Source organism: Pelosinus sp. UFO1 (genome assembly GCF_000725345.1).
Classification (GTDB): Bacteria; Bacillota; Negativicutes; order DSM-13327; family DSM-13327; genus Pelosinus.
Map to the genome: position 1 here is coordinate 1474615 of NZ_CP008852.1, position 115343 is coordinate 1589957.

The 115343-nt window shown below is 38.2% G+C and carries 110 protein-coding genes, 1 other RNA gene and 3 riboswitches (2 of these 114 only partly in view); of the genes, 83 read left to right on the forward strand and 28 right to left on the reverse strand.

Translation table 11 applies throughout. The features are described from left to right. On the reverse strand, positions 1 to 717 hold the 5' portion of the coding sequence (locus UFO1_RS06615; RefSeq protein WP_051788851.1) for a class II fructose-bisphosphate aldolase. It extends 129 nt beyond the left edge of the window; only the first 717 of its 846 coding nucleotides appear in the window; the start codon lies at positions 715 to 717; the stop codon falls past the left edge of the window. A 222-nt stretch (positions 718 to 939) separates the two neighbouring features. Between UFO1_RS06615 and UFO1_RS06620 the strand changes: the two genes are divergently transcribed. The 11 genes from UFO1_RS06620 to UFO1_RS06670 all read left to right on the forward strand — a co-directional run bounded on the left by UFO1_RS06620 (position 940) and on the right by UFO1_RS06670 (position 12086). Then, positions 940 to 2256, forward strand: coding sequence for a sensor histidine kinase (locus UFO1_RS06620; protein ID WP_051788852.1), 1317 nt, complete (start codon positions 940 to 942; stop codon positions 2254 to 2256). Positions 2257 to 2260: 4 nt separating this feature from the next. Beyond that, a complete protein-coding gene (locus UFO1_RS06625; RefSeq protein ID WP_038669406.1) occupies positions 2261 to 2932 on the forward strand; it encodes a response regulator transcription factor in 672 nt (223 codons plus the stop codon). A gap of 1 nt (position 2933) precedes the next feature. Continuing rightward, entirely contained in the window at positions 2934 to 4262 is a 1329-nt protein-coding gene (locus UFO1_RS06630) for a sugar ABC transporter substrate-binding protein (protein ID WP_038669409.1), read from the forward strand. A 154-nt stretch (positions 4263 to 4416) separates the two neighbouring features. Continuing rightward, complete coding sequence (locus tag UFO1_RS06635; protein ID WP_038669412.1) at positions 4417 to 5376, forward strand: sugar ABC transporter substrate-binding protein; 960 nt, start codon at positions 4417 to 4419, stop codon at positions 5374 to 5376. A 141-nt stretch (positions 5377 to 5517) separates the two neighbouring features. After that, positions 5518 to 7008 carry a sugar ABC transporter ATP-binding protein gene (locus tag UFO1_RS06640; RefSeq protein WP_038669414.1) on the forward strand — a complete coding sequence of 497 codons (1491 nt, stop codon included), beginning with the start codon at positions 5518 to 5520 and terminating at the stop codon, positions 7006 to 7008. A gap of 2 nt (positions 7009 to 7010) precedes the next feature. Next, entirely contained in the window at positions 7011 to 8009 is a 999-nt protein-coding gene (locus tag UFO1_RS06645) for an ABC transporter permease (protein WP_236639346.1), read from the forward strand. A gap of 31 nt (positions 8010 to 8040) precedes the next feature. After that, entirely contained in the window at positions 8041 to 9012 is a 972-nt protein-coding gene (locus tag UFO1_RS06650; protein ID WP_038669417.1) for a carbohydrate kinase, read from the forward strand. 66 nt (positions 9013 to 9078) lie between these two features. After that, positions 9079 to 9179, forward strand: a riboswitch (SAM riboswitch). A gap of 84 nt (positions 9180 to 9263) precedes the next feature. Further along, on the forward strand, positions 9264 to 9458 hold the full coding sequence (locus UFO1_RS06655; RefSeq protein WP_038669420.1) for a hypothetical protein: 195 nt from the start codon (positions 9264 to 9266) through the stop codon (positions 9456 to 9458). Positions 9459 to 9571: 113 nt separating this feature from the next. Continuing rightward, positions 9572 to 10384 (forward strand): ATP-dependent sacrificial sulfur transferase LarE, encoded by an 813-nt coding sequence (gene larE / locus UFO1_RS06660; protein ID WP_038669423.1) that lies wholly within the window; start codon positions 9572 to 9574, stop codon positions 10382 to 10384. 207 nt (positions 10385 to 10591) lie between these two features. Next, positions 10592 to 11206, forward strand: a complete 615-nt coding sequence (locus UFO1_RS06665; protein ID WP_038669426.1) for a hypothetical protein — start codon at positions 10592 to 10594, stop codon at positions 11204 to 11206. A gap of 76 nt (positions 11207 to 11282) precedes the next feature. After that, positions 11283 to 12086 (forward strand): HipA family kinase, encoded by an 804-nt coding sequence (locus UFO1_RS06670; protein ID WP_038669429.1) that lies wholly within the window; start codon positions 11283 to 11285, stop codon positions 12084 to 12086. 93 nt (positions 12087 to 12179) lie between these two features. Here the strand turns inward: UFO1_RS06670 and UFO1_RS06675 are convergent, their stop codons facing one another. The 5 genes from UFO1_RS06675 to UFO1_RS06695 form a co-directional block, all read right to left on the reverse strand. Further along, complete coding sequence (locus UFO1_RS06675; RefSeq protein ID WP_038669432.1) at positions 12180 to 15308, reverse strand: efflux RND transporter permease subunit; 3129 nt, start codon at positions 15306 to 15308, stop codon at positions 12180 to 12182. 36 nt (positions 15309 to 15344) lie between these two features. Next, complete coding sequence (locus UFO1_RS06680) at positions 15345 to 16583, reverse strand: efflux RND transporter periplasmic adaptor subunit (protein ID WP_038669435.1); 1239 nt, start codon at positions 16581 to 16583, stop codon at positions 15345 to 15347. After that, positions 16561 to 17058 carry a MarR family winged helix-turn-helix transcriptional regulator gene (locus UFO1_RS06685; protein WP_051788853.1) on the reverse strand — a complete coding sequence of 166 codons (498 nt, stop codon included), beginning with the start codon at positions 17056 to 17058 and terminating at the stop codon, positions 16561 to 16563. Before UFO1_RS06685 ends, UFO1_RS06680 begins: the two co-directional genes overlap by 23 nt. 608 nt (positions 17059 to 17666) lie before the next feature. Further along, positions 17667 to 17984, reverse strand: coding sequence for a hypothetical protein (locus UFO1_RS06690; RefSeq protein WP_038669437.1), 318 nt, complete (start codon positions 17982 to 17984; stop codon positions 17667 to 17669). A 228-nt stretch (positions 17985 to 18212) separates the two neighbouring features. Further along, positions 18213 to 18653, reverse strand: a complete 441-nt coding sequence (locus tag UFO1_RS06695; protein ID WP_051788854.1) for a C-GCAxxG-C-C family (seleno)protein — start codon at positions 18651 to 18653, stop codon at positions 18213 to 18215. A 367-nt stretch (positions 18654 to 19020) separates the two neighbouring features. Here UFO1_RS06695 and UFO1_RS06700 point away from each other — a divergent pair, with 367 nt between their 5' ends. Then, positions 19021 to 19560 (forward strand): HDIG domain-containing metalloprotein, encoded by a 540-nt coding sequence (locus tag UFO1_RS06700; protein ID WP_038669438.1) that lies wholly within the window; start codon positions 19021 to 19023, stop codon positions 19558 to 19560. 168 nt (positions 19561 to 19728) lie between these two features. On the opposite strand, the gene UFO1_RS06705 is transcribed toward UFO1_RS06700, so the two are convergent. Further along, on the reverse strand, positions 19729 to 21195 hold the full coding sequence (locus tag UFO1_RS06705; protein ID WP_038674980.1) for a PLP-dependent aminotransferase family protein: 1467 nt from the start codon (positions 21193 to 21195) through the stop codon (positions 19729 to 19731). A 126-nt stretch (positions 21196 to 21321) separates the two neighbouring features. On the opposite strand from UFO1_RS06705, the gene UFO1_RS06710 reads away from it, so the two are divergent. The 5 genes from UFO1_RS06710 to UFO1_RS06730 all read left to right on the forward strand — a co-directional run bounded on the left by UFO1_RS06710 (position 21322) and on the right by UFO1_RS06730 (position 25208). Next, complete coding sequence (locus UFO1_RS06710) at positions 21322 to 21933, forward strand: LysE/ArgO family amino acid transporter (RefSeq protein ID WP_038669441.1); 612 nt, start codon at positions 21322 to 21324, stop codon at positions 21931 to 21933. 270 nt (positions 21934 to 22203) lie between these two features. Then, on the forward strand, positions 22204 to 22983 hold the full coding sequence (gene ygiD / locus UFO1_RS06715; RefSeq protein WP_038669444.1) for a 4,5-DOPA dioxygenase extradiol: 780 nt from the start codon (positions 22204 to 22206) through the stop codon (positions 22981 to 22983). 63 nt (positions 22984 to 23046) lie between these two features. Beyond that, positions 23047 to 23871 carry a purine-nucleoside phosphorylase gene (locus UFO1_RS06720; protein WP_236639347.1) on the forward strand — a complete coding sequence of 275 codons (825 nt, stop codon included), beginning with the start codon at positions 23047 to 23049 and terminating at the stop codon, positions 23869 to 23871. A 141-nt stretch (positions 23872 to 24012) separates the two neighbouring features. Next, positions 24013 to 24447: an Rrf2 family transcriptional regulator gene (locus tag UFO1_RS06725; protein WP_038669447.1), complete on the forward strand. Its 435-nt coding sequence runs from the start codon at positions 24013 to 24015 to the stop codon at positions 24445 to 24447. A gap of 125 nt (positions 24448 to 24572) precedes the next feature. Further along, positions 24573 to 25208, forward strand: a complete 636-nt coding sequence (locus UFO1_RS06730; RefSeq protein WP_201771059.1) for an NAD(P)-dependent oxidoreductase — start codon at positions 24573 to 24575, stop codon at positions 25206 to 25208. 35 nt (positions 25209 to 25243) lie between these two features. On the opposite strand, the gene UFO1_RS06735 is transcribed toward UFO1_RS06730, so the two are convergent. Further along, a complete protein-coding gene (locus UFO1_RS06735; protein ID WP_038669450.1) occupies positions 25244 to 26137 on the reverse strand; it encodes an AraC family transcriptional regulator in 894 nt (297 codons plus the stop codon). 199 nt (positions 26138 to 26336) lie between these two features. Here UFO1_RS06735 and ddlA point away from each other — a divergent pair, with 199 nt between their 5' ends. Continuing rightward, positions 26337 to 27434, forward strand: a complete 1098-nt coding sequence (ddlA, locus tag UFO1_RS06740; protein WP_038669453.1) for a D-alanine--D-alanine ligase — start codon at positions 26337 to 26339, stop codon at positions 27432 to 27434. A gap of 60 nt (positions 27435 to 27494) precedes the next feature. Here the strand turns inward: ddlA and UFO1_RS06745 are convergent, their stop codons facing one another. Next, on the reverse strand, positions 27495 to 27929 hold the full coding sequence (locus UFO1_RS06745; protein ID WP_038669456.1) for a universal stress protein: 435 nt from the start codon (positions 27927 to 27929) through the stop codon (positions 27495 to 27497). Between the two features lie 171 nt (positions 27930 to 28100). Here UFO1_RS06745 and UFO1_RS06750 point away from each other — a divergent pair, with 171 nt between their 5' ends. Further along, entirely contained in the window at positions 28101 to 28616 is a 516-nt protein-coding gene (locus tag UFO1_RS06750) for a DUF456 domain-containing protein (protein WP_038669459.1), read from the forward strand. Positions 28617 to 28630: 14 nt separating this feature from the next. Here the strand turns inward: UFO1_RS06750 and UFO1_RS06755 are convergent, their stop codons facing one another. Next, positions 28631 to 29329 carry a DUF421 domain-containing protein gene (locus tag UFO1_RS06755; RefSeq protein ID WP_038669463.1) on the reverse strand — a complete coding sequence of 233 codons (699 nt, stop codon included), beginning with the start codon at positions 29327 to 29329 and terminating at the stop codon, positions 28631 to 28633. A gap of 106 nt (positions 29330 to 29435) precedes the next feature. Here UFO1_RS06755 and UFO1_RS06760 point away from each other — a divergent pair, with 106 nt between their 5' ends. The 6 genes from UFO1_RS06760 (at position 29436) to ssrS (ending at position 37892) form a co-directional block, all read left to right on the forward strand. Continuing rightward, positions 29436 to 30623, forward strand: coding sequence for an MFS transporter (locus UFO1_RS06760; RefSeq protein WP_038669465.1), 1188 nt, complete (start codon positions 29436 to 29438; stop codon positions 30621 to 30623). A gap of 96 nt (positions 30624 to 30719) precedes the next feature. After that, the gene (locus UFO1_RS06765; RefSeq protein ID WP_038669467.1) at positions 30720 to 32159 is read left to right on the forward strand and encodes an NAD(P)/FAD-dependent oxidoreductase; all 1440 of its coding nucleotides are present in this window, start codon (positions 30720 to 30722) and stop codon (positions 32157 to 32159) included. A 140-nt stretch (positions 32160 to 32299) separates the two neighbouring features. Further along, on the forward strand, positions 32300 to 32749 hold the full coding sequence (locus tag UFO1_RS06770) for a hypothetical protein (RefSeq protein WP_038669470.1): 450 nt from the start codon (positions 32300 to 32302) through the stop codon (positions 32747 to 32749). A gap of 253 nt (positions 32750 to 33002) precedes the next feature. Further along, the gene (gene nifJ / locus UFO1_RS06775; RefSeq protein ID WP_038669473.1) at positions 33003 to 36545 is read left to right on the forward strand and encodes a pyruvate:ferredoxin (flavodoxin) oxidoreductase; all 3543 of its coding nucleotides are present in this window, start codon (positions 33003 to 33005) and stop codon (positions 36543 to 36545) included. A gap of 495 nt (positions 36546 to 37040) precedes the next feature. Then, positions 37041 to 37655 (forward strand): GNAT family N-acetyltransferase, encoded by a 615-nt coding sequence (locus tag UFO1_RS06780; RefSeq protein ID WP_038669476.1) that lies wholly within the window; start codon positions 37041 to 37043, stop codon positions 37653 to 37655. Positions 37656 to 37712: 57 nt separating this feature from the next. Further along, positions 37713 to 37892, forward strand: a non-coding RNA gene (gene ssrS, locus UFO1_RS24365) — 6S RNA. Positions 37893 to 38119: 227 nt separating this feature from the next. Here the strand turns inward: ssrS and UFO1_RS06785 are convergent. After that, positions 38120 to 38773 carry a C40 family peptidase gene (locus tag UFO1_RS06785; protein ID WP_038669478.1) on the reverse strand — a complete coding sequence of 218 codons (654 nt, stop codon included), beginning with the start codon at positions 38771 to 38773 and terminating at the stop codon, positions 38120 to 38122. 200 nt (positions 38774 to 38973) lie between these two features. On the opposite strand from UFO1_RS06785, the gene UFO1_RS06790 reads away from it, so the two are divergent. The 7 genes from UFO1_RS06790 (at position 38974) to UFO1_RS06820 (ending at position 44505) form a co-directional block, all read left to right on the forward strand. Then, positions 38974 to 39855: a diacylglycerol kinase family protein gene (locus UFO1_RS06790; protein ID WP_038669481.1), complete on the forward strand. Its 882-nt coding sequence runs from the start codon at positions 38974 to 38976 to the stop codon at positions 39853 to 39855. Between the two features lie 111 nt (positions 39856 to 39966). Then, positions 39967 to 40069: riboswitch (SAM riboswitch) on the forward strand. 79 nt (positions 40070 to 40148) lie between these two features. Next, on the forward strand, positions 40149 to 41285 hold the full coding sequence (locus UFO1_RS06795) for a PLP-dependent aspartate aminotransferase family protein (protein ID WP_038669484.1): 1137 nt from the start codon (positions 40149 to 40151) through the stop codon (positions 41283 to 41285). A gap of 13 nt (positions 41286 to 41298) precedes the next feature. Then, entirely contained in the window at positions 41299 to 41646 is a 348-nt protein-coding gene (locus UFO1_RS06800) for a YezD family protein (protein ID WP_038669487.1), read from the forward strand. Positions 41647 to 41806: 160 nt separating this feature from the next. Beyond that, positions 41807 to 42745: a cysteine synthase A gene (gene cysK / locus UFO1_RS06805; RefSeq protein ID WP_038669495.1), complete on the forward strand. Its 939-nt coding sequence runs from the start codon at positions 41807 to 41809 to the stop codon at positions 42743 to 42745. A gap of 169 nt (positions 42746 to 42914) precedes the next feature. Further along, positions 42915 to 43262 (forward strand): DUF190 domain-containing protein, encoded by a 348-nt coding sequence (locus UFO1_RS06810; protein WP_038669499.1) that lies wholly within the window; start codon positions 42915 to 42917, stop codon positions 43260 to 43262. A 26-nt stretch (positions 43263 to 43288) separates the two neighbouring features. Then, a complete protein-coding gene (crcB, locus tag UFO1_RS06815; RefSeq protein WP_038669503.1) occupies positions 43289 to 43663 on the forward strand; it encodes a fluoride efflux transporter CrcB in 375 nt (124 codons plus the stop codon). Positions 43664 to 43878: 215 nt separating this feature from the next. Next, a complete protein-coding gene (locus tag UFO1_RS06820; protein ID WP_038669506.1) occupies positions 43879 to 44505 on the forward strand; it encodes a TetR/AcrR family transcriptional regulator in 627 nt (208 codons plus the stop codon). A 148-nt stretch (positions 44506 to 44653) separates the two neighbouring features. On the opposite strand, the gene UFO1_RS06825 is transcribed toward UFO1_RS06820, so the two are convergent. Then, positions 44654 to 44857 (reverse strand): hypothetical protein, encoded by a 204-nt coding sequence (locus tag UFO1_RS06825; protein ID WP_038669509.1) that lies wholly within the window; start codon positions 44855 to 44857, stop codon positions 44654 to 44656. 490 nt (positions 44858 to 45347) lie between these two features. Between UFO1_RS06825 and UFO1_RS06830 the strand changes: the two genes are divergently transcribed. Beyond that, a complete protein-coding gene (locus tag UFO1_RS06830) occupies positions 45348 to 46118 on the forward strand; it encodes a histidinol phosphate phosphatase (protein ID WP_038669512.1) in 771 nt (256 codons plus the stop codon). A 129-nt stretch (positions 46119 to 46247) separates the two neighbouring features. On the opposite strand, the gene UFO1_RS06835 is transcribed toward UFO1_RS06830, so the two are convergent. The 4 genes from UFO1_RS06835 to UFO1_RS06850 all read right to left on the reverse strand — a co-directional run bounded on the left by UFO1_RS06835 (position 46248) and on the right by UFO1_RS06850 (position 49643). After that, the gene (locus UFO1_RS06835; protein WP_038669515.1) at positions 46248 to 47063 is read right to left on the reverse strand and encodes a MetQ/NlpA family ABC transporter substrate-binding protein; all 816 of its coding nucleotides are present in this window, start codon (positions 47061 to 47063) and stop codon (positions 46248 to 46250) included. An 18-nt stretch (positions 47064 to 47081) separates the two neighbouring features. Continuing rightward, on the reverse strand, positions 47082 to 47900 hold the full coding sequence (locus UFO1_RS06840) for a MetQ/NlpA family ABC transporter substrate-binding protein (RefSeq protein ID WP_038669518.1): 819 nt from the start codon (positions 47898 to 47900) through the stop codon (positions 47082 to 47084). Between the two features lie 62 nt (positions 47901 to 47962). Beyond that, entirely contained in the window at positions 47963 to 48616 is a 654-nt protein-coding gene (locus UFO1_RS06845) for a methionine ABC transporter permease (RefSeq protein ID WP_038669521.1), read from the reverse strand. Beyond that, the gene (locus UFO1_RS06850; protein WP_038669524.1) at positions 48585 to 49643 is read right to left on the reverse strand and encodes a methionine ABC transporter ATP-binding protein; all 1059 of its coding nucleotides are present in this window, start codon (positions 49641 to 49643) and stop codon (positions 48585 to 48587) included. Before UFO1_RS06850 ends, UFO1_RS06845 begins: the two co-directional genes overlap by 32 nt. A gap of 83 nt (positions 49644 to 49726) precedes the next feature. Then, positions 49727 to 49831, reverse strand: a riboswitch (SAM riboswitch). A 150-nt stretch (positions 49832 to 49981) separates the two neighbouring features. Here UFO1_RS06850 and UFO1_RS06855 point away from each other — a divergent pair. The 3 genes from UFO1_RS06855 to UFO1_RS06865 are packed head-to-tail and all read left to right on the forward strand — an operon-like array spanning position 49982 to position 52054. Next, positions 49982 to 50284 carry a YerC/YecD family TrpR-related protein gene (locus tag UFO1_RS06855; protein ID WP_038669526.1) on the forward strand — a complete coding sequence of 101 codons (303 nt, stop codon included), beginning with the start codon at positions 49982 to 49984 and terminating at the stop codon, positions 50282 to 50284. Between the two features lie 42 nt (positions 50285 to 50326). Further along, positions 50327 to 51511: an ATP phosphoribosyltransferase regulatory subunit gene (gene hisZ / locus UFO1_RS06860; protein ID WP_038669530.1), complete on the forward strand. Its 1185-nt coding sequence runs from the start codon at positions 50327 to 50329 to the stop codon at positions 51509 to 51511. A 15-nt stretch (positions 51512 to 51526) separates the two neighbouring features. Continuing rightward, complete coding sequence (locus UFO1_RS06865; protein ID WP_038669533.1) at positions 51527 to 52054, forward strand: HD domain-containing protein; 528 nt, start codon at positions 51527 to 51529, stop codon at positions 52052 to 52054. Between the two features lie 14 nt (positions 52055 to 52068). Here UFO1_RS06865 and UFO1_RS06870 read toward each other — a convergent pair whose 3' ends face one another. Next, positions 52069 to 53019 (reverse strand): D-2-hydroxyacid dehydrogenase, encoded by a 951-nt coding sequence (locus UFO1_RS06870; RefSeq protein ID WP_038669536.1) that lies wholly within the window; start codon positions 53017 to 53019, stop codon positions 52069 to 52071. Positions 53020 to 53267: 248 nt separating this feature from the next. Between UFO1_RS06870 and hisG the strand changes: the two genes are divergently transcribed. From hisG to UFO1_RS06985, 23 genes are all read left to right on the forward strand, one after another. Further along, a complete protein-coding gene (gene hisG / locus UFO1_RS06875) occupies positions 53268 to 53933 on the forward strand; it encodes an ATP phosphoribosyltransferase (RefSeq protein WP_038669540.1) in 666 nt (221 codons plus the stop codon). Next, a complete protein-coding gene (gene hisD, locus UFO1_RS06880) occupies positions 53930 to 55270 on the forward strand; it encodes a histidinol dehydrogenase (protein WP_038669543.1) in 1341 nt (446 codons plus the stop codon). The genes hisG and hisD overlap by 4 nt, the downstream gene beginning before the upstream one ends. A gap of 2 nt (positions 55271 to 55272) precedes the next feature. Next, entirely contained in the window at positions 55273 to 56337 is a 1065-nt protein-coding gene (hisC, locus tag UFO1_RS06885) for a histidinol-phosphate transaminase (RefSeq protein ID WP_038669547.1), read from the forward strand. Further along, positions 56334 to 56921 (forward strand): imidazoleglycerol-phosphate dehydratase HisB, encoded by a 588-nt coding sequence (gene hisB / locus UFO1_RS06890; protein WP_038669550.1) that lies wholly within the window; start codon positions 56334 to 56336, stop codon positions 56919 to 56921. The genes hisC and hisB overlap by 4 nt, the downstream gene beginning before the upstream one ends. 11 nt (positions 56922 to 56932) lie before the next feature. Then, positions 56933 to 57541 (forward strand): imidazole glycerol phosphate synthase subunit HisH, encoded by a 609-nt coding sequence (gene hisH / locus UFO1_RS06895; RefSeq protein ID WP_038669553.1) that lies wholly within the window; start codon positions 56933 to 56935, stop codon positions 57539 to 57541. After that, positions 57538 to 58266, forward strand: a complete 729-nt coding sequence (gene hisA / locus UFO1_RS06900; RefSeq protein ID WP_038669556.1) for a 1-(5-phosphoribosyl)-5-[(5-phosphoribosylamino)methylideneamino]imidazole-4-carboxamide isomerase — start codon at positions 57538 to 57540, stop codon at positions 58264 to 58266. Before hisH ends, hisA begins: the two co-directional genes overlap by 4 nt. 4 nt (positions 58267 to 58270) lie before the next feature. Then, the gene (gene hisF, locus UFO1_RS06905) at positions 58271 to 59029 is read left to right on the forward strand and encodes an imidazole glycerol phosphate synthase subunit HisF (protein ID WP_038669559.1); all 759 of its coding nucleotides are present in this window, start codon (positions 58271 to 58273) and stop codon (positions 59027 to 59029) included. Then, positions 59026 to 59682, forward strand: coding sequence for a bifunctional phosphoribosyl-AMP cyclohydrolase/phosphoribosyl-ATP diphosphatase HisIE (gene hisIE, locus UFO1_RS06910; RefSeq protein ID WP_038669562.1), 657 nt, complete (start codon positions 59026 to 59028; stop codon positions 59680 to 59682). The genes hisF and hisIE overlap by 4 nt, the downstream gene beginning before the upstream one ends. Before the next feature lie 335 nt (positions 59683 to 60017). After that, entirely contained in the window at positions 60018 to 60755 is a 738-nt protein-coding gene (locus UFO1_RS06915; protein ID WP_038669564.1) for a SagB/ThcOx family dehydrogenase, read from the forward strand. A 121-nt stretch (positions 60756 to 60876) separates the two neighbouring features. Next, entirely contained in the window at positions 60877 to 62475 is a 1599-nt protein-coding gene (gene dcuS / locus UFO1_RS06920) for a DcuS/MalK family sensor histidine kinase (protein WP_038669567.1), read from the forward strand. Beyond that, positions 62468 to 63148, forward strand: a complete 681-nt coding sequence (locus tag UFO1_RS06925; RefSeq protein ID WP_038669570.1) for a response regulator — start codon at positions 62468 to 62470, stop codon at positions 63146 to 63148. Before dcuS ends, UFO1_RS06925 begins: the two co-directional genes overlap by 8 nt. Before the next feature lie 62 nt (positions 63149 to 63210). After that, positions 63211 to 64452 (forward strand): divergent polysaccharide deacetylase family protein, encoded by a 1242-nt coding sequence (locus UFO1_RS06930; RefSeq protein ID WP_038669572.1) that lies wholly within the window; start codon positions 63211 to 63213, stop codon positions 64450 to 64452. Between the two features lie 204 nt (positions 64453 to 64656). Beyond that, on the forward strand, positions 64657 to 65133 hold the full coding sequence (locus UFO1_RS06935) for an NAD(P)H-dependent oxidoreductase subunit E (RefSeq protein WP_038669575.1): 477 nt from the start codon (positions 64657 to 64659) through the stop codon (positions 65131 to 65133). Between the two features lie 3 nt (positions 65134 to 65136). Further along, complete coding sequence (locus UFO1_RS06940) at positions 65137 to 66435, forward strand: NADH-quinone oxidoreductase subunit F (protein ID WP_038669578.1); 1299 nt, start codon at positions 65137 to 65139, stop codon at positions 66433 to 66435. Position 66436: 1 nt separating this feature from the next. Beyond that, on the forward strand, positions 66437 to 68188 hold the full coding sequence (locus tag UFO1_RS06945) for an NADH-dependent [FeFe] hydrogenase, group A6 (RefSeq protein ID WP_038669581.1): 1752 nt from the start codon (positions 66437 to 66439) through the stop codon (positions 68186 to 68188). 74 nt (positions 68189 to 68262) lie between these two features. Next, complete coding sequence (locus tag UFO1_RS06950) at positions 68263 to 68757, forward strand: DUF6803 family protein (protein ID WP_038669584.1); 495 nt, start codon at positions 68263 to 68265, stop codon at positions 68755 to 68757. Between the two features lie 528 nt (positions 68758 to 69285). Beyond that, positions 69286 to 69516 carry a ferrous iron transport protein A gene (locus UFO1_RS06955; protein ID WP_038669587.1) on the forward strand — a complete coding sequence of 77 codons (231 nt, stop codon included), beginning with the start codon at positions 69286 to 69288 and terminating at the stop codon, positions 69514 to 69516. Positions 69517 to 69535: 19 nt separating this feature from the next. Beyond that, the gene (locus UFO1_RS06960) at positions 69536 to 69748 is read left to right on the forward strand and encodes a FeoA family protein (RefSeq protein WP_038669590.1); all 213 of its coding nucleotides are present in this window, start codon (positions 69536 to 69538) and stop codon (positions 69746 to 69748) included. 67 nt (positions 69749 to 69815) lie between these two features. Next, positions 69816 to 72200, forward strand: a complete 2385-nt coding sequence (gene feoB / locus UFO1_RS06965; protein WP_038669593.1) for a ferrous iron transport protein B — start codon at positions 69816 to 69818, stop codon at positions 72198 to 72200. A 123-nt stretch (positions 72201 to 72323) separates the two neighbouring features. Next, the gene (locus UFO1_RS25415; protein WP_173406211.1) at positions 72324 to 72479 is read left to right on the forward strand and encodes a hypothetical protein; all 156 of its coding nucleotides are present in this window, start codon (positions 72324 to 72326) and stop codon (positions 72477 to 72479) included. Positions 72480 to 72568: 89 nt separating this feature from the next. After that, on the forward strand, positions 72569 to 72859 hold the full coding sequence (locus tag UFO1_RS06970) for a DUF2325 domain-containing protein (RefSeq protein WP_038669596.1): 291 nt from the start codon (positions 72569 to 72571) through the stop codon (positions 72857 to 72859). Positions 72860 to 72895: 36 nt separating this feature from the next. Further along, a complete protein-coding gene (locus UFO1_RS06975; RefSeq protein WP_038669599.1) occupies positions 72896 to 73513 on the forward strand; it encodes a DUF3793 family protein in 618 nt (205 codons plus the stop codon). Between the two features lie 269 nt (positions 73514 to 73782). Further along, positions 73783 to 74445 (forward strand): TVP38/TMEM64 family protein, encoded by a 663-nt coding sequence (locus UFO1_RS06985; RefSeq protein ID WP_038669605.1) that lies wholly within the window; start codon positions 73783 to 73785, stop codon positions 74443 to 74445. Between the two features lie 142 nt (positions 74446 to 74587). Here the strand turns inward: UFO1_RS06985 and UFO1_RS06990 are convergent, their stop codons facing one another. After that, complete coding sequence (locus UFO1_RS06990; RefSeq protein ID WP_038669608.1) at positions 74588 to 75373, reverse strand: ATP-binding protein; 786 nt, start codon at positions 75371 to 75373, stop codon at positions 74588 to 74590. A 311-nt stretch (positions 75374 to 75684) separates the two neighbouring features. Here UFO1_RS06990 and UFO1_RS06995 point away from each other — a divergent pair, with 311 nt between their 5' ends. The 6 genes from UFO1_RS06995 (at position 75685) to ligA (ending at position 85476) form a co-directional block, all read left to right on the forward strand. Beyond that, the gene (locus tag UFO1_RS06995) at positions 75685 to 77682 is read left to right on the forward strand and encodes a transcription antiterminator (protein ID WP_038669611.1); all 1998 of its coding nucleotides are present in this window, start codon (positions 75685 to 75687) and stop codon (positions 77680 to 77682) included. Positions 77683 to 77711: 29 nt separating this feature from the next. Next, a complete protein-coding gene (locus UFO1_RS07000) occupies positions 77712 to 78761 on the forward strand; it encodes a PTS fructose transporter subunit IIC (protein ID WP_038669614.1) in 1050 nt (349 codons plus the stop codon). A gap of 34 nt (positions 78762 to 78795) precedes the next feature. Continuing rightward, the gene (locus UFO1_RS07005; RefSeq protein ID WP_038669616.1) at positions 78796 to 79110 is read left to right on the forward strand and encodes a PTS fructose transporter subunit IIB; all 315 of its coding nucleotides are present in this window, start codon (positions 78796 to 78798) and stop codon (positions 79108 to 79110) included. Positions 79111 to 79331: 221 nt separating this feature from the next. Continuing rightward, positions 79332 to 80969: a putative manganese-dependent inorganic diphosphatase gene (locus UFO1_RS07010; RefSeq protein WP_038669618.1), complete on the forward strand. Its 1638-nt coding sequence runs from the start codon at positions 79332 to 79334 to the stop codon at positions 80967 to 80969. A 141-nt stretch (positions 80970 to 81110) separates the two neighbouring features. Then, entirely contained in the window at positions 81111 to 83339 is a 2229-nt protein-coding gene (pcrA, locus tag UFO1_RS07015) for a DNA helicase PcrA (protein WP_038669620.1), read from the forward strand. A gap of 106 nt (positions 83340 to 83445) precedes the next feature. Next, positions 83446 to 85476, forward strand: coding sequence for an NAD-dependent DNA ligase LigA (ligA, locus tag UFO1_RS07020; protein ID WP_038669623.1), 2031 nt, complete (start codon positions 83446 to 83448; stop codon positions 85474 to 85476). A gap of 291 nt (positions 85477 to 85767) precedes the next feature. On the opposite strand, the gene UFO1_RS07025 is transcribed toward ligA, so the two are convergent. Continuing rightward, the gene (locus tag UFO1_RS07025) at positions 85768 to 86046 is read right to left on the reverse strand and encodes a hypothetical protein (protein WP_038669625.1); all 279 of its coding nucleotides are present in this window, start codon (positions 86044 to 86046) and stop codon (positions 85768 to 85770) included. Between the two features lie 184 nt (positions 86047 to 86230). Here UFO1_RS07025 and UFO1_RS07030 point away from each other — a divergent pair, with 184 nt between their 5' ends. From UFO1_RS07030 to UFO1_RS07055, 6 genes are all read left to right on the forward strand, one after another. Next, a complete protein-coding gene (locus tag UFO1_RS07030) occupies positions 86231 to 86620 on the forward strand; it encodes a hypothetical protein (RefSeq protein ID WP_071841991.1) in 390 nt (129 codons plus the stop codon). A 136-nt stretch (positions 86621 to 86756) separates the two neighbouring features. Next, a complete protein-coding gene (locus UFO1_RS07035) occupies positions 86757 to 87098 on the forward strand; it encodes a YmaF family protein (RefSeq protein ID WP_038669627.1) in 342 nt (113 codons plus the stop codon). A 907-nt stretch (positions 87099 to 88005) separates the two neighbouring features. Further along, positions 88006 to 89820, forward strand: coding sequence for an alkaline phosphatase (locus UFO1_RS07040; RefSeq protein ID WP_038669628.1), 1815 nt, complete (start codon positions 88006 to 88008; stop codon positions 89818 to 89820). 32 nt (positions 89821 to 89852) lie between these two features. Next, the gene (locus UFO1_RS07045) at positions 89853 to 90395 is read left to right on the forward strand and encodes a hypothetical protein (RefSeq protein ID WP_038669630.1); all 543 of its coding nucleotides are present in this window, start codon (positions 89853 to 89855) and stop codon (positions 90393 to 90395) included. A gap of 17 nt (positions 90396 to 90412) precedes the next feature. After that, complete coding sequence (locus UFO1_RS07050; RefSeq protein ID WP_236639350.1) at positions 90413 to 91111, forward strand: ABC transporter ATP-binding protein; 699 nt, start codon at positions 90413 to 90415, stop codon at positions 91109 to 91111. Then, positions 91086 to 92291 carry an ABC transporter permease gene (locus tag UFO1_RS07055; protein WP_038669635.1) on the forward strand — a complete coding sequence of 402 codons (1206 nt, stop codon included), beginning with the start codon at positions 91086 to 91088 and terminating at the stop codon, positions 92289 to 92291. Before UFO1_RS07050 ends, UFO1_RS07055 begins: the two co-directional genes overlap by 26 nt. A gap of 28 nt (positions 92292 to 92319) precedes the next feature. Here the strand turns inward: UFO1_RS07055 and UFO1_RS07060 are convergent, their stop codons facing one another. Next, positions 92320 to 92736: a hypothetical protein gene (locus UFO1_RS07060; protein ID WP_236639351.1), complete on the reverse strand. Its 417-nt coding sequence runs from the start codon at positions 92734 to 92736 to the stop codon at positions 92320 to 92322. Positions 92737 to 93106: 370 nt separating this feature from the next. On the opposite strand from UFO1_RS07060, the gene UFO1_RS07065 reads away from it, so the two are divergent. The 9 genes from UFO1_RS07065 (at position 93107) to UFO1_RS07105 (ending at position 105442) form a co-directional block, all read left to right on the forward strand. Continuing rightward, positions 93107 to 94147, forward strand: coding sequence for an ABC transporter substrate-binding protein (locus UFO1_RS07065; protein ID WP_038669637.1), 1041 nt, complete (start codon positions 93107 to 93109; stop codon positions 94145 to 94147). Between the two features lie 90 nt (positions 94148 to 94237). After that, positions 94238 to 95353 carry an ABC transporter ATP-binding protein gene (locus UFO1_RS07070; RefSeq protein WP_038669639.1) on the forward strand — a complete coding sequence of 372 codons (1116 nt, stop codon included), beginning with the start codon at positions 94238 to 94240 and terminating at the stop codon, positions 95351 to 95353. Further along, positions 95346 to 97001 carry an iron ABC transporter permease gene (locus tag UFO1_RS07075; RefSeq protein WP_038669640.1) on the forward strand — a complete coding sequence of 552 codons (1656 nt, stop codon included), beginning with the start codon at positions 95346 to 95348 and terminating at the stop codon, positions 96999 to 97001. The genes UFO1_RS07070 and UFO1_RS07075 overlap by 8 nt, the downstream gene beginning before the upstream one ends. 51 nt (positions 97002 to 97052) lie before the next feature. Then, the gene (locus tag UFO1_RS07080; RefSeq protein ID WP_038669642.1) at positions 97053 to 98753 is read left to right on the forward strand and encodes a sensor histidine kinase; all 1701 of its coding nucleotides are present in this window, start codon (positions 97053 to 97055) and stop codon (positions 98751 to 98753) included. A 15-nt stretch (positions 98754 to 98768) separates the two neighbouring features. Then, positions 98769 to 99575, forward strand: coding sequence for a response regulator (locus UFO1_RS07085; protein WP_038669644.1), 807 nt, complete (start codon positions 98769 to 98771; stop codon positions 99573 to 99575). Positions 99576 to 99592: 17 nt separating this feature from the next. Next, on the forward strand, positions 99593 to 100411 hold the full coding sequence (locus tag UFO1_RS07090; protein WP_038669646.1) for a Cof-type HAD-IIB family hydrolase: 819 nt from the start codon (positions 99593 to 99595) through the stop codon (positions 100409 to 100411). Positions 100412 to 100623: 212 nt separating this feature from the next. Further along, on the forward strand, positions 100624 to 101970 hold the full coding sequence (locus tag UFO1_RS07095) for an MFS transporter (protein WP_084159786.1): 1347 nt from the start codon (positions 100624 to 100626) through the stop codon (positions 101968 to 101970). Between the two features lie 291 nt (positions 101971 to 102261). Next, a complete protein-coding gene (locus tag UFO1_RS07100) occupies positions 102262 to 103815 on the forward strand; it encodes a sigma 54-interacting transcriptional regulator (RefSeq protein ID WP_038669648.1) in 1554 nt (517 codons plus the stop codon). A 247-nt stretch (positions 103816 to 104062) separates the two neighbouring features. Then, positions 104063 to 105442 (forward strand): tyrosine phenol-lyase, encoded by a 1380-nt coding sequence (locus UFO1_RS07105; RefSeq protein WP_038669650.1) that lies wholly within the window; start codon positions 104063 to 104065, stop codon positions 105440 to 105442. A gap of 162 nt (positions 105443 to 105604) precedes the next feature. Here UFO1_RS07105 and UFO1_RS07110 read toward each other — a convergent pair whose 3' ends face one another. Continuing rightward, entirely contained in the window at positions 105605 to 106492 is an 888-nt protein-coding gene (locus tag UFO1_RS07110) for a LysR family transcriptional regulator (RefSeq protein ID WP_038669652.1), read from the reverse strand. Between the two features lie 141 nt (positions 106493 to 106633). On the opposite strand from UFO1_RS07110, the gene UFO1_RS07115 reads away from it, so the two are divergent. Next, entirely contained in the window at positions 106634 to 107254 is a 621-nt protein-coding gene (locus UFO1_RS07115; RefSeq protein WP_236639352.1) for a DMT family transporter, read from the forward strand. A 9-nt stretch (positions 107255 to 107263) separates the two neighbouring features. Further along, entirely contained in the window at positions 107264 to 107533 is a 270-nt protein-coding gene (locus UFO1_RS25680; protein WP_256380533.1) for an EamA family transporter, read from the forward strand. A gap of 1 nt (position 107534) precedes the next feature. Here UFO1_RS25680 and UFO1_RS07120 read toward each other — a convergent pair whose 3' ends face one another. From UFO1_RS07120 to UFO1_RS07145, 6 genes are all read right to left on the reverse strand, one after another. Then, the gene (locus UFO1_RS07120) at positions 107535 to 108290 is read right to left on the reverse strand and encodes an SDR family oxidoreductase (RefSeq protein WP_038669654.1); all 756 of its coding nucleotides are present in this window, start codon (positions 108288 to 108290) and stop codon (positions 107535 to 107537) included. A 40-nt stretch (positions 108291 to 108330) separates the two neighbouring features. Next, positions 108331 to 108936 carry a TetR/AcrR family transcriptional regulator gene (locus UFO1_RS07125; protein WP_038669656.1) on the reverse strand — a complete coding sequence of 202 codons (606 nt, stop codon included), beginning with the start codon at positions 108934 to 108936 and terminating at the stop codon, positions 108331 to 108333. A gap of 165 nt (positions 108937 to 109101) precedes the next feature. Further along, positions 109102 to 110256: an ABC transporter permease gene (locus UFO1_RS07130; RefSeq protein WP_038669658.1), complete on the reverse strand. Its 1155-nt coding sequence runs from the start codon at positions 110254 to 110256 to the stop codon at positions 109102 to 109104. Continuing rightward, positions 110253 to 111416, reverse strand: coding sequence for an ABC transporter permease (locus UFO1_RS07135; RefSeq protein WP_038669660.1), 1164 nt, complete (start codon positions 111414 to 111416; stop codon positions 110253 to 110255). The genes UFO1_RS07130 and UFO1_RS07135 overlap by 4 nt, the downstream gene beginning before the upstream one ends. After that, positions 111413 to 112435 (reverse strand): HlyD family secretion protein, encoded by a 1023-nt coding sequence (locus UFO1_RS07140; protein ID WP_201771060.1) that lies wholly within the window; start codon positions 112433 to 112435, stop codon positions 111413 to 111415. The genes UFO1_RS07135 and UFO1_RS07140 overlap by 4 nt, the downstream gene beginning before the upstream one ends. Before the next feature lie 111 nt (positions 112436 to 112546). Beyond that, positions 112547 to 113101 carry a TetR/AcrR family transcriptional regulator gene (locus UFO1_RS07145; protein WP_038669662.1) on the reverse strand — a complete coding sequence of 185 codons (555 nt, stop codon included), beginning with the start codon at positions 113099 to 113101 and terminating at the stop codon, positions 112547 to 112549. A gap of 265 nt (positions 113102 to 113366) precedes the next feature. Between UFO1_RS07145 and UFO1_RS07150 the strand changes: the two genes are divergently transcribed. Next, entirely contained in the window at positions 113367 to 114617 is a 1251-nt protein-coding gene (locus UFO1_RS07150; RefSeq protein WP_038669664.1) for a metallophosphoesterase family protein, read from the forward strand. 117 nt (positions 114618 to 114734) lie between these two features. On the opposite strand, the gene UFO1_RS07155 is transcribed toward UFO1_RS07150, so the two are convergent. Beyond that, positions 114735 to 115343 carry the 3' portion of a LysR family transcriptional regulator gene (locus UFO1_RS07155; RefSeq protein WP_038669666.1) on the reverse strand. Its footprint extends 282 nt past the window's final position, so only the last 609 of its 891 coding nucleotides appear in the window; the start codon falls outside the window, past its right edge; its stop codon occupies positions 114735 to 114737.

Here is a 115343-nt window from a genome sequence, read left to right on the forward strand (position 1 = left end):
CTCGCTGGAAGATAACTGAAGGGCAGTACCGACATTGATTTTTCCGATGCCATTTTTGATACAAGTTCTAAAGTCCATAGGACTTATTCCAGATCCACCATGTAGTACAAGGGGTATTTCTGTGGATTCTTTTAAAGCTTTTAGCCTATCAAATCGTAGCGTAGGTTCTTCAATATATTGTCCATGAAGGTTGCCGATCGATACCGCTAGAGCATCTACTAAAGTACTATTGGTAAAGGTTATAGCTTCCGCTACATCGGTGAGATGATGGTCTACGCTCTTATTGCCGTCTTCTGCTCCACCAACTTGCCCGAGTTCCGCTTCAACAGTTACGCCAAAGGAGTGTCCTAGTTTTACGATTTCTTTGGTTAATCGAATATTATCCTCTAGTGGATAACTTGCACCATCAAACATAATAGAGCTAAAACCATTTTTAATGGCACAAGAGATACTTTCAAAGGAAGTACCATGATCAAAGTGTACCGCAACTGGCACATCTGCCATATGGGCGGCTTCAATCATTATAGGTGCCATATACTCAAGGGGAGCGTAAGGGAGGTGAACTTCTGCCAATTGCAGTATGACAGGTGAGCTCAGAGTTTCAGCAGCTTTAATAACGCCTCGTATTGTCTCTAGATTGACGACATTAAAAGCACCAACGGCATACCCTCTCTTTCTGGCATCGTCAAGAAGCGGTTTTAACGTTGTTAATGACATGGTTTCTTTCCTCCTCATTATTTAAAATGTATAAGAAAAATTAATATTGCTTAAAGAAGACTATAGAAGCTATTATAGAATTTAAATAGATGAAAAACATCTGTACTATGTCATATATAGCAAGTTACAATTGTCATTAACTGAATATTCGAAAACAATGCTGCGTGTTGTAGGTTTATGTTTAATCCCAGTATAGATAGTCGGTGGATAGGGGAAAAAGTAATGAATCATAAGAATCTCTATGTACTAAGAATGATGATGTTTTTGGTAAATTTTATTATTATCTTATTTATGTCAATTATTATTTATGAGACGACGGAACTGATTTGTGAAAATTATATGGCAAGAGAATTCTTAGAAAAGATAAAATATATTCCCACAACCCCTTGGAAAGTGCCCCTATTTTCGATATCTCTTCTTACTATATTTATGATAGGGGTTGGAATACGGGAAAAGTTTGGTGAGTATGTTAAACCAGTGCTTTATCTATTTTCCATAGTAGATATACTGCTTTGCATTGCGATTATGTATTATCTAAATATGAGCTATAAGGGAGTGGTACTGCTTTCCATTGTCAATATTATCGTTTATATAGAGGGAAATAAGAAAAAGTACTTGTTCCTTATTTCCACAGTACTTGTTTATATGCTTTTTGATTATGATATTTTTTCTATTCGATTTAACTTGTTTTCTATTAACGACTACATTCAGCACTATACTTTTTCCCAGCGTCTTTATATTTTTGGAATTCGCAATATGTTATTTTCAATAAATGAAGTATTGTTTATCCTTTTCATGATTTTAGTAATTCAGAATCAAGTAGACGAAAAGAGAAAAATTAAAGAATTATATGATGAGTTGTATCAAACAGCTGAGGAATCAAAAATAGTTAACATCCAATTGCAGGAATATAGTAGAAAATCAGAGGACATGGTGAAAACCAAGGAGCGCAACCGTTTTGCTAGAGAAATCCACGACACAATAGGTCATACCCTTACTGGCATTGCTACAGGACTCGAGGCCTGCATCGAAATTATAGATTGGGATGTACAAAAGACGAAAAGTCAGATGATCAAAATAGCAGAACTCTCAAAAGAAGGGTTGCTGGAAGTAAGACGTTCCGTAAGTGAATTGAGACCAGATGCCATTGAAAGGTTATCTCTTATTCCTGCTATCCAAAAACTTGCCGACAATATTACGGAATGTACAAAAACAAAAGTGAATTTGAGTATAGTTGGAACTGTTAGAAAACTTTGGATCGAAGAAGAGGAAACGGCCTATCGCTTTATCCAGGAGGGTATCACCAATGCGGTGCGCCATGGAAAAGCAAGGGAGATTAATATTAGTTTTCAATTTAATCCTAATACGATAAAAATTGAGATCATTGATGATGGGATTGGTTGTGCCGTAATTGAAGAGGGATTTGGTCTGAGTCACATTAGAGAAATGGTTGGACTTTTAAATGGTAAAACAAATTTTTTTAGTCAAAGCGGTACAGGCTTTACCATGTATGCTGAATTGCCCATAAGGTGGAGGTGAAAGTATGATAAAAGTTTTAATTGTTGAAGATCAAGAGATTATAAGACAGAGTCTTGAAATCATGCTACATAACAAAGCTGGCATCGAAATTGTAGGAACAGCAGAAAATGGCAAAGAGGTCTTAAAGCTGGTTAAGAAACTTTTGCCGGATGTAATCTTAATGGATATTCGCATGCCAGAAATGGATGGAGTACAATGCATTGAGATTGTAAAAGAGGCCTTTCCAAAAATTAAAATAATCGTTTTAACCACATTTGATGATGATGAGTATGTATTTAATGCCTTAAAAAATGGTGCAAGCGGGTATTTGCTAAAAGGAATTTCAGTGAAAGAACTGGTAGAAGCTATTAAAATCGTCTATGGCGGTGGTGCATTAATTAATCCTAATATAGCAGTAAAGGTTTTTAAGTTTTTCTCTCAGATGGCACATGCAGATTATATAGTGAATGTAGCAAAAGATGCCATCAAAGATTTAAGCAAAAACGAAATGAAAATTATACAGTTTATTGGGATGGGGATGTCCAATAAGGAAATAACAGAAAAACTAAAGTTCAGTGAGGGAACGATAAGGAATTATATAAGCAGTATTTTAAGTAAACTTAGCTTACGTGATAGAACACAGATTGCTATCTATGCAGTGCAATCAGGTTTAACCATAAAAGAAGTGAATGATTAGTATGAGAGTACAGTTACGAAATGTAAGAAAAAAAAGCGTAGTCTTGATCTTTTTTGTTTTATTCTTTCTTACAGCCTTAAGCTTTCAAATCTATCAACTAAATCAACCTGTTGTTCTTGAAATTGGTGTGTTTGCGGGAAGCTACTGGGATGTACCCATTCAAGATAGTAATAAATTTTTTGATGAGGCCATTGCGGAATTTGAAAAAGAGAATCCAGGAGTAAAAGTCAAATACAGAAGCGGAACTCTAAAACGAAATTATTCGGAATGGTTATCACAAAAGATTATAAAAGGCAATGAGCCAGATATTTTCTGCATTCTCCCCAAGGATTTTAATACCTTTGTGTCCATCGGAATTTTAAGAGATCTAGATAAAGACATTACTCGTGACCCCCAATTTGATACAAACAAATTGTATGCAAATGCAGTCCAATCTGGGCAATTTCAAGGACATCAATATGCACTGCCAAGCGAAATAGCTCCCGCTTTGATGTTTGTCAATAAGACTCTTCTCACCAAAGAAGGAATCAGTATACCAAAGGGAGATTGGACTTGGAATGATTTTTATGATATATGCAAAAAAGTGACTAAGGATACAGATGGAGATGGGCAAATTGACCAGTTTGGTACATTTGGCTTTGGTTGGCAGGACGCTGTCTATACAAACGGACAAAGGCTTTTTGCACCAGATGGTAGTGCCGCTTATTTTGATAATCCTGGGGTATTAGAAGCAGTGGAATTTTTAATGAAACTCAATAGCTTGCACCCCAATGCTAGAGTTACATCCAATGACTTTGATGCTGGTAGAGTTGCGTTTAGGCCCTTTTTATTCTCAACCTATAAGGCATATAAACCATATCCTTATCGCGTAAAGAAATATGGACAATTTGAGTGGGAATGTATAAAGCTACCTAAAGGGCCGAGGGGGAAGAATGTTTCCGAATTACATAGTTTACTGATGGGGATCAGTTCTCGTACCAGACATGAAAAGGAAGCTTGGGAATTTTTAAAATTTTTAGTGTACAAAGAAAGTACCCAAACCAATGTACTAAAATATTCTTATGGTATCCCTGTATTACGCTACATTACAGAATCAGAATTTGGCGAGCGTGTTTTTTCAGCAGTGAGTCCAGAAGAAACGTTCATCAATAAATCCCTGCTAAGTGAAGTGATTGAACAGTCAATTGTGACACCCAAATTCCAAAAATACGAAGAAGCAGTTACAATGGCGGATAAAGAGATTTTTCAAGCAGTAACGATGGAGGTGGATGCAGGTAAAGCACTAGATGAGTTAAATAAGGATGTAAACAACTTTTTGAAAAATAATTAAAATAAGTAAATAGAATCTATCAGAAGATTCGGTTATATTTGTCATTGCCTGGTGACAAATATAACCGAATAGTTATGACAGAAGACATATGATTTTAGTTCACAATAAATTTATAATAGGCTTGTAAATATAAATCAATAGGTGGAGGGTTAGTATGAAAAAAGTATTGTCAATGGTATTGGCTCTGGTTTTTTGTATAGGCTTACTTGCAGGGTGCTCTAAGTCTGTTGATCAGCCAAAGGCAACTGAGACTGCGAAGAAATACAAGTTTGGATATACTTGTATGACAATGAACAACCCCTTCTTTATTACTCTTGAAAAATCAATCCGAGAAGCAGTGGAAAAGGATGGAGGTACTCTTATTACTCTAGATCCTCAGCTGGATACGCAAAAACAAATTGCACAAGTTGAGGACATGATTGCCCAGAAAGTAGATCTTATTTTCTTAAATCCCGTTGACTGGAAAGGAATTAAACCGGCACTGGATGCGGCTAAGAAGGCAAATATTCCTGTAGTTAATTTTGATGCCCAAGTATTTGACAAAGAGTTAGTCAATTCCATTGTAGTATCTGATAATTTTAACGCTGGTAAAGTTTGTGGCGAGGATCTTGTAAAAATGATGCCAAATGGCGGAAAGATTGCTGTTATTGATTCACCAACTATGAAATCTGTTATTGATCGAATTGATGGCTTCTTTGCGGGTCTTGGCGATAAAAAAGATAAATTTACTGTAGTTGCTCAACAAGATGGAAAAGGACAGCTGGAAATATCAATGCCAATCGCAGAAGCTATGCTCCAAGCCAATCCTGATGTGAAAGCATTTATGGGAGGAAATGACCCAACAGCCCTTGGTATTATTGCTGCTCTAAAAACTGCAAATAAAAAAGGCATATTAGTTTATGGTGTTGATGGTGCACCTGAATCTAAGGCAGCTATTAAAGATGGAGATATGACAGGAACTGGTGCCCAATCCCCAATTAATATTGGTAAAGAATCCTATAAAATAGGCATGCAAATTCTTAAAGGTGAGAAGTATGAAAAGAATGTACCTGTTAAAACAGAACTTATCAATAAGGATAATGTAGATAAATTTGGTATTAAGAATTGGCAATAATCCGTTACATAGGTTAGTTAGCAGTCAGAAAGTTTTATCTGGGATAACCAAATAAAACTTTCTGACATTCTTATTATCGGCAAAAGAAATCGAAATGTAGTTGTTAAATCAGCATAAGAGTAAAGCAAAGTAGGTGAAGTAATGAGTAAAGTTGTTCTTGAAATGAAAAATATTCACAAGCGCTTTCCGGGGGTGTATGCATTAAAGGATGTAAATTTCGCATTAGAGGCTGGAGAGGTACACGGAGTACTAGGGGAAAACGGCGCAGGTAAATCTACGCTGATGAAGGTGCTTGGAGGTATATATAACGTAGACGAGGGTGAAATATACATTGATGGGCAAGGGGTGAAAATTCACGATGTAATCGACTCGCAAAACGCAGGAGTAAGTATTATTCATCAAGAGTTGGTTTTAGTGCCCCACATGTCAGTAGCTGAAAATATTTTTTCTGGCCGAGAACCAACAGGAAAGTTTGGTTTTATTAAACAGGACATCATGTTAGAAGAGGCACAAAAATTATTAGATTTTTTTAATCTGGGAATCGATGCTTCTCAGTTAGTGTATAAGTTAAATATAGCAGAACAGCAAATGGTAGAGGTTGCTAGAGCCATTTCTTTTAATTCTAAGATACTTGTCATGGATGAACCGACTTCATCACTAACAGAAAAAGAAGTAGGATTTCTTTTTCAAACCATAGAGAATTTAAAATCCCAGGGGGTAGGAATTATTTATATTTCTCATAGGATGTCGGAACTGTTCAGGATCACCGATCGAATTACAGTGATGCGTGATGGACAATATATTGGTACGAAGGTAACAAAAGAAACAAATGTAAATGAACTAATTTCGATGATGGTTGGCCGCGAACTTACTAGTTATTATCATAAAATAGCCCATGAACTTGGGGAGAACGCTCTTGAAGTAAGGAGTCTGTCGAGAGAAGGTGTGTTTAGCGGTATTAACTTTGAAATAAAAAAAGGTGAGATATTAGGTTTTTCGGGCCTTGTTGGCGCAGGACGTTCGGAAATTATGAAATCAATATTTGGGCTTGACCCTATAGATTCTGGTGAAGTCTACATACATGGTGAAAAGGTCGTGATACAATCGCCGAGTGATGCCATGGATCTAGGTATTGCCCTTGTTCCAGAAAACCGCAAGGATGAAGGACTAATACTAAAGGGAAGCGTAGGCTACAATATGACTCTGCGAGTCTTAGATGAATTTATAAAAGGTATCGGTGTAAATACGAGAAAAGAAGAAGAAATTATCAATACCTATGTAGAAAAACTTGGAATTAAATCGGCTAGTTCATCCCAATTAGTCAGTAATCTCAGCGGTGGAAATCAACAAAAGGTGGTTATTGCTAAATCCTTAGCCGCTAACCCTCAAATACTAATACTTGATGAACCAACTAGGGGGGTAGATGTTGGTGCCAAAGCCGAGATTTACGCAATTATGAACCGTCTTGCACAGGAAGGAGTATCTATTATTATGATATCTTCAGAGTTGCCTGAAATTATTAATATGAGTGATCGAGTTATTGTAATTCATAATGGCAGTATAGCAGGAATACTAAATCGAGATGAATTCTCACAAGAGAAAATAATGCATATGGCAACAGGAGGTTTGTAATTATGATGAAAGTGGTTACGAATAGTAAAACAAATCTTTTTGAGAAAATAGGATTAGATATTTTACAATTTATGAAAGAAAATTTTGGTATATTAATCGGTTTTGTGGCCTTATGTGTAGCGTTATCGATTATTTCTCCAGCTTTTCTAACAGAAGCAAATATTCTTAATATTTTACGGCAAGTATCAACAAATGCGAATCTTGCTTTAGGTATGACCCTTGTTATTATTATATGTGGTATTGATCTTTCCGTAGGTTCGATTGTTGCTTTATCAGGAACGGTGACCGGTGGGTTAATTGCTTTTAGTGGTGTACCGATATCCATAGCAGTTTTGATAGGAATTTTAGTAGGGACGCTTGCTGGCGCATTTAATGGTGTGGTGGTAGCTTATACGGGTATACCTTCTTTTATCGTGACACTTGCTATGCTCAATATAGCCCGGGGTGCTGCTTATGTGTATACAGGCGGACAACCAATTCGAGTAATGAATGAAGGGTTTAATGTAATTGGCGCAGGATATTTAGGCCCCATTCCCCTGCCTGTAATCTATTCTTTTATATTTTTAGTCATTACCTTTCTAATTCTCAATAAGACAAAGCTAGGCAGGCATATTTACGCAGTTGGTGGTAATAAGGAAGCTGCTCGATTTACCGGTATTAAAATCAAAAAGGTAGAAATTTTTGTTTACACATTCTCAGGTTTTTTGGCTGCTTTTTCTGGTGTTGTATTAGCAGCTCGTATGTTTTCTGGGCAGCCGACAGTCGGCAATGGATTTGAGCTGGATGCAATTGCAGCTGTTGTCCTGGGCGGCACGAGTATGACGGGCGGGATTGGTAAGATTGGCGGCACTTTAATTGGTGTGCTAGTCATTGGTGTACTAAATAATGGACTCAATCTCCTAAATATTAATTCATTTTGGCAACTTATTATTAAGGGAATTGTTATTTTAGCCGCCGTCTATGTAGATATGATGAAAAAGAGAAAAGAAGCAAGGGCGTAACGAAAAAAACACAAACTAAGAGGGGGATTCTATGTTTGATGTGGTAGCTCTAGGTGAACTGCTAATTGATTTTACACCTATACCTCTTTCTTTTGATGGGAAACTACAGTTTCAACAAAATCCAGGGGGAGCGCCTGCTAATGTGCTAGCTGCTCTGACGAAGTTAGGGGGAAAGTCAGCTTTTATTGGTATGGTAGGACAGGATCAATTTGGATTGTTTCTAAAAGACGTTCTTGTCCAAAACAATATTAATGTAACGGGTCTAAAGGTTTCGCCTCGAGCACATACTACCCTGGCTTTTGTACATTTGGATTCTAGCGGCGACAGGTCTTTTAGTTTTTATCGTAATCCAGGAGCGGATATGTTATTGGGTAGTCAAGATGTGGACTATGAGATCCTCGCCAAAGCAAAAATCTTTCATTTTGGATCTCTGTCTATGACGGATGAACCCGTGCGGAGTGCAACTTTAGCGGCAGTCCAATTTGCTAGAGAAAAGAAACTCATTATTTCTTATGACCCTAATTTTCGTCCCGCTTTATGGCCAAGTACCAAGGAGGCCATTACACATATGAAGGTTGGTTTAACCTATGCGGATATTGTGAAAATATCTGATGAGGAATTAAAGATGATAACTGGAAAAGATGACATAGTGGAAGGTGCATCGACTCTCTATCAGGCAGGCAACAAAATTGTATTAGTCACATTAGGAGCAGAGGGCTGTTATTATCAATATCCAGGGGGGCAAGGAAGGCTTTTGTCCTATCCTGTGAAACCAGTTGATACAACAGGAGCTGGTGATGCATTTCTAGGGGCTTTCTTGTATCAATTAGGGGATCGTAGTTTAGCAGAAATCAGCTCTTTGCCACAAAAACAATTTGAGGATTTGATTGATTTTGCGAATGCCGCTGGTGGATTAACGACAACGAAAGCTGGTGCTATTCCTGCATTGCCCTCATTAAAAGATATCAATGATCTGCGCCGAGGAATGCAATTTTACCAATAAAAAGTAAATAGCAACTGTTGCTAACTATATCAATTTATGATATATTTAGTTTTAATTTAATAGTAACTCTTATCAAGAGTGGTCGAGGGACTGGCCCGATGACACCCAGCAACCGGCAGCAATGCAGTGGTGCTAATTCCAGCAGGATTTATCCTGACAGATGAGAGAGGGCTAAAATGTTATTTAAGTCCCTTTCATTATGAAAAGGGTTTTAAATAACATTTTTTTTATAAAAGAAGGGGGAAAATCAAATGGCACATGTTAGTTTTGTTGCAGAGATAGCAACTGAAAATAAAATAACTGAGGCATTAGCAGCCAAGGAGAAGGAAAGCATTTCACAAGGAAGTGATGAAATTATTATTAGGATTAAGAATGGTTCCGTAATTAGCTTTGTTAAGAATGTTCATTTTTCTGCCCTAGAAGGCTTAAATGGTGATGGAATATAAAATTTCTAGTGGCTTAAAAAGATGAAATTTATTGGCAGATATATGGCATCATGGTATATTAGGAGTAATCAAAAAATTCACTTCTAAAGTACGGTATAAAAAGGAGAATAACTATGGATAGTGTCACCAAGAAAATAGAAGAACTAGATAAATTACTTAGTGGATTAGGAAGAATTGTAGTAGCCTTTTCTGGAGGTGTGGATAGCAGCTTCCTAGCAGCGGCAGCAGCACGTGCTGTTAAAGGAGAGGCAATAGCCATTACTGCTTTTTCGGAAACCCTGCCAGAAAGTGAAAAGAATGAGGCCATCTTAATTGCAAAGAAAATTGGTATTCAGCATATACTTTTAAATATTAGTGAATTAAACAGTCCTGATTTTGTTGCAAATGATAAGAATCGTTGTTACTATTGCAAACAAGAGCGGTTCTCAGTGTTAGTGGACTGGGCAAAGAAAAACAATTATAATTGGGTACTTGATGGATCCAATGTGGATGATTTGTCAGATTATCGTCCAGGGATTAAGGCTGTGGAAGAATTAGAACATGTAAGGAGCCCATTAATTGAAGTCGGATTAACAAAGGCGGAAATTAGAGAGGCATCTAAGGCATGGGATTTACCGACCTGGAATAAACCAAGTGCGGCTTGTCTTTCTTCTCGGGTAGTTTATGGGCTTTCCATTACAGGAGAGAGACTTGGGCAAATAGAAAAAGCCGAAGCACTAGTAAAAAGGTTCTGCTCAGGTCAAGTTAGAGTAAGGCATCATGGGGATATTGCTCGCATTGAGGTATCACCTGAAAATATTAGTGTCCTTAGCAATCCTGATATTACTAAGGTGATTGATAAAGGTCTTAAAGAATTAGGGTTTACTTATGTTACCCTTGACCTTGCCGGGTACCGGACAGGTAGTATGAACGCTGCAATATTGTAAGTTCAATTTTAGAGTTGATAAAAAAGCGATCCTAAATAATAAGGCTAAGATTTAGTGGATGTAAAACTCCATTAAAATCTTAGCCTTATTTCATAAATATATAGATTTTAGTTTTTTAAAAGGGGCCAAATGAGTAACACTATTTGCCACTCACTCATACAGTATAGTAAGTTTAAATTACTATTACCGCATAGGAGGTATAAATGTATGGGTCTTTTTACAGAAATACGAAATCCTGCGCTTATTAGAGAACTCGAACGGGAATTAAATAGTGATGTGATTTTGTTTGGTTTTGATGGATTTGCTTTTTTTGGTAACCTACAGGCAATAGAAGATTGTCGTATCGCAATTCTTTCTCCTGCAATTGAAGCTGATTCTAACAATGTAGAAATTTTAACACCAGGAGGAGAAGTTTTACATGTAGATTTCACTCGTGTCGATTTATGGAACATAGTAGCGAAAGGCACGGCAATCGTAAGTGACCCGATTAATAGCTCTGATAAAGACCATGGAGGCTCTGGAGTGGCTGGGATCAATGTAACTACATCAAATAGAGACAATATAGGAACAACGGAACGCCAAGAAAGCCATCATTTGATCCGTGTTTTATGCCGAATGATTGGTGATGAAGTAATAGTAACAACCCTTGGTGGTTTCTCTATTCAAGGTACACTTATTGCTGTTGATGATGAATTAGCAATTTTCACGAACACAGATATATTTGTTCCTGGTACCAGTACTTCTCTTTCTGACACAAAGATCAGATCAGCAGTAGTAAATTTAGAAGCATTAACTTCTGTTTCCAGTACTTGTTGTTGCTAACTCTTAATGGGAAGGCTCGTGTAAGTTTCTTACCGAGTCTTTTTTAATTAGCGTTATCTTGGAGGAGATTGATACTATGCTCACGGCTGTAAAATATTTTGGGGATGTGGGGATAGGAGTAACTTCCCCGCAACTATTTCGTGCCGATGACCGAAAAATCTATGTAGTCAAATTGCAAAGTAATCAAATTGGTTCGAAGGTATTGGCAAATGAATTTATTGCAGCAAAGATTGGTGAAATCATGGGCCTATGCTTTCCCTTTAGCGACGTTATTGAAATTACTGAGCAAACAATAAATCAAAGTCCACACCTTACTAAATTAGGTATAATTCCAGGGCGTCATTTTGCTTCTCAGTATTTAAATCATACGGAATATCTGAAAAAGAATAACTTAAATAAAGCGGTTAATATACTTGAAATGGCCGGTGTAATATTATTTGATCATATGTTTCATAATCCTGATCGCAACAATAATACAAAAAATATTTTACTACGCAAAGAAAATACTGGATTTAGAATTTATGCGATTGATAATTCTCATTTGATTCGATCGGGGAGATGGACATTAAAAACGATCAATACTCTAAGTGGGGCAATTTTCTCTTATTATCGTCAATCCTATGGGCTATTGCTTAAAAACCACCTTTGTCCACAGGATTTTTTGCCTTATATAGAAAAAGTAGCTAACATTAGTGATGAAGATGTTGAAAGCTTAGTGCAGCAAATACCAGGAGAATGGCTACCAGATAGCGCGGAAAGGCAGGCATTACAAAAATTCATTACAATACGTAAAGGTATGGTCGAGAAAATTTGGGATGTATTGTGTAACCATATTCCAAAGTCTCGGGGTGGGCGTCAATGGTGGCATAGTAAAAAATAAAGCAAATATAATACTTGATTTTTGCAAAAGATGCTATCCCAATAACTAAGGGATAGCATCTTTTTGAAGTAGTAGAATTGTAAGGAGCTTTTCTTATGAGGGAGGATTAGTTAGTGTTTTCTTCTTAAGCCAACGTGATAAAGGAGTAAACCTCATCCAGGTACTAACAGGGTAATTTTGAAAAAACAAGAAAATAATTGGAATGATGATTAGCGTAAATATGGTGGAACTTAGCAGACCGCCAATTAATACCCATGCCATACTGACTCTTGTTTCTGCCCCTTCTGTTATGGATAATGCAGTTGGCAACATCCCAACAACCATTGTAAGGGTTGTCATGAAAATAGGCTTCAATCTTGTTTTTCCTGCTTCAATGATGGCGTCAAAAGCTCCCACTCCTTGATCCATTAGTGTTAAGGTATAGTCTAAGAGCAAGGTACCATTTTTGGCAACTAAACCATCCATGACCAATATGCCAATGAGAGAATACAGATTTATCGTATTGTGGGTAATAAACAGGAATAGTAAAGAGCCTATCATCCCTAGAGGGAGAGAGAACATACGAATAAATGGAGTTAACAGTGATTCATAAAGAACTGCTAATAGCATATATACCAGAATGAGGGATAGAGCTAATGCCTGGAACATCTGACCAAAGGTATCACTCATGCTATTTGCTTGCCCTGTATAGCGGTAGCTTATATTAGGACCTAATTCTTTCGAGGTGAGTTTCTTTGAAATTTCTTGTAATACCTCGTTTAGAGGACGATCTGTTATATTTGCTTGCAGCGTAATCGAGCGCTGTTTATCGACGCGCTGCAGCATAACGGGGCCAGTCCCTTCTCGAAGGTTGGCTACATCGCCTAGAGATATTTGATGATTGCCAGCCATAATTGGGAGTGATCGAATATCACTTAGTGTGAAACCGTCGCTTCCCTTGAGGCGAACTGTAATATCCGTATCCTGACCGTCATTCGTTGGATCATTTGCATAGGTTCCCGCTTGTTGCCCAGATATTGCGGCGTTAAATACGTTTGTTACTTCTGATACAGAGCCGTTATAAAATTTTAGTCTGTCGCGATCAATGGTAAGTTGTATTTCAGGCATACCTTCTGTATAAGAACTGCGAATATCTTTAATGCCTTGTATTTGAGAAAGTATGGATTGCGCTTCATAGGAAGATTTGACCAAACTATCCATATTGGCGCCAAGTAATTGAATTTGTACTGGAGCACCGCCGCCACCGCCTCCACCCGACACGCCAGCAACTGACGATTGGGATTCGTTGACTCTGATAATAGCATTTGGTATATTTTGTTTTGCATAATTACGGACAAGATCAGTAATCTGCCAGACAGTACGATCACGGTCTTTGCGGTCAACGAGTTGAACACTAAGAGAACCATTATTACTAGAAGGCGTTCCAGTACTGGATAGGTAATTGGTTACTTCAGGAATAGTAGCTAGATATTGTTCTAAGTTTTTGACAACAATATCTGATTGCTCAATATTTTGTCCAACTGGTAGTTCGATTGAAATTCGGAAGCTGCCTTCATCAGTACGGGGCATATATTCAGAGCCAATCATTCCAAGAGGAATTAAGGCAACAGTGGTAAGGAATAATACAAGAACAGCTGCAATGACTTTTTTACTATGACCTAAACTCCAGCGTAAAATGGATTCATATTTTGTAATTGCTTTTTGTTCCATGGTATTCATGAAATCCCAAACTGCTCCCTTAGGTTCGGATAAGCCTTGTTTAAAGAGACGTGAAGCAAGCATAGGAGTAAGGGTAAAGGATACAAACATGGAGAATAAGGTGGCAAAAACGATAGTTAAGCCAAACTGGCGAAAGAATTGTCCTGTCATACCTGTCATAAATGCAATTGGCATAAATACAACAACGTCGCAAAGTGTAATAGCAATCGCTGCCATACCAATTTCGTTACGACCGTCTTCAGCAGCAGTGGCAGCATCTTTACCCATTAGTAAGTGACGGTGAATGTTTTCTAATACAACGATAGAATCATCTACAAGGACGCCAATGCAAAGTGACATACCCATTAATGACATCATATTAAAAGTAAAGCCTGCAACATACATGGCAAAAAACGTAGAAATCATAGATGTGGGAATGGCAATAATTACAGCAGCAGTAGAACGCCAGCCTCGCAGGAAAAGATACAGAATCAGTCCCGTAGTAAATAAACCTTCAATAAGACTTCCCATGGTATTATGCAACGAATTATCAACATATTTTGATGCATCAGTAACAATGGTAAAGGTGTAGTCTGGATATTCGGTACGTAGTGTTTCTAGTTGTAAAAGAGTAGATTTAACAGTATCTACGATACTTGCATCACTATTTTTATAAACGGATAATGAAATTGCATCAGAACCATTTACACGGCTATAGCGACTCACTCTTGTATCTTGTTCTTTGATTGTTGCAACACTTTTAAGTTGCACAGGAATACCATCTGCATTTGTGATTTGTAACTTGGCGATTTCATCAGGAGTAGCATATTGAGCAAGTAAGCGCACATCACTTTGGGTTTTATCATTAAAGACGGTGCCAGCCGGGAGCAGGGCATTTTCACCTTTAATTTTACTTACAATTTGATTAATTGCTAGATTATAAAAACGGAGTTTGTTTTTATCAAGTTCTACCGCGACTTCTTTATCTCTGCCGCCGTACAAGGTTACTTCTGAAACGCCATCACCTCGCTGTAAACGTTCTTTAAAGACATCGTTTGCCTTGGTGTAAGTATCTGCTAGCGGTTGGTTGGATGTTACTGCAATTTCTAAAATGGTAGTAGCGTTAATATCTCGTTTTCGCACAGAAGGTTCATCAATACCCTCAGGCAATTTCCGTCGTACGGCGTTTACTAGCTTTGTGGCATCAATTGAGGCAATATCCGCATTTGCGGAGAAATCAAATTCCAAAACAATGTTCGCATTTTCGGGTCTCGCAGTAGATGTCATATGTTTTAAATGGGCAACTGAAGATAAGGAATCTTCTAAAGGCTTAATAACCTGCTGTTCCATTTCTTCTGTTCCTGCACCGGGATATCGGACAGAAACGGTTACATAAGGAGTGTTCAAAGCTGGAAGCAGTTCAACACCAATGCTATGGAGACTATATAGGCCAAGCACAACAAAGAACAGAATAATCATTGTGATGCCGATTGGTTTTTGTATAGAAAATCTTGTAATATTCAAAAGTACCACCTCGTATCTAATGTTAATCTGACTTGACTATTCAATAATGTTATTTGGAGTAATGGTTATGCCTGTTTTAAGCCTAGATAAATTACTGAGGGCTATTTGCTCACCATCTTTGAGTCCACTAAGAATTTCAACACTTTTATCATTTCGTAAACCTAATTCTACGATGCGTTCTTCTATTTGATTGTTGCCATTAACAATGAAGATACGGTCTTTACCGTTTAATGAAATTACGGCTTCTTTCGGTACAAATAGGGTTTGTGGTCTTATGGCAACATTAACAGTAGTTCGTGCAAACATACCGCTTCTAATGCTATCATCTGGTTTATCCAGAGCTATACGGATGGTAAAGGTTTGTGTTTTACTATCCATTGCTGGGCTGATATAAATGATTTTACCAGTATAGGATTTTCCTAGTGATTCAATTGAAATCGTAGTAGGTACTCCTAATGCAATCTGTCCGATATCTTGTTCTGACACAGAGCAATCTACATAAATGTTACTATTATCAACGATGGATAGTACTTTCTGGCCAGCTGAGACAATATTGCCAACCTCAACTTGGCGAAAGCCAATGACACCGGCTCGAGGAGCTCGTAAAATAAGATCAGATTTTTGATTTTGCAAGGCATCAATGGCACTTTGTGCTTTATCGCGACTGGCTAACTTTGATTGAACAGAAGCAGCACTTCCGGCACTCAGTTGTTTTGACCAGGTATCTAAAGCAGCTTGAGAGGAAGCCATTTGCTGCTCTGCATTATCAAGTGCCTCTTTTGAGATGGCCCCTTGAGAATATAGGGTTTTATATCGATCATAATTGGTTACGCTATGTTGATAATCGGATTGGGCTTTTTGATAATTTGCTTCAAATGTAGCATTGCTTTCAATCGCATCTGCGCTAGCTTGTCGATAGCTAGCAGTGTTTTGGGATATGGAAATATCAACATCGCTACTATCTTGACTCAGTAAAATTTGTCCAGGAGAAACCTGTTGACCTAGCTCAACGTTAATTTGGGTCACTTTTCCCGTATATTTTGCTGCAATATCTACTTGGGATTCAGGAACGGTTTGCCCTGTTAGGTCAATTTTTCGTATCATATCTTTGCGTTGCACTGTTATCACATCAACTGCCGGTTTGGTATCTTCAGGTCGTTGCCCTTTAACGATATTTTTGGCGTAAATTCCGCGATATGCAAAGAATAGAAGAGCGAGGATTGCGATGCTAAAAATAATTAGTTTTCTTTTGTTACTTAATAAGCCCTGTCTCATTTGCTTCACTCCCAGCTGATTTTTCCATACTGTTTATACTTTCCTTGAGGGTAAGTGCGTTGTGAGTCATTTTTTCCAGGAGACTAAATGCCATAGCTTTTTCCTCTGGTGTAAATCCATGGGTAAGTGAGGTAGTCCAGAGGGCTAATGTAGCTTCAAGCTTTGGCTGAAAATCGCGACCCTTTTTTGTTAAATATAATTTATAGGCACGTCGATCAATTGGATCAATTTGTTTTGTAACATATCCCAAGGTCTCTAATTTCATAATGGCACGAGCAATTGTTGTTTTATCAATATTTACATATTTACTAATTGCATCTTGCGTAATACCTTCTTGACGAAAAAGGTATCTTAAGCAAGCGAAGTAGCCATTTCCGCTTCCGAGACCAAACTCGGCTAAATGATAATCAAAAAAAGTTTGACCGGATCGATGTAAACAAGAGATCCATTTCCCGATGTAAGGTGTTTTTTTCAATGGAGAGCCTCCTTAGATGATAGGATGAATATATATATGATACCAAACTGATAGTTGCTAGCGCAACTATTAGTTTGGTATCATATATATATTCCCTGCTTCCAGGGTAGCTTTATGATAGATGTAAGTGGTTGGAATCGGCGATATATTATGGCTAGAATACCATAGAAATGTGACAGGAAAGTGACAAATAATTTTTACTAGCCGTACCATAAAAAATAGCACATGAAATACATTGAAAATTTGAAAAATTTGTATTATAATAAAAATAAGGAGAAGGAGGGTAGAGTAAAGGAGACAAAGAAATTTTGAGATTGGAATGGGGTGGTTCGATTACAGCGATTGATAAGAAAAGTGAACCACAATTTAATATATAAGTAAGTACTGTAGTGAAAGTAGTACAACTGGCGTTGTACTGGGAATTAGGGCATAGATAGGTAGCCCTTCCCTTAATGAAATAGTAGTGCCTTCTTTTAGGCTGCCAAAAAACGGGATATTCAGTCCACTTGGACTTGAATATCCCGTTTTATTGATATAAGCATATTATCAAGTTTGTTTTCTGAAATGAATGAAGAGATGGAATTTACTGGATTTTTTCGGAGGGAAAATTATGAAGATTTATCATCCTCGCACTCACCGCCAGGAGCGATAAAAAGAATTTTGTTTACGTTAATGGCCACAATTGTACCTACATCAAATTCCGGTATATCATCACCTTCAAACTCGCAGACTAGCTGTAGTAAGATGAATTCAGAATCAACATCCACATTTACATTGATTGGCTGAAGGGATTGACCGCAATGATCATGACCACGGTCGCCTACCTCTCCTAAAAACCTTCCAGTTAAAGAGATATCGTCGTCAAGTACAACAGTTATGACTAGACCATGAATGAGATCAAATCCTTGATTTTTGGGAAATCTCATATTCAGTTCTCCTCCTGATTTTTATTATTTTTATTAGCCCTCAATACATACTATTCATTAGTTATGGAAAAGTGATATGTTAATAAAAAAAATTGCTTTTTATGAACAGTGAGGAGATTTGATGAACTTCATAAATGCAAGAAACCACTCCTTTGCTGGAGTGGCTTCTTGGTATATATTTAAAAGTTTTTAAAGCAAGTTTGAAAAAACAAATAAGATGAAAGTGTCTTAGAAATTTTCAGTGACAAGGGGTTGGGCTAGAGGCTTACCTAATTCACGCTTCACTATAGTATCTAAGGCAGCTGCTGCTTTGGCAATTACATTTCTACATTTGATTTCATCCGTGCGGTGGCGGGCTTTTAAGGGATCACAATGAATCTCTCCCATTTCTTCCCGATAGTTTACAAAAAGTTCTTGGGTTAATTCCTTGATTTTTTTACTTTCATGGGCATTGTTTTTAACAAAAAGAATACCCAGTACCATAATGGCTGCGGTTAGCCCACCACAGACGCTGCCGATCGCCATGCCACCGCCGAATCCTGAAGCCATTCGCAAAGAGTTTTTATCTAATCCTAGTTTGTAAACTTGATTTGCACCATACAGTATTTTTTCGGCGCAGTTTAAATCTTCTTCTTCCCCGTAGCCTTGTTCAATCAAATTTCGTAACATAGCCATTCCTCCAGTCATAATATGTAAAATTGTTGTATTTATATTATAAAGAAAATAGTAGGTGTAAGCCAAGTTTTTTATTACTTTTCTTTGAATAATCTGGAATTAACTAGCGAACTTGCAGTTTTTTAGGTAAAATATAAAGAAGACTTGATTCAGATGGAGTTTTAACTCCATCTGAATCTTAGTCGCACTTATCCAGGGACTTAGCCGCTCTTAACTCCCACTTAGAGAAGATGGGAGTCTTAGAGCGGTTTAGTCATCGGATAAAAATAGTAGTTTACATTTCAGGAGCATTTTTAGTAAATGTATTTTACTTAAAATAAGTATAAATGCAAATAACAATCATGTTGGAGGCGTAGTAAAAATGGATACAAGTAGGGAAAAAGCGTGGAGTATATTAACAACTCATGTACAAGAAAAACCTCTTTTGAACCATTGTCAAGCAGTAGAGATCGCAATGCGGGCTTACGCAGAAAAATATGGAGAAGACGTAGAATATTGGGGTGCTGTAGGATTGCTTCATGATGTCGATTTTGAAAAATATCCTGAAGAGCATCCTAGCCATACCGGGCAAATATTACAACCTCATGGGTATACAGCAGAGTTTATAACAGATATCGAATCCCATGCTAGGGATTGGGTACCTGAGAGAAGTTTATTACAAAAAGTATTGTTAGGTGTAGATGAACTTACGGGCTTTATTATTGCCTGTGCTCTAGTGCGTCCAGACAAAAGCATTGAAAATTTGCAGCTTAAATCTATTATGAAAAAAATGAAAGACAAAGCTTTTGCTAGAGCTGTCAATCGTGAAACGATAGTACAAGGTGCAGACATGTTAGGGATTGAGTTACAAGAACACATTGAATTTGTGACTGCAGCCTTGGCAAAGGATTTTGTAATATAACAAGTGAACCATTCACTATTGGTCTTTCTATAAATGAATGTATTAATTAAGATAAGAAATTACTTGATCTAGTATATTTAAAATTTTATGGGATCCTATGAAGCACCACCCACTTAGATGGGGGGTGCTCTTGATTTTCATTAAAGAATATAGAGTTGTTATGATGCATCAACCCCTTTCTTTTTCCATCATATTTCTAATGATGCTAGAAAGAAGGCGTAAGCCACCTTTCAGTTGAGATATTGAGGCATATGAGTATGATAGACGAAGATGGCGGTTCGATAGGTTGTCATATATATTACCCGGATGAATTAATAGACCTTTATCTAAGGCCTCTGTAAATAGTTTTTGCATAGAAACTGGTTGAGTCAATGTAAGCCAAATATAAAATCCACCCGAAGGAATTTTCCAAGTTGCGATGTCTGAAAAATGGGTGTCTAAGCTTTGAGAAGCAACATCTCGACGGATTCGCAATTTCTTTCGTACTTTTTCTAGGTGCATTTGGTATAATCCACTGCTAAACCATTCGGCAGCAGCCCATTGGGATAAGGAACTTGAGCCATAATCGTTTTGCATTTTAATATCAGCTAAACGTTCAATTACTGGTTCAGGTCCTACAATCCAGCCAATGCGTAATCCAGGGCTTAATGATTTGGAAAGGCTGCCGAGATAGAGAACAAGGCCCTCGCGATCCAAAGCTTTTAACGGTATAGGCGGTGGGGTTGAATCTAGCCAGAGTTCTCGATATACATCGTCTTCAATTACAGGTAATTGCTCTTTTTGACACAATGCAATAATGCTTTTACGACGCTGTTCGGACATAAGAATCCCAGTGGGGTTGTGAAAACAAGGAATCGTGTATAATAAATTCGCATTTTTATGTTCTTTATGATAAGTAATGGGGGCAAGTTGAATCCCATCTTCATCAAGAGGGAGACCCGCGAATTGCATATTCATGGATTGGAAGAGTTTAAGGGAATATAGATAAGAGGGTTTTTCTAGTAGAATAGTGGATCCTTTTGGCAATAAGCTGCAGCATATCAGTTGGAGAGCTTGCAATGCGCCAGATACAATCATAATAGAGGTTGGAGAGGCATCAATTCCAAAGGAACGTAAATAAATGCTGATCTGTTTTCGGAGGGAAAGTAGTCCTTTAGGTTCTTCGTAACCTAATGAATTAATAGAACTAGGCAGCTTTTTTAGTATGGAGTTCATCATAGCTTTTGGGAACAATTCGGGGGAAAGTTCTCCAGTACCTAATCGAATGATATTTGGCTTGAATTCTGAATGATTAATTTCTTGAATAGTATGAAGATTAGGCAGATATATTCCTTTGTCAAGATAAGAATTCCAATTAACAGGCGGATGGGATGTCAGTACTGACCAAGTATTATTTGCTACCCATGTACCGCTGCCTATTTTGCTTTCCAGTAATCCGTCTGCAATTAATTCTTCTAGGGCGATTTTCAGTGTACTGCGATTTACTTGAAAATTGTTAGCAAGGACGCGTTGGGGAGGTAATTTGCTATGTAGGGGCCATTCGCCAATGGTAATTTTATTCTTTATGTATTCCACGATTTGTCGATATAAGGGGACAGCATCTTTATGATTAGGCACCCAATCAATTGATAACACAGTAATCTCCTTTATACTTGTTTTTGCTATTATAACAATTGGGTGGGATAACAACAAGCCAATTGGTTGAAGACATTTTAAGCATACTTTATTATACTGTATAAAAAAGTATAAGGAGCGGATCTGATGCAAGCCTTTATTCATGGAATGGTGCTAGCTATGGGGCTCATATTGCCTCTTGGAGTACAGAATTTATTTGTCTTCACCCAAGGCGTAACCCAACCAAGTTTTTTGCGAGCTTTGCCAGCTGTTATTACAGCTTCCATATGTGATACCCTTTTAATATTACTAGCGGTAGAAGGTATTTCTGTATTTGTTGCGAGTTTTGTGCTATTTAAGATACTGTTACTTACTTTTGGAATTATTTTTTTATGTTATATGGGCTGGATCACTTGGAATAGTATTCCCGTGGGTACTACTAATGATGAGACAAAGAGTGTGACGATGAAACAACAGATTCTTTTTGCTGTGAGTGTTTCATTATTTAACCCCCATGCTGTACTGGATACAATTGGTGTTATTGGCACCAGTTCCATTCACTATGTGGAAAAAGAAAAACTCTTCTTTACCCTCGCTTGTATATTGATATCTTGGTGTTGGTTTCTTTTTTTAGCAGTGTTAGGACGAGGTTTCGGCAAAAGGAAGGGATTCAGACAGATGTTTGGATTGATTAATAAGGTCTCTGCCGTTTTCATGTGGCTGTCTGCTTTGTATATGATATTTAGTAGTACTATTTGATAGGAGGAGACAGTGAGAGATAAAAAAGATAGATTTTCATTTACTATGAGTGCTAAAATAGGAATCATAGAGTCCGGGTTGGAAAGATGAAGAAAAAAAATAAGATGATAAAGAATAAGTAACTTTCTTACTCAGACTAATAAAATGAATGGCGTAGTCCAAGTTTATCGAATAAAAATTTCTATATGAGTAGGCTACGTGAACTTACCTCGTTAAATGAGGTAGGAATCCAATAGTTATATCGTTCTATATTGGATAGGAGGTTATTTTATGAAAAAAGCTCCTGTATTATTTTTAGGCCATGGGTCGCCAATGAATATCATACTTGAGAATGAATACACAAATAGTTTAGTTAGGCTAGGAAAAACTCTTCCAAAACCTAGAGCTGTTTTAGTTGTATCAGCTCATTGGCTTACAAAAGGTACTTTTATTACAACTAGGGAAACACCTGAGATTATCTATGACTTTTACGGATTTCCTCAAGAATTATATGATATTCGTTATCCATGTCCAGGTGGTAAAGAGCAAATAGAAGAAGTCTCATCTGTGTTTAAAAATGCGTCAATTGGTTATGATAATCAGCGGGGGCTAGATCACGCTGCCTGGGCTGTTTTAAAGCATATGTATCCCAATGCAGAGATACCTGTGATGGAATTGAGTCTTGATGTTCAAAAGACGCCTCAAGAACATTATGAAATAGCACGCAAATTGGCTCCCTTACGGGAGCAGGGATTTTTAATTATTGGTAGCGGCAATATTGTACATAACTTACGTCTCGTTGATTGGGATATGGAGGCCAAACCTTATGAGTGGGCTGTAAATTTTGATGCCATAGTAAAAAAATGTTTACTAGAACAAAATCATCAACCACTAGTGGAGTATGAAAATATAGGTAAGGATGCTATGTTATCCATACCTACCAATGAACATTATTTACCTATGTTATATGCTGCAGCGTTGCAAGATCATGATGAGGCCCTTCGCTTTTCTTATGAAGGATTTCAAAATGCGTCCATGTCCATGCGGTGTTTTTCAATCGGTGATTTATAACTACTGAGAAGTCAGTGAAAGATTTAAAAATGAAGCAATAACACAGGGGGAGACAAGGAAAAAATGATAAAGAACATGTACGATAAAGTCGGGGAATCAGTCAGTTTTATTAAGGGAAAAATAAATCGTACGCCGAAAATTGCTGTTATTTTAGGATCTGGCCTTGGCGAATTGGCAAATGGACTTGAAAATAAAGAGTATGTTGATTATAAAGATATTCCTAATTTTCCACAGTCCACAGTAGTGGGGCATGAAGGTAGACTTGTTTTTGGCAGTGTAGATGGTGTTGAGGTATTGCTAATGCAGGGGCGGTTTCATTATTACGAAGGCTATTCGATGAAAGAAGTAACCTACCCTATTTATGTGATGCAGCAATTAGGTGTCAAAAAAGTGATTGTCACAAATGCCTGCGGCGGCATCAACAGAGAATTTGCGCCAGGGACTCTAATGATTATTAAAGATTTTATAAATTTATTTGGTGACAATCCATTGATTGGAATCAATGACGAACGTTTTGGTCCTCGCTTTCCTGATATGTCTGAACCTTATAAACTTGAAATGATCGATAAAGCAAAAAGTATTGCTGATACGATAGGCATTCCATACAAAGAAGGAATTTATGCTGGTTTTATGGGACCTTATTATGAATCAGCAGCAGAAATTGTGGCAATTGGCAGGATGGGGGCAGATGCGGTAGGAATGTCGACGGTTCCTGAAACAATCGCTGCGAACTACCTGGGAATTGATGTCCTTGGAATCGCGTGTATCACGAATATGGCTACTGGCATACAGACGGGAAAACACTCCCATGCCAATGTTGTAGATATTGCCCAGAGGGCATCTAGTAAATTAAGTGCATGGGTAATGAAATTGATCGCGGATATATGAATAAGACGTAGCCGCTTTAAAGCCCCTATTTATATATAAGAAGGGAGGCTTAAGCGGCTTACTCATTTGGAATAATAAATTATAGTTATTGACAAAAAGTTTGGTTGTAATTATAATGGTTACAACAAGAGGGTGAAGCATATGAAAATTAGTAGCCGCTTTTCTGTAGCAGTGCATATTTTAGCGCTATTGGCAGTTGATAAGGGTTTTCACAATACATCCGAATGGATTGCTGGAAGTGTAAACACGAATCCTGTGATTATTCGTAAAGTCATTGGGAAACTAAAGAAAGTCGGATTGGTAAATGTGCGTCCAGGAACTGGAGGGGCCTATCTAACAAAAGGATTAGATGAGATTACCTTATTAGATATTTATCGTGCTGTAGAGGTTGTTAAGGAAGATAAACTTTTTAGTTTTCATGAACAGCCAAACCCTATGTGCCCAGTTGGAGCAAATATCCAATGTGTGCTAGAGGTGAATTTACTTCGTGCCCAGCTTGCGATGGAAGATGTATTAGCGAAAGTTACAATGCAACAATTAGTTGCAGGTCTGATTGAAAAAATAGATTCAGATTAATTTCGCTTTTTTTTTAAGAATGTTGTAACCGCTATGGTTACAATTAAGCAAATTACCTGCTTTGTAAGATTCTTAAGCAGTAAAAATAGTATAAAAATATCAATGGAAATGAAAGGAAGGAATGTATGATGAAAATTGCATTAATAGGGGCAAATGGAACAGTAGGACAACGTATTCTAAAGGAGGCCCTAAGAAGGGAACATCAAGTAATCGCTATAGTTCGTGATGTTTCTCGTATTACGGAGAAGAATACGAATCTACAGGTAGTAGCTGGTGATATTTTAAATCCAGTAAGTATTACTAAGGCAGTAACGGGTTCTGATGTAGTCATTAGTGCCTATGGGCCTAAACATGGTGAAGAGTATAATATGGAAAATAGCGCTAAAAGTTTACTTAAAGGAGTGCAAAACGCTGGAGTCAATCGCCTTTTGATTGTGGGAGGAGCTGGCAGTCTAGAAGTAGCTCCTGGTTTACAACTTGTAGATGCGCCAAACTTCCCTGAAGATTGGAAACCAATTGCCAAGGCTCATGGAAAGTCATTAGAAATATTCCGAAGTGCAGACCTTGATTGGACTTATTTTAGCCCAGCAGCTATGTTTGCACCAGGAGAGAGAACAGGTAAATTCCGTATTGGTAATGATCAGCTTTTAACAGATGAAAAAGGAGAAAGCCATATTTCAATGGAAGATTATGCGATTGCTATGATTGATGAAGTTGAAACTCCTCATTTTACCCGTAAACGTTTTACTATCGCTTACTAATAAAAAACGTAAGAAAATCCCACAACTAATGTATTTTAGTCGTGGGATTTTTTACTTTTTTCTTGTTCTAGAAGCATTTTATAATGCCTTTTTGGTGAAAGGCCAAAGGTTTTTTTAAAAGCTCTAACAAAGTTTGAATAATCACCAAAACCACATTCAAGATAAGTAGCTGTAATTGAGTTGCCTTTTCTAATCATTGCATTCGCTGTAATTAATCGCTTTTGTAGGATGTAATTATGTATTGTATAGCCAGTTTGTTGTTTAAACTTCCTCATTAAATAATACTTACTTAAATAGAAAGTAGCAGCCAGTGTATCCATAGATAAATCTTTCGTTAGATTTGCATTAATATAATGTAAGATACGTCCGATAGTTTCATCATATTCAATATCTGGGTGCTCAGGATTTATTTCAACACCCAAAAACATCCGATTGAGCTGAACAATAAACTGTAGAAATAAGGAATTCTTAAGTACCTTACTACCGAATTCTTGGCTATTACAAGCATCTTTCAACTGGAGTAGAATATTCTTAATTCCGAGAAGTAACTCGGGGGATAAACGCAGCAAATTTAGTTTCTTTTCAGCCGCTTCTTCAAAGCAGGTTAATAAATTGCATTGATCATCATTATGCTGTAAAAGAAAAGATGAATTCACCCAAATGACAAAACGTTCGTAAGTTTCCTGCTGATCAATCATCGGTTTATGAATTTCATTATTATTTACTAAAAGAATATCCCATGGCTTTAATTTATAAGCTTTGCCTTCAATTAAATAAGTTACCTTTCCAGAAATGAAAATAATAATCTTATTAAAATCATGATAATGGAACTCAAACTGCATATCTTTATTATCACTTATATGGAAAAACTCAAAATCTTTATGCAGATACCCTCTTTTATGGTGTATTTCGGAATGTTCTTGGTTCATAAGTATCCCTTCTTTATCTGGAGTCGTCATTTTGGAGCAGTTTTTGCAATATTGTAAGCAGTTTAAGCAATAAAAGCTGTAGAAAATATGACTATAATAAGTATAGCAAATAAAATCAACATCATTCATCATAAAATAAAAATATTTTAATTAGTAATCTAGTTATATGAATTACTAAAACTTTTAGGGGGTAAAAAATATGGAAAAGAAGAATATTGCCATATTGTTTGGTGGAAATTCAACAGAACATGAAGTTTCTTTGCAATCAGCAAAGAATGTAATTGGCGCAATTGATAAAGAAAAATATGAAATTACTTTAATTGGTATAGACAAAGATGGACAATGGTATTTATGTGATAATGAAGATTTTTTGGTCAATGAGCATAACCCAAAAGAAATTAAACTGAAACATACGGAGATTTCTGTTGTCTTACAGCAAGGGAAGGTAGAACAACAACTTTTGTGCTTTGGAAAAACCAGTTTTACAAAAAGTATTGATGTGGTTTTTCCTATCCTCCATGGGGCATGTGGCGAGGATGGAACAGTACAAGGGTTGTTAAAACTAGCCAATTTAGCTTTCGTAGGCCCTAGTCTTTTGGGTTCAGCGATTGGTATGGATAAGGATGTTACGAAACGCTTACTCAGAGATGCTGGAATCCCCACTGCGAAATGTTTGACATACAAAAAGTGGGAGCAGGGCAAGATGAAATTTACTAAGGTAGTAGAAGAATTAGGGCTGCCGATTTTTGTGAAACCTGCCAACCTTGGCTCTTCAGTAGGAATTAATAAGGTCAGAAATGAAGATGAATTCTGTAAGGCGATTCAAGAAGCCTTTGCCTTTGATAGTAAAATCTTGCTAGAGGAGTTTATCCAGGGGCAGGAGATTGAATGTGCCGTTTTAGGCAATGAAACTCCCGATGCTTCTATCCTCGGAGCAGTGATTCCGCAACAAGATTTTTACTCCTACGATGCAAAATATATTGATGATAAAGGAGCCAACTTGCAAATTCCTGCACAACTTTCAAGTGAATTGACTTATAGGATGCAAGAGCTTGCTAAAAAAGCCTTCCAAGTGTTATGCTGTGAAGGAATGGCTCGGGTTGATTTTTTCTTAACGAAAGAATCTGCAATTTATATTAATGAGATTAATACAATCCCAGGTTTTACAGCAATCAGCATGTATCCTAAGCTTTGGGAATATAGTGGCATTGCTTATAAAGACCTAATTGATAAACTAATTCAGCTAGCTTTAGAAAGATATCAAAGAGAAGAAGCATTACAAAAAAAATATTTTTAAATCAGTAAAGCAGTCAGGAATATTCCTGACTGCTTTGTTAAAATGGGTAACCTTGCTATATTACTTGACAATCATGACAGGGATAGGAGAATACTGAGATACATTCGCACTAATACTGCCTAAGAAAAATTCACTAATGCCACTCAGACCTCTTGAGCCGATAACAATTAAATCATAACTATCGTTTTTGACAAGGGATAATACACGTTCTGCTGGATGGCCAAATTCTAAAGTGGCTTCAAAGTTAGGGTATTCAGCCATTCTTTCCTTTGCCAGTTCAATGATTTTATAACCTGTTGTTTCCACTTCCTCAATATTAATAGAGAGAAAAGGTACTTCACCATTGATCCCAATGGTTGGTAGGGTATAATGGGCCTGCACCACATGAACAATACTGATCCTACTATGGAATTGCTTTCCTAATGCACAGGCATAATCTAAAGCACGCCAGGCTGCCTCAGAGCCATCAACAGGGACCAAAATTTTATCAAACATCACTAACACCTCCATTTAATACTAGGACTGAAAGTGATACTCTAGTTACATATAGTGTAACATAAAGACGTTCAAAGTGATATAAAAATCCGATAATTTAGTTAAAAGGTAAATTGTAGGGAAAGAGGGAATAGTATAATTAGTTATCAGATTTATGAGGAGGGGATTTTTGTGGAATCGACAGTGATGATTGCTAACATTGCATTTATTTTAGCTATTTTAGCTGGAGTTATAATGACAATAATCGGTTTGCCTGGTAATCTTGTTATTCTTTTAACTGGCCTTCTATATGGTTATTATGACCATTTTGATAAGATGGACTATGCTATTTTGGTGATTGTACTGGGAATTTTTATTATTGCTGAAATCATTGAGTTCGTTGCGGGGGTAGTCGGGGCAAAAAAAGAAAAAGCCTCTAAACGGGCAATGTTTGCCACGTTTATCGGCACCATAGTAGGAGGCATATGGGGGACGGCCATTTTACCAGTGCTTGGCTCTTTATTGGGCGCGTTATGTGGGGCTTTTATTGCAACTGCCGTGGCAGAATATAGCAAAACAAAAGACCTAGACCAAGCTAAAAGGGTAGGAAAAAGCGTATTAAAGGGGCAGATCATTGCGATCATTATTAAATCGACAGCTGCCGTTAGTATGGCAATACTATTATTGTATCAACTGAATTGGCATTAATACTATGTGACAAGTTAGTCTAGCTTACTGCCTTTGGCACTGATGAAAAGTTGACCCTTGGAATCAATCACTCCATACATAACTTGGGAAGCACTTTTTATGTTTTGTTGTACTAATTGCTTTTCTAGCCACTCATGGCTCAGGTTTTGTTTCGCTAGATTTTTTTCAATAATCTCTCCATCCATAATAATTTCGATAGGAAGGGTAGGATTGGGGAGATGGATATTCATATCGCTTTTGGTTAATGGTTGAAAGGCAGATTTTTTTATAATACTCATTTCTCCTGTTGTCTCAAGAATGGCATATTGTACTTCACTTATATCTACAATATCTTTTCCGCGTAACATAGCATTTAACTCATCTAGATCAAACCGTAAGGGTCTCATATTTTCTTTGATGATACGACCATCTTCAATGATTATGCTAGGAGAACCTTCAATCAGCTTTCTGAAAGGACGGCTTTTTATTGTACAAACTGATACTAAGTAAGTAAGCACCACAAATAGTACTAGGTCATAATAACTACTCCATAATTTATCAGGATCAGTTGCGGCTATAGTACCTGCAAGTGATCCTATAGTAATGCCGCTGACATATTCGTAAAAAGTTAGCTGTCCGACTTGGCTTTTGTCAAGAATACGGGTAAAGATTAATAAGGTAATAAAAATCATCGTGGTTTGCCAGGTATCTTGCAGTAGGATCTCCAATGTCATATTGTCACATCTCCTCAAATCGCCATAGTTATGGGGGCACATGAAACTTAGAAAAAATTAGTAGAACAAAGTATTGTAATCGTACGTAACGTTAGGAGGAAGCAAGTTGTTTAATATTGTTAAGAAAATGCCAAAAGCCTTATGGATTGTTGTTTTGGCTCATGGCGTTACTGATTTGTCTGCAGGTGCCTTGTTAGTGGCATTGCCGTTTTTAAAAGCTAAATTCGCGTTGAGTTATGCAGAGGTTAGTGCGATTGCTCTTATGCAAAATTTTACGTCGTCTGTTAGTCAGCCTTTATTTGGATATTTTAGTGATCGCAGTCCTCGCCCTTGGCTTATGCCAGTAGGATGTTTACTTTCAGGGGTAGCTATGGTAGCGTCTTTGCTAGCACCGCACTACTATTTAACATTGCTGTTTACGGCAATTACGGGCCTTGGTATGGCAGCGTTTCATCCTGAGGCAGCCAAAACAGCCAATCGCCTGAGTGGCAAAGCAAAAGGCAAAGGCGTCAGTTTATTTGCGGTGGGCGGTAATGGAGGTTTTGCTATAGGATCATTACTGTTAGCTACCTTATTATATAGTAATGTTAGTACAGGAGTTTTATTTTATATTCTCCCTTATGCTTTACTAGGAATTCCACTAATACAAATGACTCGAAATTTACCAAGACCAGAAGTCAAACAGGTTGGTAGCTTGAAAACTTTAAGAGCTTCCATTAATTGGCCCTTATTATCTCTATTAGGGATGGTGTTATCAAGATCAACAGTAGCGGCAGGCATTAGCACCTTTGTTCCCCTATATTATGTATCGTACCTTCATGGTAGTGAGATGTATGCTAGCTCGCTATTAACCGTATATTTGGCGACTAGTGCTCTTGGAACACTATTTGGTGGTGCGATGAGTGATCGGTTTGGCAGTAAACGTGTTATGCTATACTCTATTTTACCCATTTCTATATTATTATATTTGTTCCCCATTGTCGGAGATGTTGGAGCATTTGTAGTACTATCATGCGCAAGTATATTATTATCAGCAACTTTTACTAGTAGCTTGGTATTAGCACAAAAGATGATGCCTAATAATGTAGGAATGGCTTCAGGGTTAACCATTGGTTTAAGTGTTGGTTTAGGTGCTATGGGCGTATTAGCCTTAGGCAAGGTGGCTGATATTTGGGGAATGCCGGTAATATTTACAATCTTAGCTTGCTTGCCTGTTGTTGGGTTTGTTTTGACCTTATTTGTAGAAGAACCAGAGGAGGAAACAGTAAGCTTGGTAGTGCAAGTTAGCAAGTAGTTAATTTATTGTGTTATCGGCAAGCAGGTCCTATAGAAATGCAAATCAGTATTCATGTATAATAAGATATAGGATAAATAGATGAGGAGGATTTATATGTACGATATTTGTATTATTGGTGCTGGTACCGTAGGTGCTAATATAGCACGAGAATTAGCAAAATATAAGGTGCGTGTATGTCTTTTAGAAAAAGAAGAAGATGTAAGCTGCGGAGCATCCAAAGCAAATAGTGGTATTGTTCATGGTGGATATTCTGATGAACCAGGCACAGTAAAGGCTGAGTTATGTGTCAAGGGAAATAGAATGTACGACCAATTAAATAAAGAGCTACATTTTGGTTATAGAGAAACTGGATCCATGGTATTAGGTTTTCGTGATGAGGATACGAAAACATTAGAAAAGCTGTATCAATATGGCATCCAAAATGGAGTTGGAGGACTTTCTATCATAGATGGCGATAAGGTTAGAGAGATGGAACCTTATGTAAGTAAAGATGTAAAAGCGGCACTTTATTGCGCCAATGCAGGGGTAACTTCTCCTTACGAGTTTGTGGTAGCCTTAGTGGAAAATGCAGTAACCAATGGGGTAGAATTAAAATTAAATACAGAAGTCACTGGTATAGAAAAAAGAGACGACTATTTTATCGTGTCCACCAATAAGGGAAAAATACAGGCAAGTTATGTAATTAATGCAGCGGGTGTATACAGCGATAAAATAGCAAGCATGGTAGGAATCGATGATTTTAAAATTACACCTCGGAGAGGTCAATATGTTCTGCTTGATAAAGAAGAAAACTATTTAGCTAGTTCCGTTATCTTTCAAGTTCCTACCGAATTAGGCAAGGGCATTCTTGTTACCACTACATATCACGGAAACCTAATGGTAGGTCCTAATGCAGAAGAAATTGATGATAAAGAGGATGTAAGTACAACAGAAGAGGCACTAGAGTATATCGTAAAAACAGCAAGATTATCAGTACCTGCTTTTAATATGAAAAAAGCAATCACATCGTTTGCTGGTAATAGGCCTGTTTCCAACAAAAAAGACTGGGTGATTGAGGAAAGTCGTGTAGGGCGCTTTATAAATTTAGTTGGTATTGATTCTCCAGGACTAACTGCTTCCCCAGCAATCGCTTTAAAAGTCATTGAAATACTTAAGAGTGCTGGTTTAAATTTTATAACTAAACCTGATTTTGAGCCAAATCGTAAGCCCATTATCAAAGTGAAAGAGGAAGCATTCAAAGGTGATATAAATGCTGCAAATCCTGATGAACATATCATTTGTAGGTGTGAGCAAGTAACAGAAGCTGAAATTGTTGATGCCTTACATAGAGACCTGCCCATAAAATCCATAGATGCCATAAAAAGACGTACCCGCGCTGGTATGGGCAGATGCCAAGGTGCATTTTGTCGTTCACGGGTAAAAGAAATTATTGCTCGGGAGCTTATGATCCCAATAGAAGAAGTAACGCAAAGAGGAAAAGACTCACCAGGTTTACCTCAAAGAGTAAAACGTGGAGACTATACAAAGTTCTAGGCTTATCTATAATTAATAGCCTTGACACTTTTCATGTCAAGGCTATTAATTATTAATTGAATGTGTTGGTAAATACAGTAACATAAAAATGCCACTTGTAAATTGAAATTTTGTACGTGGTATTAAAAAAGGAGAACAATATGAAAATTAATTTTACCAAGAAAGAATATCAAACTTTATTAGATCTGCTTTACGCAGCGGATTGGATGTTACATGCTCATTCAGAAGAAAAAGGTGACGAAACAAGTGCTTACCAAGAACTAGGACAAAAAATAATGGCAGCAGCGAACGAATTTGGTATGGAAAATCTCATAGAAAAAAATGATAAAACAGGTGAGATCTATCTTAATAAGGAGTTTACAACAAATTCTAACATTGTAAAACATCTTGAAAAGTATGAAAATGCTACTTTTTGGGAGGAGTTAATTGAAAGATTAGCAAGACGAGATTTTATAGATACCTATGGTGAAATGAATATTCTACAAATGCCGATTAATGACCGATTTGAAAAAGAGATGGTTTTTCATAAAAAATACGATGAAGAATTCGGTGAGAATGGTTTAAAAAACATTAAAATTATGTCCAAGTAATAAAGACGATAACCAGAAAGAATATAACTATATTTTCTGGTTATCAGAAAATTTAGTAAATGTCAATAATATTATTAAAAAAAATAAAATATTTTTTATTGGTATATAGGATTTTTAAAATTCATGTCGAATGTAATCTGAGTATAAAATTGTGGTGAAGTAAAACTGGTGTAAAACAATATTATAATTCATGAATATTGTATACATTTTACTTGTCGCATTTAGTAACATAAAGAGAAAGAAGGAGATACTTATGAGAAAAATGAAGACGATGGATGGGAATACTGCAGCAGCGTATATTTCTTATGCCTTTACAGACGTGGCGGCAATCTTTCCAATTACACCATCCTCACCTATGGCAGAAGCCGTTGATGAATGGTCAGCTCAGGGTAAGAAAAATCTTTTTGGCCAAACTGTAAAAGTTATGGAAATGCAGTCAGAGGCTGGTGCAGCTGGTGCAGTGCATGGTTCTTTGCAGGCAGGTGCGTTAACTACCACATATACGGCATCACAAGGTCTTTTGCTAATGATTCCTAACATGTATAAGGTAGCTGGAGAGTTGTTGCCAGCTGTTTTCCATGTTAGTGCTAGAGCATTGGCTACAAATGCTCTCAATATATTTGGTGATCATCAAGATGTTATGGCTGCTAGACAAACTGGCTGTGCTTTACTTGCTGAAAGTAGTGTACAAGAAGTTATGGATTTAAGCGCTGTAGCTCATTTATCAGCATTAAAAGGAAAAGTTCCTTTCATCAATTTCTTTGATGGCTTTAGAACATCCCATGAAATTCAAAAGATCGAAACCATCGAATATGATGAATTAGCAAAACTCTTAGATCAGAATGATGTTGATTCTTTCAGAAGAAATGCATTGAATCCTGATCATCCAGTTCTTCGCGGTACGGCACAAAATCCTGATATTTATTTCCAAGAAAGAGAAGTTTCTAATAAATATTATGATGCTTTACCAGAAATTGTTGAAAACTACATGGCTGAAATTAATAAAATTACAGGCAGAAATTATCACCTTTTCAACTACTATGGTGCGCCAGACGCAGACAGAATGATTATTGCTATGGGTTCCGCATGTGAAGCAATTGAAGAAACTGTAGATTATTTGAATGCAAATGGTGAAAAAGTTGGTTTGTTGAATGTTCACTTATACAGACCATTCTCTATCGAACATTTCTTCAAATATATTCCTGAAACTGTTAAGAAAATTGCTGTTCTTGATAGAACCAAAGAACCTGGTTCTTTAGCTGAACCATTATACCTTGATGTAAAAACTGCTTTCTACAATCGTGAATCACGCCCTGTAATTGTCGGCGGTAGATACGGTTTAGGTTCTAAGGATGTAGTACCAGCTCATATCGTTGCTGTTTACGAAAACCTAAAAGCAAATGAACCTAAAGATGGCTTTACTTTCGGTATTGTTGATGATGTAACTTTCAAATCTCTACCAACTACTGCAGATGTTGATACTACTCCTGAAGGTACAAAAGCTTGTAAGTTCTGGGGTCTTGGTTCTGATGGTACTGTTGGTGCTAACAAGAGTGCGATTAAAATCATCGGTGATAAAACAGACATGTATGCACAAGCATATTTCGCTTATGATTCTAAAAAATCAGGTGGTATCACAGTATCTCACCTTAGATTTGGTAAAAAACCAATTAAGTCTCCTTATTTGATTAACAAAGCTGATTTTGTAGCTTGTCATAACCAATCATATGTAGATAAATATGACGTATTGGCTGGATTAAAACCAAATGGCAATTTCTTATTAAATTGTATTTGGGACCAAGACGAGTTAGAAGAAAAATTACCAGGTTTCATGAAACGTTATATTGCTGTAAACAACATCAATTTCTATACATTGAACGCAGTTAAAATTGCGCAAGAAATTGGTTTGGGCGGCAGAATTAACATGATCATGCAGTCTGCATTCTTTAAAATTGCAAATATTATTCCAGTCGAAGATGCAATTAAGTATTTAAAAGATGCAGTTGTAGGTTCTTATGGTAATAAAGGTCAAAAAGTAATTGATATGAACAATGCTGCAATTGATAAAGGCGTAGAATCAATTGTGAAGGTAACAATTCCAGAAAGCTGGAAGAATGCTACTGATAGCAAAAAAGATGCAGCACTGTTTGCATGTGCTTGCAGTTCTGCAACTAAAAAAGAAACACCTGAATTTATTGAAAAAATTCTTGTACCAATGAATAGACAAGAAGGCGATTCATTACCAGTTAGTGCTTTCGTTGGTAGCATGGAAGACGGTACATTCCCACTAGGGACATCTGCTTATGAAAAACGTGGTATTGCGATTAATGTTCCTGAATGGCAAATGGATAAATGTATCCAATGTAATCAGTGCGCATTTGTATGTCCACATGCTGTAATCAGACCTATTCTAGTGAATGAAGAAGAAATGAAAAATGCTCCTGAAGGGTTTACAGCAAAAGCAGCGGTCGGCGCTAAAGAATTGCAGTTTAGATTAGCAATTTCCCCTCTTGATTGTACTGGTTGTGGTAACTGTGCTGAAGTTTGCCCTGCAAAAGAAAAAGCATTAATCATGAAACCTCTTGATACCCAAATGAGTGAAGTACCATTGTGGGATTATCTAGACAATGTTTCAACAAAAGAAAATCCTATGAATAAGAATACTGTTAAGGGAAGCCAATTCGAGCAGCCTTTATTAGAATTTTCTGGTGCTTGTGCAGGTTGTGGTGAGACTCCTTACGTTAAACTTGTTACCCAATTGTTCGGTGATAGAATGATGGTTGCTAACGCCACTGGTTGTACGTCTATCTGGGGCGGAAGTGCTCCATCTATACCTTATACAACAAATCATGAAGGACATGGTCCAGCTTGGGCTAACTCCCTATTCGAAGATAATGCTGAATTTGGTCTTGGTATGCATTTAGGCGTAAAAGCGTTAAGAGAGAAATTAGCTGCTACAGTGAAAGAAGCTATGGAACTCAACGTTAGTGCTGAGCTAAAAGCTGCTTTGGCAGATTGGTTAGAGCATAAGGATAGTGGTGAAGCAAGTCGTTTGAGAGCAGATCGTGTGACTGCCCTTGTTGCTGCAGAAAAAGGCGACAATGCAATATTGAACGAAATTGATAAAAACAAAGATTTCTTGGTTAAGAGATCACAATGGATCTTTGGTGGCGACGGCTGGGCTTATGATATCGGCTACGGCGGTTTAGATCACGTATTAGCATCTGGTGAAGATGTAAATGTGTTAGTACTTGATACTGAAATCTATTCGAATACTGGCGGTCAAGCTTCTAAATCCACTCCTGCTGCAGCGATTGCTCAATTTGCTGCTAGCGGTAAAATGACGAAGAAGAAAGATCTTGGTATGATGGCTATGAGCTATGGTTATGTGTATGTAGCACAAATTGCAATGGGTGCTGATAAGAATCAGACATTAAAGGCAATTGCTGAAGCAGAAGCATATCCAGGTCCATCCCTTGTAATTGCTTATGCTCCTTGTATCAGCCATGGTTTAAGAAAAGGCATGGGCTTTAGCCAACTTGAAATTAAAAATGCTGTAGAATGCGGATATTGGGGCATGTACAGATATAACCCAGCATTGAAAGATCAAGACAAGAACCCGTTCATTCTGGACTCCAAAGAACCAACAGCTAATTTCCAAGAATTCTTGATGGGCGAAGTAAGATTTGCATCCCTTAAGAAACAATACCCAGAAACAGCTGAAGCATTATTTGCGAAAACAGAAAAAGACGCTAAAGAAAGATTGGCAACGTATAAAAGACTTGCTCAATCATAAGAAATAAAAAGTAACTCCTTCGAATATAAGAGGCATTTGATAGCTCGCTACGCCGAGTCGTCAAATGCCTCTTTGTTACGGAATCAGAAAGTATAACACTTTCTTGATTCCAAGTAAGAACGACTAAGACTTCTGCCTACGTCCGAGGACTTGGCACAAGCCAAGTCTTTTCTTACGGAATCAGAAAGTATAACACTTTCTTGATTCCAAGTAAGAACGACTAAGGCTTCTGCCTGCGTCCGAGGACTTGGCACAAGCCAAGTCTTTTCTTATATTTCAATTGCTAGATATAGTTGCAGGGCATACTACACCAATAGTACTTCGGTATATTTGGGGCACGAAGTGCAGATACTTTTTGTATTAAAAAAAGTGTAACAGATCGAAAGAAATATTGTATAATTATATCCAATACTAGATTGAAATTACGCTTCTATTTTTAATTTTAGTGATAGAAGCATAGAATACTACTTTTTAGATTGAGGAGGTTATATAATTATGGATATTATATACCGTACTGGAAGAGAAGAAGATAGTCTCAAAATTGCTGAAGGAATCGATCGTGCATCAGGTGGAATTGTGGAATTTTTGTTTCATGATTTGCTAGATCAATATACACCGACCCAAGTAATGGCAAGATCGATACAAGAAAAACAGGGAACTGATTCTTATGAAAATGCAATTGTTGCAGAGCATCAAGGGAATATTGTAGGCATTGTTTATTCTTATTCAGCCCAATTTCATGGCATTACAGATAATACTAGAAGTTTCTTTCCTAGTGACCGGCTCAACTTTTTAAAAGACTTCTATAATTCGCGAGTTGAAGATAGCTGGTTTTTAGATTCCATTTATGTAGATAGTGCATATCGTGGTACAGGTATTGGGAGTAAATTAATTGAATTGACAAAGCGAAGGGCAAAAGCGAATGGATATAACCGACTAAGTTTAATGGTGATGGCTGATAATGCAGTAGCAAGACGAACCTATGAACGCAATCAATTTGAAATTGTAAAACATATCGATGTGCAAGAACATAGATTAATTCCTCATAAAGGTGGAATCTATCTACTGGTTAGCAACCTGAGTGACAACGTCTCCCATATTGAAAGTTAAGCATCATGGCTTGATTTTCTGATAATTCTGTGATATTATACGAATTGTAAAACGATAGTATTTCTAGGGTACACGTTACTCTTAGCTATGTTCAACCGACTCATCGAATTTGGGAGCTTACGATTATGCAGCTATCACGCCTCCTAGGAGAGGACGATAAAAACATGATTTTTAAAGCACCCACCTGCTGGATAGCGGGGTTTGAACATAGCAGGAAAACGATAAAATGGATGTACTATCTTTATAAGTATTTAAGAGCATAGGTTGCGAGCCTGTGCTTTTTTGCGGAATCAGAAAGTATAACACTTCCTTGATTCCAAGTAAGAACGACTAAGGCTTCTGCCTGCGTCTGAGGACTTGGCCTAAGCCAAGTCTTTTCTTATTTACGGCATAGTCAAGAGTATCGAGTTAAAGGAAAAACCAGCACTGTAAGTGCTGGTTTCAAAGAAAAGGATTTATTTTCTTTACTTAATGTAACGACGAGCTCCAATATAATGTTCCGTGTAGTAAGCGTCACTCAAAGAACTAATTGTTACTTGTTTTGCAACGGAACTATCATGAATAAATTGTTGATTACCCATATAGAAACCAACATGAGATGCGCCAGGTTTATACGTGGTGAAAAAAACTAAATCGCCAACTTGTAGATTTGCTTTGTCTACAGGAGTACCTATTTCATATTGCTCAGCTGCAGTCCGAGGAAGAGTAATACCATTTTCTTTCATAACAAGTTGGGTAAAACTTGAACAGTCAAGGCCGGTAACAGGTGATTCTCCTCCAAAGACATAAGGGACGCCCAAATAGGTTTTGGCAGTTGCGATGATAGCATTACCTTTTTCTGTATTAGTAAGTGACTTACCATCATTAGATGGTGCTAAAGGCGTGATATTAACGGCTGGATTTTGGAGTGGATTGCTTTTCCCTAATAAATTTCCTAATAACATACCAATCAATACATTTAAGAAATTAAAGGAAGATGATTTATTATTGTCTGAGGACATAGTTTGGGATAATGTATCCAAAGGCGAAGCCGCCATTGCCGCAGGTATTGGCATAATTAAAGTGAAAGAGAAAGTAAGAAGGGTAAGAAGTATAATTGGCTTACGATATTTATTCATATAATAACCTCCTATTTGTAGAGTGATGACTAGAATTACTAACAGAATAATAATACTGAAAAATTTATATTATGTAAACAGGTAATATCTACAATTATCCTAGATAAATTGCTAGACTTTTATACTTAGAATGAAATACAATAGATTATAGATAGGAAGGTACGTGTATCATTGCTATTGCACCAAGGAGGGATCTGTGCTTGCGAAAGTTTATTCTTGTGTATAACCCAGTATCAGGAGATGCAAGTTTTAAATTTAAATTGGATCATGTGATTGAATGTTTTCAAAAAAAGGGATGTATCATCATTCCACTGCGAGTTAGTAATGAACAAGAGACTAAGAGTTTCGTTATGTTATCTCGGGAAATAGCTGTAGATGGCATTATTGTATCGGGTGGTGATGGAACTATCCATGAAGTGATAAATAGCATGCTTGAAGGAGAAATTGATTTGCCATTAGGCATTATTCCTAGTGGTACATCAAATGATTTTGCGGCTTATCTACAACTAGACAAAAATATTGAAGCTTGTGTAGAAGTGATTACAGCAGGAAAAAGCAAAACCTTTGATGTAGGAAAGGTAAATAATAAATACTTTTTTAATGTTGCTAGTGCTGGACTGCTGACATCAGTAGCCCATAGTGCCGATAGCATGCTAAAAAATACACTGGGAAAAATAGCCTATTATTTAAAAGGCCTTGGAGAGCTGCCTAATTTTCGAGCTTTAAAAATGCGATTTATTGCTGATGGCCAAGTCATAGAGGATGACATATTTTTGTTTCTTGTTATGAATAGCGGCAATGTAGGGGGATTCCCTAATCTAGTACCAGACGCTAAGATTGATGATGGTAAACTTGATTTATTCATTGTGAAAAAATGTAATCTACCAGAATTAATGGGCTTATTTATCAGCTTTTTAAAAGGCATACACTGTAATAGTAAATATGTTACTTGTATACAAGCAGAACATATTTACATCGAATGTACAGAAGAGGTAGATAGTGATTTGGACGGAGAGTTAGGTCCTAAACTTCCCCTTGATATTCGGGTTGTTCCAGGAAAAATCAAAGTTTTTAGTATGTAAGTGTAGTTTTCTACTTATTAAATGATCCTGGCTACGATACCACCTTTAAAAAAATTAGATAAGTATTGACAGTAATCATTTATATATGGTATTATCAAAAAAATAAATAAGCTCTTATCGAGAGTGGTCGAGGGACTGGCCCTATGACACCCAGCAACCGGCAGTAATGCAGTGGTGCTAATTCCAGCAGGATAATTATCCTGAAAGATAAGAGGAAGACGTTTTTCATTGCATAAACCTCTTTCCTCGGAAAGAGGTTTATTTTATTTAAAAACATAAAATAGGAGGATATTATGAAATTAGACTCTAAGATTGTACACATTGGTGTCTGTACGGATACAAAAACAGGAGCGCTAAGCACACCTATCTATCAATCCGCTACCTTTCGACACCCGGCTCTTGGTGAGAGTACTGGTTTTGATTATACCCGTAGCCAAAATCCTACAAGAAAAGTATTAGAAGAGGGAATTGCTACATTAGAAGGTGGTGCAGTAGGATTAGCCTTTTCTTCAGGCATGGCTGCGATTACGGCGATACTAATGATTTATAAGTCAGGAGATCATTTAGTTGTAGTAGAAGATTGTTATGGCGGTACTTATAGAGTAATCGATAAGATATTCAGTAATTTTGGGTTAACGGTAAGTTTTGTAGACGGCAGTAGTAAAGAAGAGGTAGCGCAGGCGATTACACCTCTAACGAAGGCTATTTTGGTAGAAACACCTACCAACCCATTAATGAAGATTGTTGATATACGTGCTATTGTTGCGCTAGCTCAAGAAAAGAACATTCATACAATCGTTGACAATACCTTCTTGACGCCTTATTTTCAACGTCCACTAGAATTAGGAGCCGATGTAGTGATTCACAGTGGTAGTAAATATTTATCAGGTCATAATGATTTAGTCTGTGGATTGGTTGTTGTCCGGGAGGCTGAGTTAGGCGCCCGTATACGTTACGTACAAAATTCAACAGGCGGAGTTCTTGGACCGAGTGATAGTTGGCTATTAATCCGTAGTATAAAAACATTAGCATTGCGTATGGAAAAGCATAATGAAAATTCCCAAATTATTGCCGAATGGCTAAAAAAGCATCCCAAAGTGGTAAAGGTATATTATCCAGGTTTAATGGAGCATCCAGGGAAGGAAATACATGATAGCCAGTCCTCGGGTTATGGAGGCATGCTGTCCTTTGTTGTTGATAATTCCCAATTGGCAGCGCAAGTATTGCGAAAGGTTAAATTAATTCGATTTGCTGAGAGTCTAGGCGGGGTAGAATCCCTTATTACATTACCTGCGGTGCAGACTCATGCGGATGTGCCTATTGATGTTCGTGAGCGACTAGGAATATCAGACTGTTTACTACGTTTATCGGTAGGTATTGAAGATGCTCAAGATATTATCACTGATTTAGAACAGGCACTTTCGGAATAAAGGAGAAGTCAAGATGAAGGAAAAAAGTTCATTTTCTGCAAAAGCACTTGCAGTCATTGATGAGAGTATCCAAAACATAAATTTTGGTGAAATCGTTTTAGTAGTGCAAGATGGACACATTATTCAGATAGAACGTACTGAAAAAATTATTATTTCAAATCAGAAAAAATCCCAAACTGGAAATGAGAAAAAAAGTATAGAGGAAACCAGCGTTCTTCGCAATAAGATATTAGGAGAACTATCTTCTTTAAAATATGGGCAGTTGGTTATAAAAATAAAGGATGGTAAAGCAGTTCAGGTTGAGAAAACAGAAAAGCGTCGTTTCCCTGAAGTGGAAGGCGTTTATGGCGATGGTATTTAAAAAAAGATTGACAAAGTTTGTTATTTGTGTTAATTTGTATTTAATGAAATATTGAGCGAGCTGATCAGAAAACTGAAGGCTAAGGAGTTCCTGTTAGGGGACTTCCTTAGCCTTTTCTTTTTGGTTTGCGAGTTAATCAAATTTTTGGAGGTAATTTACTATGGCTAAGATTGCAAAACAGTTGACGGATCTCATCGGTAATACACCGCTGTTAGAACTTACTAACTATAACAAGGAAAAGGCAATAGGGGCAAAAGTAATTGCTAAATTAGAATATTTTAATCCATTGAGCAGTGTAAAAGATCGTATTGGTTATGCTATGATCGCGGAGGCTGAAAAACAAGGACTCATTAATAAAGATACTACGATTATTGAACCTACCAGTGGTAATACAGGTATCGCTTTAGCCTTTGTCGCGGCCGCAAAAGGCTACAAATTGGTTTTATGCATGCCTGATACTATGAGTATAGAAAGACGTAATCTATTGAAGGCCTTGGGCGCTGAATTAGTATTAACACCAGGTGTAGAGGGTATGAAAGGGGCTATTGGCAAGGCTGAACAATTGGTTGCCGAAAATAGTAATTCAATTATCTTACAACAGTTTAATAATCCTGCTAATCCCGAAATACACAGGCAAACAACGGCTGAAGAAATCTGGAGAGATACAGACGGACAAGTGGATATCTTCGTTGCTGGTGTAGGTACTGGCGGTACCATTACAGGAGTAGCGGAAGTATTAAAAAAACGAAATCCTAATATTAAGATTGTTGCGGTAGAACCATTTGATTCACCTGTGTTATCCGGTGGAAAACCTGGCCCTCATAAGATTCAGGGAATAGGAGCCGGATTTATACCTTCAGTAATTAACTTAGACGTTGTAGATGAAATTTTTGGCGTGCACAATGAAGATGCATTCACAGCAGCTCGAGAATTAGCTAAATCAGAAGGATTGCTCGTAGGTATTTCAAGCGGTGCTGCTACCTTTGCTGCGATTCAGCTTGCAAACCGACCTGAAAATAAAGGGAAAAATATTGTCGTATTGTTACCTGATTCAGGAGAACGTTATTTGTCCACGGCTCTCTTTCAGCAAGATCTATAAGAAGAGGTCAGACTTTAGGTGCTATTAGTATAAATAAGAGATAGGTAAGAGTGTCACACTGAGCGCTGTGACACTCTTTTATTTTTTAGCAAAAATAAAGATAAGAATGCAACATAGAAGATTTTGTTTTATAATAGAAAAAAGGCTCATTAACATCAGGGGGGATACAATGCCGAAAATTACTAGTCAGGCTAAAAGGCTGCGAATTTATATTGGTGAAACAGATCGGTATAAGGGAAAGCCCCTATACCAAGCGCTGGTGGAAAAAGCAAAAGAATTAGATATGGCAGGGGCTACTGTAGTTCGTGGCTTAATGGGTTATGGTGCGAACAGTCGTATACATACAGCAAAAATTCTAGATCTGTCTAGTGATTTACCTATAGTGGTAGAAATAATAGACAGCGAAGAATATATGGATAAGTTATTGCCATTACTTGATGAAATGGTACAGGAGGGCTTAGTCATTATTGATGAAATTCAAGTGATTAAATATGGGAATAAGCCGCCTAAACACTAATGGCTACAATAGGTGAGGTGATTTAATTGTTAAATGTGTTGGCGGTAGCGGTTGGGGGAAGTATTGGCGCAACTACTCGTTATTTGGTATCTATCTGGGCAGCTGGACGTTTTGGTGCAGGATTTCCTTACGGCACATTGATAGTAAATGTTGTTGGTTGTTTTATCATAGGCGCTTTTATGACAGCAACAACAGAAAAGTTTATTATAAGTCCTTATTGGCGATTGATTGTTACAGTTGGGTTTGTTGGCGGGTTAACGACCTTCTCTTCCTTTAGTTATGAAACCTTTAAATTAATGGAGGACGGCAGTTTGGCGTTGGCAATGTATAATATACTATCAAATTGTGTTCTAGGATTTTTTGCTACCTGGCTAGGGATTGGCACTGCGAGACTTTTTTAAATAAAAAAATTAGCACTCATTGTCAGGTTTGATTTGGAATGGTATAATTAAATTACTTAAATAAAGCTCTGCTTTTATATAGCAGAGCTTTATTTAAGTAATTTAATGACTGTGTAGTCCATAATGCGCAGGAAAAATGTTATAATAATTAAAAAATTTACATAGATGGTAGAAATTGCTCAAAAATAGTCTATAAAAATGATTTGGAGGCAGAAATGAAGCATTTCCGTGATACAATTGGTTCTCATGATTCGCAAAATAAACGTCAGCATATATTGCAGGCAGCTTATGTAGTTTTTTCTCGTAAAGGGTATCATCGTGCTACTGTTGATGAAATTATTGCTTTAGCTGACACGGGGAAGGGGACTGTATATAACTACTTTGTCAATAAAGAGCAGCTTTTTTATACCTTGATTAAAGAGTGCAGCGCTCCATTTCAGACTATTTTAGAAGATATCGTAAATTCTTCGGAACCTCCTTTTCAAAAGATTGAAACCATGATTAAGGCATTTTTGGAGTTCTACGTAGAAAATGCTGACTTATGGCGAGTGATGATGCATGAAGTACGGGGATTTGGAGTTACTGGATCGTCAAATTTTAGTCAAGAACAACTTGATAAATACCAAACCTGTTTTTGTGAAACCATTGGAATGATTGAAAAAGTACTAGTAGAAGCAAAGGAAAAGGGCATGATTCGCGTCAGTTGTGACGCGACAAGGGCCGCTCATGGTTTATTTAGCGTTATTGTTACCTTTGTATTTCGTTGTTTCGTTACAGAAGATATTAGCGAAGCAGCTCATACAATTACCGATCTTTTTCTTTATGGCGCAGCCTCTCAATAAAAAAATCGAACGTGACTATATGGTTATGTTTTATATACGGAAGAATAACTAGTAACGTAAGGAATATATTATCTAGATTTGAGTTTTTTCAGTTATGCTTGAATCTATAAAAATAAGGCTTGATCTCATTGAGATCAAGCCTTTTACTTTAAATAATATTATAGTGTTGCGGTGCCTTAGCCTTGGTGATTTGCTTCTTTATGAAAAACACAACTGCTAATAAGGGGAAGATTGTCCACAGCAGTAGGTTTCCGCTTTTAATTAAGAGGTACAATAAGCTAACAGCTATTAAGGGAACGGCTATCCAGATACAGAAGATGGAAAAGACGTCACTAAGAGTTTCTCTAACCATTGCGAAAACCTCCTGCCGTAGCATTGGGCTCTTCCTGTACAATTAAAGTAATTGTACTATTAAGTGGCATTAGACATTTAAGGAGAGATTAAAAAGTATAACACTTCTTAGCCTCGTTTATATGAAATTGTGGACTCCATTAGAATGTTCAACGGAATCATCTCCTATATTGTACGTTGGCAAAATATCTAAATTGTTCAATGGAATCACCCCCAGTACAGGATGTGGTTTTATGATGGAATTTAATTCCTTAACTTGTCTTAAGTATAATACGAAAAAGTACAAAATTCAACATATTTCGATGGATGTTTTACATGTATACATAAAACATGTTGAGCAAGACTAAAAAGCAAGTAGTATGTATGAATTACTAGATTAAGTGAAAAATAGGAAGGTGGAATAAACTGCATATTAAGCAGGAATTTTTGCATTTTTGTGTAACAACTATAATACGGAAGTAGACGAAGAGGGGCTAGATAGGAGGTAACTGATGTTATTTGATAGTCACATGCATACGTGTTTTTCCACCGATTCAAAAATGAAAATGGATGAAGCTGTGGCACGGGGGCGAGAATTAGATATTGGTATAACTATTACGGAACATATGGACTTCGCTTACCCAGAACCTATGTCATTTATTTTTGATGTAGAGAAATACTTTGCAGATTATAATACATTTCGTAGTGACAAAGTCCTTTTAGGTATAGAAATAGGGATGCGTTCGGATTGCCTAGAGGAAAATTGCAAATTGGTAGAAAAATATCCCTTTGATTACGTGATTGGGTCAGTGCATGTCATTGATAATATTGATATTTATGCAGCTGAATTTTATCATGAGAGAAATAAGAAGGATGTATATGAACATTATTTTAAAACAATGAAACAATGCGTAACCTGTTATGATGGTATTCATAGTTTAGGTCACATTGATTACATTGCCAGATATGCTCGTTTTAAAGATCCAGAAGTGTATTATCATGAATTTAAAGATTATATTGATGAGGTCTTACTTATCGTTGCCCAAAAGGGAAAAGCGTTGGAGATTAATACTAGGCGGCTGGGTACAAAAGAAGCTGTGGAGATCATTATGCCAATCTACAAACGTTTCTATGAAGTAGGTGGACGCTTAGTAACAATTGGCTCCGATGCGCATCATGTAAAAGATATTGGCAGGGGTTTGGATGTAGGCTTTGAGATTGCAGAGCGATCAAAACTTGATATAGTATACTTTAAAGATGGTAAACCCCAGTATCAAAAATAAAATGAAGTCCATCTTCTGATGAGACAAAACCCAAAAACACCAAATAGCAGAAAGGTCCCCCTATTGTAGCAGTTTGTACACTACTTTAGGGGGACTTTTAATATATTCACAAGTCGGTGTCATCTATACCTACCAAACTGGCATCAGGGTACCTTGATACCGTTCCTTCACAAAATTCTTAACTTCTTCCGAGTGATACGCTTTGATGATTTTCTCTAGATCCTTATCATATGTATCCTTAGTACGAGCCACCAACAACATAACATAGGGTGAGTTATTGTCCTCTAAGGCAAGTGCGTCCTTTACAGGTATTAAGTTTGCCATAGTAACATAGTTCACATTAATAAGAGCAAGATCAACACTATTAATAACAGTGCTCATTTGCGCTGAATCAATTTCTAGAAAAGTAAGATGCAAAGGATTATCGACAATATCGCTTACTGTTCTTGTGTAACTTTCTATATTCCGGCAGGTAATAAGGCCTGTCTTTTCTAGTAGTAATAAGGCTCGACTGCCATTCGTTAAATCTTTGGGGATGGCAACTTTGCCGCCACTTGGTACATCGGACAAATTTTTTATTCTTTTTGAGTAGATGCCCATAGGGGATAATAGGGTTTTTGCAATAGCAGTAAGTTCATGATTATAATCTTCTTGTATAGAAGTAAGATAGGGCTGGTGTTGAAAACTGTTCATACGAATCTTTCCGTGATACAAAGAATCATTGAGTTTACTATAATCAGTAAACTCAATGATTTGAACATCGAGGCCGTCCTTTGCAACTAGTGTTTTCACTAGGCTCATGATTTCAGATTGAGGGCCAGCTGAAACTCCCACCTTTATTGGTTTGTATACGGAATTCATATGTTGTAGACTGTGCCAAGATAGTAATGCGGCAGTAGCTACTAGTAATAAGAAAGTCGTGAGGATTTTCAGCCTTTTTCCCACAAAGTTCCCTCCTGGTTTTTAAAATGCTGGTACGACAGCACCTTGGTATTTTTCATTAATAAATTTCTTTACTTCATCAGAAGTCAAAGCTTTTGTTAGTTTTTGAATTTCGGGACGATTTTCATCACCTTTACGCACCGTTAGTATATTAACATAAGGTGAATCTTTTTGCTCAATAAATAGAGCATCTTTTGTTGGTACTAATTTTGCTTCTAATGCATAGTTGGTATTAATAACAGCAATCGCTACATCTTCAAGAACACGGGGAAGTTGAGGAGCCTCTAATTCGCTGATTTGAATGTTTTTGGAATTGGTTACAATATCATTTACTGTCGCACTAACACCTACACCGTCTTTTAATTTAATAATGCCTGCTTTTTCAAGAAGTGCAAGAGCACGGCCACCGTTAGTGGGGTCATTAGGAATGGCAACTTTAGCGCCAGCAGCAAGTTCGTTTAGATTCTTAATTTTCTTGGAGTAAATACCCATTGGTTCGATATGCACTGCTGCAGTATAGGTTAATGCCAAATTACGTTCTGTAGAAAATTTAGTAAGATAAGGGATGTGTTGAAAGAAGTTTGCATCTAATTCTTTTTCAGCCACAGCAATATTTGGTTTTACGTAGTCAGTAAATTCAACGATTTGCAAATCAATGCCCTCTTTAGCTAAAGTTGGTTTAATTACATTTAAAATTTCTGCATGAGGTACTGCTGTAGCGCCAACTTTTAGTACAGTAGCTTTACTTGCCGGACTTGCAGGAGCCTTTTCTTGGCTGCATCCGCTCACTAATAGACCTAAACTAAGAATTCCAATAAGAACAAGAAACAGTTTTTTCATTATTTATAATCCCCCTAAAATTTTTTTATAGAAAGCACCCAAAAATTCAATTCGTGCTGTTCCTATTTTTTGTTGAGACGATTGGATAAGTAATCGCCAGTGGACTGTACGATTTGTACTTGTGCAATTAAGATAATAACAGTGATTAACATGATATCAGCACGGAAACGTTGGTAGCCATAGCGAATGGCTAAATCCCCTAAACCGCCGCCGCCAATGGCTCCAGCCATGGCTGAGTAGCCAATAAGACTAATAATTGTTAATGTTAATCCAAGAACAATTGCGGGCATAGCTTCTGGAATGAGTACCTTTGTAATGATTTCTCTAGGAGATGCGCCCATGGCTTGTGCCGCTTCAATGACACCATAATCAACTTCCTTGAGAGCTGATTCTACGATACGAGCGACAAAAGGGATGGCGGCAATGCTTAGTGGGACGATGGCCGCATTAGTGCCGATGGAAGTACCAACTAATAATCGAGTGACTGGAATAATAGCTACCATTAAAATAATGAAGGGTGTGGAGCGAGTCGCATTCACGATAGCTCCTAATATTCGATTAAGGGAAGTATTTTCAAGAATGTGTCCTTTATTCGTAGTTACTAAAATAATACCTAAAGGTATACCAATGAGAGCAGAGATAAAGCTAGAAACAGCAACCATATAGGTAGTTTCCCATAAGGATTTAACCAGCAACGCGAGCATGTCTTGCGACATAACCAATCACCTCAATTCCTAATTCACGTGTTTTTAAATAACTAAGTGCTTGCTGTAAAGCTACCTGTTCACCTGATAGTTCTACAATTAATGTACCAAAAGGAGTCGTTTGAATATGATCTATGTTCCCGTATAAAATACTGGCATCAATGTTAAAACGACGAATCATACTAGAAATAACAGGTTCTTCGGTAGAGTGACCAATAAAGGATAAACGCAAAATAAGATTGCTATCAGCAGTAGGTACTGGTGATAAGATAATATCATTGAAGAAGTCTGGTAAGTTATGATTGATGATAGCACTTATAAATTCCTTAGTAGTATTTGCTTGAGGTTGAGTAAAAATATCAATTACTTTGCCCTGCTCAATAATCCTGCCACCCTCAATGACTGCAACCTGATTACAGATTTCTTTGATAACCTGCATTTCATGAGTAATAAGCACGATAGTGAGCTGGAATTTGCGGTTAATATCTTTTAATAATTCTAAAATAGACTTGGTTGTTTGGGGGTCAAGGGCAGAAGTGGCCTCATCGCATAAGAGTACTTTAGGGTGATTTGCTAACGCCCGTGCAATACCAACTCGTTGTTTCTGTCCGCCGCTTAGTTGAGAAGGATATTGATCCTTTTTATCAGTAAGTCCAACTAATGCGAGTAAATGCATAACCTCTGTATCGATCTCTTCTTTACTACGCTTTGCTAGTTCTAAGGGGAAGGCTATATTTTCGTAAACCGTCCGAGAAGATAGTAAGTTGAAGTGTTGAAAGATCATGCCTATTTTTTTGCGCTGTTCCCGTAATTCTTGTTCATTTAAGGACGTTAGTTCTTGGTCATCCACGATAACAGTACCTTTGGTGGGACGTTCTAACATATTAATGCAACGGATCAGTGTACTTTTTCCAGCGCCACTGGTTCCGATAATCCCGAAAATCTCTCCTTGTTCAACAGTTAAATTAACTCCATTTAAAGCGTGAATTGTGCCGTTGTCGCTTTGGTATACTTTTTCTATATTTTCAAGTTTAATCAATGGAATCTTTCCCTCCTTATAATCTTTTGATGCATAAAAAAAACCGCTTCACAAAATGAAGCGTGCTATCAATCTTGAATTGCGCTTCATCTACCAGGATTAGATCCTGTGGAATTGGCACCGTTTCACAAAAGTGAATGGTTGCCGCAGCTTCATAGGGCCATTCCCTCAACTGCTCTTGATGAAAAATATTAACTTGTTGAAACATATATTATCATTTTTGAAAAATGGTGTCAAGAAAAAAATCACTTTGCAAATTAGGAATCACAATGTTATAATTTCACTAAGTAAAGCTTAAAAGGGATAAAGGATTTATCCTACAGTAGGAGGAAAGAAATATGGCTACGAATCCCAAGTTGAAAGATGAATTGACAGATCAATTATTCCGTTCCATATTATTGTTAGAAAATGAAGAAGAATGTTATCAGTTTTTTGAAGACATCTGTACAGTAAGTGAATTGAAGTCTCTTGCTCAGCGGATGGAAGTGGCTCGGATGTTAAAGGTTGGTCATACCTATGATGATATTGTCGACAAAACAGGAGCGAGTACTGCAACGATTAGTCGTGTAAAACGTTGCTTGAATTACGGTGCAGATGGATATAAGTTTATGCTAGAACGAATTGAAAGCCAAAATAAGTAGGGTCAGAAAATATTTCAACTAAGTTAGGAGTGTTTATTTTTTATGGGTCAAGATGAATTCGTGCCACAAATTCCTTATGGTACAAGAGATTTTCTACCGAAAGAAGCTAGGCAGAAACGTGCTGTAGAAGGGGCTCTAGCTCATTTATTTGCTAGTTGGGGCTATGATGAAGTTGTGACTCCTACGATGGAGTATTTAGAAACAATGGCTATAGGGGCTGGCAACGACTCAGAACAGCATATGTTCAAGTTTTTTGATAAAAATAATCGTATCTTAGCACTTCGCTCAGATATGACAACTCCTATGGCTCGGGTTGCAGCGACTCGTTTTAAGGAAAGTCCCAGCCCAATGAAATTATTTTACTTAACAAATGTGTTTCGTTATGAGCAAGCTCAGGCCGGAAGACAATGCGAATTTTATCAAGCTGGTGTGGAAATTATGGGAGTTTCTGAGCCTACCGCTGATGCAGAAGCCATCGCGTTGGCTGTAGAAGCGATGCTTACATCTGGGTTACAAAAGTTTCAAATTGGTTTGGGGCAAGTGGATTTTATTAACGGTATAATGGAACAAAGTGAGCTTTCTCTCTCTCAAAGACAACAGGTAAAACAAGCTATGGTGACAAGAAATTTAGTAGGATTAGATGAAATTCTTGTGAATAGCGGTTTACCAGAAGGAGAACAAAAGTTACTTAAGAATATACCATTACTGCATGGCACAAAAGAAATGCTCGAAGAAGCCTATAGCATGGTAACGAATGAAAAGAGTCGCAAGGCTTTAGATAATTTGTCTGCTATCTATAGTTTGTTAGAAAGTTATGGCGTTGCTCAATATGTAGATTTTGATTTAGGAATTATTCGTGATTTTGAATATTACACAGGTATGGTGTTTGAGTGTTACACACCAGGACTTGGTTTCCCCATATGTGGTGGTGGCCGGTATGATACTATGTTAACCTCTTTTGGTATGAACTCCGGTGCTACTGGTTTTGCCTTAGGCATAGAACGGGTATTGTTAGCACTAGAACGTCAAGGTATTATTGGTACTCCCAATTGCAAAAGTATTTATGTTGGTTGGGGAGAAGATAAGTTGGTAGCGGCCATTGGACAAGCAGAATCATTGCGTAAATCAGGACAATGTGTAGAACTTGCTTTGATTCCTCAGTCAAAAATAGAAGCTGAGACCAGTCAAAAAAGCAAAGGTTATGCCAGTTTGGTTTATGTAGAGTAATAGGTGGGTGGATACATGTTTAACCGGCTAAAACAAGTGGTTGCCGCGCTTACTGCTAAGATTACACAAGAAGATAGAACTTTTGTAAGCCTCTATTTAAGTTCCCCTGCTGAGGGATTATTTTGGAATATGAATGTACCTGATCAAAGGCATGTTCTTAATGTAGCCTATACAGCCATTGAATTAGCAAAAAACCACCCTAAAATCGACACGATACTGTTAGTGAAATGTGCTTTACTTCATGATGTAGGGAAAATTAAGAATGATGTTAGTACCTTTGATAAGATTATTACTGTAATTGGACACCGACTGGCTCCAAGCTGGGCAAAAAAGTGGGGTAGGCTGGGGCGAGGCAATAAACTAAGTAATCTTCGCCATGCGTTTTATGTTTATTTTCATCATGCTGAACGCAGTGCCGCCATGCTAAGGGACATTGGTGAATGTCCTCAAATAATTGAAATTGTTAGGAAACATCATAAAACTCCAGCAGAGAATGATCCGCTGGAGTTAGTGATACTTAGAAAGTCTGATAATATGCATTAGGACTATATAGCTAATTAATAGCCCTTTTTCTTATCAATACAATTTAACATTTCTTTACTTTCAAGGAAGCGGGAGAGATTGTCAGTGAAGAGCTTAATGGCACGGTCAAGATAGTTAGGTGATAAGGCTGCTACATGGGGAGTAATAATTACATTTTCCATATTCCATAGCGGGGAAGTAGCTGGCAAAGGTTCTTCATCGAATACATCTAAACCAGCGCCTTTTATTAGACCCTGCTGTAGAGCAGACGCCAAATCTGCTTGCTGAATGATACCGCCCCGAGCAATATTAATGAGATAGGCTGATGGTTTCATAGCAGAAAATTCTTTTATCGTAAATAAATTTTTGGTTTCGTCTACCAAAGGTAGAGCAATTACTACGAAATCGGAAAGGGAAAGTAATTCATGGAGCTTTTCGGGAGGGTATAGTTCATCTACGAAGAGCTCTTTTGTCATTGTTTGTTTGCTGGCGAGAACCTGCATGCCCATTCCTTTTGCTTTTTTTGCAATTTCTCTGCCAATGCTGCCAAGCCCAACGATACCGATGGTTTTGTCGTGGATTTCATCAACAGGAGTACGTTTCCAAAGGCTTTTTCCTTGTTGCCTGATAAAGACAGTGAGTCCTCTTGTAAATGCTAGCATCATAGATAAAACATGCTCTGATACAGGGATGCCATGAATCCCTTTTGAATTGGTTAAGATGGTAGTGGCAAGCTTCATTTCAGGGAAAACCAAGCTTTCAACCCCGGCGCTTAAGCTATGCACCCACTTTAGTTTAGGCGCAGCAAGGTAGAGGGAACGAATATCCATGGATCCCCAGGTTAATAAAATATCAGTGTCATGAATGTGATCGGCCGCTTGAGCCAAATCGCAAGTTATGACATTGCTATTAGGTTCGACGTTTTTAATCGCCTCTATATGGTGATTAGTTAAATTGTTAATGACGAGAATATTTAATTTGGGCATAATAGATGCACCCCTTTTTACTATTTTATGAGCAAGGAACAGACAGTAAGGCAAAAATCAGGAACAATCCATTAAGAATGAAAAAATTTGTAGACTGATAGTTGAAAAAGAATGTTTTTAGTTTCTTGCCAGATAATTCTACATATACACGAAAAAGTCCTACATTTTCATTGACGAATATTTTAATAAATGTTAATATATCTATATATTAACGCTTTAAACAACTAAAGGATTTAAGGAGGTTCTTCATGACATCGAGCGACATGGATTATCTTACAATAGCTTTGCCTAAAGGCAAATTATTTGCCCCTTCGGCAGATATGTTAGCAAAAGTAGGATGTACTGCAGAAGATTTGAGTGAAAACTCTCGTAAGTTGGTTATAACCAACGAAAAAGAGAAGTTACGATTTATTATAACCAAAACAGCAGATTTACCTACATATGTTGAATATGGGGCTGCTGATATCGGCATTATTGGTAAAGATGTATTGTTGGAAGAAAATAAAGATGTTTACGAATTGCTAGACTTAAAGTTTGGTTTATGCCGAATGATGGTGGCTGTACCGGAAGCCTTGCAACAAGAAAAATTAAGCGATTATGCACATATGCGGGTAGCAACGAAATTTCCAGCAATTGCTGAACGCTTTTTTCATAGCATGGGTATTCAAATGGAATTTATCAAATTAAATGGTTCTATTGAATTAGCACCAATGGTTGGCTTAGCAGAAATTATTGTAGATATTGTAGAAACAGGTCGTACTTTAAAGGCAAACAAATTAATCGAGGTTGCTACGATTCAACCGGTCACAGCACGCTTTATTGCTAATCGAGTTAGCTTTAAAATGAAATTTGATCGGATTCATCGAATTACAGAAGGGTTAAAGGCCTTGTTGGAAAGCGAGGTAGGCCAATGAGAGTTGTAGATACAAAAGATATTAGTAAAGAAGCCTTAACAGAACTTTTGAGAAAACCTTCTTTTGATCAAGTGGTATTAGGAGAGGGAGCTAAAGCCAGTATTAAAAAGGTTTTTGGTAGTGAACTTACAGCTTCTCAAGTCGTAGATAAAATTGTTCAAGATGTGCGTATTCAAGGAGATGAAGCAGTTCTTAAGTATACAAAAGAAATTGATGGCGTAAGCTTAACTACTGAGTGCTTGGAGGTAACAGTAGCGGAATTTGAGGAAGCCTTGGAAAAGGTGGATCAGCAGGTATTAGCTGCAATACGTAAAGCCATTGCTAACGTAAAATCTTTTCACCAAGAACAACTTCCCAAGACCTGGCTTACCTATAGAGAGCATGGAGCCATGTTAGGGCAAAACGTTACACCTTTAGAAAGAGTCGGAATCTACGTGCCTGGCGGGACTGCTATGTATCCTTCTTCCGTTATTATGAATGCAGTACCAGCTGTAGTTGCTGGAGTCAAGGAAATCATCATGGTAGTACCACCGGGGAAAGATGGCAGCATCAATCCTAATGTACTTACTGCAGCCCGTGAAGCAGGTGTCACAAGAGTATTTAAAGTTGGCGGAGCACAAGCTATTGCCGCTTTAGCTTTTGGTACAAAGCTAATTCCCCAAGTAGACAAAATTACTGGGCCAGGTAATATATTTGTTACCTTGGCTAAAAAAGCAGTGTACGGACATTGTGACATTGATATGTTAGCTGGGCCTAGCGAAATTCTAATTGTTGCAGATGAAACCGCCAATCCCGCTTATATTGCTGCAGATATGTTGAGTCAGGCTGAACATGATGTATTGGCTTCTAGTATTTTAATTACCGATAGCAGTGACCTTGTTGGTAAAGTAGAGCTAGAAGTAAAACGTCAATTGGCAGAACTACCTCGTAGGGAAATTGCAGAAGAAGCATTAACAAGAAATGGTTTAATCATTGTGGCAAAGGATAGTATGCAAGCTATGGAATTGGCGAACCTATCGGCTCCAGAGCACTTAGAGATACTAACTGCTGAGCCTTTTTCCATGCTTCCTTATGTACGTAATGCAGGTGCAGTATTTTTAGGACCTTATTCGCCAGAACCTTTGGGGGATTATTTTGCAGGACCCAATCATGTATTACCGACAGGGGGAACCGCACGGTTTTATTCTGTCTTAAATGTAGAGACCTTTATGAAAAAGACCAGTATTATTGCCTATACGAAAGAGGCACTTAATCAAGTTTCGGAGCAAGTGATTACTTTGGCAAAAGCAGAAGGCTTACAGGCTCATGCAAATGCCATTCGAGTGAGGGGGAAATAAGGATGTTTGATTATAGACCAGGATTAGATAAAATAAAACCTTATTCTGTAGAAGAAAAAGAGTGGGATAGTAAGCTAGATGCTAATGAGAGTCCTAGCAATTTGCCGCCCTTAGTACATGAAAGGGTAATGAACCAGCTGGAATATATGGCATTTAACCGTTATCCTGATATAGGAACCCGAGATTTTAGATCTCAAATTGCAGAAAATTTTAATACTACGGTGCAAAATACCCTAATTGGCAATGGGTCAAGTGAAATCCTGCTGGCTTTATGTCAGACTTTCGGTGGGCCAGGTAGAAGTATTGTTTTTCCAGTACCTTCTTTTTCCATGTATGGTATTTACGCTCAGTTGACGGAGAGTAAGGCTGTACCGGTAGAGTTAAATGAAGAGTATGCTTTATCACGGGATCAGGTGATCCAAGCAGCTCAACTGGCAGATGCCAAGTTAGTTATTTTATGTAACCCAAATAATCCTACCGGTTCTATCATCCCTAAAGGGGACATTGAGTACATTGTTAGCAAGTTGAAGTGCCCAGTGGTTGTTGACGAAGCCTATTATGAATTCTATGGAGAGTCAGCTGTAGACCTAATGAGACAATATGACAATTTAATTATCGCTCGGACCTTATCAAAAGCCTACGGCCTAGCAGCTGCTCGTGTAGGGTATATGCTTGCAAATGCGGAAATCGTATCTATGGTGGAACGAGTTATGATGCCTTATCATATGAATGCATTATCTCTTGTTACAGCAGAAGTAGTATACCAAATGCGTGATGAATTTCTGCCAATCATCGGGCAGATTATTGCAGAGCGTGAGCGTTTGATTACTTTGCTAACAGCATTACCAGATATTACAGTCTATCCATCAGAAACTAACTTTATCTTACTAAAAACAAAAAAAGCGAAAGAATTGAGCGCCTATTTATCTGATAAAAACATTGGTATCCGAGATTTTAGCTCGGCTCCTTATCTAACGAATTGTATTCGAATTACAGTGGGGACGCCATTGGAAAACGATAACTTATCTAAAGCAATCGAAGTTTTTTTGAAAGAAGGTTCTTTATGATGCGTAGAGGAGCAGTATCACGGGAGACAGCCGAAACGAAGATAGCAGCTGACTTAACCATTGATGGCACAGGGAAAAGCGAAATTGCTACAGGGATTGGTTTTTTTGACCATATGTTAATACTCCTAACGAAACATGGTTTTTTTGATTTACAGCTCACTACAAACGGCGATTTGCATGTAGATGGACATCATACTGTCGAAGATACAGGAATTGCTTTAGGGCAAGCCTTAACTAAGGCTTTGGGAGATAAAAGCGGTATAAAACGCTACGGTACTGCTTTTGTCCCAATGGATGAGGTTTTGGCTATGGTGTCCTTAGATATTAGTGGTCGTCCTTATCTGGTTTTTGATGCTGCAATTCCAGCACAAAAAATAGGTGATTTTGATAGCGAATTAGTAGAAGAATTTTTACGGGCTTTGTCGGTGCATGCTGGTTTAACTTTACATGTACGTGTATTATCAGGAAAAAATTCTCACCATATTGTGGAAGCTGTCTTTAAGGCATTGGGCCGAGCCTTGGATGAAGCAACATCTAAAGATGAACGAATTGTTGGAGTCATGTCTACTAAGGGGATGTTATAGGAGGGGTGACCATGATTGCCATTATTGATTATGGTATGGGTAATTTATTTAGTGTCGAGAAGGCGTTTGTTAAATTAGGAGCAGAGGTTGTTGTTACAAGTAATCCAGAGGCTGTTGTTACAGCGGATAAAGTGGTATTACCAGGTGTCGGTGCTTTTGGAGATTGTATGGAAAACCTTAGGGCTTATCAAATGATCGATGCAATTGCTGAAGTAGTTGCTAAGGGAACACCTTTTCTCTCTATTTGCCTAGGATTACAAGTTTTATTTGAAGGCAGCGAAGAAGATCCAGAGGTTAAAGGACTTGGGATTTTTCCTGGCATGGTGCGTAAGATAGAGGCTCCAAATCTTAAGATTCCTCATATGAGTTGGAATAGCCTGACCTTTTCTGGTAATAGTCCTTTATTTGCTAATTTGCCTCAAGAATCTTTCGTATATTTTGTACATAGTTATCATGCAGTACCGGAGGACCCTAGTCTGATTACTGCAGTTACAGATTACGGTGGTCCAGTCACTGCTGCGGTTGGGCGGGGGAATGTGCAGGCAGTGCAATTTCATCCAGAAAAATCTAGCAGTGTAGGTTTGGCAATGCTGGCTAATTTTAAGGAGATGAAGTTATGATTATTTTTCCTGCTATTGATATTAGAGGCGGAAAGTGTGTACGTTTGACAGAGGGACGTTTTGACCAAGAAACAATATTTGCGGACCATCCGATGGAGATGGCGCTTCGTTGGGAAAAAGAGGGCGCAGAATATCTGCATTTGGTAGACTTAGATGGTGCACTTGCTGGTAAACCAGTTAATTTGAAGGTAATTGGTGAGATTGCAAAAACTGTAAAAATTCCCGTCCAATTAGGTGGTGGTATTCGGACGTTAGATACCATTGAGCAAGTGCTAAAAGCGGGGGTGCAACGGGTAATTTTAGGATCGATTGCCGTACGTCAGCCTGAATTGGTAAAAGAAGCTTGTAGGCAGTATGGGGATCGAATTGTTGTAGGGATTGATGCTCGTGATGGCATTGCTGCTGTCGAAGGATGGGGCGTCGCAGGTGGTATTCGTGCAGAAGAACTGGGGCAAAAGATGGCTGAGGTAGGTGTGGCTCGTATTATCTACACAGATATTTCCCGGGATGGAACTTTATCCGGGGTGAACGTTGCCGCTACAGCAGCTTTGGCGAAGGCTTCGAATATTCCCGTGATTGCTTCTGGCGGCGTTCGTGATTTAGCAGATATTAAAGCCATTAAAGAAGCAGTAAGTGAAGGTATTGAAGGTGTGATTGTTGGTAAGGCCATTTATACAGGCAGTTTATGCCTCGCCGATGCATTACAGTTGCTACAGGGAGAGTGAGACGATGTATACGAAACGGATTATTCCTTGTTTAGATGTGAAAGATGGGAGAGTCGTAAAAGGAACAAATTTTGTTGGACTTAGGGATGCTGGTGATCCAGTAGAATTAGCATCTATTTATGATAAAGAGCTTGCTGATGAGTTAATTTTTCTAGACATTACCGCTTCTTGTGAAGAAAGAAATACCATGGTGCAAATGGTAGAGCAAACCGCATCACAGGTGTTTATCCCTTTTACCGTAGGGGGAGGAATTCGTACGGTAGATGATATTCGTAAGATGTTAAAAGCTGGGGCTGATAAAGTCTCTCTCAACACAGCGGCTATCAAAAATCCAGAATTACTTTCTGAAGGCGCAAAACGTTTTGGCTCTCAGTGTATTGTTTTAGCCGTTGATGCCAGACAAGCTGGAGAAGATAAATGGGAAGTATATATTAATGGCGGACGTACGCCAACTGGTCTTGATGTAATTGAGTGGGTGAAAAAAGCGACGGAGCTTGGCGCTGGAGAAATTTTGCTGACTAGCATGGATAAAGATGGTACCAAAGATGGTTATGATATTAAACTCACGAGAGCAGTTTCTGAAGCAGTAGGTGTTCCAGTGATTGCCTCTGGTGGTGCAGGCGAAATGGTACATTTTTATGATGTACTCACAGCAGGCAAGGCAGATGCTGTGTTAGCCGCCTCGGTATTTCATTTTGGACAATTTACCGTTGGTCAAGTCAAGCAGTATTTAAAATCGAGAGGGGTAGATGTAAGACTATGATCAACTTAGAAGGGATAAAATTTGATGAAAATGGCTTAATCCCAGCTATTATTCAGGAAGAAGAAACAGGCAAGGTTCTCATGCTGGCCTATATGAATGAAGAATCAGTAAGAAAAACAATAGAAACTAAGGTCACTTGGTTTTATAGCCGCAGTCGTCAAAGCTTATGGCAAAAGGGGGAAACATCGGGTCATGTGCAGCATGTGAAGCAGATTCGTTATGACTGTGATGGTGACACCCTTTTACTTCAAGTAGAACAAATTGGTGTAGCCTGTCATGAAGGAACATTATCTTGCTTTAGTCGTATCCTCGGGGATACTAAATTGCAAGAAGAAAAGCTCGTAGATACTAGTGAAATCTATGGACAATCCGTAGCTACAGTACTAAATGAGTTATTCCATGTAATTAATGATCGTAAACGTAACCCAATAGCAGGATCTTATACTACTTATCTCTTTGAAAAGGGCCAGGATAAAATTCTGAAAAAAGTAGGAGAAGAAGCTGCAGAAACTATTATTGGTTCTAAAAATAATAGTAAAGAAGAACTACTTTATGAAATGGCAGATCTTTGGTATCACTGCTTAGTATTATTAGTACAGCATGATGTGAGTCTTACTGAGCTATTAGAAGAATTACAAAAAAGAAGAAAATAACAAGTCAGATGCTGTTAAAATCCCCAAAAAGCAAAACCACCAATTATCCATCAGATTGGCGGTCTTGTTTTTTGGGGATTTTAAACGCGAAGGTCACGAAGGTGTAGGAAGAACACCAAGGGTATTGTAAATATTTGAGGCTTTTGACATTCTTTGCATCTTCGTGTCTTTGCGGTTCAAAATGTTTTTTCTTATATTTCTTTATATGTTAAGAGCATATTGGTCTTTTACCTATAGCCGAATTAGAAGGAAGAAGGATTTTTTTTTAGAGTGGTGAAAGAATAAAGATGATATAGTTTTTCTGGATACTAATTATAGAACTTAGAGGTGTTAAAATGTTAAAATCAATTGGTCGTGAATTTATGCTGAAAACTCGGTATGAGAATATGGAACCAGCAGATCAGAATAATAAAATAGCACAACCACCGTTAGAAGCAAGTTATGATATCACAAAGACTGTGATTGATTTACCGATGCCCGAGGAGATTCCACCCTTTATGATCGATTTTATGGCAGTGGTAGAGCTTCGAACCAGTGTACGTGATTATCAAAATATGCCGCTAAGTTTATTAGAACTCTCTTACTTACTGTGGTGTACGCAAGGAGTAAAACAAGTATTAGGCAATAAAGCAACTTTAAGGACGGTGCCTTCGGCAGGCGCGCGGCATGCTCTAGAGACTTATTTACTAATTCATAATGTAGAAGGGGTAAAACCAGGGTTATACCGTTTTTTAGCCCTTGAACACAAACTAATAGAAGTAAACATGGCAAAGGATATTTCCAAAGAAATAATCAAAGGCTGTTTAGCTCAGGGTTTTATTGCCAAAAGTGGGGTGACATTTCTTTGGTCTGCAGAGGTTGAACGCATGAAATGGCGGTATGGGGAAAGAGGGTACCGATACTTACATTTAGATGCTGGGCATGTTTGTCAAAATTTATATTTGGCTGCGCAAGTGGTTGGATGTGGTGTATGTGCCATTGCGGCGTTTGATGATGAATATATTAATTCTGTAATTGGCTTAGATGGTGAAGAAGAATTTATTATCTACGTAGCAACTGTTGGTAAGCGGTAAGAGCTAGTTAGAATGCCTGAATAGAGAATACTTCTCGTCAGGCATTTTATTTTTATTGTCTTTTATGTCTTTGGTTTCTATAATGAATATATATGTAAAGTAATAACAAGGTGGTGTGTGTTTGTTACTAACCAGAACTTTAAAACTGCAGACCAAAATAATGATTTTGGTATTTGCTGTAGTTGTTGTGGCATTATTGGTTACAAATTGGCTGACCTCTCGCAGTGTTGAGATAGAAATACAAAAGGGTACTGGACGACAGGCAATTAGTGTAGCACAGCTTGTTGCTCGTTCGCCTATTATCGTAGAGGGATTAACAGGAGAAAAGCAAATAAGTGAACTGCAAAGATATGCTAGGGAGAGTGCTGATGCAACCGATGTTGAATTTGTTGTTGTTTTGGATATGCAAGGCATTCGCAAGGCGCATCCAGATCCGACAAAAGTAGGTCAAAAATTTGTCGGCGGCGATGAAGCAGAGGCGCTAGCTGGTAAAGAATATATTTCCGTGGCAAAGGGAACCTTAGGAGACTCTTTGCGGGCTTTTGTCCCTGTCTTTACTGCTAACGGACAACAGGTTGGTGTAGTCGTTGTTGGAATATTGCTTGAGGAGATTAAAATATTAGAGAAAGACACCCATAAGGCACTCCTTTTGGCTATTCTAATTGGTATGTTAATTGGGATTATCGGGGCATATTTATTATCACAGAATGTGAAAAAAACATTATTTGGACTTGAGCCGGGAGCGATTGCCAAACGACTTGAAGAAAGAAATGCTATGCTTGAATCTGTGCATGAGGGTATTATCGCAGTTGACAGACAAGGAATGATTTCTTTAGTGAATGATGAAGCTCTTAAAATGTTGGGTGTAGATGATAGTCCAGTAGGAAAAAAATTCGAAGATTTTGTGCCAAATACAAATTTGATGGCAGTGATGGAAGCTAGAGTAGCAGAATTGGATCAAGATCAGGATTTTCAGGGAACATCTGTGATTGGAAATTGCTTACCAATGATAGTAAATGGAGAAGTTGTTGGTGCTATATCAACTTTTCGTGATAAGACGGAGGTAAAAGGGTTAGCAGAGGAATTAACAGGTGTTCGCAGCTACGTGGATGCTCTTAGAGCACAAGCTCATGAGTTTATGAATCAATTACATGTTATACTAGGATTAGTAAAGTTGAAAAGTTATCAACAATTAGCGGTTTATATTAATCAAATCACTTCTGAACATGAAGAAGAAATAAATCTTGTGGCAAAACGAATTGAAGAGCCCATACTTGCAGGTTTCGTCTTAAGTAAATTAAGTCTGGCTAGAGAAAAAAAAGTTGTTATGCATTTGGCAGAGGAAAGCTATGTACCTGCACCTTGTGATCATGAAATTGTCCATGAAATGGTAACTATAATTGGGAATCTAGTAGAAAATGCTTTTGATGCTGTACGCAGTACCGATTATAAAGAGGTAGAACTGCATATGTATTATGATGAAGGAAGTTTATATATTATTGTAAGTGATACAGGAGAAGGGATTATGCCGGAATTAAGTAATACAATCTTTGCAAAGGGTGTATCCAGTAAGGATGGTAACCGCGGCTTTGGACTACATTTGGTTGAACGTAGTATAAAGTACTTAGCGGGAGAAATTGATTTTGAATCGCGACCAGGAGAGGGGACCGTATTTACGGTAAAAATTCCTTATAAAATAAAGGGGAATCAAAATGATTAAGGTATTAGTAGTAGAAGATGATCCTATGGTAGCAGAGTTAAATCGACGTTATATTGAAAGGATCGAAGATTTTACATTTTGCGGTATCGTTAAAAATGGTGAGGAAGCCTTAGCTGTTCTAAATGAAAAGAATATTGATTTAGTATTGTTGGATATTTTTATGCCCAATATGAATGGGCTTGAGTTATTAGCTAAGATCCGTCAGCAGAACGTTAGTGTCGATGTCATCGTAGTATCTGCTGCACGAGAAAATCAAAGTATTCAAACGGCTCTTAGGAATGGAGCCGTAGATTATTTGATTAAACCCTTTGAGTTTGAAAGGTTTCAAGCTGCTTTAATCGCCTTCAAAAAAAGATTGCAAGCGATTAGAGGGGAAACTGGTTTATCGCAAAAGGATCTGGATCAGCAAATTTTTGCCAAAATACCTCACAAAGACATTGAACTGCCTAAGGGGTTAGACCGTAATACTATTAAGCGAGTATGGGGGCACATTTTAGAGAGGCAAGAAGAGTTCACGGCAGAAGAGATGGCTCAGTATGTAGGACTTTCTCCCGTTTCGATCCGTAAATATCTTAAGTATTTTCAAAGCATGGATTTACTACATGTAGAAATAAGTTATGGATCCGTAGGCAGACCTGTATATCGATATCGCTGCAACCGAGAAAAACAATAATAGGAATAATTTCAATTTAAGATAATAAAGTGATAGTGATACTTTGATAAAAGGAGATGTTTATGGCAACAGGAAAGGGAAAGACAAACGGAAAGGGTAACGGAAAAATCTGGTTATTTATCATTTCTGTTATACTTATGGCTATTCTCTATGGAAAGGTTAACCAAGACTCCAATCAGCAGACTCCTCCTAAGCATACCATAGAAAAGACTGGCTCAGGAGCTGTAGTAGACTTCACAGAAGCAACAAAAAAAATTCATACTGCTGTTGATGCTGCCTTGCAAAAAGGCGAATTTTCTGTAAGGGATATCAAGGAAACAACAAAAGAAATACCACGTCAAAAAGTGGAAGGTACGATTCGTTGGCATACAAGGCAAGTGTTAGTGAATGTGCCAGCTGATGTATCTGCCGAAACAATGAAGCAACGAATAGGTGCTGCAATTCAAAGTGCTGGTGGTCAAGTACTATCTACTCAGCCTGATACGTATCAAGGATTAGCAGTGGTGCGTCTTGATATTGGTTTAAGGGATAAACTAGAGCAAGAAGATCTTACTATCATTAGTGATAGGGTATATCTTACTAGAGAAAAAGGTGCTGCCCCTGAGGCGATTAGTGTGCCCGAAACAAAAGGAGAGGGCAAAGTTCGTGGAAAAATGGCACTTGTCATTGATGATTTTGGCTATAATCAAGAAACCATTAGTGCCTACGCAGCCATTAACCGCCCCCTTACCTTTGCTGTAATACCTTATCGCCCTTTTAGTAATGAGGCTGCGTCCAGGGGATTAAGTTCAGGGCATCAAGTCATTTTACATTTACCCATGGAACCTTTAGACCAAGGTGCTCAGTCAGAAGCACTGACGGTTACCGTCGCTATGAGTGATAAAGAGATACAGTCAATGGTGCAGAAAGCGATTGATACAGTGCCTGGGCTAATTGGGGTTAATAATCACCAGGGGTCAAGGGCCACTGCAGATAAACGAGTTATGAAAAATGTACTAAGTATTTTAAAAGCTAATAATTTATTTTTTGTTGATAGTCGTACTAATGGCCAATCTGTCGCTGCTGAAACTGCAAGGCAAATGGGTATACAAACTGGGGAAAATGAATTGTTTATCGATAATACAAACGAAGTCAGTGCTGTAAAAGCAAAATTACGTACGGCGCAAGAGATGGCAATAAAACACGGTACCGTAACTGTTATTGGCCATGCCCGTATGACAACAGCTACGGCAGTAAGTGAAATGATACCTGAACTAGAGGCAGCAGGTATACAACTGGTTTTTGTTTCCCAACTTTTGAGGTGAAGAAATTAGATACTTCAGAAAATTGCAATATACAAATAGTACGATCTTATAATATAATAAAGAGAGCATGAAATAAAAAGACTTGAACTTTTCTTAGGCTAGCAAGCTTAGGGCATAGGACAAGTCTTTTTTTTAGATATAGTATGTGGTTACATTGGTCAATCGGTCTATGCGCAAGGTTAGGGTAAAAAAGGAGATGAAAATATGCCTAATGAGTTAGATTCGTCACGTATTCTAGCGATTGTTGAGGAAAAGGGAAAATCAAAGGAACATTTATTATCAATCCTTCTGGCAATTCAAAATGCATCAGGTAAAAATTATGTACAGGAAGAGTGGGCTAAAATTGTTGCTACTGAACTAAATTTATCCTTTAGCATGGTGTATGATGTTTTAACTTTTTATTCTATGTTTTCTACAAAACCGCGAGGCAGGCATGTGATTGAGATTTGTAAGAGTACTCCTTGTTATATTAGTAAGTCGGATGTAATAGCAAAAATTTTTGAGAAACACTTAGGTATCAAAGTTGGAGAAACAACGAAGGATCAACAATTTACTTTGCTGTATACCGCCTGTGTTGGAGCCTGTGATGTAGGGCCAGTCGCTAAGATTGGTGAGGAAATATATGGGGATTTAACCGAAGATAAGATTAACAGCATAATTATAAAGTATCAGGGGGAATAGGTAATGGAAAAAATAGTTAAGCTAATTTCTCAAAGATGTAATAAAATAACCCCTGCATCTGTGGAGGAATATTGTAAAACTGACGGATTTAAAGGCCTTAAAAAAGCTTTTACAATGAAACCTGCTGATATTGTTGCTGAAATTAAAAAAGCGAGGCTGCTAGGGCGCGGTGGTGCAGCGTATCCTGCAGGGGCCAAGTGGGAGCATTTACTGGAAATACCTGAGTTTCCTAAGTATATTGTTTGTAACGCAGATGAGGGGGAACCCGGCACATTTAAAGATAAATTATTATTAAGTCAAGATCCTTTGGGAATCATTGAAGGGATGACCATTGCTGGTTATGTTTTTAATTCTAATGATGCCTATATTTATATTCGTGGTGAATACGCAGCCATTCAACGGAGTTTTCAAGAAGCCATTAATCATGCCACCTCGAGAGGATATTTAGGGAATAATATTTTAGATACGGGTTTTAGTTTTCATATTCATATTGTGACAGGAGCTGGTGCCTACGTCTGTGGGGAGAATTCAGCCCTTTTAAATTCTATCGAAGGAAAGGCTGGGCGGCCTAGAATCAAACCGCCTCATTTAGCAGAAGTAGGACTATTTTCGATGCCAACCTTAGTGAATAATGTAGAAAGTTTTGCTAACATTCCAGTGATTGTTCAATTGGGTGGTGAAAAATACCTCAGTTATGGGACAAAAGATAGTGGTGGGACAAAATTAGTGTGTTTGTCAGGTCACGTAGCGAAACGAGGAGTATATGAGGTGCCTTTTGGTGTAACACTCCGCGATATCATTTACGATAAAGAAATTGGCGGTGGTATAGCACAGGATCAAAAACTCAAATTCTTTCATTTAGGTGGACAATCAGGTCCTTGTGGGATACCTGATCAGTTAGATACAATATATTGCTATAAAGCGTTGCGATCTGTCGGGCTGAGTGTCGGTTCTGGTGCAGTTGTTGTGATGGATGAATCGGTGTGTGTTGTTGATTATCTGAAAAAAGTTACTGAATTCTTTATTCATGAATCCTGCGGAAAATGTACGCCTTGTCGTGAAGGAAATTGGCAATTATATAAAATTCTATGCAAGTTTCAAGAAGGTTTGGCGGTGGAAGAAGACTTTACTGTAATAAAACGTTTAGCGGATGTAATGACCAATGCTTCATTTTGTGGGTTAGGGCAATCTGCTGCAGTAGCTCTTACGAGTTGCTTAAAATACTTTAAGGATGAGTTTGAAGCCCATATTAATAAACAATGTCCTGCTGGCCATTGTTTTATCGATGAGAGGGGTGAATAATATGCAACATATAAAAAATGTAAATAATGAAGTGACATTGATGGTTGATGGGGTTTCCGTAACGGTACCAGAAGGGACTCTAATTATTGACGCCGCTAAGAAGGTTGGAGTTCAGATTCCCGTTCTTTGCTACCATCCAGATCTTGCAGTACGAGCCACTTGTCGGGTTTGCCTAGTAGAAATAAAAGGGCAAAAGAAACTAAAAACTGCTTGCAGTAATGAGGTGTGGGAAGGCGCTGAAATTATTACAAACAGTAAGGTAGTAAGAGACACTAGAAAAACTGTATTAGAACTTATTTTAGCATCTCACCCACAAGACTGTTTGCAATGTATCCGTAGCGGTAATTGTGAACTGCAACAATTAGCAACAACTTTTGGTATTGGAAAACCAGTATTTGAGTCGGCGATTAATGGCGAAAAGAAACTGCCAATTGATAAAGGAAATCCATCGATTGTGCGTGATGCAAATAAGTGTATCAAATGTGGCAGATGTGTTGCCGTTTGCCAAGAGATACAAGGTGTTGGGGCTATTAATACAGCGAATCGCTCGAGGGAATACGAAATTAGTACTGCTTATGACAAGAAGCTAGAGGGCAGTCCTTGTGTTTTTTGTGGACAATGTATTGCAGTATGCCCTGTTGGTGCACTTTATGAAAAGAATAATACAGATGAGGTTTGGGAAGCTCTCGACGATGAAGAGAAACATGTCATTGTACAGGTTGCACCTGCCGTTAGAGTAGCTTTAGGGGAAGAGTTTGGTATGGAACGAGGCAGTATTAGTACGGGTAAAATGGTAACTGCCCTGCGTCGTTTAGGCTTTGACAAGGTTTTTGATACTAATTTTGCAGCAGATGTTACGATTATGGAGGAAGGGAACGAACTCTTAGGACGAATACAACATCACGGTGTTTTGCCTCTCATTACTTCTTGTAGTCCTGGATGGGTAAATTTTGTTGAAACTTTTTATCCCGAATTACTGTCCCATGTTTCCACCTGTAAATCACCCCAACAAATTTTTGGTGCATTGGCAAAAACCTATTATGCGCAAAAAGCAGGTATTTCACCGGATAAGATTTTTGTGGTTTCTATTATGCCTTGTACCGCTAAAAAATATGAGAGTTCCCGTCGCGAAATGAATGGCAGTGGCTATCGTGATGTGGATATAGTAGTAACAACTCGTGAACTTGCTAGGATGATAAAAGAGGCCGGCATTGAATTTAGGGCCCTAGAGGATGAGAGTTTTGATGATCCTATGGGGATTTCTACAGGTGCAGGAGCCATTTTTGGTACAACAGGGGGCGTTATGGAAGCGGCTTTGCGGACCGTATACGAAATGGTCACTGGGCAAGAATTGAAGCAACTCGATTTTAAAATGGTACGGGGCCTCGCTGGAATTAAGGACGCTGAAATCGATCTTAATGGTCTAAAAGTAAAAGTAGCAGTTGCTAACGGTTTGAAGAATGCAAGATTGCTAATGGAGAAAATAAAAGCGGGTGAGTGTAACTACACCTTTATTGAAATTATGGGGTGTCTTGGCGGCTGTATTGGGGGCGGGGGCCAACCAATAACGAGTCAGGCGGGTGCGAAGGGGAATCGCATGGAAGGTTTGTATCAAATTGATCGTGATTCGGTGATTAGGCAGTCTCATAAAAATCCTGCAGTGATTAAGTTATATGAAGATTTTTTAGGGAAGCCTCTAAGTCCTAAATCTCATTCATTACTGCATACTCATTACTTAGCAAGAAAAAAATAAAAAATTGTTTTCTTCATAAGATCTTCATATTGTTTTGGTATAGTAGGGTTATATTACATGAGGAGGTATTTTTTATGAATATGACCCACTATATGGAACTATTGGCGGTCAATCAGCCGTGGAATTTGATTATTTATATGGTAATTCCCGTGGCATTGGCGGAAGCCTTGGTGGCAACTGAATTTTTTGTTGTGTTTAATCGCTCTAATAATGGCCTAATTCGGTCTTGGAATAAGTGGATCGGAATTGTCTTGGGTTTTTATTTCCTGGGTATCTTTTTACAAATGGGAATCTTCGTTGTTCCACATATTGAATGGCGAGGGATTGCGGATATCATTGCCGTAGGCTCTTATCTCAGTGGAGTAATTCCTCTGTTTGGAATCGCATTATTAGAGTTAGGGGTAATTGGTCGTGGAAAATCAGGGTCAGAAAAGATGAAACTTCATTTTATCTTATTGACAGTATTTCTGATTGTAGCTCATATCGCGATGATATTTGGTATGGTGGATCCTGCAATATTAGGCTGGAGTCCTAGCAATCAGGCAATGCCAATGCATCATCATAATTAATAAAAAAATGGTGCTTGCTATTTTGACGTTTACATGCTATTATTTAGTCAAGCACCATCCTTACAAGTGACTTAAGTAACTGCCAAGAGTGTTGGAATCCAGTTTCCAGTCTTAGCAACTAGTTAGTCGGTTATAGGTAGAGTGTTTTTTGTTTTAGAATTTTCCAGTAGGTAAAAACCTGAATCCTCTTCTCCCTGTGAATGGTAAATTGAAGATTGCTCAAGTGCCCATGGTGAAGTAGTTAGTTAGTTAGTTAGTTAGTTAGTGAATAAGTTTCGTCCTGAAAGGTTGATGTTGAGATTTGTCTCAGGTAAACAGAATGTAAGGATGGTTGCTTTTTGAGAGAAGGTTAAATGCCTTCTCTCTTTATTTTGTCTATGAGAGTTAAAGAATAATAGGGCTATCATGTATACAAGGAATAAGGCAAAAACTCAAGAGAAGGGCTTGACAGTTTAGGCTAAATTCAGTTATTATATATATAATATGATAATGAGAATTGGTATCAGGCAACTGAGAGGAGAATGTAGAATGGCTAAAGTACTTAGCGATTTACTCCCTGGAGAAAAAGGAGTAGTCAAAAAGGTAACTGGCAATAGCATGATAAAACGACGCATCATCGATATGGGTGTTGTGGCGGGTACGATAATTGAAGTACAAAAATTTGCGCCTTTAGGCGATCCTATGGAAGTAAAAGTAAAAGGTTTTAATCTTTCTTTACGGAAAAATGAAGCCGAGATGATTGAACTTGAAATGGCCTAAGAAATAAGGGGGGATTGCTATGCCACTAGTATTTGCTAGAATTGGACAAAAGTGTATAATAAAAGATTTTGCCTGTTCTTGTGCGATACGTATGCGCATGGTAAATATGGGCCTTGTACCTGGATGTTCTGTAGAAGTTATGAATAGCGTCAACGGCACGTTATTGGTGAAGGTTGGTCAGTCTAGAATTATGTTAGAAAACTGTCTAGCACATCAAATTCACGTACATTAAAAAAAATATAATACAACTGAGAATGATAATTGGTTTCATGAAAATGTCTTGATAAAGGGGAATGATGATGGTAGGCAAAAAGGTAACAGTAGCACTGGTTGGTAACCCGAATTCAGGTAAAACCACCATTTTTAATAATTTAACAGGGGGACGTCAACATGTAGGAAATTATCCTGGCGTTACTGTTGAGAAAAAAGAAGGATATCGAAATCTAGGTGATAATGAATTTTCCATTATTGATTTGCCGGGTACTTACAGTTTAACAGCATACTCTCAAGAAGAAGTAGTAACTCGCAATTTTATTGTAAATGATAAACCAGATGTGGTCATTGATATTTTAGATACATCAAATTTGGAACGTAATTTATATTTAACCGTGCAATTATTAGAATTAGGTCATCCCTTAATACTAGCGTTAAATATGGTGGATGTGGCAGAAGCTACAGGGTTAAAAATTAATGATGCAAAGTTATCTCAATGTTTAAATGGTATTCCCGTTGTACGTACGATTGGCGTACGGAAAGAGGGCATGGAATCTATCTTACATACTGCAATGCAGGCAAGTGGCAGTAAGCTGGCTAGTAGTTTTAAATTAGATTATGGTGTTCATGTCGAAGATGCATTACAAAAATTAGAGTCTTTATTGCTGCCATTACATAAGGAAATTAACTTTTCTGAGAGATGGCTAGCATTAAAATTACTTGAGAATGATTCTAATATTATTGAATCCCTTAGAAAACTGCCGAATTCCAATGAAATTATGGCATCTTGTAGGACCATTAGAGAAGAATTGGTAAAAGAATTAGGCGAGGATATTGAAGTTTTTATTGCAGGGCAGCGTTACCAGTTCGTCGGTAAAGTTTTTCAACAAGTCGCTGATACTAGAAGTTTAACGACTATGACTACATCAGATAAAATCGATAAGGTTTTGACTAATCGAATGTTCGGTTTGCCTATATTTTTTGCATTGATGTGGTTAGTGTTTAACTTGGTATTCACAATTGGAGATATTCCTTCTGGCTGGATTGAAACGGGAATGGGCAAGTTCGGTGGATATATCGGAGATATCATGGGAGATGGCCCTCTGAAGTCTTTGATAGTTGATGGTATTATTGGTGGTGTGGGTAGCGTTCTTACCTTTGTACCTGGCATTTTACTATTATTTTTAGCAATTGCTTTATTGGAAGATACGGGTTATATGGCTAGAGCAGCCTTTATTATGGATAGGCTGATGCGTAGATTTGGTTTGCATGGTAAATCCTTTATCCCTCTTATGTTAGGGTTTGGTTGCAGTGTTTCTGCTATTATGGGAACGAGAACTCTCGAAAATCCTCGGGATCGAATTATTACCATATTGATTTCACCGCTCATGAGTTGTAGCGCGAAACTGCCAGTATATACTGTACTAATTGCCGCATTCTTTGATGCAGATATTGCTGGTAATGTATTATTTTCGATTTATATGATAGGAATTATATTATCCATGGTCGTGGCGAGTCTTTTCCGCAAGACTGTATTAAAAGGCGAAAGTGAACCTTTCGTTATGGAATTACCACCTTATCGTATACCTACGCTAAAAAGTGTAGTTATTCATATGTGGGAACGTGGTTCTTTGTATGTAAAAAAAGCTGGAACTATCATTTTAGCAGCATCTATATTAATGTGGTTTTTAACGAATTATCCTTCAGATATCGAATATAGTAAAAATTATGAAGCTTTGACAGTACAGGCTGAGGCGAATTATACGCAGCAAGTGGACGAAGAAATCTTAGCCCCTCTTGCAATTGAAGAAATTGAAGACAATGAGCAATTGGCAGCATTGATTGGTCAAATTCAAGATGTTGAAAAAGGCTTTGAGGAGCAGACAAAGGAATTAGAGGAAGACAGTTCTGAATATGCTGCTTTAGAAGCAGACAAAACAGAAAAACTAGCACAACTTGAGCTTGTAAACCCTGAAATTTACGCTAGCGCAGCAAAGTATGTTGAACTTACGAGTGGATTAGAGGACGAGAAAGAAAAAATAACCAATGAACAAGCTGGTGAAAAACTTGAAAAAAGTTATGCTGGACAATTCGGTAAGTTGGTTGAGCCTGCGATACGGCCTCTTGGTTTTGACTGGCGCGTTGGTGTGAGTCTAGTAGCTGGTGTTTCAGCGAAAGAAGTAGTAATCAGTACTATGGGAACTATTTATAGCTTAGGTGCTACTGATGAAACTTCTGCTACATTGAAACATGCTTTAGCAGAAGATAAGAACTTGAATCCTTTAGTAGCCTATAGTTTGATGATTTTTGTTCTGATTTACTCCCCTTGCTTGGCAGCCCTTGCTGTTATGAAACGGGAAACTGGTTCATGGAAATGGCCTGCAATTAGCATGGTATATTCAACAACTCTTGCATGGATTGTTACTTTTATTGTATACCAAGGTGGTAAATTATTAGGCTTTGGTGGTTAGTTCTATTACAGTATAAGGATTTGGGGTTTGCGCTATAGTAGCGCAAACCTAGCCTTATTAGGATTTAAGATGAAATGGCTCTATTTCAATTCGCTATATGTTTTGAAAAAGGAGGAGAGAAACATGCAGACAATAATATTATATGGAATTGGTATACTCGCAGTTGGTTATATAGCCTTGACGGTTTGGAAAAATATAAAAGGACAAGGTTCATGTTGCAGCGGCTCAGGGAAAAGTAGTGGCTGTGGTGGTTGTGGATCAACAACTAATTGTAAGTAATCGGATTAAATGAAGATAGCTCAGTGGCTACCTTTATTTTTTAATAAATTAATGAGAATGATAATCAATAACAATGAGGAGGGGTATTTATGTCTATCGTAGTAATTGGAGCTGATTATTTAGGTAGTATTGAAAAGAATTTATATTCGTTAGGGGTAACGGAATTGACACATATAGATGGCCGGAGAGTGTCAAATCAAAATAAAATCAGTATTCCTAAAAAGACACAATTTGTATTGGTTCTAACAGATTATGTAAATCATAATACGGCTAAAATGGTGAAGGCAATTGCAAAGGCCCAAGATGTTCCTTTAGTGTTTTCTAAACGGTCCTGGGGTGCTGTGGAAGAAAAAATAGCAGCCGCAGGAGTTATGGAATAAGATATAAAAATAGTATTAAAGGTGGAATTGATTATCATGAGTTGGAAACAATTTTTACAAATTCAAGATACTAAAAACGACGCAGATTTTTTCTCTAAATGGTTAGTGGTAGAATTAGCACCGACTATTTACGGTGAGAAACCAAGTACTTTACTCAATTTAATGGATTCACCCCAATTTTTAATGAAAACATTATGGCTTACATATGGACAGGGATTGTTGGCTAACAGTAATATGGAGTGGATCGTGCTAAAAGAGGACGCAGCAAGTATGAAAGTACTTTTCTATCGGGTGGATTTATTAAATGCCTATGTAAATGATGATAATAACCGCCGTTTCTTAGCAGGGTTTGGTTATCATGCCGCTATGAACTTAGAGGAGTTGTTGGAACATTTTAAAGAACGTTTTCAGGGAGTTTGTCCTCATGAAATGGGTATTCTATTAGGGATTCCTCTTAAAGATGTCATGGGATTTATGGGACTCGGAGGAGAATGCCATACTTGTCATGGTATGTGGAAGGTTTATGGTGATCCAGCATCTTCACTCTCTATGATGCAACGGATGGAGGAAGCAAAAAGTAAGGTGGCAGATTGGATGATGAAAGGATATGCAGTGAAAGAGGTTTTATATGGATCCTGTACAATGACTGCTTAAAAGTACAAGAGGTACATAAAGTGTATGCTTTACTACTATTTCAAGTGCTGTTTAGCCGTACTATTTTGCTACGGCAATAAGATTGGAATCATTATTATGTGTGACTTTTTTGGATATGCTATACCTTCATCTAAAACAATTGGTGAAAAAGCAGCTTTTTTGCATGAAAATCTGCTTTTTTTCTTTACATTATATAAAGAATGCAGTTATAATTTGAGAGTAGAAAAAATAGCCATATTCTTTGTAATAAATGAGGTTTATATTTAATAATGATAATGATGTGTGAAAAAAAATCAGCGATGAAGGCTGGTTTTTTATTGGTTTCTTTTTTATTTGTGCTACTGTTAGTGCATTTTGTAGGAATTAGTCGCCTGACGCCTGAATCCATTCGGAATATAGTACTATCTTTCGGGTGGTGGGGTCCTGTTGTCTATGTGGTAATGTATACAATTAGGCCCTTACTTCTATTTCCTGCTATTCTTCTTACCTTAGCAGGTGGTTTGGCCTTTGGCCCTTGGTGGGGAACTTTCTATGTTGTCTTAGGCGGCGTTATGGGCGCTTGTTTGTGTTTTACTATAGCCCGTTTATTGGGACGTGATAAAATGCAAAAATACATAGGAAAATTTTCGCAACTTCAATTATTTGAAAGTCAAATTGCACAGAACGGCTTTCGTACTATGTTAATCATGCGAATTGTACCTATTTTCCCGTATGATCCCGTAAGCTATTTAGCCGGATTATCTAAGATTCGCTTTTGGGATTATACAGCGGCAACTGCTCTTGGCATGATTCCTGGAGCATTTGCGTATAATGTATTAGGTTATTCCCTGACAGATGTTTTTTCCTCAACCTTTTTATTAGCACTGTTATTTGTCGTAGTTGTTATGTGCACGCCGCTATTATATCATTTTGTAAAACAAAGAAGAGTTTAGTAATATAATAAATAGACCTTGCCTTATTGAGGCAAGGTCTTATTTTACGGAACCAAGAAAGTATAACACTTCCTTGGTTCCAAGTAAGAACGACTAAGGCTTTTGCCTGCGTCCGAGGACTTGGCACAAGCCAAGTCTTTTCTTATTTGCTCTTATTCCAAAATTGAAGATGTTTGACGCGAAGTTCCTCTCTTGTTAACTCTGCAGGCCATAACTCAGAAGTTGGGCTTTGCCGCATAGCCGCAGCTAGATGAGGATAGATTTCGGGGTTTGACTTCTCCAAGGATGCAATCATATCTTTTGCTTCTTGGCGTTTTGTAAGGCCGTTTAAAGGACATGGGCTTGGAATAGGAGTAAAGCCGTGAATTTTAGGAGTCTCTTTTAGCTCGTACTCACGAAAATACAGTAAGGGACGAATGACCGTAAGGTTTTTCCGATCTAAATAAGTGGTTGGCATAAAGGTTTTAATTTGTCCAGAATAAAGTAGACCCATTAAGAAAGTCTCTACGGCATCATCATGGTGGTGAGCATAGGCTACTTTGTTAAAACCATTTTCAACCGCAAAGTTATTTATGGTACCACGGCGAAAAAAAGCACAGGTAAAACAGGGATCTTTACCATCATTGTTTTTAATGATTCCAGCAATATCTGTTTTTTGTGTGTAGAAGGGTACATCGAGATCGGCGCAAAAATCTGAGATGGGTTTCGGATCAAAATCATCGGTAAACAAAGGGTCGATGGTTAAAGCTGCGATTTCAAAAGGCTTCGCTGAACGCTGGCGAAGTATGGAAAGAGCATAGGTCAAAAATGTACTATCTTTACCACCTGATAAGCCGATTAATATTTTATCACCTGCTGCTATCATATCAAATTCAGTAATAGCGCGACAAAGCCGAGAAAAGTAATGCTCCGGCAAATTTTTCTTCATTTAGCATCTCCTATTATTGGATTATAAATTTAATAAGAATAAGTAAATCTTCTGTAATAATAATGGATTTTTGTAATATAGTCTAGTCTTTCGAGAGGAGAATTGTAACGGGAGAAACGATTGCGATAGAAAGTAAGATGACTATGAAGGGATTGATAAACTTTTACCACAATGCTGAGGTATAAAAATGTACCTATTAACCCATTGAAAATCAGTAGAAAGAGACTATAATTAAATTAACAGACAATTCGATTATGAATAAATATATAACTAAGTTACCACATTCATTGTGGCAATGGGGTGATTAATTTATGGAACGCATTTTAGCAATCATTCGTATATTGCTAAATAGAAATCAGGCAATTACCGTAGATGAGATTGCGGGCATGCTTACTGTGTCGAATAAGACAATTCGAAATGATTTAAGTAAAGTGGAAGACCATATTAAAAATACAGGTTTGTTACTGGTAAAAAAGACTGGTTCGGGTATTCTGCTACAGGGGTCTGAAGAACAAAAGGTAAGTCTAAGCAGCAAAATTGAAAATAGTAGAGGTGCGGATCAGCCTTTCTCTCCAAAGGCTAGAAAGTATTCCATACTAAAACGGTTATTGATGGCAGATAATCAAATTCGTATGCAGGATTTAGCAGATGAACTCTATGTTAGTAAGGTTACGATTCACAAGGATTTAGTTGATGTAGAAGAGTGGCTGAATGGTTTTGAATTGAACTTATTGAGTAAAACAAATTATGGTATAGAAGTAATTGGTGAAGAAGAAAATTGGCGTAAGGCAGTGGTTAGCCTAATTGCCTACCATCGAGAACAAGATGAACTCAAAGAAATGTTATATGAACATTACGGAGGCAGAATTGATTATAAAACATTACGAAAGTTAAAAGAATTAATCAATATCGATTTCCGCCAGCTAGAAAGAATCTTAACACAGGCGGAAGAAAAATTAGCATTTCACTTCTCCGATGAAGCTTATGTTAGCTTGGTCATTCACGTAGCCATTGCCATAAAAAGATTAGAGCATAAAAAAGATATTTGTTTGGCGAATCGTACTTTATTGCATTTACAGTCAAAAGATGAATACCAAGTCGCTAAAGATATAGGAGAAAGTATTGAAGCATCTTTTCAAGTTACCTTACCAGAACCTGAAATAGGCTATATCTTACTGCATATTCTTGGGGCGAAAATGCAACAAAATCCTATAGAAGAGGTTCATCTGAAATTAGATGAAGATAATAATCTAGCTCTTGTTATCGCTAGGGAAATCATTACTATCGCCCAAGGTGTTTTAAATGTAGATTTTACCAATGATAAACAATTACTGACTGGTCTGTTGCTGCATTTACGCCCGACAATTAATCGTTTGAAATATGGACTAACTTTGAAAAATCCCATACTACATGAAATAAAAGAAAATTATCCAGAGGTATATGGTGCTGCCTGGATGACAAGTATTGTATTTGAAAAATACGTTGGTTGTCGGGTGAACGAAGAAGAAATTGGTTATATTGCACTACATATTGGGGCGGCAATGGAAAGAAGCAAAAAAACTTTCAAAGCATTAGTTGTCTGCACAAGTGGTATTGGAACATCTCAACTATTGGCTGCCCGTTTAGGGCGATGCTTTCGGGATATTGAAATCAAGAATATACTTTCCGTAGCAGACATTCAAGAAGATATAACACATGACGTAGATTTTATTATTTCCACTGTGCCCCTTTCCAGAGGAACAGTCAATCGCCCCGTTATTCATATAAGCCCTTTATTGGTGCAGAAAGATATTAGAAAGCTGGAAACCTTTATTAATGAGTTTAATACAAGAGAAATAAACTATAATGGAGGGATTTTAATGTTGATAAACGAGGATCTGATCAATTTGGATATTGAGGCGACAGATAAAGCAGACGTTATTCGCCAGATGGCATTATTAGCTGAAAAGGCTGGAAAAATCAGCTCTTTGGATGAGTTTATTCAGGATGTATTGGAAAGAGAAAACAACTTTTCAACGGGGGTGGGAAACGGGATAGCAATACCCCATGGGAAATCAAAAGCGGTGAAGGAGGCGATGTTTGTTTTCGGTAAAATTAGGCAGGGGATCGATTGGGGATCACATGATGGTAGCTTAGTTAATTTAATTTTTTTACTAGGTGTGCCTGCTGAAAATCTTAATAATGTCCATTTGAAGATATTGTCACAATTGTCAATGAAACTTATGGACGAGGACTTTATAGAAATTTTAAATAATGCAGACACCAAGCAAGGAATATTAGAAGCACTAAGTATTATTCAGGTGGAGTAAAGGAGTAAAACGAATAGGGGGAGAATGTAATGAGTGAAGAGCTGAAAAACATAAGACAGTATCTAATGACAGGCGTATCTTATATGATTCCTATTGTTGTAATCGGTGGTGTGCTTATTGCCTTATCGATTGCTCTAAGCGGTGTGGAAGCTGGTAAAGGTGCAGTTGTTACCAATCCCGTATTTAAAAACATGCTTGATATTGGTGTTGCGGCTTTTTCTATGATGGTACCTGTATTAGCTGGTTTCATTGCTTACGGTATTGCTGATCGCCCAGGGATTGCCCCAGGACTTGTTGGTGGTGTATTAGCAGCCAATTTGAAAGCTGGTTTTCTTGGTGGTATTGTAGCAGGTTTTATTGCAGGTTATGTTGCTAGATGGATAAAATGTTGGCAAGTTCCTTTAAGTTTAAAACCCATTATGCCTATATTCGTAATTCCTTTATTGTCTGCTTTGGTCGTAGGTGGATTAATGATTTATGTGGTTGGTACTCCCATTGCTGGATTGATGGAAGCAATGACATCTGGTCTTAAAGCTATGGGGCAAGGGAATGCGGTATTGCTATCATTAGTTATGGGAGCTATGATTGCCTTTGATATGGGGGGGCCTGTAAATAAGGTAGCCTTCTTATTTGGTGCAGCCATGATTGGTGAAGGTGTTTATACTGTAATGGGACCTGTAGCTGTAGCGATTTGTATTCCGCCTCTTGGAATGGGTGTTGCAACGTTATTGGCGCCTAAGAAATATAGTGAACTGGAAAGAGAGGCTGGTTATGGTGCTCTGGCTATGGGGATGATAGGAATTACAGAAGGAGCTATTCCTTTTGCAGCAGGGGATCCAATTCGGGTAATACCTTCTATCGTAGTTGGTTCAGCAATTGGTGCGGCTGTTGCTGCTATGTTTGGTGTAGGTGATCATGCACCTCATGGTGGGCCAATTGTATTGCCAGTTGTAGATAACCCTATCATGTTTATTGTGGCCATATTAATAGGCGTAGGAGTTACCGCATTTATGGTAAATATGCTGAAGAAACCAGTTACTGAAGAATTAGATTCAGACAGTACAGGAATAGGTGTATAATTTCCATATCAAATCAGGTAAATGAGGTGGCATTATGAAAATTGTTGCAGTAACTGCATGCCCAGTAGGAATTGCTCATACCTATATGGCAGCAGCCGCATTACAAAAAGCGGCAGTCAATCTCGGTCATACTATGAAAGTGGAAACACAAGGATCCATTGGAATTGAAAATAAGATTACACAAAAAGAAGTAGACGAAGCTGATTTGGTTATACTAGCAGCTGATGTTGCCGTAAAAGAGGAAATGCGTTTCAAAAATAAGTTTATATACAAAACGGAATCGCAAAAGGCCATCAAAAATCCTAAAGGATTGATAACAGAGGCATTAGTTCAATTTAATGAAAAATGATAAGTTAACTTAAAGCTGACTAGATGCAGAGAGAGTTTTTAAACTTAATCTGTATCTAGTCATTTAGATACCATGGAAACAGGCTAGTATGCAGGTGCAACTGGTTTGTTTTTTTCTTTTTATAGAAATTTTTTAAAATACTATTCAGATACAAGTAAATAGGGTAGAATATAAGATGAAAATTTTGCAGATTTATAAGTAATAGCGACGGAGGACTTTATATGACAGAAACTTCTAAACCTACTTATGTTATCGGGCATCGCAACCCCGATACGGATTCCATATGTTCAGCAATTGGTTATGCTCATTTTCAACAGGTTAGAGGGGAAAATGCGATAGCTGCTAGGGCTGGAAAACTTAATAGTGAGACCAAGTTTGTTCTGGAAACCTTAGGCTTTGATAAGCCTCAACTTGTTACAGATTTATATCCAAGGGTTAAAGATATTATGCAAACAGAAGTAATAACAGCTGGCCCTGCAGATACATTACGTGATTTGGGCCGCATTATGAGACAATATAATGTGAAATCGGTACCTGTTGTGGATGAAAAGCGGATTATGGCGGGTGTTGTAACAGTAGGTGACTTGGCTAATCTATATTTTGATGAATTGCAGATGCAGGATTTGAGTCAAGCAGGTGTAGATTTTGTCGGAGTAGTAAAAGCACTTGAAGGTGTCTTAGTTTACGGAGAAAACTTGGAGCGTAAAGTGGCAGGTAGAGTACATATTGCCGCAGGGAGCCATAAGCTTATACAAAAGTTTGTTAGTGAAAATGATATCGTATTAGTTGGTGATCGTAAGAATGCCCAACTGACTTCTCTAGATTGTGGTATCTCTTGTTTGATTGTTACAGGGAATGTGGAAGTAGACAAAGAAGTTATAGAGAAGGCAATGGAACGGGGGATTATAGTCATCACGTGTCCTCACGATACCTATACATCTGCTCGTCTAATTAATCAGAGCATCCCATTGAGCATGGTTATGCGCAAGCAAGTCATTAGTTTTAAGCCTACGGATTTAGTGACGGACATAAAAAAAATCGTTGCGGATACGAATTATCGGGTGTATCCAGTAGTGGAAAATGGGAAGTTAGTAGGGGCCATTCATCGTGATAAACTTATTGTGCAAGAACGTACAAAAATCATTCTTGTCGATCACAATGAAAGAGGTCAAGCGGTAGAGGGAATTGAGGAAGCGCAAATTATAGAAATTATTGACCATCATCGCTTGGGCGGTTTGCAGACCAGTGAGCCCATTTTTATCCGCCATGAGCCTGTGGGCTGTACCGCTACTATTGTTTCAAATATGTATTGGCACCGTAACATAACGATACCTAAAGATATTGCAGGATTGTTATTGGCTGCCATTTTATCAGATACTGTACTATTCAAATCGCCTACTTGCACAGAGAAAGACCGTAGGACTGCGGCACGGCTTGCTGAAATTGCTGAACTAGATCTTCAGGAATTTGGGATGAGTATATTAAAAGCTGGGGCTAGTATAAAAGGAATGACTACAGCTGATATTATTGCCAATGATATAAAAGAATTTCAAATTGGTGATTATCGTATGACAGTAGGACAAATCTCCGTAATGGATGCGGGCGAGGTACTGTCAATTAAAGAAAAATTGCAGCAAGATATGGAGATAATACGGCAAAAAGAAAATTACGATATGGTTTTATTAATGGTCACTGATATTTTAGAGGAAGGTACCCACTTAGTTTATGTTGGTCAACCCGCTAGTTTATTAACCGAAGCTTTTGGTAATGATGGGGCGGATGGTGTTCTTCATCTTCCAGGGGTAATGTCTCGGAAAAAACAAATCATTCCTCCTATGTCAGAGGCTGCAAGGGTTTAGTAAAAGGATAAATAGATTATAATGCGGTCAATTATCGCATTATAATCTATTTTTTATGAGATCTGACAGGAAATAGAGTATTTTTAGCGAATAAGATAAAGTTATCAAAAGTTCAACGTTAATGTTACTACGGAGGGTTATATGCAGAATATTATAGACGGATTGAATCCTATGCAAAGAGAAGCAGTTGCTCATACAAATGGACCATTGCTCATTATGGCTGGTGCAGGTTCAGGGAAAACAAAAGTATTAACTTGTCGCATTGCTTATCTTTTGGAGCAAGGAGTGGCACCTTATAATATTTTAGCCATTACCTTTACTAATAAAGCGGCGGCAGAAATGAAAGAGCGGGTGCATGCCATTGTAGGGGAACAGTCTAAAGATATTTGGCTTAGTACCTTTCATGCCTTTTGTGCTAAATTTCTTCGTATGGAAATTAGTGGTATGGCCGGTTATAAAAGTAATTTTGTAATTTATGATACATCTGATACCCAGTCTTTGGTTAAAAGTTGCTTAAAGCAGTTAAACCTAGATGACAAGCAATTTCAGCCAAGTAGTGTTTTATCTACGATTTCTAATGCCAAAAATGCCCTGCAGGATGAGAGAGAATTTACTACAGTGGCTAGTAATTTTCATGAACAAAAAATAGCGGAGATTTATCAGTTATATCAGCAAAAATTGCGTACCAATAATGCCCTAGATTTTGATGATCTACTCATGTTATCTGTACGCTTGTTACAAAGTAACGAAGAAGTGCTAGCCAAATATCAACGTAAATTTCATTATATTATGATTGATGAGTACCAAGATACCAATAGAGCTCAATATCTTTTAGCACGTATGCTAGCAGACAAGCATCGCAATCTTTGTGTCGTAGGTGATGCGGATCAGAGTATCTATGGCTGGCGGGGAGCTGACATTCGGAATATTTTAGATTTTGAAAAAGATTATCCTGAAACCAAAATTATCAAATTGGAACAAAACTATCGTTCGACACAAGTAATTCTTGATGCAGCCAATGCCGTAATTGAACATAATAGTTCGCGCCGCCCCAAGGAATTATGGACGCAAAACCCAGAAGGCGATCTTATTACTCATTATTTGGCACATCATGAACGAGATGAAGCCCAATTTATTGCGGATACGATTACCAAACTCAATACGGTACACCGTACATCCTACGGAGATATTGCGGTATTATATCGTACTAATACTCAGTCTCGTGCCATTGAAGAAGCTTTTATGCAGAGTGGGATCCCCTATGTAATTGTGGGCGGGTTAAAGTTCTATGATCGGAAAGAAATCAAAGATATCTTGGCCTACTTGCGTGTTATTTTTAACCCAGCAGACAGTGTAAGCTTACTGCGAATTATTAACGTTCCCCGCCGTGGTCTTGGCGATACTACCATCGGCCGCTTGACGGCTTATGCGGCAGAACATAATATGACCTTGTTTGATGTAGTTAGCAATCCGGATTTAGTTCCTGGCCTTACTGCTAGATCCAAGGGACCTCTAGAATTTTTGGCAGAACTGATCTTTAACTTAATGTCACAGGTGCAGTCTTTGTCTGTTGTTGAACTAGTAAATAAAGTTATGCATGATTCTGGTTATGTTGAGGAATTACAGAAAAGCACGGATCCCCAAGATGAAAATCGCTTAGACAACTTAAAAGAATTTTTAAGTGTCGCTAAGGATTTTGCTAAAGGGGATGGAGAAGAAACCTTAGAAAAGTTTTTAGAGCAGGTAGCCTTGGTTGCTGATATTGATAATGCAGAAATAACAGAAGCACGTCTTACCTTGATGACCTTACACTCAGCAAAAGGGTTGGAGTTTCCCGTTGTCTTTATGGCAGGAATGGAAGAAGGATTATTCCCCCATTCACGTACCCTAATGAATGAGGAAGAAATAGAAGAGGAACGACGTATTTGTTATGTGGGAATTACTAGAGCCCGCCGTAAGCTATATATGACCAATGCACGTATGCGAACCATTTATGGCAGGACACAAATGTTTCCGCTATCTAGATTTATGAGTGAAATACCTACTGCTATGATAGAGAAATATTCAGGAAGGCAAAATCAATATGGTCTTGCCAATAGCAGTAACCGCGTAGCAGTTACTCCAGCAACTTCTTCCGTTGTCCAAAGCCCTCTAAGGGGTCCTATGCCAACAATGGTTTCACCGAAGAGACAGGCGCAAGGGCAAGGTGGTGCGTGGAAGGTAGCTGATAAGGCTCAGCACACAAAATGGGGCGTAGGTACTGTTATTGATGTGAAAGAAAGTGGCGATAGTCAGGAACTTAAAATTGCTTTTCCAGGACTCGGTATCAAAGTCGTTGTAGCAAATATGGCTCCGATAACAAAGGTATAGCACCAAGAGGATATAATTCATAAAAGGTTGCTTTTTATGACAATATAAGAAAGCTGCAGTGTATTTGCTGCAGCTTTCCTGATTCTAATTAAGGAGTGTACAGGTGATGGAAAACCAGAGAGAAGATATACAACAAATAAAAGATAAAATTGCTACACTACGTAAACAACTACAATACCATACCTACCGTTACTATGTTCTTGATAATCCTGAAATAGAGGATAGACAATTTGATTTATTAATGCGCCAACTCATCGATATCGAGACAGCCTACCCAAGCTTAATTACCGCTGACTCACCTACCCAGCGAGTTGGTGGTATCGTTGCCGGTGGTTTTCAAAGCGTAACTCATTTGACGCCTATGCGCAGTTTGGGGAATGCTTTTTCTCGAGAAGAATTAATCGCTTTTCACAATAGAGTGCAAAGTGGTCTCGGGATAGAAGAGAAAGTAGAATATATCGTAGAACTTAAGATGGATGGACTAGCAATTAATTTAACTTATGAACAGGGACATTTAATAAGCGGCGTCACTAGGGGAAATGGCAGCCAAGGGGAAGATGTAACGAGTAATATTCGTACGATAAAATCTGTGCCCTTAGTTTTGCATGCTGATAATACTGCTATTCCGCCCCTGCTTGAAGTGCGTGGCGAAGTATATATGCCTAAAAAAGAATTCGAACGATTGAACAGAGAAAGGGAAGAAGCTGGTGAAGCATTATTAGCAAATCCTCGTAATGCAGCAGCAGGTTCCTTGCGGCAACTAGATCCTAAAATAACAGCAGATCGAGCCTTAGATATTTTTGTATATGGTATTGGCGTATATACTGGTGTGGAACTGACTACACATGGTCAAATGTTAGAGTATCTAAAGAAACTAGGGCTGAAAATCAATTCTCAATACAAAATATTCGAAACGATAGAAGACGTCATTGATTACTGTACTAATTTTGCCGAAAAACGTTATGAACTTCCTTATGATATTGATGGTATGGTAATCAAAGTCAATAATTTAGCAAATCAGCAGGCATTAGGCTATACTGCCAAAGATCCAAGATGGGCCATTGCCTATAAATTCCCTGCGGAGCAGGCCATTACAGTCGTGGAGGATATTTTTGTGGGACTTGGTCGGACAGGAGTTCTTACCCCAACAGCAATCTTGAAACCTGTCAGAGTAGCTGGCTCTACCATTAGTCGCGCGACCCTACATAACTTAGACTATATAGAAGAAAAAGATATTCGTATTGGAGATACCGTTATCATTCATAAGGCAGGCGAGGTCATTCCCAAAGTTCTCTCCGTAGTGTTAGAAAAACGTACAGGTAATGAAGTTCCTTTTGTCATGCCAGAAATATGTCCTGAATGCGGAGGGCAAGTAGTGCGCCAAGAAGGAGAAGCGGCTCATAAATGTATTAATGCGCATTGCCCGGCTCTTTTTCGAGAAGGCTTAGTTCATTTTGTCTCTCGTGATGCCATGAACATTGATGGTTTAGGTCCGGCAGTGCTGAATGCCTTGGTAGATACAAACTTAGTTAAAGATGTAGCAGATTTGTATCAGCTCAAACTAGAACAAGTATTGACAGTGCCTCGCATGGCGCAAAAATCAGTAGAAAATTTATTAACTGCCATTGAAGTCAGCAAACAAGCAGGTTTAGCAAGATTGTTGTTTGCTCTAGGCATTCGTCATGTGGGTGTAAAAGCTGCCGGTATTGTCGCCCGGCACTTTGGAGATCTAGAGGACGTAAAAAAAGCGTCTGTTGAAGAGCTGCTACAGCTTGATGAAATTGGTACCAAAATTGCAGAGAGCATTGTAGCTTATTTTGCAGAGGAAGACAATATAGAACTGATTAAAAGGCTCCGCACTGCAGGAGTGAAAACCACAGAAGAAAAACAAATCATTGAAGAAAATCAACTTTTTGTCGGTAAAACTTTTGTCCTCACAGGAACTCTAGAGAAAATGAGTCGTAACCAGGCCGCTGATATGATTCAAAAACTCGGTGGTAAAGTATCAGGCTCCGTTAGTAAAAAAACCAGCTACGTAGTAGCCGGCGCAGAAGCAGGCAGCAAATTGGAGAAAGCCCAACAGTTGGGCGTGGAAGTTCTTGATGAAGAACAGTTTATGAAAATGGCGGAGAAATAAAAGAGGAAGTGCTAAGAACAACTTGCTACGTTCTTGCACTTCCTTTTTTGAGATTATTTTCAGAGGATAATGGGTAATTCTATTTAAATTGGTATGGACAGGGCTCGATAAGCCTCGCCTCCATCAATTAAATCCAGAGATGTCTATGAAGCCACGAATTTTGTGGCTTTTTTGCTTTGTGTGAATTTGGAGGGGTTCGTGTGCGAGGCAATGTAAAAAATAGCGGTACTGAATGATGTAACAAAGAAAAATAAAACCCTGGAAAACCAGGGTTTTATAAATGAGAGAGGGTTACCAGTCTTTTTCATCAGTACATGTGTCATCGTCCCTCTTATCGTTGCAGAAAATGTTAATAACGCAGTGGCCATCATTTTTCTTGCTATCGCTGTCCTCATGTTTTAGGTGGTCATTGCAGAAAATGTTGATGATGCAGTGACCATCATTTTTTTTGTCGTCGTCCATCCAATCATGTTTTTTATCGTTGCAGAAAATATTGATGATGCACTTGTTCTTCTTCTTCTTCTTGTCATCCCAATCATTAGTCTGGCATCCTCTAGTATCTTCGTTCATAAAAAAACCTCCTTTATCTTTTGATTTATTCTATGTAACATAACAGCATGGCGTTACAAAAACATTAAACCAATGGTCCACCACAATTTTTCTTTATTAGGTGTTCTTTAGCTAACGTATCACCTTACGTTACTTTGATGAATATTATGTATTAATCAAAAAAATATATGAAGGAGGAAAAAATATGAAGTTCCCCAGAGGCAAAGGATTCGATCTTGCATGTGGCGTCGTCGTAACGGTAGTTCTTGATACAGTAGTTCATGATAATCTCGTAACTTTGACCGGAACATTCCTGGGTGAAATAGAAGAAAAGCATCATCACAGGAGATGTGATGATTGTCATGAATTTATTTTGATTCAATTAACATGTCCTTTTTGTGAGAGGGGTGGACCTGAAATTCCCGAAGGCACGTTTGTGTCAATAAATATAGAGCAAATTCTATTTGTTATTCCTGGCAAGAAGTGCCACGATGACAAATGCTGCGACAAGTGCCATGATAAAAAACATGATAAGAATCATATCATCAATATTAGCTGCGACCGCGATGATGATAAGTGCGATGACAAAGAGTAATATACCTAACTTCAGAAACCCTGGTTTCCTGGGTTTCGTTTTTTTCTTCTGGCCCTCAAGAGTGTTGGCTTATATATATGCTGATAAACTTGTAACAATGTATTATTATGTTACATAGAATATAGCATGATAGGAAATAACGGAGCAAGACACTAACCGCGGCCAGGGCCATGTTCATGAGGTTAAAGGGAGCACATTCATCGCAGAGCAAGAGGAAGAACCACATAATCATCGCTTTGCTGGGATAACAAGTGAAGTGATACCATATGGAGATAGTCATGTACACGAAATATTGATATCTACAGATTTCTTTGCGGATCACCATCATGAAGTAGGGATTCAGACTGGTCCTGCGATCGCAGTAAGTTCAAATAAACATGTCCATTTCGTATATGGAAAAACTACTGTGGAGGATGACCACTTTCACAAATATGTATTTGTTACTCAAATTCAAGACCCTCTCGTATGGGATGACTAGCTCTATGCAAAACGAGTTGGATTCAGATAAAGAATGTAAGACATCCTAATGGATGGCTAAATAGTGCTAATTGGAGTTCAGTATTGCCAGGTGGCGATACTGAACTCTAATTTTTGTGGTGATAAAATAAATAGCTCGTCACTCAAGAGAACATTAAATTAAAAAAGTCAGTGGCAAAATTCCACTTTTATCATAAGCTAAAGTAATTGTAAATCTTAATATTTCATCTATAAAAGGAGGTATTCAAATGGGTTGTGGTTGTAGTTGTGGACATAGGAGGAATCGTTGGTCTCTGATTATCGCAATTATTATCCTACTATTTATACTTTTTGGAGACGAAAATTCCTCGACCTGCTTCTAATTTTAATAACACCATTTGTTGCTTGCCACTGTTACATAGTCAATGACTAGTCCGCCTTTACAGAGAACAAACTATTTAGTGAAACGGGAGGGGGACGATCTGCTGTCTTTTTGATTTCATATTGCAAAGATAAACAATGAAACGATCATCAACTGTATACCTTAAACCACTAATTTTTTCCTGGATGTATATTCGAATTATGACTCTGTTAATGAGTCGATTGTTTGGTTTTGTATTGGATGCGCAGGATGAAAGTATTTGTATGGCGGCATAACCGGAAAGCCATATTTAGTCTTTGACATCAGTAAACTCGCTAATTATCTACCTTAGAGGGATAATTAGCGAGTTTTTTATTTATAAAAATTGCTCCTAGCTACCAACTTAATTCATTTGAGGAAAAACCTAGTCAGACTGTAAGTATGCGATTGAAAAGAAATATTTTAACATAACGTTAACAACCCATTAACATTTAATACCAAATTTAGTGTAATAATGAATGCAAGGGGATCAGCCTGTCTAGAACAAAATATTTTGGAGGTGTAATTTTTGTATAATCCTAAAATATCTGTTTTGTACCTGTCACGGTTTTCTCGCTTGTTGGTGGCGCTAGTTGTAGTAGCATCCCTGATGTCTAGTATGACAATATCATATGCTGCTTACAGCGGGCCAGAAGTGTCAAACATCAGCATGATGCCTATTGATCGGGCGAAGTTTCTTGTTGGTCAAAAGTTCGATTTCGAAATTGAAGTTAAAAACGACACTCCCGCTAGTGCCATCGAAGTTATGGTAAATGGTTTAGCAGCCGAAGTTTTCTTTGGTAAACAAGCAGTTATAAAGTTTGATAAAATGAGTACATACCGGATTAATGAAGTTGCTTTTCCACAAGCTGGTAAAGTAGCTGTGGCGGTAACTGTAAAAAGTGAAAAAGGTATAGAGAAACGTACGATAAACTATGAAGTTTCCGGTGAGAAGATAAAAAAACCTGCAAAAAATGTTATCCTCATTATCGGAGATGGAATGAGCCTGCAGGCAAGACAAATGGCTCGCATTCTTTCCAAAGGTATTACTGAAGGTAAATATAACGATCTTCTTGAAATGGATAAGATGTCAAATCTAGCTTTAATAACTACTTCTGGTAATGACTCGCTGGTAACCGACTCAGCCAACAGTGCTTCAGCCTATGCTACTGGTCAAAAAGGTGCCGTAAATGCTATGGGCGTGTATGCCGACAGTACCAAAGACCCCTTTGATGATCCAAAAGTAGAAAATATTATTGAGTTAGCAAAACGCACACGTGGTATGGCGACTGGTATTGTCTCTACAGCCAATATAACTGACGCAACTCCGGCAGCTATGTTAGCACATACCCGTAAACGAAGCGAACAAAATTTTATTGCGCAAGAAATGCTTAATCCTCTGCATCGCCCTGATGTGATTTTAGGCGGCGGATCGCGGCACTTTTTGCCTAAGAGTGTGCCCGGATCCAAACGCACTGATGATCGCAATCTGGTAGAAGAGTTTAAAAAACTGGGGTATCCTATTGCAACTACCAAGACCGAACTAAAACAATCTGGTACACCAGATAAACTGCTTGGTCTTTTCCAGCTTGATAACATGGACGTATATATTGACCGAGAGGTAACAAAAAATCCAGCTGTTCTCGGCAAATTTACTGATCAGCCTACCCTTATGGATATGACTAAAACGGCCATTGACGTATTAAGTAAAAATAAGAACGGTTTTTTCCTTATGGTAGAAGGTGCCTGCATTGACAAACAGCTTCATACTATGGACTGGCAGCGGGCTACGTATGATACTATTGAAATGGATAAAGCGGTAGGCATTGCAAAAGAATTTGCTAAAAAGAACGATGATACCCTGGTTATTGTCGTAGCTGACCACGCCCATGGGGCCAGCATTACTGGCACTTATCATGAACTCGACGGTAAAACTGGTCGGGAAGGTGTTCGCACTTATGCTGATGCTGGATGGCCCACTTTTGTCGATGCTGATGGCGATGGTTTTCCTGACGATCCCAATCCAAGTGTAACATTAGCAGTTCAATTTGCTAATCATCCGGATTATTATGAAAACTATAAATTCCAGGAAGTACCTACCTCGCCGGCTATTATGGCTGACGGCAAGGCGATTGCAAATCCAAAACGAGCTCCCCAGGGTGGGGATTTAAAAGTAGGTAATACTCCTACCTCTGATCCATCTGAAGTCCATTCTGCTGATGATGTACCCCTAACCGCTGAAGGTCCTGGTGCCGATTACTTTAAAGGTGTTATGGATAATACGGAAGTGTTCCACGGTATTGTGCGGGCATTGGGTCTAGACGGTCGTAAAAACGAAAAGTAACCGCAAATCAATATATAACCCGGAGGCAAGATATGGTGAGATTAACCAGAAGCATAAGCAGAGCAATTTTTCTTGCTATGATGCTCGCCTGGTTGCCGTTAAGCTGGACGGGGCAAGACGGGACGATTCCTTACGATGGATCGTCCCTGTTCTTCACCCGTGCACAGGCGGCTCCGGCGTGGCTACCATGGCTGGGTGAACAGGCTACACACCTTGAATTTAATGAATTTTATAGTGGTGCTTCGGCGCTAGGCCTGGAACTATCAGCAAAACTGGAAAGTCTGAAAGGAAAAAAGGTGCAAATAAGCGGTTTTATGGCACCGCCCCTTAAGCCAACGCTAAGTTTTTTTGTTTTAACCAAAGTGCCTATGTCCATTTGTCCTTTCTGTTCAACGGATGCAGACTGGCCGAATGATATTGTGTTGATAAAACTTTCAAAGCCAGTCACTGCATTACCTTTTGATCGACCAATTACTGTGACAGGCGATTTAGAAGTGGGGTATCAGATGGATGAAGAAACTGGTTTTATCAGTTTGGTGCGTATCGTTGCCGATAGTGTCGAAGAGGCTAATTAATTAGTGGAGATGATAGGATGTTAGAAGTAAACCAAGTCAGGAAGGAGTACCGTGATGTTTTACAGACAGTAACGGCTGTTGCTGTTGATAGCCTTATCATCAAGGATGGTGAGCAGGTGGCATTAGTTGGTCCAAGCGGTTCCGGAAAAACCACTCTATTACATCTCATCTCAGGACTATTAACTCCGACCACTGGGTGGATAAAATTTGACGATATTACGATTTCAGACATGGCGGAAACTTGGCGTGATATTTGGCGAGCTAAGGCTATTGGCTACGTTTTTCAGCGACTAAATCTTCTTGCCAGTTTGAACATTTTGGATAATTTGTTAGTCGCTATGAGTTTTGCAAATACCATTCCCCAAAAAGAGCAGCGGCAATGGGCCAGTCAGCTATTGGCGCAGGTGAATTTATCCGATAAGTTGGGTAAATTTCCACACCAACTTAGTATGGGTGAGCAACAGCGGGTGGCTGTCGCTAGAGCAGTAATTAATAAACCCAGGCTTATTCTGGCTGATGAGCCAACTGCCAGTTTGGATCAAGAGAATGCTTTACTGGTACTTACTATGCTGCGACAGTTCGCGAAAGATTCAAATAGTATTTTACTCGTATCTACTCACGATAGACAAATCATAAGTCAGTTTGAACAAATTTGTGTCTTAAGGAAACCAGAAAAGGAGCTGATGGGAAGTGCGACTTGTGATAGCTTGGCGTAATTTGCTGGCGAAGCCGGTTCAAAGCGGTTTGACTGTACTTATTGTAGCCGCTACCATCGCCATGCTGGCATTGGTGACCTTGTTATCCGCTGGTACTCATAACGGCTTGGTTAGAGCTACAGAGCCTTTTGACCTAATCGTCGGGGCCAAAGGCAGTCCAAATCAACTGGTTTTAAATACCGTTTTTCTACAAGACGCACCGATCGGTAACGTGAGTCATGAGATATATGAGGAACTAGCAGCTAACCCACTGGTAGCTTCAGCAATTCCATTAGCCTTTGGTGATAATTACAAGGGATATGCCATAGTTGGTAGTGGGAATGGAATATTTGAGCACCAACCTAAAGTCGGTCAGGAAGAATGGCTACAACTGAAGGAAGGACGTCCGTTTACCCAGTCCTTTGAGGCTGTTGTAGGAGCTAAAGCTGCTCAAAAATTAGGGCTAAAGCTGGGTGATGAATTTAAGTCGGCCCATGGTTTTATACCAGGAGGTCATGTACATGACAATTCCTATCATGTTGTGGGTATACTACAGGCGGTGAATGGTCCTTATGACCAAGCTATTTTAGTTCCTATTGAAAGTATCTGGTCAGCCCATGAAAAACATGAGCATGAGGCTGAGATAGAAGTGACTGAAGAAAGCCATGAGCATGATGTTACTGCCATTCTGGTAAAGCCCAAAGGATATGGCGAAGCTATGCGCCTGTATCAGCAGTTTCAAGGGAATCAAAGGGCGCAGATTGTATTCCCCTCCCAAGTTATTGTTCAGTTGTTTGCTATATTAGGGCAAGGTGAGCACATGATTAAGACTGTGGCATATATCATCATTGTGATGGGATTAGTGATTATGGCGCTGTCTGTGTATTGGTCGGCTTTAAGCCGAGTTCGCGACCGGGCCATTTTACGTGCATTAGGAGCTAGTGCTCGCGATATTTTTACTATTATCGTGGCGGAGAGCGCCTTCCTTACGATCCTGGGCGTCACCATTGGTATCTTAACTGGCCATGGAATCTATTCATTACTGGTAAGAGCTATGGAAAGTAAAACAGCTATTGTGCTAACATCCGCTTTTACCCTTGATGAAGTATGTATTATAATTGGCGGTACTCTGTTTGGTATGCTGGCGGGACTAATTCCGGCAGTGCTTACATACCGTACAGAAGTTGCTAAATTTTTATGATATGTACTGGAACGCAGTTGGTTTAATATTAGACTATTTTATACAAAACTAAAAAGCTAACGGATAACTCCATTAGCTTTGAAAAGAGCCCGTAATGATCTACGCTACAGCCAATACCGATCATTACATACCTATACGCAATCTTTCGACTACCCACAAGCATTACACAACCGATACTGACCTTTGCTCGACTGCCACAGATACCTACCGAACCGGTCGCAATCTCTCGACAACGGCCGACCCCTATATCTTCAGTACCCATGACAGTCTTAGCTCGACCGTTATACATCCCTTTTGACCACACGACAACAGTTGGGCTGCCGTACAGCCTTACAAGACATATAACGATCTGCCCGCCGACTACTGCCGAACCTCTCGACCCGACAATAATCTTTGGCCGACCAATACCGAACCATATTAAGATCCGGCACCAGTCTTGGCTCAACCATTACGAACCCTCTACAATAAATAGTACGGCTTATAAAAGAAAACGAATACCTGGAAATGATCACCTTAAAAAAGACAATCAGGACTTCGCTGAAGTACTGACTGTCTTTTTTAGCTCTAAGTTTAACTAGAATGGATTTTGTTTGGTACAGGTTACATTATGCTTATTTTCAGTAATCGATTCTTTTCCACTGATCTAACTGTTCTTTCGTTTTTGCTGAAAAAATGATGTATTTTATAATCAGAAAATTGTGATAAATTAATCACAAAGTTCATTTTTTACGATAGTTATAGATGTTTTTGGGATTGTTCAATAGAAAGGGTTTAGATATAATTTGAGTAAATAAAGCTTGAATGGAGGTAATCTAATGAGAAAACTTATGTCTTTGGTATTCATTTTACTTCTTTCCTGTCTACTTCTTGTTGGTTGCGGCGGTGGCAATTCGAAAGCAACTACGGAAAAACCTGCGGCAGAAAAAACAGATAAACTTGTTGTTTATTGTCCCCATCCATTAACGTTTATCAATCCATTAGTAAGTGAGTTTGAAAAACAAAGCGGCATAAAAGTAGAAGTTGTGGCGGCTGGTAGTGGTGAATTATTAAAACGGGTAGAATCGGAAAAAGCAAATCCGTTAGGTGATATTTTCTGGGGTGGATCCCTTGGTACAATGAAACCGAAAGCAAATTTATTTGAGAAATATACTTCCGCTAATGAAGATAAGGTACAACAGGCATTTAAGAATACAGAAGGTACTTTAACTCGGTTTACGGATATTCCAAGTGTGATTATGGTCAATACAAATTTAATTGGCGATATAAAGGTTGAAGGTTATGAGGACTTACTAAATCCGAAATTGAAAGGGAAAATTGCATTTTGTGATCCAGCGAAATCATCTTCATCTTATGAACATTTAATTAATATGCTCTATGCGATGGGGAAAGGTGACCCTGAAAAAGGCTGGGATTATGTAAAAGCACTTTGTGCAAATCTAAATGGTAAATTACTTAGTGGCTCTTCGGCTGTTTATAAAGGAGTGGCTGATGGTGAATATGCTGTGGGTTGTACCTTTGAAGAAGGCGGCGCACAATATGTTGCCGATGGTGCTCCAGTAAAGCTGGTTTATATGAAAGAAGGCGTTATTTCTAAACCAGATGGTGTTTACATCATAAAAAATGCTAAAAACATGGAAAATGCAAAGAAATTTATTGATTTTATTACAAGTAAAGATGCGCAGACCATTATCGTACAACAGTTACATAGACGTTCGGTCCGTACTGATGTTGAACCTCCAAAAGGCTTAATTGAAAAAGCTAAAATCAATATTATAAATGATGATGAAAAAGTTGTTGTAGCAAATCAAAGACAATGGCTGGATAAATTCAAAGACATATTTACCAGCGTTAACTGATCGTTTCATTATTTAATACAGCCCACGCAATTTATTTGTTGTGGGCTGTAATTATACAAGATTGTTAGAAGTTTGAACGGAGGTTTACATATGAGTGTCGCAATTCACATCGACCATGTAATCAAAAGATATGACCAAATAACGATTATCCCCGATTTATCAGCACATATTAAAAATGGTGAGTTCTTCACTTTACTGGGTCCATCGGGTTGTGGTAAGACGACTTTACTGAGAATGATTGCAGGTTTTAATAGTATTGAAGGAGGAAAAATTAAGTTTGATGATTTGCTGATCAACGATATTCCAACACACAAGCGTAATATCGGAATGGTATTTCAAAGTTATGCAATATTTCCTCATTTAACTGTACGAGAAAATGTAGAATATGGTTTGAAGTTACGCGGATTAGAAAAGGAAAAAATGAAAAAGAAAGTTGATGATATTTTAAAGGTAGTAAAAATAGAAGAATATCAAGACCGCTTACCTGAACGACTTTCTGGAGGGCAACAACAGCGTGTTGCATTAGCAAGAGCAATAGTGATTCATCCAAGTGTACTCTTAATGGATGAGCCCCTTTCCAATTTAGATGCAAAGCTTCGAGTGGAAATGCGGAGTGCAATTCGAGATGTGCAAAACCAAGTGGGAATTACCACTGTTTATGTAACCCATGATCAGGAGGAAGCATTAGCTATTTCAGATAGAATCGCAGTTATGCAAACCGGTGTAATCCAGCAAATTGGGAAACCCCAATCAATTTATACAAGGCCTTATAATGTATTTGTATCTACATTTATCGGTCATTCTAATTTATTTATAGGCAAAATAAAAGTGGATGCAATTAAAACATTTGTTGTATTTGGAGACGGTTATCAAATACAAATGGATAACCTAGGTTCGGTAGAAGCTGGGCAAGATGTTATTATTTCTGTTAGGCCAGAAGAATTTTCTGTACAGGAAGATGGCATACAATGTAATATTAGTTCTCGAGTATTTCTTGGAAAATACGTAAATTATACGCTTACGTTTCCTCCTGAAATGCTACTTCCCAATCAACCATCAATTGAATTTTCGCAAGATTTAGGGCATGCGGAAAGGATCTTTGAGGTTGGTGATAGCGTTACTCTTCGCCCGAATAAAGCAAAAATTAATGTTTTTACAGCAGATCAAACTATGAATTTAATTGAGGATGTGAAGCAGTATGAATAAAAAACTGCTTAGATGGGATTTTTGGACATCAGTAACGATTTTATCTGTTGTTGTATTTGCACTATTTTTAATTTATCCTTTATTCTCTTTGTTTATTAGTAGTTTTCAAGATCCAGCTACAGGGTCTTTTACAATGGAGAATTTCGCTAAATTTTTCAGAAAAAAATATTACTATCAGTCATTGATCAACAGTATGTGGGTTACTACTTGTGTTACCATACTTTCAATTATAATTGGAATGACACTTGCCTATTTTATGACGGCGTTCAAGGTGAAAGGCAAGGGGCTAGTTGAAGTATTTGTGATTATTTCCATGTTGTCACCACCCTTTATAGGTGCTTATTCTTGGGTGCTATTAGGTGGGCGAAGCGGAATACTTACTCAGTTTTTCTCCGAATTATTTCAAATGGAATGGCCATCTATTTATGGGTTTAGTGGTATACTCTTGGTACTTACATTAAAACTTTACCCTTTTATTTATTTGTATGTTTCAGGTGCGCTAAAAAAGATTGATGCATCCCTAATCGAAGCGGCAGAAAGCCTAGGATGCAGTGGCATAAAAAAAATAGCAACCGTGATTATGCCACTGTTGTTACCCACAATGCTTGCTGGTGCATTGATGGTTTTCATGAACGCATTAGCCGATTTTGGTACACCAATGCTTATTGGTGAGGGATTTAATGTTATGCCTGTTATGATTTATTCTGAGTTTATTAATGAAGTAGGCGGACAGGCCAATTTTGCTGCAGCCATGGCAACATTAATGGTTATTCTTACTTCAATAATTTTCTTATTACAAAAATACGTTGTCAATCGAAAATCTTTTACAATGAGCTCTCTTAGACCTATGCAGGCGAAACAATTGCCAGGATTAAAAAATATTGTTATGCATATAGGTATTTATTTATTAGTGTTTGTATCGATGATTCCACAATTTACTGTCATGTATACGTCCTTTTTAAAAACAAACGGGCAAATTTTTGTGCCAGGTTTTTCTTTGAATAGTTATGTTACCGTTTTTAAGAACTTGACTTTAGCAATTACCAATACTTATGTTTATTCCTTTATTGCAATTTTGATCATTGTCATACTAGGCATGCTTGTAGCTTATATTACGACACGGAGAAAAAGCTGGCTTACAGATATTATTGATACACTGACCATGTTTCCCTATATTATTCCTGGGTCAGTGCTTGGGATAACCTTGCTCCTGGCGTTTAATGAAGATCCGTTGATCTTATCTGGTACAGCAATGATTATTATTGTTTCTTTAGTAATTCGGCGTTTACCATATACCTTGCGTTCAAGCTCAGCAATTTTGTATCAAATCAGCCCCAGTGTTGAAGAGGCATCGATTAGTCTTGGTGCGTCACCGTTGCGGACTTTCTTTAAAATAACGGCGGTAATGATGATACCGGGTGTATTATCGGGAGCGATTCTGAGCTGGATTACTTGTATTAATGAATTGAGTTCATCGGTAATTTTGTACACCGGTGGAACAAAAACAATGTCAGTTGCCATTTATACAGAAGTAATTCGTGCAAGCTATGGTACTGCGGCGGCACTCTCTACAATATTGACGTTGACGACCGTTTTTGCATTGCTTTTATTTTTTAAGGTTTCCGGCAGTAAGGATATTAGTTTATAATGGAGTAACAAACACTGTCATTACAGTAGTTAGCAAAATCGGGGTGAGAATATGAGTGTAAAGGTTAACCATTTAAAGGATGAGCTACGGAGAACTTTTACCCTGTATGCACTTATCCCGACTTTTATTATTTCTATTTTTATTTTTGTACTTGGCTTTGCTTATTGGAATATCAACGTACTTGAACGCAATCAAAGTAGGCTCAATGCTGCTTGCGAAATGATGAGTACGCTTATTTCCGGTTATATGGAAAAAGCCAACGACATTGCAGCATTATGCGATATCAATGAATTGCGTGATAATAAAAGTGCAAGGGTAAAAATGTATGAGAAATTTTATCAATCTACTAATAACATAGGTGTACATACCGACTTTTATCTTTTTGATGAGGGGATGAATCGGTTAATATCGAATCAAAAACAGGATCCGGAATTTGCCGAGCTTGCAAGAAGTGCAAATTGGGGGATTATAGGGCAAATCCAAAGAAGGCCGTCAGTTCCAATTTTTACTTTTGTTCGTTCTATTACTAGCTTCGGTCCGCAAATGGATCTCGTTATTGGCAAAGCAATACTCGAAAAAGGTAAAATCACTGGTTATGTTCTCTTTGTTGTGCCGGCAGCACAACTAGTAAGCGCGGTGGCAAACCCCTACGTCCATATTATTGTAAAAGACGGTTATGATTATATGCCAATTTGTACAGATGAGTTTTTTTATACTGCAATGAATAAAATGAAAATAGAGTTTAAAAATGCGGATGGTTATTTTTCACTAGCAGATAGGAAGTATTATATTAGCAGAAGAGAAATTCTAAATGGTGAGTTAACAGTATTTTCATTGACTTCTGTTGGTGGTATCATCAATCAATTGACTAATGCATTGATTATTCTTATTGGCGTATTATTCATATTATCGCTGTCTATCGTAATCAGTGTAAAAAAGCAAGCCGAGGAAAAGACAAAAATGATCGATCAACTTGTCGAGGCATTTTCAGCTGTGAAAGATGGTAATCTTGATATGCGTCTAACTATTAATACGAATAACGAGTTTCAAATTATTGGTGAAGCTTATAATATGATGCTTTCCAGCTTAAAAGAGCTCATGCAAACGAACCATGAAAAGGCCAGGGCAACGGTTATTTCCGAGATTAAACAGCTTGAGTCCCAATTTAATCCTCACTTTTTATTTAATACCTTAGAAAACGTGAAATTCATGATTAAATTGGATCCTGTTGCAGCCAATAAAATGATTGTATCCTTATCTAATTTGCTGCGCTACAGCATCAATAATAATAGCAGTGAAGTTACAATCAAAGAGGATATGGAATATACGCAAAATTATCTCGATATTCAGAAATATCGATTTGGTCAGCGTCTAAATTATATTCTTGATATACCAGAAGAAATTAATAATTGTATTGTTCCTAAGCTAATTATTCAACCCATTATTGAAAATGCTGTAAAATATGGCTTTCGTGCCTGCCAGCATATGCTTGTAGAAATTAAAATTAGCATTACCCTGAATCAGCTTGCAATTATTATTGCTAACAATGGTACGGAAATTGATGAGCAATCTCTTTATGAAATTCGCGAAATGCTATCATCTACGTCAAATTGCTCACAACATACAGGACTTTATAATGTCAATCGACGGATTCAGTTGATGTATGGTGAGTCTTATGGATTGGAAATTATGAGTACGCGTCATGAAGGGACTACCGTAAAAATTATTTTGCCAATTCATAAGAAACAGTAAAAGGAGTAAACCGATATGCTCAAAGTCTTGATTGTTGAAGATGAAGAAATTATACGCAGAGGACTCGTTTACACCATTGACTGGCTGAGTATGAATTGTACGGTGGTGGGGGCAGCGGAGAATGGCAAAGAAGGACTTGCGATGCTAAATCGATATGAAACAGATCTAGTTATTGCAGATATTATTATGCCAGAAATGAATGGTATTGAAATGCTTGAAGCAGCACAAAGTCTAGAGATTAAACCATTTAGAAGTATCATTTTAACAAGCTACTCTAATTTCGACTATGCACGTAAGGCATTGCATCTGCAGGTAGCAGATTATTTACTTAAACCTGTAGATGAAGACGAACTTAGAAATACAATTAATAGAATAAGGGGCAGTCTGGAAGAAAATAAAGCATACTCGAATATTGTTGCCCTTACCAAAAAGAGAGACATTGGTAAGCTTGTAGATTGGGATGTATATCTGAACAAAGATACCCTGAAAAATAGCTATGTTGCGCAAACTTTATACAAAATTCGGGATCAGTATAATGAAAAAATTAGTATTGAATCGATTGCTGAGGAGTTTGATGTGAGCGCAAGCTATCTAAGTCGTAAGTTTAAGGAAGCAACGGGACAGACTTTTTTAGAACTATTGACACGCTACCGCATTCAGAAGGCAATTGGTTTATTAAAAAAGGGGACTTATCGAGTGTATGAAGTTTCTGATTTGATCGGTTTTAGTGATTATAAGCATTTTTGCGTAGTATTTAAGAAATATACAAAAACATCTCCTACGGAATTTGTTAAACATATTGGTTGTATTATACATAAATAATGAAAGGAGCTTGATTTGTGAAACCATATCAGGACTTTATCCTTATTACAGATTTAGATGGGACACTTGCAAACAGTGAACATAAAGTTTCACCTAAAAATATGGAGGCTATTGCTCATTTTGTAGCGCAAGGCGGACATTTTGCGGTAGCTACTGGACGTACACAAAAAAATGTTGTGTCTTATATAACTGGGCTTGATATTAATGCACCGTGTATTCTTTATAATGGCGGCGCACTGTTTTCCTGGCAGGAGCAATGCTTTCTTAAAATAAAGCATATGCAAAGCATTGATTTAGCTGATTATCTGAGACGCTTAATGGTATTATTTCCACAAATGTGTATTGAAGTTTTTACCGAAGAGCAACTTTATGTAATTACTGATCCTAACAATATTGATGAGCATATGGAACGAGAAAAACAAGAGTTCGTTTATGCCGAGATTAGTGATATATTAGAAAAAACTTGGATTAAAGTTATTCTTTGTGACAGCCACGAAAATTTACTTGCCAGCCGAAATTTATTAACAGTATTTCATCTAGAGAATAAAACAAATAACTTTTTTTCTGCAGTTACCTATTTAGAAATTGTAGGCAAGCATGTTTCTAAAGGAAATATGCTGGGTGAATTGCTGAATATGGAAGAGTTCCGCCTTAAGAAAGTGATTGCAGCAGGTGATTTCCAAAATGATATTGAAATGTTACGGCTTGCGCATTGCGGAGTTGCGCCAGCTAATGCACAAGAGGATGTAAAAAAGGTTGCAGATGTTATTGCAGTAAGTAATGATGATGATTTAATGCATGACATCATATATCGTATCGTACCAACACTGTTGTAGAAATGAGATGTTTGACAAAATAAAAACTTTATGTAATACTTAGCTAAATAAATAATGTCCTTTAAGACAGTCCTGTGAGGCTGGCAAGGGAATGGTCCATACTATGCTGCATTGTAACTATTTGCAGCCATATTACGGCTAAGTAAGCTTCCTTCCAGATAATGGATAGGAAGCTTTTTTGATGTTAAAAAAAGTTTCGAGGAGAGTGTAGAATGAACGCAAATACGAGAGTAATTGACAGAGAACTAGACCCTTTTTCTACTTCCAATGGGATGTGCCAAAGTGATGCAGTATCTACAGTACATTATCGCTGGAAGGTACTGATTGCTTCCGTAATGGGGTATTCCATGGACGGGCTTGATATGCTAATCTTATCTTTTGTGATGACTGCCGTCATGAGTACCTTTGGGTTAAGTTTGGCAGAAGGCGGGCTTGTAGCCACCATTACTTTGATGGGAGCAGTTATAGGGGGATACATATTTGGGATTTTAGCAGACTACCAAGGAAGGGTTAAAGTATTTTCTCTTACTATCATTATTTTTTCTGTGTTTACTGGCTTAACAGCCTTTGCAAACAGTTTTACGGAATTAAATATATATCGCTTCTTAGCGGGTCTCGGCTTAGGAGGAGAATTTGGTATAGGAATGACGTTGGTCGCTGAAACTTGGCCAAAAGAAAAACGGGCAAGAGCGTCAGGGGGTGTAGCTATCGGCTGGCAATTAGGAGTTTTAGCCGCTGCTGCCGTTAGTGCTTACGTTTTGCCTGCCTATGGGTGGAGGGCAGTATTTTTAGTAGGTGCCTTACCAGCCGTATTCGCGGCATGGGCGAGATGGGGCCTTGAAGAACCCCAGATGTGGGTAAAGAAAAATCAGATGAAGAATATGCTTCGTGAAAAGTTGAGTAGGAATGAACCCTTAACTGAAGAGGAAAAAGCAATATATAACCAAGCAGCAAAATTTCCATTGTTACATTTGTTTGCCAATCGGAAAATCACGATTACAACATTAGGCCTTACCGTGATGACTAGTGTCCAAAATATCGGCTATTACGGTATTATGATTTGGTTGCCGACAATTCTTATGAACAAACATGGATTGAACTTAAATAAAACCAGTGCATGGATGGCGGCAACTGTTTTAGGAATGATGGTTGGTATTGCTGTGTTTGGCTACTTTGCAGATAAAGTTGGTAGACGACCAGCATATATAACCTTTCAACTTATGTCGGCTATTTGCATCTGGATCTACTCTGGTTTGTCTGATCCTATTCATCTACTGTTCGGTGGAGCTATTCTAGGATTCTTTTGTAATGGAATGATGGCAGGATATGGAGCATTGCTTTCCGAAAATTATCCTACTGAGGCCCGTTCCACAGCAGAGAACTTTATCTTCAACACGGGAAGAGCGGTAGGAGGATTTGCTCCGGTGGCCATTGGAATGTTGGCCGCCCAGTATACACTTTCTGGTGCTTTAGCCTTATTAGCCTTTATATATATAGCCGCAGCGATTAATGTATACTTCCTGATTCCAGAAACCAAAGGTAAAGAATTAATTGAGTAATTAAAAGACGGGTGACTCAAGAGAACAATCTTTCTAGGGGGCTAGAAAAGCCAATTCTGAAAAATCACTATTCAATCAAATACAGAATCCGAACTCCTGCAAGGCATTCAGCTTTGCAGGAGTTTATATATATATGGTAAATTAAGTATAATAACAGATTTGCTTTATCTCAAAATGGAATGCGTACTAATTCAAACCTAGAAAAGGATTGTAAAAATTCGGTAGAAATATATCCGGTTGTATAGAGTTCTAATCAAATCGTTTTTGATCTGTAAAGAAGGAGTGGTAAATTTGCGTTTACGTATGCCTTGTATTGATCGTGTGGGGTTAGTTCGCGACATTAGTATGATTCTAGAGCAACGTAATATTAATATTGTTACCATCGAAGTAGAGCAGGAAGCTATATTTCTAGAGTGTCAAGCTGTGTCACAAAACAAGGAAGGGGAATTAATTCAGGCATTATGTGACGTAGCGGGGGTACATAGAGTGGAGAAAACTAGATTTATGCCCTCAAAGGAACGGGCTGAGCAGCTTGATGCAGTATTGACCTCAGTCAACGATGGAATTTTGGTTGTCAATTGTGACGGTGTTATTATCCAATGTAATACCGCAGCAGTCCGAATTTTGAACATGCCAATGGAGCGGATGCTAGGACAAACCTTAGGGGACAATCTCTCATGGAATTTGCTAGTGTCGGAGACATTAGCAACTGGGTGCTCTTATCGGGATCGGGAAATATTTGTTGAATGCATTGGCAGCTATTGCGTAATTAGTACCATTCCTCTGCAAGGGAATAGCAATGAGGTTATTGGGGTTGTAACAGTGCTGCGAGACATTAGAGATGTAAGGAATTTAGTGCAAAAGATGACTGCTTCTCTCCCTGTAGATTTTGGAGATATTGCGTGTACTAGTTCGGTAATGCAAGAATTGATAGCTCAATCTCGCAGATACGCGTTAAGTGACTCTACCGTGTTAATTCGTGGAGAGACGGGGACAGGCAAGGAACTTTTCGCTAGGGCACTGCATAATGGATCTATGCGAGCCCGTGGTACTTTCTTACCTATTAACTGTGCAGCTATTCCGGAGACGTTGATGGAAAGCGAACTCTTTGGGTATGAGGAAGGAGCTTTTACGGGAGCAGTCAAAGGAGGAAAGCCAGGGCTGTTCGAACTGTCCAATGGAGGCACGCTTTTTCTTGACGAGATAGGAGAAATGTCGGTGCACTTACAGGTTAAACTTCTGCGAGTTCTTCAGGAGCGGCGAGTTAGACGGTTAGGTAGCTCACGAGAACTGGTGGTAGACGTACGGGTTATTACTGCTACCAACCGCAACTTAGAAGAGATGGTGGCGCGAGGAACATTTCGGGAAGATTTATATTATCGTTTAAATGTCATTCCCCTTCTCTTGCCGCCACTGCGAGAACGACCAGAGGATATTACTATCCTTGCGGAGTACTTTTTGGGACGATTTGCGGATAAAATGCGTCGTCCGGTTAATGCCTTTACTACTGGAGCCATGCAATGTTTACAAAGGTACGATTGGCCTGGTAACGTACGTGAGCTAGAAAATGTTATCGAACGAGCTGTGAATTTGGTAGATGGTCCTCAGGTTCGAGCTGAGCATATCTTTTTAGGGCGGCGTACGCCAATGAGCGTAAAAAACTCTTCAACTGCACAGTGTGAAAACTATCAGACGATGAAAGAACGTTTGGCTGAGACGGAACGACTTATTTTGAAAGAAACGTTGGAGCATTATCATTCTTCCAGGCGAGTAGGTACAGTTTTAGATTTGTCTCATACGGCAGTATTGAAAAAAATGCGTAAATATGGATTGTTACCAGAATGAAAAATAAAACCATATTTTTTGGAAACTTTTAATGCTGCTGGAAACTTTTTTGCAATAAAAAGTTACAGCTATATACATAAGAGGGAAAAAAGGTGTGCTAATTCAAGCAAAATTACGATTTTGCGAATTGGCACATTTTTTGCATTTAATACAAGGTAAGGGGCGAAAGTTAGCTAGCGCCTAAAAGGTGATCTAGATAGTAACAGGTCACTAAAACTATATAATAGTAAGAGGAGAGATCATTATTATGGAGCGTAAGTATATGGCCGAGCCTTTTAAGATTAAAATGGTGGAAACAATTAAAATGACAACACAGGAAGAAAGAGAAGTTGCGATTGAACGTGCAGGCTATAATACATTTTTACTTAATTCTAAAGAGTGTTATATTGATTTGTTAACAGATAGTGGCACAAATGCGATGAGTGATAATCAATGGGCTGGTATGATGCTCGGTGACGAAGCTTATGCTGGAAGTGTTAACTTCTTTGAATTAGAAAAAACAGTTCAGGAGCTTTATGGATTCAAACATGTTGTTCCTACTCATCAGGGACGTGGTGCAGAAAATATTTTATCTAGAATTGCTATTAAACCAGGAGATTATGTACCTGGCAATATGTACTTTACTACAACTCGGGCTCATCAAGAAATGAATGGCGCTACATTCGTAGATATTATTGTAGATGCTGCTCATGATTCGGAAAATGAAGAGCCATTTAAAGGAAATGTTGATCTGAAAAAACTGCAAGATTTAATTGATCGTGTTGGTGCTGATAAAATTCCGTATATCTGCATGGCAGTGACTGTAAACTTGGCTGGTGGTCAGCCTGTCAGTATGGAAAATGCTCGTGCAGTTAGTAAAATTGCAAGACAACATGGTATTAAAGTTATGTTTGATGCCACTCGCTGTATCGAAAATTCATATTTTATTAAAGAACGAGAAGAAGCCTATAAAGATAAATCGATTGCTGAAATTGTAAAGGAACTATTCAGCTATGGTGATGGTGCTACCATGAGTGGCAAGAAAGATTGTTTAGTAAATATCGGTGGTTTCTTAGCCTTGAATGATGAAGATTTATTTCAAAAGGCAAAACAAATGGTGGTATTATTTGAAGGAATGCCAAGTTACGGTGGATTAGCGGGTCGTGATATGGAAGCGATGGCCCGTGGTATGCGGGAATCTGTTGATTACTACTATATTAAGCATCGTATTGAACAAGTTCGCTACCTTGGCAATAAGTTAGATACCGCAGGTGTCCCTATTGTAAAACCAATCGGCGGTCATGCTGTTTTCTTAGATGCCAAACGCTTTTTACCTAATATTCCTCAAGATCAATTTCCTGCTCAAGCACTAGCAGCATCTCTTTATACGATTTCAGGTGTTCGCTCCATGGAGCGTGGTATCGTATCCGCAGGTCGGGATGGAAAAACAGGTAAACATCACTATCCTAAATTAGAATTAGTACGTTTGACAATTCCTCGTCGCGTGTATACTTACGCTCATATGGATGTGGTTGCTGAAGCGGTTATTGATCTATATCAAAATCGGGATAAAATTTGCGGCTTGGAAATGGTTTATGAACCACCAGTATTACGCTTTTTCACTGCACGCTTTAAACCACTCAAGTAAATAAGGCAGGGCAAAAGGCCAAATTTCTCGATAACCGTTTTTAAGCTAACTTAAAAAGTAGCTTAAACATCTTAAAGTAAAATATTAAAGAAGGAATTAGTTAACTGAAAAGGTGATTTCTGTGTTAAACAGAAATCACCTTTTTACTTTCTTTGTCTCTTTTTAATAATCTAATAAATTTTGCTCGGTTAGCCAAATTTGAACAAAATCAATAAATTTTTTTGCAGCAGGCGAAATGGTTTTCAAAGAAGATGTTGCAATTCCTATCTTGCGAAAATGATTTTTTTCTAAATTTATGGCACGAATATTTTGTGGGATATTACATAAAACCATTTCGGGAAGGATGCTGATCCCTAGGCCATTTTGTACCATGGCTATAATCGCTTGATCTTCTGCCACTTCATACCTGACGTTGGGGATTACTTGATTTTCTTTTAAGATACGTCTTACGTCATGATCATTACCCCACTTAGGCATAATAAAAGGCTCTTGCCCAATTTGATCAAAAGAAATTGTATCTTGCTGACTCAATGGATGATCGGTGGGTAAGATGCAAAGCATTCTGTCTTTTGTTAAGGGAACTACGTCAAAAAATTTGACTGTTGGCAAAGAGACAAAGCCAAAATCAGTTGTACTATTTGCGATCCAGTCATGAATAGCATCATAATTACCTTCAAATAATTTTATGTTTATAGAAGAATGCTGATTTTGAAATCGTTTTATGATTTCGGGCAGCCATTGGGTAGATACAGTCGTAAAGGTTCCAATTCGCACGGTACCAAGTTCCAGTCCATTGATTGCTCCTATCTTTTCTTTAAGTTGTTCATTTCGGAGTAAAACCTCCCGAACATATTGTAATACATGTTCTCCGTTACTTGTTAAAGTTACACCGGAACGGTCTCTCGTAAGTAAAGAAAAGCCAAACTCAGATTCAAGGCTGGAAATACCATGACTAATTCCTGACTGTGTAAGATTCAGTGCCTCAGCCGCTTTCGTTAGACTCCCTAATTCAACAATCTTATTAAAGACCTCGTATTTGAACAACGTCATTTTCATTCTCCTAGAAGTATGAATTATTTTCATGTAATGCATTATAAACATTCGCTTTTATAATATTAAGTATACATTTATACTTATTTTTAAGCAAGGTAATGATCAAATCTGAATTAGCCAGAGGGCAGGAGGTTAGTAATGAATACGCAAGTAAAAGCAGATATAATGATGTTGATTGTTACGATATTTTGGGGGTCTTCCTATTTGTTCATGAAGATGGGGCTTCATTCCATTCCAGAATTTAATTTAATCGCCTTACGATTTAGTATTGCTTTCATTTTAGCTGGAATCGTCTTTTATAAACGATTGGCAAAGGTTGATTATAAAACAATCAAATATGCATTTATCTTAGGTTTAATTTTATTTTTGGTTTTTGCCTCTATAACCTTTGGCGTAAAAACTACATCTGCTTCTAATGCTGGTTTTTTAGTCAGCTTCACAGTGATATTTGTACCCCTATTTTCGGCGCTATTTCTAAAAAAAGCACCGGAGAAAAGAGTTTTTCTCAGTGCTTTTTTAGCAATCATCGGTATCGGGTTATTAACATTAAATAACCAACTGACCATGAATGCAGGGGATTTTCTATGTATTTTAGGGGCTGCTCTATATGCCATTCACATCATTGTTACTGGGGCACTTACTAGAAATGTGGATTCGATTACCTTAGGAATTTTGCAACTTGGCTTTGCTGGGGTTTTAGGTTTATTATTCTCTCTGAGTATGGAAGAGACGGCACTCCCAAGCACAACCGAATCATGATATTCTGTCTTGGCCTTAAGTATCTTGTGTAGTGCCATAGGATTCGTTGCTCAAACAGTAGCACAAAACCATACAACCCCTACACATACTGGTCTTATTTTTTCATTAGAGCCCGTTTTTGCAGCAATCTTCGCATTTCTTTTTGCCGATGAAGCCCTTTCCCTGAGAGGTTACCTGGGGGCAGCTATTATACTGTTCAGTGTGTTAAACGCGGAGGTCGATCTTAAAAAGCTGTTTTTTCAAACTGTCAAAAAAACAAGTCTGTCTCTTAAAACCTAGATCATATAAAACCACCGTTAACCCGTATTGTTTGGCCTGTAACCCATTGAGATTGTTCGCTTGCTAAGAATAAGACTACACTTGCAATATCATTGGGCTCACCAAGGCGACCAAAGGCGTTCATTTTGCGAATGCCATCAATTTGCTCGTTGGTTTTTCCTGTGGTGAAAAGTTCTGTGTTAACGGGACCTGGTGCAACCGCATTGATTGTAATTCCCTTTGGTCCGAACTCTTTTGCTAGTTGACGGGTGAACTGTTCAACGGCTCCTTTTGTACCTGCATAGACGCTGTACGTGGGAAACATATGACCAGCAACCGAAGTGGAAAAGTTGATAATTCGTCCGTTTGTGTTCATGTGCTTAGCTGCTTGTTGGCAGGCAAAATAGGTTCCTTTCACATTGATAGCCATAATCTTATCGAAGTCTTCTTCTGTTATCGTCGTAATCGGTTTTGTGAGCATAATACCAGCGTTATTGACTAAAATATCAATTTTCCCATAGGCTTCAATTGTCTTTTGAAATAGACCTTCCACTTCTGCAACTCGGCTAATGTCAGCTTGGATGGCTATTGATTCTCCACCTTTGTCTTTAATACTAGCAACGACTTGGGCGGCTTTTTCCGAATTACTGGCATAATTAATAACAACCTTTGCTCCATTTAAAGCCAACTCTTCTGCAATTGTTTTACCAATACCTCGCGATGCACCTGTTACCAAAGCCACTTTTCCAGCCAGGTTTTTTCCTTGAATCTGATTCATTTTAAATACTCCTTTCCAATCTATCATTTTTTTATAGGATTCATTGGGTAGCGTTTGATGTGAGACCACTAAGCAATACTTCAACTATTTTCTGCAACAGCAGCTCACGCTTTTCGTCCTTGTGATCCAACACCATACGCGGATGGTGAAAAGATACGGTAGCTTCTAATAAAATTTCAACCAGTTTTACAGGTGATTCTCCGTTGATTTCTCCAGCTTCAACTGCTAGTTCAACAAGATCTAAAAGTTGCTGGTTAATGTTATGTAAATGGTTCAAAATAAAAGGTTTCTCTAATTCAGCAGCCATATTGAAAGACTTGAAAAGTTCAGGATCCTTTAAAACTTTTTCTCTTTTAAGCTCGTGATATTTCAAAAACCATTCTATGATTAATTTACTTGGAGATGTCTTTTTTTTTGTAATACATTCTAAAATGTTATCCATTTGCGTTAACCAGCGTTCAGAGATGGCATCAAGTAGTGCTGATTTATCTTTGAAATGATTGTAAAGAGCTGCATGGCTCACTTTAAGTTCCTTTGCAAGGTCTGTCAGGCGAAATTTTTCGAAGCCATGATAACGAATTTTTTCTTCGGTTATTTGTAATGCTTTTTCTTTAATTTCTTCAGATGTTAATCCAGTCTTTGCCAAAAAAAATCATATCCTTTTTTCATTTAATTACATGTTACAAAAAGTATAATATGTAATTAAATAAAAGTCAAGATACGAAAAGTTAAAAAATTACTTATTTGACCTTAACAAACTACCCTTGTCATTCTACTAGAGCAAGGGTAGTTTGTGATCAGGGTCTTATTGTTAAGAATTTGCTGTATTATGGATTTGTTTTATTTTCCGGATATAACATAACGTTGCGATACTAGTGAACACAAGTCCAAAAAGAAACAGAATAAAACTATTATGGTAAAGAAAAGGGGAGTAACCGGCAACCATTAATTCTCGGACAGTGTTAGAGAAGTATGTTAAGGGTAAGGCGTAAGAGAGTGTCTTTCCGATTGTATCCATAGCTTCTTGTGGCCAAGTGTAGCCAGATAGTATGAAGGCTGGAACGGTATAGGCGATTGATATTCTCGTAAAAGTTAGCTCATTGTTGCAAATAGAAGCAATGAATGCGCTAAAACCGATGGCAGCGAAGATAAAGTTTGCAGATAATAACAATAGACTTGTAAACGATGCTTTACCAGGAATTCCAAAGAGGTCAATGGCAATAATTATTGTAATGAAAAAGGCGAGTGTCGCTAAAATCCAGTAAGGCAGTAATTTGCCAATCAGAATATGCAACGGGTGAGCATTCTTTAAGTCACCTGGTGTTTGATATTCGCTTAGGAGGCTTGCCCCGATTGCGAGAAAAACTCCTTGTTGGAAAGAAGCCATAGATAATCCTAAAACAAAAAAGGATAGATAACTTTGGGTTGGATTGTTGAGTACTCGTAAGCGCAAATCAATAGGACTCGTTTTATCCAGTGCCATGGGAGGCAGTTGTCCAGCATTTGTTTCGGAAAGTCGGGCTCCAACTTCTTTGGAAAATGAGGCGATGATTTCCTGAGCAGCACCGGTTACCGTACTGGTAATGATAATATTAGCGCCGTCAGCCATTAAGAGAACGGTAGATGAACGTCCGGATTTAGCTTCTTGTGCAAACTTTTCTGGAATGTGTATAGCGGCGTAAGCTTCTTTTTCGTGAAGCACATCTTCCATATCATCTTGTGTTGTGACGTAGCCAATAATTTGAAATCGTTCCGAATCATCGAATGCTTGAATGAGTAAACGGCTGAATTGGGTTTGGTCCTCATCGTAGATAACTAAGGGGACAGCTTTTACCGTATGTGTGCCATACAGCAGGCTGAATAAAATCAGATAAGCCAGGGAGGCTCCGAAAAGAAAGATAGCTCGGCGGCGATCAGTAAAAAACATTTGTCTAATTTCCCGCTTGAAAATATGCCACCAATTCATATTGGAACCTCCTTTGCTAGTTGGTATTGAATTTTTTTCCGACGCTGAGAAAAAATAAACATGGTAGCTAGACAGAGACCACTGCCACTAGTAAACATGATAAATATATTTTTCAGCAAAGTTGGTGAGTAACCAATCAGTAACATGTCACGCAGGGTATCTACGATATAAGTTAGCGGCATAAGGGAAGAAAAGACTCGGCTGAAATCATTCATTGCCAAATGGGGCCAACTGAGACCGCTAAACAAAAGCCCTGGCATGATATAGAGCAGTGGTACTTGCAACGCACTGACTTCGTTGCGGGCAATAGAAGAAAAGAAAAAGCAAAGGTTAATCACAAGAAAAGTGAAGGCACTGCCCAGTAATAAAATAGTGGCAGGATTACCGCGGAAAGGTACATCAAAGAATACAGTAATGGCACCCAAACATGCAATAAAGACACCCATTGAGCATAACCAGCAGGACAGCAGTTTGCCTGCTATGATAGACACAGCTGAAGTACCCTGCCAGTGGCCAAGCTGGCTATATTCTTTAGCTATGAGAGGACCTGCTACTAATAAAATAGCAAGTTGTAGACCATTCACCATTAATCCAGCCAGCATAAAATTGGTGTAGGATGTGGTAGGATTATTCATAATCCTAACCCCTAATTTAACAGGAGCGATAAATCGCAGGGCTTGGGCAGGCTGTTGATTGATCCCTTCCAACAATTTTTGACCAGTTGCCACCGAAAGTGTCTGAATGATCTCTTGACTGGAAGAAATAACGGTATTGGCAAACATGTTATTGGTGGAATTAGTCTCGATTAAAACTTCTGAGCCCATACCTAATTTGATATTTTGCGCAAACTTGGGCGGAATGGAGATGGCGACCAACGCTTCGCTCTCCCGCAAAGATTGCTCCATGGCTTCCTGGGTTGTTACTTGGGTGACCACCTTATAGCGCTCCGAGTCCGTATAGGCTTGGATTAATGCTCGGCTTACCGCTGTCTGGTCTTGATCGTAGATTACGGTAGGCACATATTTGATAACATTATTGCTATAGACAGAACCAAAAAGAAAACTATAGAGTATTGGTATGCCAAAGAGTAGCAAAATCGTAGGCGATTTACGCCGACATAGCGCCTGTATTTCTAAAAATATAATTTCCTTCAAATTCATGATTTGCCACCGTTCATTAGTTTGAAACGCATACCGGGACGGATTTTATCAGAGTTAACTTGAATTTTGACATTGAATGTAATAATATCGTTATCACCACGTTCGCTAGTAGCTCGGTAAGTGGCAAACTCCGCTTTTTTGCTAATATCGACAATTGTTCCAGACAAAATGAGGTTGCTGTCACGACCTTGTAGATTCACGGACTGTTGAATGGAATAACGGGATAAATCCGTTTCTTTCACTTTCAGATTAACCCAATTATCTAAAGGATCCTGTATGGCTACAAGAGGCATGCCTTGGGATACCATAGTGCCTTCTTCCACATACTTGGCAGTGATAATACCATCAAAGGGAGCGCGTATTTCCGTTTCATCTAGAGATACTTCCACTTGCTGCAAGGTAGCTTTGGCCTGATCTACTTTGCTACGCATGGCTTCTTCATTGGCAGTATTGACATTAGTTTGCAAAAGTCCAGCTTGGGCAGCTGCGATGCTGGCTTCTGCCTGGGTAAAAGCAGCTTGAGCCACTTGGTATTTTGTATGGTAAGTATCAAATAATTGTTGGGAAATAGCACCAGATGTTACCAACTCACCAAAGCGGTTATTATCACTTTCGGCGAGGGCTAAGTCTGATTTTGCTTTTTCTAATTGCGCTTGCGCGGTATGTAGCGTTGCCTTTGCAGTTTGATCCTGTAGTAGGGTAACTGTGGTTGCCTGAGCTGTTTGTGCATCTAAGGCCTTAATATTAGCTCGAGCTTGATTGGCCTGGGCGACAATATCTCGGCTATCAATGTGGGCTAGTACTTGCCCTTTGGTTACTTTATCGCCTTCTTTGACGAGTAGGCTGACGACCCGTCCCGGGATTTTAGAATTAATATCTACTTCTTTGGCTTCTCCTCGGCCCCAGATTTCTGGGGCTGTCCCATTACTGCCACAACCAGTAAGTGTTGTAACAGTTAAGAGAAAAAGTATTGTGTAGGTTAACCAACGCATAAAAGTGGTGTTTTTGGTGGTAATCATATCAAAATCTCTCCTTTAATTAAAATTTTTGTACCGAAAGTACTAAAAAAGTATTTATAGTACAGAAAAGTACATTTAAAGCGCGCATTATGCGCGTTTTAAATGGGGTATCTATTCTCCGTCTTGTAATCCATTGATTAAGATGTCTAACATAGCAGCTACGGCATCGAGATAAGTCATATTATTTTCAGCGAGAAAACGGTAGCTGGTGAGATCATTCATGGTACTAGTGAGCAGTTGCTGGAGAACACCAAGATGTATGTGCCGGATAGTGCCAGCCTCCATTCCTTGACTGAGCAGGGTAACTAGCCGCTCCATTCGCTTTTTCCGAAAACTGGCTACTCTTTCCCACTCTTCTGGATAGGTCAGGCGAAGGTCATCATACAGACGGTTATGGAATGGTTCGAAGGTTTTCGGTGTGATGGTTAACGAAGCCTGTAGTTTTTCAATGATTGGCAAATTAGAACTATAGATTTTTTCCTCTTGCTCTTGGAAATCATTCAAAACAATATCTAGAATAGTACCAATGAGTTCGTCCTTGGAGGAGAAATGCTCATATAACGATGACTTGCTGATGCTAAGCCGCCTTGTGAGGTCACTCATGGTAAATTTGAAGCCCCGTAAATTGATTTCTTCCACGGTAGCCATAATAATTCGGTTTCGCAAAAATAATCACCTCATAAAGTTTTGTACTGGAAATGACCAATCCGGTACTGTAATTACAAACCCCATGATATGGCATTTATTTGTATTTGTCAATAAGAAAAAATCAGATAATACGTACCTATTTTAAATTCTCACTTATACTTAATAGTTAAAAAAGTATGGATATTATTACTAGAGTTATTTAGAAATAGTATAATAAGGTATGGGAAGTATAACAGAGGAGACTGGTTATTAAGGATATGCTTTGAGAGAAAAGGGGTAAAGAATGATACGAAAGTTACTAAAGTTTTTTACTACACGAAAAGTTGTAGTGGGAGCCGCTATATTGGCTGTAATATTAGCCTTCTGCTTTTTGCCGCCTAGTTTGGTAGTTTTTCCAAGGAATATAGCTCTTACCTTTACTGGAATGCCAGCATCAACGCAGACGATTACCTGGCAGACAGGTCGATATAGCAGTGGCAGTCGGGTGGAGTATACGAAAGTAACAGATACTCTTCACTCTGTTAGGGAGGGAACAACGCAGCAGGTGGCAACTGATCGAGGCATGATTACGGTTCATTCAGTACAGTTGACTGATCTTGAACCAGCCACTCGTTATCAGTACCGAGTGGGTGACGGATTATTTTGGAGCTCATACCATACCTTCACCACAGCGCCAGCTAAGGTAGAATCCTTTCGTTTTTTACTGTTTGGCGATTCTCAGGGAAATTCTTATGAGCTATGGCAACGTACTTTAAAGACTGCCTATGCAAGAAATCCTGATGTTGCTTTCATGATGAATATCGGAGACTTAGTTGATATTGGCCTCTCTTATGATCAATGGAATGATTGGTTTCAAGCTGGTCAAGGTGTGATTAATACCATTCCCGTTATGCCAGTGATGGGCAATCATGAAACATATACGACAGAGTGGAAAATTGCGCAGCCCCTTCTTTATACAGGTTTTTTTCGACTTCCTAGCAATGGACCAAAAGATTTAGCAGGTAAAGTATATTCTTTTGATTACAGTAATGTTCACTTCAGTATCCTCGATAGTCAACTGCAAGAGGAGGCGGAGTGGGTACCAGAGATGTTGGCTTCTCAACAAGAGTGGTTGAAAAAAGATTTAGCGGCGACAAAAAAACGCTGGAAGCTAGTTTTTATTCATCGTCCAGTACACCATAATCGCCCTTCCGATGGGGATGAAGATCTGCGTGATGCCTTCACACCGCTGTTTGAAAACTATCATGTAGATGTAGTATTCTCCGGGCATGACCACATATATGCTCGTTCTTATCCCATGGTGGGTGATAAATGGACGGATGAAAAGGGGGATGGCCCAGTTTATATTACGACTGGGCGAAGCGGTAAAAAAACCTTTGGCCGCGCCCTGCGAAAGAATTGGAATACGGTATATTATAATCCTATGGAACAACCAAACTATTTGACAGTAGCGGTAAATAACCACAGTCTGAAGATAGAAGCCTTCAAGCTCAATGGAGAACTTATTGATACATGGGAGAAAACAGCTGATTAAATAAGTAGGAGTAAATGAGAAGAAGTACTGGATGAAGTAGTGGTATGAAGAGCTTGAGAAAGATAAAGAGAAGTGGGAGGGTACCCTTAGGTGCCCTCCCACTTTCTTTATTGTAATTTAAAAGGATAACTTTGTCATAGAACTACAAAGCTCCCGAAAAGCCTTCAAGGCAGGTGTTAGCCATTTTTCATGATGATAGATTAATTGAGTTTTTACATCGAACTTGGGTCCTGTCCAATCCAGTTCGATTAGTTTTCCTCTTTCCAATTCATCTTTAACAGAGATTTTCGGTAAAATAGCAACTCCCAATCCACAGATCGTACATTCTTTTATTGCTCCTACACTGGAGAGTTCCATCATCGATCCTGGTTTTACCTCATGCTTTTTAAAGACAGAGAGAATGAGAGGCCGATATCCGCAGCCTGGGGATGTGAGGATTAGACATTCATCAGAAAGATCACTGGGATTGATGCTTTTCTTTTTCACTAGTTTATGAAGAGGACTTGCTACAAGTGTCATGCATTCATCATGGAGTGTTTGTACTGCCATATCATGGGATTTAATCCTGTCAGTGAGTACCATGGCGATATCAATATGATTACCTTTGATTAATTCATAAAGATTCTCGCAACTTTCTGTTTGGACGCGGATTTCAACAAGGGGATATCGTTTACGGTATTCAGTCAATATTTGGGGAAGACGATATACGCACAGTGTCTCAGCTGC

Bases quoted from the DNA above. Each gene is read 5' to 3' on its own strand.
- UFO1_RS06620 (WP_051788852.1), top strand. From the start codon at position 940: ATGAATCATAAGAATCTCTATGTACTAAGAATGATGATGTTTTTGGTA.
- UFO1_RS06625 (WP_038669406.1), top strand. From the start codon at position 2,261: ATGATAAAAGTTTTAATTGTTGAAGATCAAGAGATTATAAGACAGAGT.
- UFO1_RS06630 (WP_038669409.1), top strand. From the start codon at position 2,934: ATGAGAGTACAGTTACGAAATGTAAGAAAAAAAAGCGTAGTCTTGATC.
- UFO1_RS06635 (WP_038669412.1), top strand. From the start codon at position 4,417: ATGAAAAAAGTATTGTCAATGGTATTGGCTCTGGTTTTTTGTATAGGC.
- UFO1_RS06640 (WP_038669414.1), top strand. From the start codon at position 5,518: ATGAGTAAAGTTGTTCTTGAAATGAAAAATATTCACAAGCGCTTTCCG.
- UFO1_RS06645 (WP_236639346.1), top strand. From the start codon at position 7,011: ATGATGAAAGTGGTTACGAATAGTAAAACAAATCTTTTTGAGAAAATA.
- UFO1_RS06650 (WP_038669417.1), top strand. From the start codon at position 8,041: ATGTTTGATGTGGTAGCTCTAGGTGAACTGCTAATTGATTTTACACCT.
- UFO1_RS06655 (WP_038669420.1), top strand. From the start codon at position 9,264: ATGGCACATGTTAGTTTTGTTGCAGAGATAGCAACTGAAAATAAAATA.
- larE (WP_038669423.1), top strand. From the start codon at position 9,572: ATGGATAGTGTCACCAAGAAAATAGAAGAACTAGATAAATTACTTAGT.
- UFO1_RS06665 (WP_038669426.1), top strand. From the start codon at position 10,592: ATGGGTCTTTTTACAGAAATACGAAATCCTGCGCTTATTAGAGAACTC.
- UFO1_RS06670 (WP_038669429.1), top strand. From the start codon at position 11,283: ATGCTCACGGCTGTAAAATATTTTGGGGATGTGGGGATAGGAGTAACT.
- UFO1_RS06680 (WP_038669435.1), bottom strand. From the start codon at position 16,583: ATGAGACAGGGCTTATTAAGTAACAAAAGAAAACTAATTATTTTTAGC.
- UFO1_RS06690 (WP_038669437.1), bottom strand. From the start codon at position 17,984: ATGAGATTTCCCAAAAATCAAGGATTTGATCTCATTCATGGTCTAGTC.
- UFO1_RS06695 (WP_051788854.1), bottom strand. From the start codon at position 18,653: ATGTTACGAAATTTGATTGAACAAGGCTACGGGGAAGAAGAAGATTTA.
- UFO1_RS06700 (WP_038669438.1), top strand. From the start codon at position 19,021: ATGGATACAAGTAGGGAAAAAGCGTGGAGTATATTAACAACTCATGTA.
- UFO1_RS06710 (WP_038669441.1), top strand. From the start codon at position 21,322: ATGCAAGCCTTTATTCATGGAATGGTGCTAGCTATGGGGCTCATATTG.
- ygiD (WP_038669444.1), top strand. From the start codon at position 22,204: ATGAAAAAAGCTCCTGTATTATTTTTAGGCCATGGGTCGCCAATGAAT.
- UFO1_RS06720 (WP_236639347.1), top strand. From the start codon at position 23,047: ATGATAAAGAACATGTACGATAAAGTCGGGGAATCAGTCAGTTTTATT.
- UFO1_RS06725 (WP_038669447.1), top strand. From the start codon at position 24,013: ATGAAAATTAGTAGCCGCTTTTCTGTAGCAGTGCATATTTTAGCGCTA.
- UFO1_RS06730 (WP_201771059.1), top strand. From the start codon at position 24,573: ATGATGAAAATTGCATTAATAGGGGCAAATGGAACAGTAGGACAACGT.
- UFO1_RS06735 (WP_038669450.1), bottom strand. From the start codon at position 26,137: ATGAACCAAGAACATTCCGAAATACACCATAAAAGAGGGTATCTGCAT.
- ddlA (WP_038669453.1), top strand. From the start codon at position 26,337: ATGGAAAAGAAGAATATTGCCATATTGTTTGGTGGAAATTCAACAGAA.
- UFO1_RS06745 (WP_038669456.1), bottom strand. From the start codon at position 27,929: ATGTTTGATAAAATTTTGGTCCCTGTTGATGGCTCTGAGGCAGCCTGG.
- UFO1_RS06755 (WP_038669463.1), bottom strand. From the start codon at position 29,329: ATGACATTGGAGATCCTACTGCAAGATACCTGGCAAACCACGATGATT.
- UFO1_RS06765 (WP_038669467.1), top strand. From the start codon at position 30,720: ATGTACGATATTTGTATTATTGGTGCTGGTACCGTAGGTGCTAATATA.
- UFO1_RS06770 (WP_038669470.1), top strand. From the start codon at position 32,300: ATGAAAATTAATTTTACCAAGAAAGAATATCAAACTTTATTAGATCTG.
- nifJ (WP_038669473.1), top strand. From the start codon at position 33,003: ATGAGAAAAATGAAGACGATGGATGGGAATACTGCAGCAGCGTATATT.
- UFO1_RS06780 (WP_038669476.1), top strand. From the start codon at position 37,041: ATGGATATTATATACCGTACTGGAAGAGAAGAAGATAGTCTCAAAATT.
- UFO1_RS06785 (WP_038669478.1), bottom strand. From the start codon at position 38,773: ATGAATAAATATCGTAAGCCAATTATACTTCTTACCCTTCTTACTTTC.
- UFO1_RS06795 (WP_038669484.1), top strand. From the start codon at position 40,149: ATGAAATTAGACTCTAAGATTGTACACATTGGTGTCTGTACGGATACA.
- UFO1_RS06800 (WP_038669487.1), top strand. From the start codon at position 41,299: ATGAAGGAAAAAAGTTCATTTTCTGCAAAAGCACTTGCAGTCATTGAT.
- cysK (WP_038669495.1), top strand. From the start codon at position 41,807: ATGGCTAAGATTGCAAAACAGTTGACGGATCTCATCGGTAATACACCG.
- UFO1_RS06810 (WP_038669499.1), top strand. From the start codon at position 42,915: ATGCCGAAAATTACTAGTCAGGCTAAAAGGCTGCGAATTTATATTGGT.
- UFO1_RS06820 (WP_038669506.1), top strand. From the start codon at position 43,879: ATGAAGCATTTCCGTGATACAATTGGTTCTCATGATTCGCAAAATAAA.
- UFO1_RS06825 (WP_038669509.1), bottom strand. From the start codon at position 44,857: ATGGTTAGAGAAACTCTTAGTGACGTCTTTTCCATCTTCTGTATCTGG.
- UFO1_RS06830 (WP_038669512.1), top strand. From the start codon at position 45,348: ATGTTATTTGATAGTCACATGCATACGTGTTTTTCCACCGATTCAAAA.
- UFO1_RS06840 (WP_038669518.1), bottom strand. From the start codon at position 47,900: ATGAAAAAACTGTTTCTTGTTCTTATTGGAATTCTTAGTTTAGGTCTA.
- UFO1_RS06845 (WP_038669521.1), bottom strand. From the start codon at position 48,616: ATGTCGCAAGACATGCTCGCGTTGCTGGTTAAATCCTTATGGGAAACT.
- UFO1_RS06855 (WP_038669526.1), top strand. From the start codon at position 49,982: ATGGCTACGAATCCCAAGTTGAAAGATGAATTGACAGATCAATTATTC.
- hisZ (WP_038669530.1), top strand. From the start codon at position 50,327: ATGGGTCAAGATGAATTCGTGCCACAAATTCCTTATGGTACAAGAGAT.
- UFO1_RS06865 (WP_038669533.1), top strand. From the start codon at position 51,527: ATGTTTAACCGGCTAAAACAAGTGGTTGCCGCGCTTACTGCTAAGATT.
- UFO1_RS06870 (WP_038669536.1), bottom strand. From the start codon at position 53,019: ATGCCCAAATTAAATATTCTCGTCATTAACAATTTAACTAATCACCAT.
- hisG (WP_038669540.1), top strand. From the start codon at position 53,268: ATGACATCGAGCGACATGGATTATCTTACAATAGCTTTGCCTAAAGGC.
- hisD (WP_038669543.1), top strand. From the start codon at position 53,930: ATGAGAGTTGTAGATACAAAAGATATTAGTAAAGAAGCCTTAACAGAA.
- hisC (WP_038669547.1), top strand. From the start codon at position 55,273: ATGTTTGATTATAGACCAGGATTAGATAAAATAAAACCTTATTCTGTA.
- hisB (WP_038669550.1), top strand. From the start codon at position 56,334: ATGATGCGTAGAGGAGCAGTATCACGGGAGACAGCCGAAACGAAGATA.
- hisH (WP_038669553.1), top strand. From the start codon at position 56,933: ATGATTGCCATTATTGATTATGGTATGGGTAATTTATTTAGTGTCGAG.
- hisA (WP_038669556.1), top strand. From the start codon at position 57,538: ATGATTATTTTTCCTGCTATTGATATTAGAGGCGGAAAGTGTGTACGT.
- hisF (WP_038669559.1), top strand. From the start codon at position 58,271: ATGTATACGAAACGGATTATTCCTTGTTTAGATGTGAAAGATGGGAGA.
- hisIE (WP_038669562.1), top strand. From the start codon at position 59,026: ATGATCAACTTAGAAGGGATAAAATTTGATGAAAATGGCTTAATCCCA.
- UFO1_RS06915 (WP_038669564.1), top strand. From the start codon at position 60,018: ATGTTAAAATCAATTGGTCGTGAATTTATGCTGAAAACTCGGTATGAG.
- UFO1_RS06925 (WP_038669570.1), top strand. From the start codon at position 62,468: ATGATTAAGGTATTAGTAGTAGAAGATGATCCTATGGTAGCAGAGTTA.
- UFO1_RS06930 (WP_038669572.1), top strand. From the start codon at position 63,211: ATGGCAACAGGAAAGGGAAAGACAAACGGAAAGGGTAACGGAAAAATC.
- UFO1_RS06935 (WP_038669575.1), top strand. From the start codon at position 64,657: ATGCCTAATGAGTTAGATTCGTCACGTATTCTAGCGATTGTTGAGGAA.
- UFO1_RS06940 (WP_038669578.1), top strand. From the start codon at position 65,137: ATGGAAAAAATAGTTAAGCTAATTTCTCAAAGATGTAATAAAATAACC.
- UFO1_RS06945 (WP_038669581.1), top strand. From the start codon at position 66,437: ATGCAACATATAAAAAATGTAAATAATGAAGTGACATTGATGGTTGAT.
- UFO1_RS06950 (WP_038669584.1), top strand. From the start codon at position 68,263: ATGAATATGACCCACTATATGGAACTATTGGCGGTCAATCAGCCGTGG.
- UFO1_RS06955 (WP_038669587.1), top strand. From the start codon at position 69,286: ATGGCTAAAGTACTTAGCGATTTACTCCCTGGAGAAAAAGGAGTAGTC.
- UFO1_RS06960 (WP_038669590.1), top strand. From the start codon at position 69,536: ATGCCACTAGTATTTGCTAGAATTGGACAAAAGTGTATAATAAAAGAT.
- feoB (WP_038669593.1), top strand. From the start codon at position 69,816: ATGGTAGGCAAAAAGGTAACAGTAGCACTGGTTGGTAACCCGAATTCA.
- UFO1_RS25415 (WP_173406211.1), top strand. From the start codon at position 72,324: ATGCAGACAATAATATTATATGGAATTGGTATACTCGCAGTTGGTTAT.
- UFO1_RS06970 (WP_038669596.1), top strand. From the start codon at position 72,569: ATGTCTATCGTAGTAATTGGAGCTGATTATTTAGGTAGTATTGAAAAG.
- UFO1_RS06975 (WP_038669599.1), top strand. From the start codon at position 72,896: ATGAGTTGGAAACAATTTTTACAAATTCAAGATACTAAAAACGACGCA.
- UFO1_RS06985 (WP_038669605.1), top strand. From the start codon at position 73,783: ATGATAATGATGTGTGAAAAAAAATCAGCGATGAAGGCTGGTTTTTTA.
- UFO1_RS06990 (WP_038669608.1), bottom strand. From the start codon at position 75,373: ATGAAGAAAAATTTGCCGGAGCATTACTTTTCTCGGCTTTGTCGCGCT.
- UFO1_RS06995 (WP_038669611.1), top strand. From the start codon at position 75,685: ATGGAACGCATTTTAGCAATCATTCGTATATTGCTAAATAGAAATCAG.
- UFO1_RS07000 (WP_038669614.1), top strand. From the start codon at position 77,712: ATGAGTGAAGAGCTGAAAAACATAAGACAGTATCTAATGACAGGCGTA.
- UFO1_RS07005 (WP_038669616.1), top strand. From the start codon at position 78,796: ATGAAAATTGTTGCAGTAACTGCATGCCCAGTAGGAATTGCTCATACC.
- UFO1_RS07010 (WP_038669618.1), top strand. From the start codon at position 79,332: ATGACAGAAACTTCTAAACCTACTTATGTTATCGGGCATCGCAACCCC.
- pcrA (WP_038669620.1), top strand. From the start codon at position 81,111: ATGCAGAATATTATAGACGGATTGAATCCTATGCAAAGAGAAGCAGTT.
- ligA (WP_038669623.1), top strand. From the start codon at position 83,446: ATGGAAAACCAGAGAGAAGATATACAACAAATAAAAGATAAAATTGCT.
- UFO1_RS07025 (WP_038669625.1), bottom strand. From the start codon at position 86,046: ATGAACGAAGATACTAGAGGATGCCAGACTAATGATTGGGATGACAAG.
- UFO1_RS07030 (WP_071841991.1), top strand. From the start codon at position 86,231: ATGAAGTTCCCCAGAGGCAAAGGATTCGATCTTGCATGTGGCGTCGTC.
- UFO1_RS07045 (WP_038669630.1), top strand. From the start codon at position 89,853: ATGGTGAGATTAACCAGAAGCATAAGCAGAGCAATTTTTCTTGCTATG.
- UFO1_RS07050 (WP_236639350.1), top strand. From the start codon at position 90,413: ATGTTAGAAGTAAACCAAGTCAGGAAGGAGTACCGTGATGTTTTACAG.
- UFO1_RS07065 (WP_038669637.1), top strand. From the start codon at position 93,107: ATGAGAAAACTTATGTCTTTGGTATTCATTTTACTTCTTTCCTGTCTA.
- UFO1_RS07070 (WP_038669639.1), top strand. From the start codon at position 94,238: ATGAGTGTCGCAATTCACATCGACCATGTAATCAAAAGATATGACCAA.
- UFO1_RS07075 (WP_038669640.1), top strand. From the start codon at position 95,346: ATGAATAAAAAACTGCTTAGATGGGATTTTTGGACATCAGTAACGATT.
- UFO1_RS07080 (WP_038669642.1), top strand. From the start codon at position 97,053: ATGAGTGTAAAGGTTAACCATTTAAAGGATGAGCTACGGAGAACTTTT.
- UFO1_RS07085 (WP_038669644.1), top strand. From the start codon at position 98,769: ATGCTCAAAGTCTTGATTGTTGAAGATGAAGAAATTATACGCAGAGGA.
- UFO1_RS07095 (WP_084159786.1), top strand. From the start codon at position 100,624: ATGAACGCAAATACGAGAGTAATTGACAGAGAACTAGACCCTTTTTCT.
- UFO1_RS07105 (WP_038669650.1), top strand. From the start codon at position 104,063: ATGGAGCGTAAGTATATGGCCGAGCCTTTTAAGATTAAAATGGTGGAA.
- UFO1_RS07110 (WP_038669652.1), bottom strand. From the start codon at position 106,492: ATGACGTTGTTCAAATACGAGGTCTTTAATAAGATTGTTGAATTAGGG.
- UFO1_RS07115 (WP_236639352.1), top strand. From the start codon at position 106,634: ATGAATACGCAAGTAAAAGCAGATATAATGATGTTGATTGTTACGATA.
- UFO1_RS07120 (WP_038669654.1), bottom strand. From the start codon at position 108,290: ATGAATCAGATTCAAGGAAAAAACCTGGCTGGAAAAGTGGCTTTGGTA.
- UFO1_RS07130 (WP_038669658.1), bottom strand. From the start codon at position 110,256: ATGAATTGGTGGCATATTTTCAAGCGGGAAATTAGACAAATGTTTTTT.
- UFO1_RS07135 (WP_038669660.1), bottom strand. From the start codon at position 111,416: ATGAATTTGAAGGAAATTATATTTTTAGAAATACAGGCGCTATGTCGG.
- UFO1_RS07140 (WP_201771060.1), bottom strand. From the start codon at position 112,435: ATGATTACCACCAAAAACACCACTTTTATGCGTTGGTTAACCTACACA.
- UFO1_RS07150 (WP_038669664.1), top strand. From the start codon at position 113,367: ATGATACGAAAGTTACTAAAGTTTTTTACTACACGAAAAGTTGTAGTG.